The 113,607-nt window shown below is 67.2% G+C and carries 107 protein-coding genes, 2 tRNA genes, 3 pseudogenes and 1 riboswitch (2 of these 113 only partly in view); of the genes and pseudogenes, 71 read left to right on the top strand and 41 right to left on the bottom strand.

All coding sequences use genetic code 11. The features are described 5' to 3' along the window. Positions 1-616, top strand: the 3' end of a protein-coding gene (gene gatA, locus D5S18_RS16590) for an Asp-tRNA(Asn)/Glu-tRNA(Gln) amidotransferase subunit GatA (protein ID WP_120041885.1). The gene continues 902 nt to the left of window position 1, outside the view; only the last 616 of its 1,518 coding nucleotides appear in the window; its start codon lies beyond the left edge, outside the window; it ends in the stop codon at positions 614-616. Between the two features lie 43 nt (positions 617-659). On the opposite strand, the gene D5S18_RS16585 is transcribed toward gatA, so the two are convergent. Genes D5S18_RS16585 through D5S18_RS16575 form a run of 3 tightly spaced genes read right to left on the bottom strand, consistent with a single transcriptional unit; the run spans position 660 to position 3,205 of the window. Next, positions 660-1,103 (bottom strand): SRPBCC domain-containing protein, encoded by a 444-nt coding sequence (locus D5S18_RS16585; protein ID WP_120041884.1) that lies wholly within the window; start codon positions 1,101-1,103, stop codon positions 660-662. Positions 1,104-1,124: 21 nt separating this feature from the next. Further along, positions 1,125-2,498 (bottom strand): alpha/beta-hydrolase family protein, encoded by a 1,374-nt coding sequence (locus tag D5S18_RS16580; RefSeq protein ID WP_120041883.1) that lies wholly within the window; start codon positions 2,496-2,498, stop codon positions 1,125-1,127. Continuing rightward, a complete protein-coding gene (locus tag D5S18_RS16575) occupies positions 2,495-3,205 on the bottom strand; it encodes a hypothetical protein (protein ID WP_439651132.1) in 711 nt (236 codons plus the stop codon). Before D5S18_RS16575 ends, D5S18_RS16580 begins: the two co-directional genes overlap by 4 nt. A 169-nt stretch (positions 3,206-3,374) precedes the next feature. On the opposite strand from D5S18_RS16575, the gene D5S18_RS16570 reads away from it, so the two are divergent. Then, positions 3,375-4,652 (top strand): sensor histidine kinase, encoded by a 1,278-nt coding sequence (locus D5S18_RS16570; protein WP_120041881.1) that lies wholly within the window; start codon positions 3,375-3,377, stop codon positions 4,650-4,652. 17 nt (positions 4,653-4,669) lie between these two features. After that, positions 4,670-5,335 carry a response regulator gene (locus D5S18_RS16565; RefSeq protein ID WP_120041880.1) on the top strand — a complete coding sequence of 222 codons (666 nt, stop codon included), beginning with the start codon at positions 4,670-4,672 and terminating at the stop codon, positions 5,333-5,335. 65 nt (positions 5,336-5,400) lie between these two features. On the opposite strand, the gene D5S18_RS16560 is transcribed toward D5S18_RS16565, so the two are convergent. After that, positions 5,401-6,282, bottom strand: a complete 882-nt coding sequence (locus tag D5S18_RS16560) for a serine hydrolase (protein WP_239003808.1) — start codon at positions 6,280-6,282, stop codon at positions 5,401-5,403. A 131-nt stretch (positions 6,283-6,413) separates the two neighbouring features. Between D5S18_RS16560 and D5S18_RS16555 the strand changes: the two genes are divergently transcribed. The 10 genes from D5S18_RS16555 to gatB all read left to right on the top strand — a co-directional run bounded on the left by D5S18_RS16555 (position 6,414) and on the right by gatB (position 18,814). Continuing rightward, complete coding sequence (locus D5S18_RS16555; RefSeq protein ID WP_120041879.1) at positions 6,414-8,102, top strand: serine/threonine-protein kinase; 1,689 nt, start codon at positions 6,414-6,416, stop codon at positions 8,100-8,102. 20 nt (positions 8,103-8,122) lie between these two features. Next, on the top strand, positions 8,123-9,337 hold the full coding sequence (locus tag D5S18_RS16550; RefSeq protein ID WP_120041878.1) for a sensor histidine kinase: 1,215 nt from the start codon (positions 8,123-8,125) through the stop codon (positions 9,335-9,337). After that, the gene (locus D5S18_RS16545) at positions 9,334-10,008 is read left to right on the top strand and encodes a response regulator (RefSeq protein ID WP_120041877.1); all 675 of its coding nucleotides are present in this window, start codon (positions 9,334-9,336) and stop codon (positions 10,006-10,008) included. The genes D5S18_RS16550 and D5S18_RS16545 overlap by 4 nt, the downstream gene beginning before the upstream one ends. Positions 10,009-10,033: 25 nt before the next feature. Then, on the top strand, positions 10,034-11,899 hold the full coding sequence (locus D5S18_RS16540; protein WP_120041876.1) for a serine/threonine-protein kinase: 1,866 nt from the start codon (positions 10,034-10,036) through the stop codon (positions 11,897-11,899). Continuing rightward, entirely contained in the window at positions 11,868-12,059 is a 192-nt protein-coding gene (locus D5S18_RS34450; RefSeq protein ID WP_147403972.1) for a hypothetical protein, read from the top strand. Before D5S18_RS16540 ends, D5S18_RS34450 begins: the two co-directional genes overlap by 32 nt. 178 nt (positions 12,060-12,237) lie before the next feature. Continuing rightward, positions 12,238-13,062, top strand: a complete 825-nt coding sequence (locus tag D5S18_RS16535; RefSeq protein ID WP_120042197.1) for a serine hydrolase — start codon at positions 12,238-12,240, stop codon at positions 13,060-13,062. A 10-nt stretch (positions 13,063-13,072) separates the two neighbouring features. Beyond that, the gene (locus tag D5S18_RS16530; protein ID WP_239003806.1) at positions 13,073-14,527 is read left to right on the top strand and encodes a serine/threonine-protein kinase; all 1,455 of its coding nucleotides are present in this window, start codon (positions 13,073-13,075) and stop codon (positions 14,525-14,527) included. Between the two features lie 215 nt (positions 14,528-14,742). Continuing rightward, positions 14,743-15,777, top strand: coding sequence for an ATP-dependent 6-phosphofructokinase (locus tag D5S18_RS16525; RefSeq protein WP_120041875.1), 1,035 nt, complete (start codon positions 14,743-14,745; stop codon positions 15,775-15,777). Positions 15,778-15,897: 120 nt separating this feature from the next. Next, the gene (locus D5S18_RS16520; RefSeq protein WP_120041874.1) at positions 15,898-17,274 is read left to right on the top strand and encodes an alpha/beta hydrolase family protein; all 1,377 of its coding nucleotides are present in this window, start codon (positions 15,898-15,900) and stop codon (positions 17,272-17,274) included. Between the two features lie 34 nt (positions 17,275-17,308). Continuing rightward, the gene (gatB, locus tag D5S18_RS16515; RefSeq protein WP_120041873.1) at positions 17,309-18,814 is read left to right on the top strand and encodes an Asp-tRNA(Asn)/Glu-tRNA(Gln) amidotransferase subunit GatB; all 1,506 of its coding nucleotides are present in this window, start codon (positions 17,309-17,311) and stop codon (positions 18,812-18,814) included. Between the two features lie 57 nt (positions 18,815-18,871). Here gatB and D5S18_RS16510 read toward each other — a convergent pair whose 3' ends face one another. Together D5S18_RS16510 and D5S18_RS16505 are read right to left on the bottom strand one after the other, a co-directional pair. Then, complete coding sequence (locus D5S18_RS16510) at positions 18,872-19,492, bottom strand: LppP/LprE family lipoprotein (protein ID WP_120041872.1); 621 nt, start codon at positions 19,490-19,492, stop codon at positions 18,872-18,874. Between the two features lie 97 nt (positions 19,493-19,589). Beyond that, positions 19,590-20,690 (bottom strand): PQQ-dependent sugar dehydrogenase, encoded by a 1,101-nt coding sequence (locus D5S18_RS16505; RefSeq protein ID WP_120041871.1) that lies wholly within the window; start codon positions 20,688-20,690, stop codon positions 19,590-19,592. A gap of 112 nt (positions 20,691-20,802) precedes the next feature. On the opposite strand from D5S18_RS16505, the gene D5S18_RS16500 reads away from it, so the two are divergent. After that, complete coding sequence (locus D5S18_RS16500) at positions 20,803-21,690, top strand: DoxX family protein (protein WP_120041870.1); 888 nt, start codon at positions 20,803-20,805, stop codon at positions 21,688-21,690. Positions 21,691-21,748: 58 nt separating this feature from the next. Here the strand turns inward: D5S18_RS16500 and ilvD are convergent, their stop codons facing one another. Together ilvD and D5S18_RS16490 are read right to left on the bottom strand one after the other, a co-directional pair. Then, positions 21,749-23,590, bottom strand: coding sequence for a dihydroxy-acid dehydratase (gene ilvD / locus D5S18_RS16495; protein WP_120041869.1), 1,842 nt, complete (start codon positions 23,588-23,590; stop codon positions 21,749-21,751). A gap of 228 nt (positions 23,591-23,818) precedes the next feature. After that, positions 23,819-24,337: a PH domain-containing protein gene (locus tag D5S18_RS16490; protein ID WP_203236765.1), complete on the bottom strand. Its 519-nt coding sequence runs from the start codon at positions 24,335-24,337 to the stop codon at positions 23,819-23,821. Between the two features lie 340 nt (positions 24,338-24,677). Between D5S18_RS16490 and D5S18_RS16485 the strand changes: the two genes are divergently transcribed. The 3 genes from D5S18_RS16485 to ilvC are packed head-to-tail and all read left to right on the top strand — an operon-like array spanning position 24,678 to position 28,171. After that, on the top strand, positions 24,678-26,609 hold the full coding sequence (locus D5S18_RS16485) for an acetolactate synthase large subunit (protein WP_120041868.1): 1,932 nt from the start codon (positions 24,678-24,680) through the stop codon (positions 26,607-26,609). Next, complete coding sequence (gene ilvN / locus D5S18_RS16480) at positions 26,609-27,112, top strand: acetolactate synthase small subunit (RefSeq protein WP_120041867.1); 504 nt, start codon at positions 26,609-26,611, stop codon at positions 27,110-27,112. The genes D5S18_RS16485 and ilvN overlap by 1 nt, the downstream gene beginning before the upstream one ends. Before the next feature lie 57 nt (positions 27,113-27,169). Further along, on the top strand, positions 27,170-28,171 hold the full coding sequence (gene ilvC / locus D5S18_RS16475) for a ketol-acid reductoisomerase (RefSeq protein WP_203236794.1): 1,002 nt from the start codon (positions 27,170-27,172) through the stop codon (positions 28,169-28,171). A 57-nt stretch (positions 28,172-28,228) separates the two neighbouring features. Here the strand turns inward: ilvC and D5S18_RS16470 are convergent, their stop codons facing one another. Continuing rightward, positions 28,229-29,671, bottom strand: coding sequence for an FAD-dependent monooxygenase (locus D5S18_RS16470; RefSeq protein ID WP_120041865.1), 1,443 nt, complete (start codon positions 29,669-29,671; stop codon positions 28,229-28,231). 79 nt (positions 29,672-29,750) lie between these two features. Here D5S18_RS16470 and D5S18_RS16465 point away from each other — a divergent pair, with 79 nt between their 5' ends. Next, positions 29,751-30,209, top strand: coding sequence for a MarR family winged helix-turn-helix transcriptional regulator (locus tag D5S18_RS16465; protein WP_120041864.1), 459 nt, complete (start codon positions 29,751-29,753; stop codon positions 30,207-30,209). A 46-nt stretch (positions 30,210-30,255) separates the two neighbouring features. Here D5S18_RS16465 and D5S18_RS16460 read toward each other — a convergent pair whose 3' ends face one another. The 4 genes from D5S18_RS16460 to D5S18_RS16445 all read right to left on the bottom strand — a co-directional run bounded on the left by D5S18_RS16460 (position 30,256) and on the right by D5S18_RS16445 (position 32,489). Beyond that, positions 30,256-30,576, bottom strand: coding sequence for a hypothetical protein (locus D5S18_RS16460; RefSeq protein WP_147403971.1), 321 nt, complete (start codon positions 30,574-30,576; stop codon positions 30,256-30,258). A 172-nt stretch (positions 30,577-30,748) separates the two neighbouring features. Continuing rightward, complete coding sequence (locus tag D5S18_RS36595) at positions 30,749-30,994, bottom strand: hypothetical protein (protein ID WP_439651147.1); 246 nt, start codon at positions 30,992-30,994, stop codon at positions 30,749-30,751. Between the two features lie 307 nt (positions 30,995-31,301). After that, positions 31,302-31,634 (bottom strand): hypothetical protein, encoded by a 333-nt coding sequence (locus tag D5S18_RS16450; RefSeq protein ID WP_120041861.1) that lies wholly within the window; start codon positions 31,632-31,634, stop codon positions 31,302-31,304. Positions 31,635-31,889: 255 nt separating this feature from the next. After that, positions 31,890-32,489, bottom strand: coding sequence for a TetR/AcrR family transcriptional regulator (locus D5S18_RS16445; protein WP_203236764.1), 600 nt, complete (start codon positions 32,487-32,489; stop codon positions 31,890-31,892). Between the two features lie 85 nt (positions 32,490-32,574). Between D5S18_RS16445 and D5S18_RS16440 the strand changes: the two genes are divergently transcribed. Then, entirely contained in the window at positions 32,575-33,033 is a 459-nt protein-coding gene (locus D5S18_RS16440) for a nitroreductase/quinone reductase family protein (protein ID WP_158607885.1), read from the top strand. Between the two features lie 26 nt (positions 33,034-33,059). After that, complete coding sequence (locus D5S18_RS16435; protein ID WP_120041858.1) at positions 33,060-34,148, top strand: DNA cytosine methyltransferase; 1,089 nt, start codon at positions 33,060-33,062, stop codon at positions 34,146-34,148. 112 nt (positions 34,149-34,260) lie between these two features. Here the strand turns inward: D5S18_RS16435 and D5S18_RS16430 are convergent, their stop codons facing one another. Both D5S18_RS16430 and D5S18_RS16425 read right to left on the bottom strand, forming a co-directional pair. Beyond that, a complete protein-coding gene (locus D5S18_RS16430; RefSeq protein ID WP_120041857.1) occupies positions 34,261-35,280 on the bottom strand; it encodes a Gfo/Idh/MocA family protein in 1,020 nt (339 codons plus the stop codon). A 7-nt stretch (positions 35,281-35,287) separates the two neighbouring features. Continuing rightward, positions 35,288-36,331, bottom strand: a complete 1,044-nt coding sequence (locus D5S18_RS16425) for a LacI family DNA-binding transcriptional regulator (protein ID WP_120041856.1) — start codon at positions 36,329-36,331, stop codon at positions 35,288-35,290. A gap of 248 nt (positions 36,332-36,579) precedes the next feature. On the opposite strand from D5S18_RS16425, the gene D5S18_RS16420 reads away from it, so the two are divergent. The 9 genes from D5S18_RS16420 to D5S18_RS16380 all read left to right on the top strand — a co-directional run bounded on the left by D5S18_RS16420 (position 36,580) and on the right by D5S18_RS16380 (position 45,305). Then, a complete protein-coding gene (locus D5S18_RS16420) occupies positions 36,580-37,461 on the top strand; it encodes a TIM barrel protein (protein ID WP_120041854.1) in 882 nt (293 codons plus the stop codon). Positions 37,462-37,477: 16 nt separating this feature from the next. Next, positions 37,478-38,473 carry a sugar ABC transporter substrate-binding protein gene (locus D5S18_RS16415; RefSeq protein ID WP_120041852.1) on the top strand — a complete coding sequence of 332 codons (996 nt, stop codon included), beginning with the start codon at positions 37,478-37,480 and terminating at the stop codon, positions 38,471-38,473. Beyond that, the gene (locus D5S18_RS16410) at positions 38,470-39,474 is read left to right on the top strand and encodes an ABC transporter permease (protein ID WP_120041850.1); all 1,005 of its coding nucleotides are present in this window, start codon (positions 38,470-38,472) and stop codon (positions 39,472-39,474) included. Before D5S18_RS16415 ends, D5S18_RS16410 begins: the two co-directional genes overlap by 4 nt. Continuing rightward, positions 39,471-40,253 carry an ATP-binding cassette domain-containing protein gene (locus tag D5S18_RS16405; protein ID WP_120041848.1) on the top strand — a complete coding sequence of 261 codons (783 nt, stop codon included), beginning with the start codon at positions 39,471-39,473 and terminating at the stop codon, positions 40,251-40,253. Before D5S18_RS16410 ends, D5S18_RS16405 begins: the two co-directional genes overlap by 4 nt. A gap of 41 nt (positions 40,254-40,294) precedes the next feature. Further along, a complete protein-coding gene (gene iolC, locus D5S18_RS16400; RefSeq protein ID WP_203236793.1) occupies positions 40,295-41,293 on the top strand; it encodes a 5-dehydro-2-deoxygluconokinase in 999 nt (332 codons plus the stop codon). Then, the gene (locus tag D5S18_RS16395; RefSeq protein WP_120042193.1) at positions 41,284-42,177 is read left to right on the top strand and encodes a Cgl0159 family (beta/alpha)8-fold protein; all 894 of its coding nucleotides are present in this window, start codon (positions 41,284-41,286) and stop codon (positions 42,175-42,177) included. Before iolC ends, D5S18_RS16395 begins: the two co-directional genes overlap by 10 nt. A 23-nt stretch (positions 42,178-42,200) precedes the next feature. Further along, positions 42,201-43,103: a 5-deoxy-glucuronate isomerase gene (iolB, locus tag D5S18_RS16390; protein ID WP_120042192.1), complete on the top strand. Its 903-nt coding sequence runs from the start codon at positions 42,201-42,203 to the stop codon at positions 43,101-43,103. After that, entirely contained in the window at positions 43,103-44,944 is a 1,842-nt protein-coding gene (iolD, locus tag D5S18_RS16385) for a 3D-(3,5/4)-trihydroxycyclohexane-1,2-dione acylhydrolase (decyclizing) (protein ID WP_120041846.1), read from the top strand. The genes iolB and iolD overlap by 1 nt, the downstream gene beginning before the upstream one ends. A gap of 154 nt (positions 44,945-45,098) precedes the next feature. Then, complete coding sequence (locus tag D5S18_RS16380) at positions 45,099-45,305, top strand: cold-shock protein (RefSeq protein WP_120042191.1); 207 nt, start codon at positions 45,099-45,101, stop codon at positions 45,303-45,305. A gap of 75 nt (positions 45,306-45,380) precedes the next feature. On the opposite strand, the gene D5S18_RS16375 is transcribed toward D5S18_RS16380, so the two are convergent. Continuing rightward, positions 45,381-46,577 carry an MFS transporter gene (locus tag D5S18_RS16375; protein ID WP_120041843.1) on the bottom strand — a complete coding sequence of 399 codons (1,197 nt, stop codon included), beginning with the start codon at positions 46,575-46,577 and terminating at the stop codon, positions 45,381-45,383. 103 nt (positions 46,578-46,680) lie between these two features. On the opposite strand from D5S18_RS16375, the gene D5S18_RS16370 reads away from it, so the two are divergent. The 3 genes from D5S18_RS16370 (at position 46,681) to D5S18_RS16360 (ending at position 50,890) form a co-directional block, all read left to right on the top strand. Next, positions 46,681-47,580 (top strand): LysR family transcriptional regulator, encoded by a 900-nt coding sequence (locus D5S18_RS16370; RefSeq protein ID WP_120041841.1) that lies wholly within the window; start codon positions 46,681-46,683, stop codon positions 47,578-47,580. A gap of 688 nt (positions 47,581-48,268) precedes the next feature. Beyond that, complete coding sequence (gene serA / locus D5S18_RS16365; protein WP_120042190.1) at positions 48,269-49,867, top strand: phosphoglycerate dehydrogenase; 1,599 nt, start codon at positions 48,269-48,271, stop codon at positions 49,865-49,867. Between the two features lie 15 nt (positions 49,868-49,882). Next, a complete protein-coding gene (locus tag D5S18_RS16360) occupies positions 49,883-50,890 on the top strand; it encodes a 3-isopropylmalate dehydrogenase (protein ID WP_120041839.1) in 1,008 nt (335 codons plus the stop codon). Between the two features lie 27 nt (positions 50,891-50,917). Here the strand turns inward: D5S18_RS16360 and D5S18_RS16355 are convergent, their stop codons facing one another. After that, positions 50,918-51,529 carry a TetR family transcriptional regulator gene (locus tag D5S18_RS16355; protein WP_158607884.1) on the bottom strand — a complete coding sequence of 204 codons (612 nt, stop codon included), beginning with the start codon at positions 51,527-51,529 and terminating at the stop codon, positions 50,918-50,920. A 341-nt stretch (positions 51,530-51,870) separates the two neighbouring features. Then, positions 51,871-53,013, bottom strand: a complete 1,143-nt coding sequence (locus tag D5S18_RS16350) for an MFS transporter (RefSeq protein ID WP_120041835.1) — start codon at positions 53,011-53,013, stop codon at positions 51,871-51,873. Positions 53,014-53,240: 227 nt separating this feature from the next. On the opposite strand from D5S18_RS16350, the gene D5S18_RS16345 reads away from it, so the two are divergent. The 4 genes from D5S18_RS16345 to D5S18_RS16330 all read left to right on the top strand — a co-directional run bounded on the left by D5S18_RS16345 (position 53,241) and on the right by D5S18_RS16330 (position 55,948). Continuing rightward, a complete protein-coding gene (locus D5S18_RS16345; protein ID WP_120041833.1) occupies positions 53,241-54,014 on the top strand; it encodes a fumarylacetoacetate hydrolase family protein in 774 nt (257 codons plus the stop codon). Positions 54,015-54,027: 13 nt separating this feature from the next. Then, entirely contained in the window at positions 54,028-55,503 is a 1,476-nt protein-coding gene (gene gltX / locus D5S18_RS16340) for a glutamate--tRNA ligase (RefSeq protein WP_120041831.1), read from the top strand. 119 nt (positions 55,504-55,622) lie between these two features. Further along, a tRNA-Gln gene (locus tag D5S18_RS16335) sits at positions 55,623-55,694 on the top strand. A gap of 181 nt (positions 55,695-55,875) precedes the next feature. After that, positions 55,876-55,948, top strand: a tRNA-Glu gene (locus D5S18_RS16330). Between the two features lie 468 nt (positions 55,949-56,416). Here the strand turns inward: D5S18_RS16330 and D5S18_RS16325 are convergent. The 3 genes from D5S18_RS16325 to D5S18_RS16315 all read right to left on the bottom strand — a co-directional run bounded on the left by D5S18_RS16325 (position 56,417) and on the right by D5S18_RS16315 (position 57,964). Next, positions 56,417-56,599 (bottom strand): DUF5302 domain-containing protein, encoded by a 183-nt coding sequence (locus tag D5S18_RS16325; RefSeq protein WP_120041829.1) that lies wholly within the window; start codon positions 56,597-56,599, stop codon positions 56,417-56,419. A 102-nt stretch (positions 56,600-56,701) separates the two neighbouring features. After that, a complete protein-coding gene (locus tag D5S18_RS16320; RefSeq protein WP_120041827.1) occupies positions 56,702-57,226 on the bottom strand; it encodes a pyridoxamine 5'-phosphate oxidase family protein in 525 nt (174 codons plus the stop codon). Between the two features lie 33 nt (positions 57,227-57,259). Further along, positions 57,260-57,964: an IclR family transcriptional regulator gene (locus tag D5S18_RS16315; protein WP_120041825.1), complete on the bottom strand. Its 705-nt coding sequence runs from the start codon at positions 57,962-57,964 to the stop codon at positions 57,260-57,262. Positions 57,965-58,144: 180 nt separating this feature from the next. Here D5S18_RS16315 and leuC point away from each other — a divergent pair, with 180 nt between their 5' ends. The 3 genes from leuC to D5S18_RS16300 all read left to right on the top strand — a co-directional run bounded on the left by leuC (position 58,145) and on the right by D5S18_RS16300 (position 60,994). Continuing rightward, on the top strand, positions 58,145-59,569 hold the full coding sequence (gene leuC, locus D5S18_RS16310) for a 3-isopropylmalate dehydratase large subunit (protein WP_120041823.1): 1,425 nt from the start codon (positions 58,145-58,147) through the stop codon (positions 59,567-59,569). 37 nt (positions 59,570-59,606) lie between these two features. Next, entirely contained in the window at positions 59,607-60,215 is a 609-nt protein-coding gene (leuD, locus tag D5S18_RS16305; protein WP_120041820.1) for a 3-isopropylmalate dehydratase small subunit, read from the top strand. A 155-nt stretch (positions 60,216-60,370) separates the two neighbouring features. Further along, on the top strand, positions 60,371-60,994 hold the full coding sequence (locus D5S18_RS16300; RefSeq protein ID WP_120041818.1) for an HU family DNA-binding protein: 624 nt from the start codon (positions 60,371-60,373) through the stop codon (positions 60,992-60,994). Positions 60,995-61,156: 162 nt separating this feature from the next. Here D5S18_RS16300 and D5S18_RS16295 read toward each other — a convergent pair whose 3' ends face one another. The 3 genes from D5S18_RS16295 to cofC form a co-directional block, all read right to left on the bottom strand. Further along, positions 61,157-62,098: an NUDIX hydrolase gene (locus D5S18_RS16295; RefSeq protein ID WP_120042189.1), complete on the bottom strand. Its 942-nt coding sequence runs from the start codon at positions 62,096-62,098 to the stop codon at positions 61,157-61,159. Positions 62,099-62,115: 17 nt separating this feature from the next. Beyond that, positions 62,116-64,275: an RNA degradosome polyphosphate kinase gene (locus D5S18_RS16290; RefSeq protein ID WP_120041815.1), complete on the bottom strand. Its 2,160-nt coding sequence runs from the start codon at positions 64,273-64,275 to the stop codon at positions 62,116-62,118. A 164-nt stretch (positions 64,276-64,439) separates the two neighbouring features. Then, positions 64,440-65,120 (bottom strand): 2-phospho-L-lactate guanylyltransferase, encoded by a 681-nt coding sequence (gene cofC / locus D5S18_RS16285; protein WP_120041813.1) that lies wholly within the window; start codon positions 65,118-65,120, stop codon positions 64,440-64,442. Positions 65,121-65,151: 31 nt separating this feature from the next. On the opposite strand from cofC, the gene D5S18_RS16280 reads away from it, so the two are divergent. Then, the gene (locus tag D5S18_RS16280; RefSeq protein WP_120041811.1) at positions 65,152-66,147 is read left to right on the top strand and encodes an NAD(P)H-dependent glycerol-3-phosphate dehydrogenase; all 996 of its coding nucleotides are present in this window, start codon (positions 65,152-65,154) and stop codon (positions 66,145-66,147) included. A gap of 50 nt (positions 66,148-66,197) precedes the next feature. Continuing rightward, positions 66,198-67,295 carry a D-alanine--D-alanine ligase family protein gene (locus D5S18_RS16275; RefSeq protein WP_120041809.1) on the top strand — a complete coding sequence of 366 codons (1,098 nt, stop codon included), beginning with the start codon at positions 66,198-66,200 and terminating at the stop codon, positions 67,293-67,295. A 7-nt stretch (positions 67,296-67,302) separates the two neighbouring features. Here D5S18_RS16275 and D5S18_RS16270 read toward each other — a convergent pair whose 3' ends face one another. Further along, positions 67,303-67,896: a DUF3515 domain-containing protein gene (locus tag D5S18_RS16270; protein WP_120041806.1), complete on the bottom strand. Its 594-nt coding sequence runs from the start codon at positions 67,894-67,896 to the stop codon at positions 67,303-67,305. Between D5S18_RS16270 and thiL the strand changes: the two genes are divergently transcribed. The 4 genes from thiL to D5S18_RS16250 all read left to right on the top strand — a co-directional run bounded on the left by thiL (position 67,895) and on the right by D5S18_RS16250 (position 71,243). Further along, positions 67,895-69,298, top strand: a complete 1,404-nt coding sequence (gene thiL / locus D5S18_RS16265; protein WP_120042188.1) for a thiamine-phosphate kinase — start codon at positions 67,895-67,897, stop codon at positions 69,296-69,298. The two genes, D5S18_RS16270 and thiL, sit on opposite strands and share 2 nt — an antisense overlap. Before the next feature lie 11 nt (positions 69,299-69,309). After that, positions 69,310-69,993, top strand: a complete 684-nt coding sequence (locus D5S18_RS16260; RefSeq protein ID WP_120041804.1) for a uracil-DNA glycosylase — start codon at positions 69,310-69,312, stop codon at positions 69,991-69,993. Between the two features lie 49 nt (positions 69,994-70,042). Beyond that, positions 70,043-70,321 carry a hypothetical protein gene (locus D5S18_RS34890; protein ID WP_120041802.1) on the top strand — a complete coding sequence of 93 codons (279 nt, stop codon included), beginning with the start codon at positions 70,043-70,045 and terminating at the stop codon, positions 70,319-70,321. Positions 70,322-70,382: 61 nt separating this feature from the next. Beyond that, a complete protein-coding gene (locus D5S18_RS16250; RefSeq protein ID WP_120041800.1) occupies positions 70,383-71,243 on the top strand; it encodes an alpha/beta fold hydrolase in 861 nt (286 codons plus the stop codon). Here the strand turns inward: D5S18_RS16250 and D5S18_RS16245 are convergent. The 3 genes from D5S18_RS16245 to rpmB all read right to left on the bottom strand — a co-directional run bounded on the left by D5S18_RS16245 (position 71,240) and on the right by rpmB (position 72,805). Further along, a complete protein-coding gene (locus tag D5S18_RS16245) occupies positions 71,240-72,013 on the bottom strand; it encodes an enoyl-CoA hydratase/isomerase family protein (RefSeq protein ID WP_120041798.1) in 774 nt (257 codons plus the stop codon). The genes D5S18_RS16250 and D5S18_RS16245 overlap by 4 nt on opposite strands. Then, on the bottom strand, positions 72,010-72,537 hold the full coding sequence (locus D5S18_RS16240; protein WP_120041796.1) for a GNAT family N-acetyltransferase: 528 nt from the start codon (positions 72,535-72,537) through the stop codon (positions 72,010-72,012). The genes D5S18_RS16245 and D5S18_RS16240 overlap by 4 nt, the downstream gene beginning before the upstream one ends. Positions 72,538-72,613: 76 nt before the next feature. After that, on the bottom strand, positions 72,614-72,805 hold the full coding sequence (rpmB, locus tag D5S18_RS16235; protein ID WP_011210730.1) for a 50S ribosomal protein L28: 192 nt from the start codon (positions 72,803-72,805) through the stop codon (positions 72,614-72,616). A gap of 291 nt (positions 72,806-73,096) precedes the next feature. Here rpmB and D5S18_RS16230 point away from each other — a divergent pair, with 291 nt between their 5' ends. Both D5S18_RS16230 and recG read left to right on the top strand, forming a co-directional pair. Beyond that, positions 73,097-74,779 carry a DAK2 domain-containing protein gene (locus D5S18_RS16230; RefSeq protein WP_239003805.1) on the top strand — a complete coding sequence of 561 codons (1,683 nt, stop codon included), beginning with the start codon at positions 73,097-73,099 and terminating at the stop codon, positions 74,777-74,779. A gap of 11 nt (positions 74,780-74,790) precedes the next feature. Next, positions 74,791-77,058 (top strand): ATP-dependent DNA helicase RecG, encoded by a 2,268-nt coding sequence (gene recG / locus D5S18_RS16225; protein WP_120041792.1) that lies wholly within the window; start codon positions 74,791-74,793, stop codon positions 77,056-77,058. A 2-nt stretch (positions 77,059-77,060) separates the two neighbouring features. Here the strand turns inward: recG and D5S18_RS16220 are convergent, their stop codons facing one another. The 3 genes from D5S18_RS16220 to metE form a co-directional block, all read right to left on the bottom strand. After that, positions 77,061-78,482 carry a short-chain fatty acyl-CoA regulator family protein gene (locus tag D5S18_RS16220; protein WP_203236762.1) on the bottom strand — a complete coding sequence of 474 codons (1,422 nt, stop codon included), beginning with the start codon at positions 78,480-78,482 and terminating at the stop codon, positions 77,061-77,063. Between the two features lie 129 nt (positions 78,483-78,611). Next, a complete protein-coding gene (locus D5S18_RS16215; RefSeq protein ID WP_120041791.1) occupies positions 78,612-78,788 on the bottom strand; it encodes a DUF1737 domain-containing protein in 177 nt (58 codons plus the stop codon). A gap of 61 nt (positions 78,789-78,849) precedes the next feature. Beyond that, complete coding sequence (gene metE, locus D5S18_RS16210; RefSeq protein ID WP_120041788.1) at positions 78,850-81,126, bottom strand: 5-methyltetrahydropteroyltriglutamate--homocysteine S-methyltransferase; 2,277 nt, start codon at positions 81,124-81,126, stop codon at positions 78,850-78,852. A gap of 149 nt (positions 81,127-81,275) precedes the next feature. After that, positions 81,276-81,491: riboswitch (cobalamin riboswitch) on the bottom strand. 315 nt (positions 81,492-81,806) lie between these two features. On the opposite strand from metE, the gene D5S18_RS16205 reads away from it, so the two are divergent. The 4 genes from D5S18_RS16205 to coaD all read left to right on the top strand — a co-directional run bounded on the left by D5S18_RS16205 (position 81,807) and on the right by coaD (position 87,280). Next, complete coding sequence (locus tag D5S18_RS16205) at positions 81,807-82,682, top strand: glycosyltransferase family 2 protein (RefSeq protein ID WP_345789768.1); 876 nt, start codon at positions 81,807-81,809, stop codon at positions 82,680-82,682. Between the two features lie 104 nt (positions 82,683-82,786). Continuing rightward, the gene (locus D5S18_RS16200) at positions 82,787-86,191 is read left to right on the top strand and encodes a pyruvate carboxylase (RefSeq protein WP_120041783.1); all 3,405 of its coding nucleotides are present in this window, start codon (positions 82,787-82,789) and stop codon (positions 86,189-86,191) included. Continuing rightward, positions 86,188-86,742 (top strand): 16S rRNA (guanine(966)-N(2))-methyltransferase RsmD, encoded by a 555-nt coding sequence (rsmD, locus tag D5S18_RS16195; RefSeq protein ID WP_120041781.1) that lies wholly within the window; start codon positions 86,188-86,190, stop codon positions 86,740-86,742. Before D5S18_RS16200 ends, rsmD begins: the two co-directional genes overlap by 4 nt. A gap of 52 nt (positions 86,743-86,794) precedes the next feature. After that, complete coding sequence (coaD, locus tag D5S18_RS16190) at positions 86,795-87,280, top strand: pantetheine-phosphate adenylyltransferase (protein WP_120041779.1); 486 nt, start codon at positions 86,795-86,797, stop codon at positions 87,278-87,280. Positions 87,281-87,294: 14 nt separating this feature from the next. Here the strand turns inward: coaD and D5S18_RS16185 are convergent, their stop codons facing one another. After that, positions 87,295-87,693 carry a GtrA family protein gene (locus tag D5S18_RS16185; RefSeq protein ID WP_439651146.1) on the bottom strand — a complete coding sequence of 133 codons (399 nt, stop codon included), beginning with the start codon at positions 87,691-87,693 and terminating at the stop codon, positions 87,295-87,297. A 321-nt stretch (positions 87,694-88,014) separates the two neighbouring features. Here D5S18_RS16185 and D5S18_RS16180 point away from each other — a divergent pair, with 321 nt between their 5' ends. From D5S18_RS16180 to D5S18_RS16155, 6 genes are all read left to right on the top strand, one after another. Continuing rightward, positions 88,015-88,761, top strand: coding sequence for a DivIVA domain-containing protein (locus D5S18_RS16180; protein ID WP_120041774.1), 747 nt, complete (start codon positions 88,015-88,017; stop codon positions 88,759-88,761). A gap of 78 nt (positions 88,762-88,839) precedes the next feature. Beyond that, positions 88,840-89,469, top strand: a complete 630-nt coding sequence (locus tag D5S18_RS16175) for a YceD family protein (protein ID WP_203236761.1) — start codon at positions 88,840-88,842, stop codon at positions 89,467-89,469. 50 nt (positions 89,470-89,519) lie between these two features. Beyond that, positions 89,520-89,702, top strand: coding sequence for a 50S ribosomal protein L32 (gene rpmF / locus D5S18_RS16170; RefSeq protein ID WP_120041772.1), 183 nt, complete (start codon positions 89,520-89,522; stop codon positions 89,700-89,702). 20 nt (positions 89,703-89,722) lie between these two features. Next, positions 89,723-90,442, top strand: a complete 720-nt coding sequence (gene rnc, locus D5S18_RS16165) for a ribonuclease III (protein WP_120041770.1) — start codon at positions 89,723-89,725, stop codon at positions 90,440-90,442. A gap of 13 nt (positions 90,443-90,455) precedes the next feature. Then, a complete protein-coding gene (mutM, locus tag D5S18_RS16160; protein WP_120041768.1) occupies positions 90,456-91,313 on the top strand; it encodes a bifunctional DNA-formamidopyrimidine glycosylase/DNA-(apurinic or apyrimidinic site) lyase in 858 nt (285 codons plus the stop codon). Positions 91,314-91,526: 213 nt separating this feature from the next. Next, on the top strand, positions 91,527-92,291 hold the full coding sequence (locus D5S18_RS16155) for a serine/threonine-protein kinase (protein WP_120041766.1): 765 nt from the start codon (positions 91,527-91,529) through the stop codon (positions 92,289-92,291). 191 nt (positions 92,292-92,482) lie between these two features. Here D5S18_RS16155 and D5S18_RS16150 read toward each other — a convergent pair whose 3' ends face one another. Together D5S18_RS16150 and D5S18_RS35740 are read right to left on the bottom strand one after the other, a co-directional pair. Continuing rightward, on the bottom strand, positions 92,483-93,496 hold the full coding sequence (locus tag D5S18_RS16150; protein WP_120041764.1) for a DDE-type integrase/transposase/recombinase: 1,014 nt from the start codon (positions 93,494-93,496) through the stop codon (positions 92,483-92,485). Continuing rightward, a complete protein-coding gene (locus tag D5S18_RS35740) occupies positions 93,493-93,930 on the bottom strand; it encodes a transposase (RefSeq protein WP_120041762.1) in 438 nt (145 codons plus the stop codon). The genes D5S18_RS16150 and D5S18_RS35740 overlap by 4 nt, the downstream gene beginning before the upstream one ends. 78 nt (positions 93,931-94,008) lie before the next feature. On the opposite strand from D5S18_RS35740, the gene D5S18_RS16140 reads away from it, so the two are divergent. From D5S18_RS16140 to D5S18_RS16105, 8 genes and pseudogenes are all read left to right on the top strand, one after another. After that, positions 94,009-94,296 carry a hypothetical protein gene (locus D5S18_RS16140; RefSeq protein ID WP_147403967.1) on the top strand — a complete coding sequence of 96 codons (288 nt, stop codon included), beginning with the start codon at positions 94,009-94,011 and terminating at the stop codon, positions 94,294-94,296. 142 nt (positions 94,297-94,438) lie between these two features. Then, positions 94,439-97,153 carry a DUF4357 domain-containing protein gene (locus D5S18_RS16135; protein ID WP_203236760.1) on the top strand — a complete coding sequence of 905 codons (2,715 nt, stop codon included), beginning with the start codon at positions 94,439-94,441 and terminating at the stop codon, positions 97,151-97,153. 224 nt (positions 97,154-97,377) lie between these two features. Then, positions 97,378-98,586 carry a hypothetical protein gene (locus D5S18_RS16130; RefSeq protein ID WP_120041756.1) on the top strand — a complete coding sequence of 403 codons (1,209 nt, stop codon included), beginning with the start codon at positions 97,378-97,380 and terminating at the stop codon, positions 98,584-98,586. Positions 98,587-98,738: 152 nt separating this feature from the next. Further along, a pseudogene (locus D5S18_RS35735) lies at positions 98,739-99,055 on the top strand (zinc finger domain-containing protein); the annotation flags it as partial. 347 nt (positions 99,056-99,402) lie between these two features. Then, positions 99,403-99,843: a type II toxin-antitoxin system VapC family toxin gene (locus tag D5S18_RS35730; RefSeq protein WP_239003804.1), complete on the top strand. Its 441-nt coding sequence runs from the start codon at positions 99,403-99,405 to the stop codon at positions 99,841-99,843. A 55-nt stretch (positions 99,844-99,898) separates the two neighbouring features. Then, positions 99,899-100,225, top strand: a pseudogene (locus tag D5S18_RS35725) (zinc finger domain-containing protein); the annotation flags it as partial. A 226-nt stretch (positions 100,226-100,451) separates the two neighbouring features. Beyond that, the gene (locus D5S18_RS16110; protein ID WP_120041752.1) at positions 100,452-100,766 is read left to right on the top strand and encodes an AbrB/MazE/SpoVT family DNA-binding domain-containing protein; all 315 of its coding nucleotides are present in this window, start codon (positions 100,452-100,454) and stop codon (positions 100,764-100,766) included. Continuing rightward, positions 100,763-101,062: a hypothetical protein gene (locus tag D5S18_RS16105; RefSeq protein ID WP_120041750.1), complete on the top strand. Its 300-nt coding sequence runs from the start codon at positions 100,763-100,765 to the stop codon at positions 101,060-101,062. Before D5S18_RS16110 ends, D5S18_RS16105 begins: the two co-directional genes overlap by 4 nt. A 316-nt stretch (positions 101,063-101,378) precedes the next feature. Here the strand turns inward: D5S18_RS16105 and D5S18_RS16100 are convergent, their stop codons facing one another. Then, positions 101,379-103,280, bottom strand: a complete 1,902-nt coding sequence (locus D5S18_RS16100; protein ID WP_120041748.1) for a hypothetical protein — start codon at positions 103,278-103,280, stop codon at positions 101,379-101,381. 77 nt (positions 103,281-103,357) lie between these two features. Here D5S18_RS16100 and D5S18_RS16095 point away from each other — a divergent pair, with 77 nt between their 5' ends. The 6 genes and pseudogenes from D5S18_RS16095 (at position 103,358) to D5S18_RS16070 (ending at position 108,458) form a co-directional block, all read left to right on the top strand. Next, positions 103,358-103,888, top strand: coding sequence for a 3'-5' exonuclease (locus tag D5S18_RS16095; RefSeq protein ID WP_120041746.1), 531 nt, complete (start codon positions 103,358-103,360; stop codon positions 103,886-103,888). Beyond that, the gene (locus D5S18_RS16090; protein WP_120041744.1) at positions 103,885-104,784 is read left to right on the top strand and encodes a serine/threonine-protein kinase; all 900 of its coding nucleotides are present in this window, start codon (positions 103,885-103,887) and stop codon (positions 104,782-104,784) included. The genes D5S18_RS16095 and D5S18_RS16090 overlap by 4 nt, the downstream gene beginning before the upstream one ends. A 3-nt stretch (positions 104,785-104,787) precedes the next feature. After that, a pseudogene (locus D5S18_RS16085) lies at positions 104,788-105,123 on the top strand (zinc finger domain-containing protein); the annotation flags it as partial. Between the two features lie 65 nt (positions 105,124-105,188). Then, positions 105,189-105,770 carry a dihydrofolate reductase family protein gene (locus tag D5S18_RS16080; RefSeq protein WP_120041742.1) on the top strand — a complete coding sequence of 194 codons (582 nt, stop codon included), beginning with the start codon at positions 105,189-105,191 and terminating at the stop codon, positions 105,768-105,770. 5 nt (positions 105,771-105,775) lie between these two features. Then, the gene (locus tag D5S18_RS16075) at positions 105,776-106,831 is read left to right on the top strand and encodes a PHP domain-containing protein (RefSeq protein ID WP_120041740.1); all 1,056 of its coding nucleotides are present in this window, start codon (positions 105,776-105,778) and stop codon (positions 106,829-106,831) included. A 94-nt stretch (positions 106,832-106,925) separates the two neighbouring features. After that, positions 106,926-108,458, top strand: coding sequence for a substrate-binding domain-containing protein (locus D5S18_RS16070; RefSeq protein ID WP_120041737.1), 1,533 nt, complete (start codon positions 106,926-106,928; stop codon positions 108,456-108,458). A gap of 71 nt (positions 108,459-108,529) precedes the next feature. Here D5S18_RS16070 and D5S18_RS16065 read toward each other — a convergent pair whose 3' ends face one another. From D5S18_RS16065 to kdpA, 6 genes are all read right to left on the bottom strand, one after another. Next, positions 108,530-108,850, bottom strand: coding sequence for a helix-turn-helix domain-containing protein (locus tag D5S18_RS16065; protein WP_120041735.1), 321 nt, complete (start codon positions 108,848-108,850; stop codon positions 108,530-108,532). After that, on the bottom strand, positions 108,847-109,224 hold the full coding sequence (locus D5S18_RS16060) for a type II toxin-antitoxin system RelE/ParE family toxin (protein ID WP_120041733.1): 378 nt from the start codon (positions 109,222-109,224) through the stop codon (positions 108,847-108,849). Before D5S18_RS16060 ends, D5S18_RS16065 begins: the two co-directional genes overlap by 4 nt. A gap of 125 nt (positions 109,225-109,349) precedes the next feature. Then, on the bottom strand, positions 109,350-109,532 hold the full coding sequence (locus D5S18_RS16055; protein WP_120041731.1) for a hypothetical protein: 183 nt from the start codon (positions 109,530-109,532) through the stop codon (positions 109,350-109,352). Positions 109,533-109,677: 145 nt separating this feature from the next. Next, positions 109,678-110,643, bottom strand: a complete 966-nt coding sequence (locus D5S18_RS16050; RefSeq protein ID WP_120041729.1) for a potassium-transporting ATPase subunit C — start codon at positions 110,641-110,643, stop codon at positions 109,678-109,680. Continuing rightward, entirely contained in the window at positions 110,643-112,802 is a 2,160-nt protein-coding gene (gene kdpB / locus D5S18_RS16045; protein ID WP_120041728.1) for a potassium-transporting ATPase subunit KdpB, read from the bottom strand. The genes D5S18_RS16050 and kdpB overlap by 1 nt, the downstream gene beginning before the upstream one ends. A gap of 1 nt (position 112,803) precedes the next feature. After that, on the bottom strand, positions 112,804-113,607 hold the final stretch of the coding sequence (gene kdpA / locus D5S18_RS16040; RefSeq protein ID WP_120041727.1) for a potassium-transporting ATPase subunit KdpA. The gene runs 876 nt beyond the window's last position; only the last 804 of its 1,680 coding nucleotides appear in the window; its start codon lies off the right edge, out of view — the gene reads right to left on this strand; its stop codon occupies positions 112,804-112,806.

Below are 113,607 nucleotides of genomic sequence, written 5' to 3'. Positions count from 1 at the left end.
CGACGAGGCGGTCGCGGTGCTCACCAAGTTGGGCGCGGAGGTGGTCGAGGTGTCGTGTCCGCACTTCGAGTACGCGTTGGCCGCCTACTACCTGATCATGCCCAGTGAGGTGTCCTCGAACCTGGCCCGGTTCGATGCGATGCGCTACGGCCTGCGGGTCGGTGACGACGGTCGCCACAGCGCCGAGCAGGTCATGGCGCAGACGCGCGAGGCCGGGTTCGGTCCGGAGGTCAAGCGCCGCATCATGCTCGGCACCTACGCCTTGTCGGCGGGCTACTACGACGAGTTCTACGGTCAGGCGCTGAAGGTGCGCACCCTGATCCAGCGCGATTACGACCGTGCCTACGAGCAGGTGGATGTGCTGGTCGCGCCGACCAGTCCGTTCACGGCGTGGAAGCTGGGCGAGAAGGTGGACGACCCGCTGGCCATGTACCTGTCGGATCTGTGCACGCTGCCGAGCAATCTGGCCGGTCATCCGGGTATCTCGGTGCCGTCGGGGCTCAGCAAGGACGACGGTATGCCGGTCGGGTTCCAGATCATGGCGCCCGCGCTGGCCGATGACCGGCTCTACCGGGTGGCGGCGGCCTACGAGGCGGCGCGGGGTCCGATCGCTTGATTTCGTCGGCCCCGCGTTGGGGGCGCGGGGCCGCGAAATCCGTTCAGGCGGTGTGGATTCGCTTGGCTTGCTCTTCGAGTCCCGTGGTCATGGCCGCGAATCCGGCGCGCAGCGCGCCGCCGAGCAGTCCGGTCACGATGGGTTGGAGCCAGCCTTTGATCTCGAAGTGTGATTCGTAGCGTGATCGGTTCGGGCCGAGTTCGGTGACGGTTTGTTGGCGCAGGCTGCGCAGCGCGCCGAGCGGGACCGGTTTCATCGAGTAGCTGAATTCCCGGTCGGGTGTGTGGGTGCGCATCCATTCGCGCTGTCTGCGGGCGCGCGGGCCGATTTGGGCGACCATATCGATGGGTGTGCCGGGCTCGAGCGTGGTGCGGCATTCGCGGCAGAAGGTGTTCCACTCGCCGTACCGGGGGAAATCGGTGAGTGCCCGCCAGAGCACGGTGGCGGGCACGTCGATGTCGAAGCTCGCGTCGATCACAAAGGCCATCTCAGCAAACTAGAACAAGTTTCACTGAGGGGCCAGTCGGCACGCGCCGAGCGCGGTGCCCTGATCGTCGCCGTAGCGGTGGCCATGTCCCGAGGGCGCGTCGAGTGCGCCGAGCAGATCGGCCGTGGTCTGCAGGAAGCCGACTATCGGCAGCCATCCCGGAATCGGAGCGTCGGCGCGGACACCGGTGAGATCCGGTGCGTGCCAAAGTAATCCGGGCGACCAGCGAACCACCGGGTCCGAGGCATTGGCCAGCACGGTGGCCCGCGGCCCCCGATGCGCGGCATTCGCGGGCGCACCCGCCCACAGCACCGCGCAGGTGCGGTTGGCCTGGTCCGCTTCGTCGGCGAAGATGGCGCTGCCGCCGAGCGCGCCCAAGCTCTGTCCGTAGACATAGAGTTCGGGTTTGTGCGCCATTGTGGCGATCTTGCGTTCCACCGCGGTGAACAGCGCCCGCGCCGAACGGATGGCGTCCTGGCGGCCGAACAGGAAGGTCACCCAACTGGGCGCGTAGGAGTACTGGAGACCGACCAGTGCCGCGTCATCGCCGAAGCGGCGCTGAAGTCCCTCCACGGCATTGGCATCGATCCAGCCCGAACCGGTCGGGACCACCACCACGAGGTGGGATCGGGTCAGGCCACCGGTCCGCTCCAATTCGCCGATGGCCAATTCGACTCGGGAATTCAGGTCACGGGCCGAGTCCAGTCCGACATAGACGCGGACCTGACCCGGATCACGGGGTGCGACAACGCGTTCGGTGGTGACGAATTTGCGTCCCTCCGCGCCCAGTGAGGGCCAGCTGACCATGGAGTCGGCGCTACCGGAACGATTCTCCGAAATCGGTTGGGTCACTGCGGGATCGATCTGGGCATTGGCGGCGGCGTAGGTCTCGCGCCGCCACTCGGCCACCGACGGGATACCGACGAGAGAGAGCATGGACCCCGCGACCACACTCACCGCCGTACCCCGCAACCACCCCAATCTCCGCAGCGCCCAACCGATGCCGCGGGCCAGTGCCAGGACCGCGACGATGATCAGCGCCGAACCCACTCCCCACCGCACCCAGTGCTCGGGGCCGATCCGAGCCACGCCCATGGCCGAGCGCAGTGTGTTCTGCCAGTGCTGGGCCAGGGCGATCGCGGCCAGGACAAGCGGCGCGGTCACCAGGAGGGCGGGTATCCGCCAGCGGTGCAAGCGGGTGTCGACATCGATATCCACCCGGCGCAACACGAATCGCACCAGCCCGGCGATCGCGAGGGCGATGATGGCCAACAGACCGGTGAGCACCGCTTGCGCGCCAGGGGTGCGGGGTAGGAGTCCGGGGGCGAGCGAGACCAGCGTGCCGATCCCGATCGCGACTGTGGTGCCGACGCGTGGAAGTGTGTTCTTCCTCATGCGACCGACTCGCGATACCGCCGCAGCGTCGTGATGATCAGGCGCAGCATCACGAGCAATCCCACGATTCCCCCGCCCACGATCGCGAACAGCGGCACCATGGTCGTGGGATCGGTGCCGGAGATCTCGGTGCCGAAGAACTTCTCGACCACCGGAACGCCGTAGTCCTGACGCGCCGAATTCAGGTCGACCGCGATATTGGCGACGGTCGCCATCGCCTCGCATCCCGCCCGGTCGGTGCGATCGGCGCGTCCCGAGCAGGAGTCGTGCATGCGTCGAGCCAGTGCGGCATCCACCGCCTGTCTGGCCCACGGGCCGAGCGGCTCACCGCGCGATCCGGCGTAGCGCAGCAGGTCGTAACCGAGATCGTGGGCTTTGCACGCGGTATCGAATTCGGCGGGCAGCGGGATCGGCGAGGAGCAGTCACCCTTGGGATTGACCAGCAGCCCGGCTTCGACGTCGGGCGTATAGCCGAAGTCGGCGGCGAAATCCGCGGGAATGGGGGCGGCGATGGCGGCGTCGTCGGCGGTGAGGGCGGCGATGGCCGCGCCCGCCCCGACGTTCTCCGGCGTACTCGTGGTGGCGGCCTGCGCCTGGGGGAGGAAGGTGAAGGTGGCCGCCATGGTGGTCAACATGGCCGCGGTGAGTGCGGCCGCCCGTCGCCGAGGGCGGCGCGGTGCCGCATGCCGTGCCGTCGATGTGCTCATGGGCCAAAACGTTAAGAATCGCGCACCCGATTCCACTTCCCGCTGCGGTGCGGTTTCGATGGCGTGCCGACGAGGGAGGGACCTACCCGATCCGATACCGCGGTACCGGTCGCGAATTCACCCGTGGGTATGAGGACTGGCCGACCGTCGGGTTTCTAATGTCATAACCATGACAAAGAGGCGTGCGCGGAAGAAGGCCGAACGGGAGGCGGCGCGGATCGCGAAGGAGACGGAGCGGCTGCGCGCCGAGGAGCGCCGAAAGGCCAGGCCCGGCCTGTTCCGGCGGTTGGGTACGCAGCGCAATTTCGATATCTTCACCGTCTTCGCCTCGACGGTGCTGTTCATCGTGGCCTGGGCCACCTTGCACGTCACCCACGATGTGCCCGCAGCGGTGCAGCCGTTCTTCGGTGCGCTGGCCGCGCTGCCGGTGCTGCTGGTGCGGGTCAACCCGGCGCTGGGCTGGGCGATCTCGGCGGGCGCCGCCCTGGTCATCAAGTTGGCCGTCCCGAATACACCGGGCAATGAGCTGCCCTTCCAGGTGGTGCACATCATCGCCCTGTTCGTGCTGCTGTTCGCGGTGGGTGTGCGCGCCGCGCCGCGCATCGTCGGTCTGATCTGGGTCGCCACCTCGCTGCTGATGGGTGCGGCCATGAGTGGCACCGCGGCCTGGACCTGGCCCATCGCGCTGGCGGCGGTCGTGCTGTTCGGCCTGATGATCCGCTGGCTGATCCATTCGCGCAGGCAGTTGCAGCGCCAGGAGGAGGAGAACGAGGTCGAGCGGGCGCGGCGCACCATCCTGGAGGAGAAGGCGCGTATCGCCCGCGACCTGCACGATGTGGTTGCCCACCACATGTCGCTGGTGGTGGTGCAGGCGCAGACCGCGCCGTACCGGGTCGAGGGGGTGACACCGGCCGCCCGCGCCGAATTCGAATCCATCGGCGCGACCGCGCGCGAGGCGCTCAACGAGATCCGCGGCATGCTCGGCGTGCTGCGCAGCGACGGGCAGATGCCCGAGCACACGCCGCAACCGAAGGCCACCGATGTCCTGGGACTGTTCGACGGGGCCAAGCGCGCGGGCGTCGAGATCACCTGGGCGGTGGACGGCCCACTCGACGCGGTCCCGGATACGGCGGGGCTGGCGGTGTACCGGATCGTGCAGGAATCGCTGTCCAACGCCTCGCGGCACGCACCGGGCGCGGCGGTTCATGTGCATATCGTCGTCGCCCCCGACCTGCTGCTGACCGTCATCAACGGCCCCGGCGCGACACCGGCCAAACTCATCGGCAATGGTGGGCACGGTTTGGCGGGTATGCGGGCGCGCGCGGTCGCGGTCGGCGGCGAGGTCACCGCGACCCCGCGCCCCGACGGCGGCTTCGAGGTGCGGGCTCGGCTGCCACTGCATTTGAGCGCGGAGGCGGTGCTCGCGGCCACAGCCGCGGGCGACTGATCAAATACACTCGGTGCGTGGCAATTACGGTGTTGATAGCCGATGACCAGGCGATGGTGCGCCAGGGCTTCGGCGCCCTGCTCGCCGCCCAGACCGATATCAGCGTGGTGGGCGACGCGCCGGACGGCAAGGTGGCGGTGGCGGAGGCCAAGCGGCTGCGCCCCGATGTGGTGCTGATGGATGTGCGCATGCCCGAGATGAACGGTCTCGACGCGGCGCGGGCCATCCTGTCGGCGGGATTCGATCCGCCGGTGCGGGTGCTCATGCTGACGACCTTCGATATCGACGACTACGTCTACGAGGCGTTGAGTCTGGGTGCGAGCGGGTTCCTGCTCAAGGACGCCCCGGCCGAGGAGTTGGTGCGCGCGGTGCGGGTGGTGGCCGATGGTCAGGCGCTGCTGGCCCCGACCGTCACCCGCAGGCTCATCGCCGATGTCACCCGCAGGCGGGCCGCCTCCCGCGCCAAACCCGCGCCCGCGCTCGGCGCGCTCACCCCGCGCGAACGCGAGGTGCTGGAATTGATCGCCAAGGGGATGTCCAATACCGAGATCGCGGCATCACTGTTCGTGGCCGAGCAGACCGTGAAAACCCATGTGTCCAAGGTGTTCTCGAAGCTGAACCTGCGTGATCGGGCCCAGGCGGTGGTGTTGGCCTACGAATCGGGATTGGTTACGCCGGGTTAGCGGTGACAGCCGCTCCGGCTCGATGGTCACGGCCGTTCCGGCTCAGTGGTAACGGCCGTTCCGCCTCAGTGGTCACAGCCGCCGCCTTGCAGTTCGGCGATATGTCTGCCGACCAGTTCGCCCAGTTTGCTCAGGATGTCCGCGGCATCGGTGAAATCGCCCGAATCCGCCTGTGCGGCAAGGGCGACCGCGATGCGCCCGGTGGGTGTCGGGACCAGGCCGAATTGGCGCACCGTGTAGATGCCGGTGTCGTCGTCGGGACCCCAGCCGCCTTTGAACTCGGTGCCGTCGATGACGCCGAGACCCCAACTCTGGTCCTGTGCGATATGCGCCATCAGATCGGTGACCTGATCCGACTGCGCCAGACAGGGCAGTCGGGAGGCGAAACGCACCTGGTTGGTCAGCGTCCACTCGGTCTGGCCGAAGGCGGTGTAGTCCAATCGGGTGCGCGGGCCTGCCACCGCCGCCATACCGTCGCCCGCCTCGTCGAGCACCTGCTGCACCGCGGCCCCGGCTTGCAGACCGTCGCCGAGGGATTCCCAGAGTGCCTGTGCCGCATCATTGTCCGAGACGGTGATGGCCGCCAGGGCCAGTTCGCGCACCCGCTCGCCGGAGTCGTGGCGCAGCGCGGCCATCGCCAGCGGCACCTTGATGGTGGACCAGGCGATCCCGGAACTCCAGTCGCCGAAGACCGTCACCCGGCCGCCGCCGACGGGCATGATGGCCAGTCCCACCTGTCCGGGCAGGGTCGGTTGCAACTGGATGAAGTCATTGGCCAGCGAATCGGGCAGTGACACCCCGACACCGGGCCGCCAGTGCGCGGCCGTGTCGACGGTGGGCGGACCCGCGGGCTGCGGTGCGCCGCGCAATGCGTCGCATGAGGTCAGGGTGAGCAGGGCCGCGGCGGCCGCCGCGAGCACGGCGGGAATTCTGTGAACTGCTCGCACCCCGCGTCCTCCCCGCAACACTCATCCTTGGCCCAACGGTCGATGACCGGTCGAGACGACATCATCGCAGACACCGGTCCGGGCCGACCCGGTAGGCTGCCAGAGTTGTAGGTCACCTGAAGGGGGACACGGTGCTCTCCATCGGAGATACGTTCGCGGGGTTCATGATCGAGCGCATGCTCGGTCAGGGCGGGATGGGTTCGGTCTATCTGGCCCGGCATCCGCGCCTACCCAGACAGACCGCCCTCAAACTGCTCAATCGGGAGTTGTTCGCCGACGCCGAGGTGCGCGCGCGTTTCGAGCGGGAGGCGGATCTGGTCGCCCAGCTCGACCATCCCAATATCGTCGCGGTGTACGACCGGGGTGCGCAGGACGAGCAGTTGTGGATCTCGATGCAGTACGTCGACGGGGTCGATGCCGCGTCGGTGCGTCCGCATGAGCTGCCGCCGGAGCGGGCCGTGCAGATCGTGGAAGGTGTTGCGGCGGCGTTGGATTACGCGCACGGGTTGGGTGTGCTGCACCGGGATGTGAAGCCCGCCAATATCATGTTGGCCCGCGCGGATTCGGGGCGGCGGGAGCGGGTTTTCCTGACCGACTTCGGGATCGCGCGGTTGCGGGAGGATTCCACGCATCTGACCCAGACCGGGATGTTCACCGCCACGCTCGCTTACGCTTCGCCGGAGCAGATGACGGGTGCCGCGCTGGGTGGGGCGTCGGACCAGTATTCGTTGGCTTGTTCGCTGTTCTGGTTGCTCACGGGGACCGCGCCTTTCGATGCGGCCAATCCCGCCGACATCATTCGGGGGCATCTGCAGGTGGCGCCGCCCGCGGTGTCGCCGCGTCGGGGTGGGGTTTCGCCCGCGTTGGATGCGGTGATCGCCAAGGCGATGGCGAAGCGGCCCGGTGATCGGTTCGGGTCGTGCGGAGAGTTCGCCGCTGCTGCGAAGCAGGCGTTGACTGTTGGATACAGCGCTGCTCCCACGATGACTGCCGGGATTCCGGCCCAGAGCGTTCCGCAGACCGGATATGCGATGCAGGGCAATGCGTTTCCCGTCACGACCGGTTATCCGCCTGCGATGCAGCCGTATTCGCCGTCGCAAGCGATTCCGGTGCGGGGATTTCCGCCGAGTCCTATCCCGCCCGCGTATCCGCCACAGAGTTATGCCAAACCGCCGAAGCGGTCGAAAACCGGTGTGATCGTGGCGATCTGTGCGGTAGTCGCGGTGTTGGGCGTAGCGGTCGTGGCCGGTGTGGTTGTCCTCTCTCGCAGCGACTCGCCCAAGGCAGGCAGCGAAACCGGTGGTCCGTCGGATGGGAAGTCGCTGGTCAGGGCATTCCCGCAGTTGTTGCCGCGCGACGTCGATACCGAGTCGGGCTTCGGCATAGGTGAGGGCTACCGGGAGAAGGAGTGCTTCCTGCACACCAACCTCGCCAAGGACTCCCGGCCGATCACCGACTCCAAGGTGCCCGACTTCTCCAACTGGGTGGCCGCCTGGGATTGTTTCGGGTCGCCGCTGACCGAACCGAATATGGCCGTCGTCGCCTTCAAGACCCCGGCGGCCGCCAAGGCCGCCTTGGCGTCGCTGCCCGCGAACATCACCGCGTCGGAGTCCAATGGCGGCAAGACGATGACCACGCACCGCTGGAAGGCGGACAAGAGCCTCCCGGAAGCCTATGTGGCGGTGGGCTTCGAATCCGATCCGTCCCGCGCGAACTGTCTCTTCCTGGCGCATGTCACCATCGACGACGGTCGCCGTCCCCTGAGCTTCACCAAAACCAGTGTCGCCTGGAAGGACTGGTTCGCGACTGTTCCGCTCTGATCTGCTACTAGCCTTTCCCTATGGACGTGACCCACGCCACGCCCCGCATCAGGGAACGCATCCGTGCCTTCGTGCGGCATCCGGTCGCGACTTTCTATGCGGCACTGGAGGAACTGCCCTATGACTATCCGCCCGCGTTGATCCTGCTCTCGGATGCGGCGGCCGGGGTGGTGGGGATCGTGGCCTCGGCGCAGCGGGCCGGGTATTGGCCGACCCCGCTGCCGGTGCTGGCGATGGTGTTGCTGTTCTTCTCGCTGCCACTGTTCTGTCTGTCCGGGCTGCTGCCGCATCCGATTTCGCTGGGGGCGGCCGGATTGGCGGCGGCGGCGGCATTCCTGTTGCAGCCGGTGCCCGCGGATTTCGCGCCGTTCGTGCTGGTGGTGGCGGTGGGGCAGGTGTCGGCCATTACGAGCAGGCGGGTGAGTATCGCCTTCGGGCTGGTGGCGGTCGCCGAGTTGATCGGTTTCGTGCTGGCGGGGCCGTACGAGGGGCTGCCGATGTATTGCGGGGGAGTGGTTTTGGGCTGGTTGGTGGGGGTCATGCTGCAGCATCAGCGGCGCTATCTGTATCAGGAGCGGGAGTATCAGGAGATTCGCGCGGTGCGGGCGGCGGATGCGGAGCGCGGGCGGATCGCGCGCGAGGTGCACGATGTCATCGCGCATTCGCTCAGTGTGACACTGCTGCACCTGACCGCGGCCCGGCACAGCTTGCAGACCGATCGCGACGTGGACGAGGCGGTGGCCGCGCTCACCGACGCCGAACGTCTGGGGCGTCAGGCCATGGCCGATATTCGTCGCACCATCGGCCTGCTCGACGCCCGCCCGGCCGGGTCCGCCCCCGAACCGGGTCTGGCAGATTTCACCGATCTGGTGGGCGATTTCGTGCGCGCGGGCCTGCGGGTGGATTACGCGGCCACCGGTGAGGTCGCGGTCGTCTCGCCCGCCGTGGGGCTCGCACTGTATCGGATCGGGCAGGAGTCGCTGGCCAATGTGGTCAAGCACGCACCCGATTCGACGGTGCGGGTGCGGTTGGGTGTGGATGCCGCGCTGGCCGAATTGACCGTCGACAACACCCTGCCTGCGAGACCGACCCGGACCGGGCGCGGAATGGGGTTGTCCGGGATGCGTCGGCGCGCGGAGCTGCTCGGCGGCCGGATCGTCGCGGGTCCGCGCGGCACCGGCTGGTCGGTGCGCGTGCGCTTTCCCTTGGTGCCTGCCCGTTTGGGTGTGCGATGACGCCCGAGGACATCGTCGCCGTCCTCGTCGTCGACGATCAGGAATTGGTGCGCGGCGGTCTGCGGCGCATCCTGCGCAGGCGCGACGGTTTCGTGGTCACCGAATGCGCCGATGGCGAGCAGGTGCCCGCGGCGGTGGCCGCGAGCGATCCGGATGTGGTGCTGATGGATCTGCGCATGAAACGTGTCGGCGGCATCGACGCCACCCGCAGGCTGCGCGAACATGCCGATGCGCCACCGGTCCTGGTGCTCACCACCTTCGACGACGATCACCTGCTCTCGGGTGCGCTGCGCGCGGGCGCGGCGGGTTTCCTGCTGAAGGACTCCCCGGCCGAGGATCTGATTCGCGCGGTGCGCACGGTCGCCGCGGGCGGTGCGTGGCTCGATCCGGCGGTGACCGGTCGGGTCCTGTCGACCTATCGCAGCGCGCCCGCCGTCGCCCGCACCGACGCGCGCCTGGCCGAATTGACCGCCCGCGAATACGAGGTGCTCGAATTGATCGGGCGCGGCCGGGTCAATGCCGAGATCGCCCGCGCGCTCGGCATCTCGGAGGTGACGGTGAAAAGTCATGTCGGGCATATCTTCGGTAAGTTGGAGCTCCGGGATAGGGCCGCTGCCATAATCTTCGCGTTCGACCATGCGGTGGTGGCACCCGGAGCATCCGGTTTTTGACGGAAACGTCCCTGGATATGGAGGAATGACGCCGGTGGCACCTGGTCCGAGGTCCGGAACCCGCTTCGGGCCGTACGAATTGCGGTCCCTGCTGGGCAAGGGCGGAATGGGCGAGGTCTACGAGGCCTACGACACCGTGAAGGACCGCGTCGTCGCGGTCAAACTCCTCTCCGAGGAGTTGGCCAAGGACCCGGTGTATCAGGTGCGGTTCCGCCGCGAATCGCAGGCGGCGGCCCGATTGGCCGAACCGCATGTCATCCCGATCCACGACTGGGGCGTGATCGACGGGGTGCTGTTCATCGATATGCGGTTGGTGCCCGGTGTGGATCTGCGCGCGCTGCTGCGCGCGGGCGGCCCGCTGAGTCCGGCCCGCGCGGTGCACGTCGTCGAGCAGATCGCGGCGGCCCTGGATGCCGCGCACGGCGGCGGTCTGGTGCACCGCGACGTCAAACCCGCCAATATCCTGGTGTCGGACAAGGACTTCGCCTACCTGGCCGATTTCGGTATCGCGCACACCGAGGGCGACGCTGCGGTGACGCTGGTCGGTGTGGCCGTCGGGTCCTACATCTACATGGCGCCGGAGCGTTTCGACGCGGGCCAGGTGACCGGCCGCGCCGATATCTACTCGCTGGCCTGTGTGCTGCACGAATGCCTCACGGGGGCATCGCCGTTCCCGGCGGCCAGTATGAATGTGCTGATCCGGTCGCATCTTTCCGATCCGCCGCCGCCCGCGAGCAGGCAGCGGGCCGGGGTGCCCGCCGCGCTGGACGAGGTGATCGCGCGCGGGATGGCCAAGGATCCGGCGGACCGGTATGCCACCGCGGGCGCGTTGGCGGCGGCCGCGCGGGCCGCGCTCACCGCGGCCCCGCCGCCGCGCAGCGGGCCGACGCTGGTGGTGCGCCCGCCGGAGCGGCAGGCCGCCGATCCGACGGCGGTGCATCTGGGGCTGGTGCCGCCGGAGAGCACCGGTGAGCTGTCGTTGCCCTCCATCATCACCCCGGCCGCGCCGACGGTGGTGCGGCCCACCGAAACCCAGTTCACGCCGCTCGCGCCGTTCGGTCCGCCGACGCAGCACCTGTCGGGTGCGGTGCCCGCGCCCGCGCAGCCCACCACGCAGTTGCCGCCGGTGCGGCCGTTCCCGGACGCGCATCTGTATCCGGAGCATCAGCAGTACGGTGTGGCGCAGCCGCATTCGGAGCAGTACGCCGACGCGCGTCGGTCCGAGCCGACGCGGCGCTATCCGGAGCAGCCGGATCGGCAGGCTCCCGAATATCCGCCGCGGCGTGCGCCGTTCCCGCCGCCGCCCGGCCCCGCGCACGGCGCACCGGCCTCGCGCGCGTATTCGGAGCAGAACTACGAGTACGCCGAGGACTACTACGAGGACGATCCGGTCGAGGAGGGTTCGGGTCGCCGCCGCTCCATCGTCGCGCCGTTCCTGATCGCGGTGGCGGCGATTGTCGTGATCGCCGTGGGTGTCGCGGTGGGCTGGCAGGCGTTGAGCCATCGCAAGGCGTCCCCTGCCGCCGAAGGGCCTGCTGCCTCCGCGCCCGCCACGCCGGGTCGTCCCGCTCCGACGCCGGGGCGTTCCGCGCCGCCCACCACCAAGCCCAGCTCGGTCACCCTGCCTTCGAGTGCGACGCCGTGCGGCGCCGGATCGGGTGGTGCGGCACTGTCGCATGCTGCGGTCGGCAACGGCGTGACGAGCTGTCCGTTCGCCGAGGAGGTGCGCCGCGCGTACGCCGAATCCGCCTCGGGCGTCATCGGTTCGGGTCCGCGTTCGGTGGTCGCCACCAGTCCGGTCACCGGGCGCAGCTACACCATGACCTGCGCGTCCGACGGCGGACTGATCACCTGCACCGGTGGCGAGAACGCCCTCGTCTACGTGTACTGAGCTCAGCCGCGCTCGGTGGCCGCGCGCCGCACCGGAACTCGGCCCCGACAAGGCCGCGGACCTGTGGCGACGACTGCGGGAGCTCGTGGACGTGCGCGATGATGCCGCATGCGCGGCGGTGCTGTCCACCCTCGCGGCGCATTTCGGCCGCCGCGCCTGAAACGCCCGGATATCGGGTCGGGGCCGCGCGCTCGGCACTGTGCAGACCCCCGGAGCGCCAAGTACGGTGTCAGAACGCCGTATCGATTCCAGGAGCCGGGGAGTACGCGAGGAGTATGCGCCAGAGATACCCGAGACAGCGACGCGTCCGGAACCTGCTGTGCGGTGCGGGATTGGCCGTGCTACTGGCCCTTACGGGCTGTACCCAGCGCGCCCACGACCGAAACCAGGAGACCATCACCGAGGCGGCGGCCCGCACCGAGCAGGCGGGCTTGGCGATGACCGTGCCGGGCACACTGGCCGCCGGTTTCGCCGACCTCCAATCAACGGTGAAGGGCCGCATCGGCATGGCCATCATGCCCGTGGGCGGCGACCGCGCGGTCAGTTTCGGAGCGTGGACCTCGGGACCGGCCTGGTCCACCATGAAGGTCCCGCTCACCATCGCCGCGCTGCGTCGCAATCCGGCCCTGTCCACCTATGCCGCCGCCAATGCGATCACCCAGTCCGACAATGCCGCCGCCGATGTGCTGTGGCAGTCGCTGGGCACCTCGCAGGAGGCGGCCCAGGCGGTGGAGGCGGTGCTGCGCGAGGGCGGCGACGCCAAGACCGCCGTGCCCGCCGCGCGCGCCCGCGCCGATGCCTCCGCCTTCGGTCAGGCCGACTGGGCACTGACCGATCAGGTCGAATTCGCTTCGCGGCTGCCGTGTTTGGCGCAATCTGGCACGGTGGTGAATTTGATGCAGCAGATCACGCCGCAGCAGCGATGGGGGCTCGGCGCATTCAATAATGCCCAGTACAAGGGCGGATGGGGTCCCGATCCGCAGGGCGCGTACCTGGTCCGCCAGTTCGGGCTGGTGCCCGCGGCGGGGGGACAGTTCGCGGTGGCCTTTGCCGCCCAACCGGATTCGGGCGTCTTCAATGACGGGATGACGCTGCTCGATCGAATGACCACGCTCATCACCCAGCATCTCGGCGAACTATCCGGCGGCAAATGCCAGGGTTGAGGGTGTCCGGGTGCAATCGCGGAGCGGGACCCGATTCGGTCCCTACGAACTGCGCGCGCTGCTGGGTCGGGGCGGTATGGGGGAGGTCTACGAGGCGCACGACACCGCCAAGGATCGGATTGTCGCGCTCAAACTGCTGACACCGGAGTTGGCGGCCGATCCCGTATTCCAGGAACGCTTTCGGCGGGAATCGCAGGCGGCCGCTCGACTGGCCGAACCGCATGTCATTCCCATTCACGACTGGGGGAGCATCGATGGCACCCTCTATATCGACATGCGGTTGGTGCGCGGCGCGGATCTGAAATCGGTGCTGCGCGAACAGGCCCCGCTCGGGCTGGAACGCGCGGTGCGGATTCTCGATCAGATTGCCTCCGCATTGGATGCCGCGCATGCGGACAGGTTGGTGCACCGCGATGTGAAGCCCGCCAATATTCTGGTCACCCCAACGGATTTCGCGTATCTCGTCGATTTCGGTATCGCCCGTTCGACCGGTGATCCGAGTGTCACCGCCACCGGTGCGGCGATCGGTTCCTACAGCTATATCGCGCCGGAGCGCTTCGAGGGCGGGCCGGTCGGCGGTGCCACCGATATCTACTCGCTGGCTTGCGTTCTGTATGAATGTCTCACCGGGGCACAGGCTTTCCGGGCCGGCAGTATGAGTGCGCTGATCCATGCGCATCTCAGTCAGGCGCCGCCGCGGCCGAGTCTTGTTCGGCCGGATATTCCGGCGGCCATGGATGCGGTCATTGCCAGGGGGCTCGCGAAATCGCCCGGCGATCGGTATGCGAGCGCCTGTCAGCTCACCGCGGCGGCCGCCGATGCCCTTGTCGGTCGGAGTTCCGCGCCGCCGACCAACCGCATGCCGATTGTGGCTCCGGCGCCGCCTACTGTCCGCTTTCCGGAGGGCGGCACCGAGCGTGTGCCGAAGGTTGTTGGGCCACAGCCCGATCCCCGTAGTTGGCCCGCGGTGCGAATCGAGCCGGTGCGGGCGGATCGGCCCGAGGCGGTTCCGCATGGCGACGGTGGCATGCTTTCTCGTTCGGATAATGCCGCGCCGCAGCCTGATTCACGACGCGGCCGCATTTGGAAGGTGCTGCTCGGCGTATTCCTCGTCTCGGCCGTCGTAGTCGGTGCGGCTGCGGGCGTTTGGTTCCTGCGCCCGCCACCTGCGCCCGCTCCGCCGCCGGTTACCTCTGCCCCTCCGCTGCCCACCGATGCTCAGCCATGCACCCAGGTCTACCCGGCGACCGGTCGTTTCACGGCCTCCGCCATCGGCACCCCGGTCACCTCCTGTCGATTCGCCGAGGAGGTCCGCAAGGCGTACGCCGCTGCCGCATCCGGTCCGGGCCAGGTGACGGTGGTGGCGCACAGTCCGGTGCGCGATCAGGACTACGAGATGACCTGCCAGGGTGATCGCGTCGTCGTCTGTCGCGGCGGCGAGAACGCGGTGGTCTATCTCTACTGACGCCAAGCCGTTGTGGCGCTGGGGAATTGAGCGAACCGCCACGGTGGGGACGCGCATCGGGTGCGTTCGCCCGCCCCGCCGGGGAGGATGGACCGGACCAGATGCGCCCGCCAGGAAGGTCCGATATGTCGAGCCAGCCGAACTACGGTTCCCGTTACCCCCGGTACACGGGGGCGCGGCTGCCTGCCGACGCGGTGGGAGGCAAGATAGCGGCCATGCGCATCGGAGTCTTGACCGGAGGCGGCGACTGTCCTGGCCTGAACGCGGTGATCCGCGCCGTCGTTCGGACCGCGAACGGACGATACGGCGATGCCGTGATCGGCTTCCAGGACGGTTGGCGCGGGCTGCTCGAGGACAGAAAGATCAATATCCTCAATGACGACCGCACCGATCGGCTGCTCAACAAGGGCGGCACCATGCTCGGCACCGCGCGGACCAATCCGGATATGCTGCGCGCGGGTCTCGGCAAGATCAAGCAGACCCTGGACGACAACGGTATCGAGGCGCTGATCCCGATCGGCGGCGAAGGCACGCTGACCGCCGCCAGTTGGCTCTCCGATGAGGGCGTCCCCGTGGTGGGCGTCCCGAAAACCATCGACAACGATATCGATTGCACCGATGTCACCTTCGGGCACGACACCGCGCTCACCATCGCCACCGAGGCCATCGACCGGCTGCACACCACCGCCGAATCCCATCAGCGAGTCATGCTGGTGGAGGTGATGGGTCGGCACGCGGGCTGGATCGCGATCCACTCCGGTATCGCGGCGGGGGCGCATCTCACGCTGGTGCCCGAGGTCCCGTTCGATGTGGACGAGGTGTGCCAGATGATCAAGCGCCGCTTCCAGCGCGGCGACAAGCATTTCATCTGCGTGGTGGCCGAGGGGTCCCATCCCGCGCCGGATTCCGGATTCGCGCTGCGCGAGGGCGGAATCGACGAGTTCGGGCATGAGCGCTTCACCGGTGTCGCGCAGCAGTTGGGCGCGGAGATCGAGCGGCGCATCGGCAAAGAGGTGCGCACCACCGTCCTGGGGCATGTGCAGCGCGGCGGTAGTCCAACACCTTACGACCGGGTGCTGGCCACCCGCTTCGGACTGCATGCGGCCGAGGCGGTGCACGCCGGGCGCTTCGGGCAGATGGTGGCCCTGCACGGCACCGAGATCGATCTGGTTCCGCTGTCGGAGGCGACCAAGCAGCTCAAGCGCGTTCCGGAGGAGAGCTATCGCGAGGCGGAGGCGTTCTTCGGCTAGGGGTCGGGTCCGCCGCGGTATCGACGACCCCTCATCCCTGAGACGGAATTCGGTCGACTGTCGGGATGATTCGCCCTGTCGAGCCCGTAGTCGTCGGACTATGGGCCGTACGTTGAAGGTATGCGCTCCGGTCGATTTCTCGCGCTGACGCTTCTCGTCGTCGGCACTCTGTTCGCGGCCTCCTGTTCGAAATCCGAGCCGAGCAAGCCTTCGGTGCAGGGCGAGTGGCACGGATCCATCGAGGTGCCGGGGAACCCGCTGCCCGTGGGGATCACCTTCACCGCCGAAGACAAGGCGACGATCGACATCCCCGCGCAGGGCATGCAGGGTGTGGCGTTGAAAGATGTTCGGACCGAGCCGGATCGGGTGGAGTTCGCGATCGCGAATGTGCCGGGCGATCCGGTCTTCCACGGCAAGCTCGACGCGCAGCGGATCACCGGCAAATTCACCCAGGCCGGTGTGGACTTCACGCTGAACATGGAGCGCGGCGCACTCGCACGGCAGACTCGGCCGCAGGATCCCAAACCGCCGTACCCGTACAAATCGACCGATGTGACCTACCGCAACGGCGAGTTGACCATCGCGGGCACGCTCACCGAACCGCAAGGGGCGGGACCGTTCCCGGCCGTGCTGCTGCTCGTCGGCAGCGGTGCGAACAATCGCGATGAGGAGATCGCAGGCCATCGGCCGCTGCTGGTGCTCGCCGATGCGCTGACCAGGTCGGGTTACGCGGTGCTGCGGACCGATCAGCGCGGTGTCGGCGGCACCGGTAGCAAACTGGCGGACGCCACCTATAGGGACCTCGCCGATGATGCGGTCGCGGGCTTGCGCTTCCTACGGTCCCGCTCCGAGATCGATCCGGCGCGTGTGGGGTTGATGGGGCACAGCCAGGGCGGATATATCGGTCCGCTGGTCGCTTCGCGTCCGGATGCCAACGTCGCCTTCGTCATCTCCATGGCGGGTCCCGCCGTGCTCGGCGCGGAGGTCGTCGCCGAGCAGGCCAGGCTCATCGGCGCCGCCGAAGGTATGCCCGCCGAGCAAATCGACGAGCAGGTCCGCGCCAATGCGGAGCTGGCCAAGCTGCTGCTCGCCGGTGACCTCGAAGGTGCGCGAGCCTTGGTGAAACAGCAGAACGCCGAGCTCCCGCCGGACAAGCGACAGCCCGACGACAAGATCGCCGCGGCGATCAGTATCAACGATATGGCGCTGTACTCCTACGATCCGGCCCCCGCGCTGAAGGCGCTGCGCATCCCGGTCCTGGCCTTCTTCGGCGGCAAGGACCTCCAGGTCCCGCCCGCTCAGAACGAAAAGCCCATGCGCGAGAACCTCGCCGCCGACCCGGACGCCACCGTCCACGTCTTCCCGAATCTCAATCACCTCATGCAGCCCGCCGACAAGGGCGCGCCGAGCGAGTACAAGAAGATCGACGTGACCATCGACCCGGAGGTTCTCACCTTCGTGACCGGGTGGCTCCAGCAGCGCTTCCCGACCAAGTAACAGGGCCGGAACCGGCTTACTTAAACTGATGCCTATGAGCGCACCCACGGTCGAGTTGATGGATTATGCCGACGTCATGGCTAGGTTCGAGCCGGTGCTCGGCATGGAGGTCCACGTCGAGCTGTCCACCGCGACCAAGATGTTCTGCGGTTGCCCGACCGAATTCGGCGCGCAGCCCAATACCCAGGTGTGCCCGGTCTGCCTCGGCCTGCCCGGTTCGCTGCCGGTGGTGAACGAGCAGGCGGTGGCCTCGGCCATCCGGATCGGGTTGGCGCTCAACTGTTCCATCACCCCGTGGGGTCGCTTCGCGCGCAAGAACTACTTCTACCCGGATCAGCCGAAGAACTACCAGATCAGCCAGTACGACGAGCCGATCGCCACCAACGGTCACCTCGAGGTCGTCCTCGATGACGGCAGCACCTTCCGGGTGGAGATCGAGCGCGCCCACATGGAGGAGGACACCGGCAAATCGGTGCACGTCGGCGGTGCGACGGGTCGGATCCACGGCGCGAGCCATTCGCTGCTGGACTACAACCGCGCCGGGGTGCCGCTCATCGAGATCGTCACCAAGCCGATCACCGGCGCGGGGGAGCGCGCCCCCGAGGTGGCCCGCGCCTATGTCACCGCCCTGCGCGATCTGCTCAAATCGCTCGAGGTGTCCGATGTCAGGATGGAGCAGGGCTCGCTGCGCTGCGATGCGAATGTGTCGCTGATGCCCAAGGGCGCGACGGAATTCGGCACCCGCACCGAGACCAAGAATGTGAACTCGCTCAAGAGCGTCGAGGTCGCGGTGCGCTACGAGATGCGCCGCCAGGGCGCGCTGCTGGCCGACGGCGGCACGGTCATCCAGGAGACCAGGCATTTCCACGAGGCCGACGGCTCCACCTCGCCCGGTCGCCGCAAGGAGACGGCGGAGGATTACCGCTACTTCCCGGAGCCGGATCTGGAGCCGGTCGCGCCTGCGGCGGAGTGGGTGGAGCAACTGCGCGGCACCATTCCCGAGTACCCGTGGCTGCGGCGCGCGCGGCTGCAGGCCGACTGGGGCTGGGCCGATGAGGTCATGCGCGATGTGGTGAATGCCGGTGCGCTGGAACTGATCATCGCCACCGCCGAGGCGGGCGCGCCCGCGGATGACGCGCGCTCCTGGTGGGTCGCCTACCTGACGGAGAAGGCCAAGGAGCGCGAGGTGGCCCTGGAGGAGTTGCCCATCGCTGCGGCACAGGTGGCCGAGGTGATCGGGTTGGTCGAGGCCAAGACCATCAATAGCAAGGTGGCCAAGCAGGTCGTCGATTTCGTCTTGGCGGGCGAGGGCGCGCCCGCCGAGATCGTCGCGGCCAGGGGACTCGGCATGGTCTCCGATGACGGTGCGCTCATAGCCGAGGTCGAGAAGGCGTTGGCCGCCAATCCGGATATCGCGGAGAAGATCCGCTCCGGCAAGGTGCAGGCCGCGGGCAAAATCGTCGGCGATGTCATGAAGGCGACCAGGGGCCAGGCCGACGCGGCGCGGGTGCGCGAATTGGTCCTCGCCGCCTGTAGCTGAGCGAATACCCGCGAGTCCGGATCATCGCGGATGATCCGGACGGCTCGGCTCGACTGCCTAGTAGGTGACGACTTCCTTGGGGATTTCGGGACTGTGGGTGATGGTTCTACCATCGGCGCCGAGGGTGAATGTGATGGTGGCGGAACCGATGTCGCAGCAGCCGCTTGGCCAGTGGTATTCGACATCGACGGTGCGGTCTGCGGAGCTGGGCACCCTGGTGTAGCCGGTCGCCTTGGCGGTCGCGGTGCCGATGTACCCGTCGTGGTTGAAGAACAGCACATGCGCGGGCGAACTCGCGACGCTGTTCGGAGGCTTGACGACCACCCACAGCAGTTGCGGGCAGGAACCGATATGCGCGTCGCTGGCCCAGAGGTAGTCGTAGGGATCGCCAAAGACGGTGGAACCGAGCGATTGGATGGCGCGGTGGACCACTTCGTTATTCGCGTCGACGCAAAAACCATGGCCCGCGGTGGCCGGGGCGTCGGCGGAGGGGGCCTGGCTGGCGATGGGTCTGTCGAGGGAGTCGGACGCGGGCGCCTGAGCGATGCCGGGCGCGGGCGTGATGTGTGCACTGGAGACCGGCGCGCTGCGGGGTATCGCAGGTTCGGAGTTTTGACATCCGGTCGTCGCCAAGGCGAGTCCGATGGCTGTCACCGTCGCGCCGATGATCTTGTTCATTCGAGCCTTCCTGTGTCGCACCAATTCTGACAAGCGTTTGAATTATGCGATGTCTTTCACAGTGGGAAGGATCGGGCAGCGGCGGCCGCTGGGTGGTTTAGTCCGGTCCGCCGCCACCTGGTTGCGGCGGTGGGATTCGCACCACGCGATCGTCGGTCGGGCCGCCGGGACCGGAGGATTTGTTGGCGGTGGTGACCCACGCGTTGCCATCCGGTCCGGCGGTCGCGCCGTAGAGCGCGCCGTACTTGTCCTGCACGGCCAGGCTGGGCGCGGTGGTCACGGCATGGGTGTTCGGATCGGCCACCACGACCGCCACCGCCTTGGCATTGCTCAATGCGACCATGACGCCGTCCGGTCCGGCCGCGCAACCGCCGACGCCGGGCCGGTCCGGCCAGGTCCACGCGGTGCTGACAGTGCCGTCGGAATCCATGTGCTGCAACCGATCCGCCGCCGGGGTGCGGTCGGTGATCCAGATGCCATTCTTGGGGTCGCGGCAGATATCGCCCGCGATACCGATGCCGGAGAGCGCGACCTCGGGTGCGGCCGCACCGGGGGCGGGGGAGTTGACCCGCAGGAGTTTGCCTGCCAGCGAGCCCGCGGACGCCGCGCCGCCGGGATTGCCCGCGTCACCGGTGAGCACCAGCAGTCGATTGGGATCGGCCCATTCGATCGCGCCGTGATTTCCGGTGGGACCCTTGGGGATTCCGGTGAGAATATCCTTGGGCGGGCCGTTCTCGGCCAACCGGACCACCCGATTGTCCGAGGCGGTGGTGATGTAGGCGTAGAGCAGCCCATCCTCGCGGTAGGTGGGGGAGAGCGCCAGATCGCTCAGGCCGCCGTCGCCGGAACCGTCCACATCCAGCCGCGCCACCTCCACGGGCGGCGCCTTCGGATCGGTGACCTTCAGGATGCGGCCGGTGCGGCGCTCGGCCACCAGCACCCCGTCCGGCACGCCGACCAAACCGCTCAGTGTGTCCAGGCAGGTGGCCACCACATTCTGGTCCGGATCCTCGCAGGGACCCAGTTGCCGGGAGGCGCTCGGCGGTGGCGTCTTGGTCGGATCGAGATCGGCGGCGTGCATGGTCGGCTCCGGGGTGAACGGCCCCGACGCCGAATCGTCGAACCGGGCGCAGCCCGCCAGTGCGGCGGCGGCCAGCGTCAAGCTCGCCGCGACGCGGCCCGCGACAACCAAACTCATGGGTCAGACGTTACGGAAATACCCTCGCGCGCGCAGACTCCGGGGTCGGGTGGTGGACACGCCGTCGCGCGTGTCGCCCCGCCGTCGCACCCACCGGCATAGGGTTGGGTCCGTGACCGAGAAGACAAATGACACATCAAGAGCCGAGGCGCACGGGGCGTTCGCCGAGCAAGCGGCGGTGTCGAGCACCGGTCGCGCGGTGAGCAGCCCGTTCGACAATCCCACCCAGCAACTGCCCGCCGTCGAACTCGGCAAGGAGCTGCCCCGCACCGACGAGGAGTTGGGACTCGACCCGCAGGTGCCCAGCGTCGTCTCGCAGCCGGAACCGACGCAGCCGCGCACCGTCGAGTCGCCCGCGGTCCCCGCGGCCGATACCGAGCCGAGCTACCCGTACGCGAGCATTCCGCCCGCGCCGACCACCCCCGATTCGAAGCGGTTGCGCCGTCGCAATGGCGACAATCGCCGGGGCACCCTCGATTTCGGGTTGTTCGTGCTGCGGCTGGTGGTCGGCGGCACCTTCGTCTACCACGGTTTGCAGAAACTGACGGGTTGGTTCCACGGTCCCGGCCTGGACGGTGTGCGTCAGATGATGGAGTCGGGCGGCTGGAGTCAGCCCACCTTGGCCACCGTCATGGTGATCGTCGGCGAGATCGGTGGCGGTGTGCTGCTCGCGCTCGGCCTGGCCTCCCCGTTGGCCGCGGGCGCGGTGCTCGCGGTGATTCTGGACGCCTGGGCCTGGAAGCAGGGGATGGAGCCGGGTTTCCAGTACAACTCGGGCACACCGACCGGGGTGGAGTTGGAGTCGATTCTCGCGGGCGCGGCCGCCGCGCTCATCCTCACCGGTCCCGGCCGCTGGTCGCTGGACCGCAATCGCGGCTGGGCCTCCCGCCCCTCGTGGGGTTCGTTCGTCGTGCTGCTGCTCGCCATCGCCGCGGCGGTGGCCACCTGGTATTTCCTGCACGGCGGGAATCCGCTGCACGGCATCGGGCCGTTTCACTGAGGTTGGCGCACAACGAAATCCGGCGCCACCCGAATTCGGGTAGCGCCGGAGGCAGGGTCTATGGCACCTTGCGGACCGCGCCGCGATCGGCTGAGGTGGCCAGTGCGGCGTAGGCGCGCAGCGCCGTGGTGACGGGGCGGTCCCGATGCGCGGGCTGCCAGGGGCGCTCGGACGCCTCCATCTTCGCGCGGCGCTCGGCCAGCACCGCATCGGAGACCAGCAGTTCCAGTGCGCGGGTGTGCACATCGATGCGGATCTGGTCGCCGTTCTCGATCAGACCGATCGTGCCGCCGCTGGCCGCCTCGGGCGAGATATGCCCGATGGACAGTCCGGAGGTGCCGCCGGAGAAGCGGCCGTCGGTGATGAGCGCGCACACCTTGCCCAGGCCCGCGCCCTTCAGGAATGCGGTGGGGTGCAGCATCTCCTGCATGCCCGGACCGCCCGCCGGACCCTCGTAGCGGATGACGATCACATCGCCCGGCTTGATCTCCTTGTTGAGGATGGCCGAGACCGCGGCCTCCTGCGATTCGACCACCACGGCCGGACCCTGAAAGCTGAACAGGGACTCGTCGATACCCGCGGTCTTGAGGATGGCCCCGTCGAGGGCGATATTGCCGCGCAGCACACACAGTCCGCCCTCGACGGTGTAGGCGTGCGCGATATCGCGGATGCAGCCCTTCTCGGCGTCGGTGTCCAGGGACGACCAGCGGTTCTCGGTGGAGAACGGTTCGGTGGTGCGCACCCCGCCCGGCGCGGCGTGGAACAGTTCCAGCGCCGCATCGGAGGTCTTGCCCGAGCGGATATCCCAGGTGTCGAGCCATTCGTCGAAGCTCGCCGAATGGACGGTGCGCACCTCGGGATCGAGCAGTCCGCCGCGACGCAGCTCGCCGAGGATGGCCGGGATGCCGCCCGCCCGGTGCACATCCTCCATGTGGTAGTCGGAGTTGGGGGCGACCTTGGACAGGCACGGCACCCGGCGCGAGATCTCGTCGATGGTGGTGAGATCGAAGTCGATCTCACCCTCCTGGGCGGCGGCCAGTGTGTGCAGCACCGTATTGGTGGATCCGCCCATGGCGACGTCGAGGGTCATCGCATTGCGGAATGCCTTGGCATCGGCCACATTCCGGGGCAGCACCGACGCGTCGTCCTCGCGGTACCAGCGATTGGCGATATCGACGACGATCGAACCCGCCCGCTCGAACAGCGCGCGCCGCGCGGCGTGGGTGGCCAGCACCGAACCATTGCCGGGCAGGGCCAGACCCAGCGCCTCGGTGAGGCAGTTCATGGAATTGGCGGTGAACATGCCCGAGCAGGAGCCGCAGGTGGGACACGCACTGCGCTCGACCTCGCTCAGGCCCTCCTCGGACACCGAGTCGTTGGCGCTGGCGGCGATGGCGGTGATCAGATCGGTGGGGGCCTGCGCCACACCGCCGACGACCACGGCCTTGCCCGCCTCCATCGGCCCGCCGGAGACGAACACCGTCGGGATGTTGACGCGCATGGCCGCGTTGAGCATGCCCGGTGTGATCTTGTCGCAGTTGGAGATGCAGACCAGCGCGTCGGCGGTGTGCGCGTTGACCATGTACTCCACCGAGTCGGCGATGATCTCGCGCGAGGGCAGCGAATAGAGCATGCCGCCGTGACCCATGGCGATACCGTCGTCCACCGCGATGGTGTGGAATTCGCGCGGCACCCCGCCCGCCGCGCGCACCGCGGCGGCGACGATCTCGCCGACATCCTTGAGGTGCACGTGGCCGGGCACGAACTGGGTGTAGGAATTCGCGATGGCGACAATCGGCTTGCCGAAATCGGAGTCGGTCAGACCGGTGGCGCGCCAGAGCGAGCGCGCGCCCGCGGCATTGCGGCCGATGGTGGTGGTTCGGGAACGGAGCGGTGGCATGGTGTCCTCGGAGGTCGCGGGGGCTGATGTGCGACTGCGCCGACTCGCTCGCGGGAGCGGAGTTCGGCGAATCCTCAACGTTACTCTCGGCGGAATCGGTGCGATTCGCTGGTGGCGGCGCTGTTGTCGCGCCGAAGCCTTGGTCGCCGCGAGGGTGTCGTCGGCGCGGGCGGTGTCATCGGTTGTGTCGTATCCGGCACCGTCGCGTATCAGCCTACCGGTAGGCGCTCACTTGTCGTCGGCCGCCGCGTCCTTGTCGTCCTCGGCCGCCGCGTTCGCGGCGGCGTCGCGTGCCGCCTCCTCGGCCGCGAACAGGTCCGGAATCCGTCCGTGCGAGGCCGCGATCAGATCGCGCAGTCGGTCGTAGGTCACCGCGGGCAGTTTGACCGTCGACCCGTCGGTCAGGTGCGCTCGGACGAAGCCGCGCTTGGGAATGCTGACGCCCTTCAACTGCGCCCATCCCACATGTCGGGAGCCGAAGACGCGGCGCAGCTCGAGTCCGGATTCGGAGAGCACCGTGCGGGTGCGCGCCACCCAGACCACGCCCGCGACCGGAATCAGCAGCAGCCACCACAGCCCGAGCGGCCAGCCCGCGAAGAAAAAGAAGACGCTGAAGAACAGAACCAGCAGCCCCAGGTAGGCGAGCGGCGGGACGCGGATGGTCCGCACCTGCTGACCCGTTTGTTCCCCAGCCTCGGCGGTATGGGACGATTCCAGCGGTGGCACGGACTGATGCGGTGATGACACACCACCATCTTCGCATCCTGGTGAACGCACACATTCAACCACTGCTGTCTCACATAATGAGACGTCACGGGTCAGCCGTTTGACTCCGAGGTTTGCGCGCGCATAACGTCGTCGACGTGAATCGAATCGAGCTTCTCGTAATTAGCCGGCGCGTCCAGCGTTGAGCCAGACTTTCTAGTCGATTACGTCAGCTCGCGTTGCGACGCGCCACCCTCGAACAGCATCCGCTGGTCGGGGGCTTTTTTATGTTCGGAGTACGCTTCGGCTGGGCGCGGCGCAAGACACCGCATGTCACGCAACGATCCGGGGTCGGACCGACAAGCAGTTAGGAAACGAGACGGTGAGCGCACCAACCGCCCGGCCAGGGCCCTCGGCCCGCAGGCCGGCGCCCACGGCCACTCAGCAGGCCGCACAACCCGCCGCGACGACCGCCAACCGCCGCCAGCTCCCGCCCGAGCGGGTCACCGGCGCGCAATCGGTGATCCGTTCGCTCGAGGAACTCGGCGTCGATACGGTGTTCGGCATTCCCGGCGGCGCGATCCTTCCGGTCTACGATCCGCTCTTCGATTCGGTCAAGGTGCGCCACGTACTGGTCCGGCACGAACAGGGCGCGGGTCACGCGGCCACCGGTTACGCCCAGGCCACCGGCAAGGTCGGCGTGTGCATGGCCACCTCCGGTCCCGGCGCGACCAACCTGGTCACCCCGATCGCGGACGCGCAGATGGATTCGGTGCCGATCGTCGCCATCACCGGCCAGGTCGGGCGCGGCCTCATCGGCACCGACGCCTTCCAGGAGGCCGATATCTCCGGCATCACCATGCCGGTCACCAAGCACAACTTCCTCATCACCGAGCCCGTCGATATCCCGCGCATCCTGGCCGAGGCGTTCTATCTGGCCGCCTCCGGTCGTCCCGGCGCGGTCCTGGTCGACATCCCGAAGGATGTGCTCCAGGCGCAGACCACCTTCACCTGGCCGCCGGAAATGCGCCTGCCCGGCTACCGGCCGGTCACCAAACCGCACGGCAAGCAGGTGCGCGAGGCCGCCAGGATGATCCTGGAGGCCAAGGCCCCGGTGCTGTACGTCGGCGGCGGCGTGATCAAGGCCGACGCCGCCCCGGAGCTGCTGGAACTGGCCGAACTCACCGGCATCCCGGTGGTCACCACGCTGATGGCGCGCGGCGCGTTCCCGGACAGCCACCACCTGAACATGGGTATGCCCGGTATGCACGGCACCGTGGGAGCCGTCGCCGCCCTGCAGAAGTCCGATCTGCTCATCACGCTGGGTGCGCGCTTCGATGACCGGGTCACCGGCCAGCTCGATTCGTTCGCACCTGCGGCCAGGGTGATCCACGCCGATATCGATCCGGCCGAGATCGGCAAGAACCGTCACGCGGATGTCCCGATCGTGGGCGACTGCCGCGAGGTCATCGCCGAACTGATCGAGACGCTGAAGGCCGACCCGTCCGCGAAGCAGCGTCCGCTGTTGGAGCTCGCCGAGTGGTGGGAGTACCTCGACGGCGTGCGCTCCCAGTACCCCTTGGGCTGGACTCAGCCGAAGGATGGGTCGCTGTCCCCGGAGTTCGTCATCGAGGCGCTGGGCCGCCTGGCCGGACCCGACGCCATCTACTGCGCGGGTGTCGGCCAGCACCAGATGTGGGCCGCGCAGTTCATCAAGTACGAGAAGCCGCGCACCTGGCTGAACTCCGGTGGCCTCGGCACCATGGGCTACTCGGTCCCGGCCGCCATGGGCGCGAAGATGGGCTGCCCCGACAAAGAGGTGTGGGCGGTCGACGGCGACGGCTGCTTCCAGATGACCAATCAGGAATTGGCCACCTGCGCCGTCGAGGGCGTCCCGATCAAGGTCGCCCTGATCAACAACGGCAATCTCGGCATGGTGCGCCAGTGGCAGACCCTGTTCTACGAGCAGCGCTACTCCAACACCGATCTGGGCACCCACACCCTGCGCATCCCGGATTTCGTGAAACTCGCCGAGGCGCTCGGCTGCCACGGCATCCGGGTCGAACGCGAGCAGGACGTGGAGGCCGCCATCCGCGAGGCCCAGTCCATCAACGACCGCCCCGTGGTGATCGATTTCATCGTCGGCAAGGACGCCCAGGTGTGGCCGATGGTCGCCTCGGGCACCAGCAATGACGAGATCATGGCCGCGCGCGGCATTCGCCCGCTGTTCGACGAGGACGAGTCGGCGGCCGAGCCCGCGGTCATCCATGAGGCCCTCTCGCACGACCACAAGAACAAGGGGACCGAGGACTGATGTCGAGCACCCATACCCTGAGCGTGCTGGTCGAGGACAAGCCCGGCGTCCTCGCGCGGGTGGCGAGCCTGTTCTCCCGGCGCGGCTTCAATATCGAATCCCTGGCGGTCGGCGGCACCGAGGTGCCGGAGATCTCCCGGATGACCATCGTGGTCACCGTCGAGGATCTGCCGCTGGAACAGGTCACCAAGCAGCTCAACAAGCTGGTCAATGTGATCAAGATCGTCGAGCAGGACGCCGACGCGTCGGTGGCCCGCGAATTGATCCTGGTGAAGGTGCGCGCCGACGCGGGCGTGCGGACCCAGGTGATCGAGGCGGTTACGCTCTTCCGGGCGAAGGTGATCGACGTCTCACCGGACGCGCTCACCGTGGAGGCGACCGGAACCCGGTCCAAACTCGACGCATTGCTGCGCATGCTCGAACCGTTTGGCATTCGCGAAATCGTGCAGTCCGGTGTCGTCGCGGTCGGTCGCGGACCCAAGTCCATCACCGCCACGCGCTGAACCGCACCCGACCCAAGTAAGAAGAATCAGAAGGGATCCCACCAAGTGGCAGTCGAGATGTTCTACGACGACGACGCCGACCTGTCGATCATCCAGGGCCGCAAGGTCGCGGTGATCGGCTACGGCAGCCAGGGCCACGCGCATTCGCTGAGCCTGCGCGACTCCGGTGTCGAGGTCCGAGTCGGCCTCGCGGAGGGTTCGAAGTCGCGTCCCAAGGCCGAGGAGGCCGGACTCACCGTCGGCACCCCCGCCGAGGTGTCGGCCTGGGCCGAGGTGATCATGGTGCTCGCGCCCGATACCGCGCAGGCCGCGATCTTCACCAACGACATCGAGCCGAACCTGAACGACGGCGACGCGCTGTTCTTCGGCCACGGCCTCAATATCCACTTCGGCCTGATCAAGGCCCCCGCCAACATCACCGTCGGCATGGTCGCGCCGAAGGGGCCGGGTCACCTGGTGCGCCGCCAGTTCGTCGACGGCAAGGGCGTGCCCTCGCTGATCGCGATCGATCAGGACCCGAAGGGCGAGGGTCAGGCGCTGGCGCTGTCCTACGCCAAGGGCATCGGCGGCACCCGCGCGGGCGTCATCAAGACCACCTTCAAGGAAGAGACCGAGACGGACCTGTTCGGTGAGCAGGCCGTGCTCTGCGGCGGCGCCGAGGAACTGATCAAGACCGGTTTCGACGTCATGGTCGAGGCGGGCTACGCCCCGGAGATGGCCTACTTCGAGGTGCTGCACGAGCTCAAGCTGATCGTGGACCTCATGTACGAGGGCGGTATCGCCCGGATGAACTACTCGGTGTCCGACACCGCCGAGTTCGGCGGTTACCTGTCGGGTCCGCGCGTCATCGACGCCGACACCAAGCAGCGCATGCGCGACATCCTCACCGACATCCAGGACGGTACTTTCGTCAAGCGCCTGGTGGCCAATGTCGAGGGCGGCAACAAGGAGCTCGAGGCGCTGCGCAAGCAGAATGCCGAGCACCCGATCGAGGTCACCGGCGCGAAGCTGCGCGGCCTGATGAGCTGGGTGGATCGCCCGATCACCGAAACCGCCTGATACGCGGCTGATTGCGCGACGACCCGTCGGGAGCTTCTCCCGGCGGGTCGTCGCTTTTCAGTGCCAGTACGGGCGGTAGTGCTCCAGGTCCGCAGGTTCGGTGGTGCGGGTCGCGAGGTGGCCGTCGGGGCGGATGAGGATCAGCTCGTCGGGTGTCGGGTGGTAGGCGCCGCGAAGGAAGTCGGCGTTCGGGGGGATCCGGTGCACCTGGACGGCCGATGCGGCTCGGAATGGGGTGTGCCCGAAATCGAGGATCGTCCAGTGGGTTCCGCGTTGGAGATCGAAGAGTGTTGTGTCGAGGATCGGTGCGTCCGGGGCTCGGTCGCCGGGGCGTGGACCCGGTGCCTGGTCGGTCTTCGCGGTGAGCGGGCTGTCCGGGTAGGCGATGGTGAGGCCGGTGGTGAAGTCGTCGGTCAATCCGCGCTGGGCGGTCGAGCCGTCGGCGGCGGACATGATGTGGCGCAGCTTGGCGGTGGAGTCGTCGAGCACCGCTCGGGCAACTGGAATGCGTTCTGTCCCATAGGTTTCCAGGAGGTCGTCCGGAGCTCCCGCGAGGACGGCGGCGAGTTTCCAACCGAGGTTGTAGGCATCCTGGATGCCGGTATTCATACCTTGGCCGCCGCCGGGGGAGTGGACGTGCGCGGCATCGCCCGCCAAGAGGACTCGGCGGTCGCGGTACCGGTCCACCATGGCGACATTGATTCGGTAGAGCGACAGCCAGGTCGGGTCGGTGAGGGTGACACCGTCGAGTCCTGTTCGCTCGGTGAAGATTCGGCGGTACAGCTCGAGCGACGGTGTGCGCTCCGGTTCGTCGGCCGCGATGGCGGCCTGGAACTGCCAGACTCCCAAGTGCGGCAGGGGAAATAGCGACAGGATGCCGTCGTTCATCCAGAGATGCTGTCTACCGGGTTCGAGGCCGTCGATGCGGAGATCGCCGAGATACCAGCGGTTTTGCGGATACGCGGCGCCCGTCATGGTGAATCCGGCGAGTCGGCGAATCGCGCTGCGTCCGCCGTCGCAACCGACGACGTAGCGGGCGGTGATCGCGGTCCCACCCGCGAGTGTCACTGTGACATTTTCTGGCTTCTGGTGCAGTGCAACGACTTCGGAGTCGAATTGGATTTCGCCGCCCCACTCTCGGAGTCTGTCGCGCAGTGCCGACTCGACATGTGGTTGAGCGACCCAGACGGGAGCTGGATGGGGCGTGGTGGGTGATGGGGGCACTCCGATGGCCGCTTCCAGGGCCTCGGAGATCACGCGGTCCTTGTCGTAATGCCTTGTGGGAACGTGGATCGTGCCGTGCTCGCGGATGTTCGCGGCTATGCCCAGGTCGTCGGAGATCTCGAGTGAGCGGGGTTGGATGAGTTTGGCGCGGGAGGTCGAATTGTGGTGGGGGAGTTGGTCTATCACGCGGTGGTCGATGCCGCGCCGGGCGAGTTCGCAGGCCAGGGTGAGTCCGGTGGGGCCTGCTCCGACTATGAGGACATCGGTGCGGTTCATTCAATTACCTAACTTAGGTATGCTTTCGGTGACCGCAGAGACTGTATACCTAACTTAGGTATCTAAACAAGGAGGGTCGATGACCGAACCCGATGACATCGACACCGGCCTGTTCCCAAGACTCTTCCAACTGGCCAACGTCTTCAACCGAGGTCGGCTCTACGACACCATCATGGGAACCACCGGGCTGACCATGGAGCGTCCCGCCATGACCATCCTGATCATTCTCGATGGGGCCGACGGTGCGCTGCGGGTCGGGGAGATCGCCACGCAGATGCAGGTCGAGGGGCCGCACGCGACCCGTCACCTCAACGCGCTCGAGGGACGCGGGTTGGTGCGGCGAGTGGTGGACGACGGCGATCGCCGAGCCAGGCGGGTCGCGCTGACCCCGGCGGGCCAGGAACTGGTCGACCGCTACACCGCCGCCGTCCGGGTGTGGTTCGAGGGGGCGCTGGCAGGCTGGACGACTGCGGAACGGCAGCAGTTGACGAGTCTGCTCGGTCGAATGGTGAACGATATCAACGGATATCGCGGCTGACCGGTGCGCGCCGACCGGCCGATGCGGGTCGGCGCACGCGCGGACCCTAGTGGTTGTGGTAGTTCGGGACGAGCGAATTCGGCCCGATTACCGGGTTGCCGCCACCGGTCGGCGGGTTGATCACGCTACCGGGGTTCGACGGGCTCTGGTCGAAATGGGTGGCCGCGCACCACTCCTGGAAGTCCCTGTCGCCCTGGCGCTCCGGCTTGTCGCAGTTGGCGTAGTCGGAGTAGTCGTACATGCGCAGGTCGGTCTGCGCGACCCGCACGGACGGCGCGGCCGAGGCGGGGACGGCCATCGCGGCCAGTGGGGCCGCGACGATCGCGCCCGCGATCGCGAATCTGGTCAACATCGATGTCGGGAACACGTCGATCCTTTCGAATTCCGCGCGGGCGTCGTGCCCGCACGTCGTACTCGGTTGTCCCACCGGCCGAATGACGGTGTGACAGAGTCGATTATCGATCGGAGTCCGCATCGACCCGCCGCGAGGTGTCGTATTGGGCACTCGGGCGTGTCGGAGGCGGCGACATGGGTCCGCGTCAGTGCGGGTGCATCGGATTGTTGGGATTCATCGGGCTGTTCGGATTGGCCGGGTTGTTCGGGCTGTTCGGGTTCGCCGGATTGTTGGGGTTGAGGGGGCTGGCCGGGTTGTTCGGGTTGTTGAGGTTGTTCGGATTATTCGGATTCAGTGGGCTGTTCGGGTTATTGGGGTTGGACGGGTCGTTCCAGGAGTCCTTCGGGTGTGTCGGGCTGAGCGGGTTGGCCGGGTTGTTGGCCCAGCGGATGGCCGCGCACCAATTCTGGAAGTCCGTGTCGTCCCTGCGTTCCGGCTTCGCGCAGTCGGCGAAGTTGTAGTCCCGTGGGTCGGTGACGCTCACCCGCGCGGGGGGCGTCGCGAAGGCCGGGACGGCCAGCGCGGTCAGCGGGGCGGCAACGATCGCGCCCGCGATGGCGATTCTGGTCAGCGCGGCCGCCGGTCTATTCGTGGAGAACACTTCGATCCTTCCGTATTTCACGTGGTATTCGGTTGTCTCGCCCCTCGGACGCCACAGGCCCGGCGCGCCGAGCGACACCGGGCCTGCCTGCGTATCGCTAGCTGCTGCCGAAGGATCCGCGCGGCATGAAGCCGCCGTGGAAGAAGCCCCAGAACGGGTCGTTGCGGTGGCGCCAGTTGTAGTCGTTGTCGCGCCAGTCGTCCTGCCAACCGCGCCAGTCGCGGTCGTTGTCATTGCAGTTCCAATTGGGGAACGGACCGAAATCGTCGCAGTCGCGCCAGTGGTGCCTGATCTCGGTGGCGGTGGGCGCGGCCGCCTCGGCGGAGGCCGGAATGGCCAGGGCGCCGAGCGGAATGGCGACCAGTGCGCCCGCGACGGCGACGCGGGCCAGTGTCCGGCGCAGACCGCCGGACCGGGTGATGGAGAACAACGTGAATCCTTTCCTCGATGGTGGGCCTGCGCCCACCAACCCGCGGTGCTGTACTTGTCCTGGCGTTGAGCCGGACATGTCGTCGTCTTCCAGGCCCCGACCCGATTCTCCGACGAAGCACCGACGACACGCTTACACTCTTGCCCAACCCGACCGCTCCCGTCCATGGCTGTGAGCCCGTCAGTGGGAACTTCACTCCGGCGCACTAGGGGATATCCCTGAGTCGGTGGGAAATGCGAGTCTGCCGCGAAACCCCTATCGCTTTGGGAAAACTGGAATCAGGGCGTCGACGAGGGCATCGGCCGATGGCAGCGTCGCGAGCGCGGCGGGCGGGCTCAGATGCCGCTGCAATGCCCGCTGATGCGCGGCCCCCACCAGCAGCAATGCCAACGCCCGCAGGTCGATCCGGTCCGCTCCGGGCACCGCCCCGAGGCGCGCCACGACCACGTCGAGGGCGCGATGCGGTCCGAGATCCGAATCACGTCCGCGCTCCAAGAATTTCGCGCGCAGTCCGCTATCGGATTGAATCGCGGCGATCACCGGGATCGCGCTGTGGAAGAACTGCTCGAGCGTCATGACCACTTCGACCAGGTCCGCGCGCAACTCACCGTGTCCCGGCGAATCGAGCAGCGCCTCCTTGAGCGGTCGCACGTGCTGGGCGATCACCGCCTGCAACAGTCCGACCCGGTCCCCGAAGTGATAGAAGATGCTGGATTCGGCGACGCCCGCACCGGCGGCGACCTCCTTGGTGGACAGTCGGGCCACCCCGGATTCCACCAGAATCCGCTGCGCCGCCGCGATCACTGCCTCCCGCACACCTGTGGCAGGCCTACCGCGCGCCCGTTTCTCGGCCATCGCACCTCCTCCTCTTGCAGTATGCCCGACGGAGCCGTATTTTCTGAGTAATAACTCAGTAATTTTGGTCCGCGAAGGAGTCGCCATGACCGCCACCGTTCGACCTCCCCAGTCCCCCATACAGCGCGCGGGGGATCGATTCGTTCGCGCGGTCCTGCGGTCGCCCGTGCATCGGATACTCAGCGGGAAATTGCTGATCATCACGGTGGTCGGTCGAAAGACCGGCCGTGAATACAGCTATCCCGTCGGGTACGCCGAACACGACGGCCACCTGCTCATCGGCACCGCCGCTCGCTGGCGGCGCAATGTGCGTCCGCCCGCGCCGGTGCGAATCCTGCTGTGCGGCACCGAGATCGAGGCCGATGCGGAGATCGTCTCGGAGGCGGCGGGGCTGCGCGAGCTGTATCCGGTGATCCTGCGGCGCAATCCGATCCACGGCCGTTTCGCGGGTATCGGCCTCGAATCGGATGGGCGCGTCAATGAGGACGATCTGCGGCGCGCCATGGCGGGCGGGGTCGCGGTGGTGCGCCTGCGTCCGCGCTGAACGGTCGGCTGCCTACGATGGCTGCCATGGCAACGATGATCGATCTCTTCGCCGGTTGTGGCGGCATGACCAGCGGATTCGTCGCCGAGGGGTTCCGGCCCGAACTGGCGGTGGAGTTCGATCTCGCCGCGGCGGCCACCTACGCCGCGAATTTCGGCGCGCACCACATGCTCTGGCGCGATATCGCGGCGGTGTCCGAACGCGAGGTGCCGCCAGTGGATGTGGTGATCGGCGGTCCCCCGTGCCAGGGGTTCTCCAACCTGGGCTCGAAGAATATCGGCGATCCGCGCAACCGGCTCTGGCGCGAATACGTGCGGATCGTCCAGCGGGCGAAGCCGGCGGTCTTCGTCATCGAGAATGTGGACCGCTTCCTGCGCGCGGGCGAGTTCGCGCTGCTGCTCGAGGAGGCGAACAGCGGTGCGCTGCGCGAGTACGAACTGACCTACGCCGTGCTCAACGCGGCGGATTACGGTGTCGCCCAACGCCGTAGACGCACGATCGTGCTCGGTTCGCGCGTGGGCCGCATCGAGATGCCACCCGCGACGCATTCGCGCGACGGCGCGCGAGCGGGCACCCGACCGTGGGTCGGCACCGAGGCGAGGATCGGCACGCTGCCCGAACGGCCGGTGTCGACGGTGTTGCCCGACGCCACGGTCGAATTCTTCGACCGGACGCTTCCCGGCATCTTCAAGGGCCTGGAAATCCATTTGGGCCGAACACCGACCGCGCTGTCCCTGGAACGCTACGACCACATCCCGCCCGGCGGCGGCCGATTCGACCTCCCGAATCATCTGCTGCCGCGCTGCTGGCGCGAGAAGTCCACCGGCACCACCGATGTCATGGGCCGGATGCGGTGGACCATGCCCTCCCACACGATTCGGACCGAATTCTTCAAACCGGAGAAGGGCGCGTATCTGCATCCGCAGTGGGATGCCGAGGGGCGGCATCGGGTCAACCGGCCCATCACACATCTGGAAGCGTCGCGCCTACAGGACTTTCCGGAGGACTACCTCTGGTGCGGCACGAAGGTGCAGATCGCCAAGCAGATCGGCAATGCGGTGCCGGTGGGTCTGGCGCGGGCCATCGCCGCGCACCTCGCGCCGTACCTGCGCTGAGATATCGGCCTCGGGACGAATTCTGCGTCGAGCGCAGCGATGCGGAGCGGGCCGGGAGCTGAAAGCCGCTGTCGCCGGCGGGTATTGGGTAGTCCACCGGCGACCTATCGGATCAGCGCACGACTTCGGCCACCGCGACGGGGCGGTGCGCGGCGCGGGAGCGCTCGCACGCCTCCGCGATATAGAAGGCTGCCAGTGCGTCGGCCGGGGTGCACGGGTTGTCGATCTCGCCGCGCAGGACCGCGAGGAAGGTGGCGAGCTCCTCGGTGTAGGCGGCGCGGAAACGCTCCATGAAACCCGGATAGGCGGGTGCGGCCGCGGCCGGATATCCGGGTTCGACCGAACGCAGCGGCGCGCGCTCATCAAGTCCGACAATGGCGTTGGCGCGCGAACCCAGCGCCTCGAGGCGCACGTCGTAGCCCGCGCCGTTGTAGCGGGTGAGCGAGACCGTGGCCAGGGTGCCGTCGTCGAGGGTGAGTACGGCGGCGGCGGTGTCGACATCGCCCGCCGCGGCGAATATCTCCGCGCCGCGATTGGCTCCGGTCGCGTAGACCCGCACCACCTCGCGCCCGGTGACCCAGCGGATGATGTCGAAATCGTGGACGCCGCAATCGCGGAAGATGCCGCCGGAGCGCGGAATGTATTCGGCGGGCGGCGGGGCGGGATCGAGGGTGGTGGCGCGCACCGTGTGCAACCAACCCAGTTCGCCCGCGGCGACGGCGGCGCGGGCGGCGCGATAGCCCGCGTCGAAGCGGCGCTGGAATCCGATCTGCACCGGCACCCGCGATGCGCCGATATGGTCGAGCACCGCCAGCGTCCCCGCGATATCGGCGGCGACCGGCTTCTCGCAGAACACCGGAATGCCGAGATCGACGGCCCTGGTGATGAGTTCGGGATGGGAGTCGGTCGCGGTGGTGATGACCAACCCGTCGAGGTCGGCCGCGAAGAGGGCGTCGACATCGGGCACGAACTCGACCCCGAGTTTGGCGGCGGCGGCCCTGGCGCGCTCCGGATCGGCGTCGGCGACGAGCACCGAACCGACTCCTGGCAGTGTGCGCAGGGTTTCGGCGTGTGCGGTCCCGATCCGGCCGGTGCCTGCCAGTCCGATGGTGCGGGCGGGTTCGGAGGTCATCGGCTCCCTACCTTTCTTCGTGGGTTGCCTGGAATGGGTGCGGCGGCGTGGTGCGCGGCGGCGCGGTGGTCGAGCGCACGACGAGAGATGGCCGCAGCCGGTGGCGCACCGCCGCGGTGCGGCCCTCCCGCATGCGCTCGGTGAGCGCCTCGACCGCCAAGCGCCCCATTTGGTTTCGGGGCTGGTCGATAGTGGTCAGGGCGATATGGCGCAGCGCGGCCAGCGAGGTGTTGTCGTAGCCGACGACCGAGACGTCCTCGGGGACGCGGAGTCCGGCCTCCTGCAGGCCGGACATCGCGCCGACGGCGTTGAAGTCGTTGCCGCAGACCAGGGCGGTGGGGAAATCGCCGTGGGAGAACAGGTTCAGCAGGCGGCGCACCGCGGACATGCCCGCGGCGTCGGTGTGTTCGCTGCCGAGGACCATCGGTTCGAGGCCGTGGCGCGCCATGGCGGCGCGGTAGCCCTTGCGTCGCGCGGCGGAGGTGAACGCGCCGCCGCCGTCCAAATGCACGATGCGCCGATGACCCAGTGCGACAAGGTGATCCACGGCCAGCGCGGCGCCGGTCTCGCCGTCGTCGTTGACCGTGTCCACCTCGGGGGCGGTGGACACGCGCGAGACCAGCACCGTCGGACACTGCTCGGCCGCCTCGCGGATGCGTCCCTGCGGCAGCACCGGCGAGAGCAGGATGATGCCGCCGGGGCGGAAGGAGAGCAGCCGGTCCAGGGCCGCGATCTCCCTGGCGCCCTTGCGGCGTCCGGTATTGAGGATGAGTTCGAGGCCCGCCTTCTGCGCGGCCGAATCCATGCCCTCGACCAGATCGGCGAAGTAGGTATTCCGTAGATCCGACACCAGCACCCCGACCAACGGGGAGGTGCGGCTGGCCAGTGAGCGGGCCAGGAAATCCGGCTGGTAGCCGAGCGCTGCCGCGGCGGCGAGCACCGCTTGGCGGCGATGCTCGCTCACCTTGGGCGAATCCCGCATGACCAGGGACACCAGCGCGCGCGACACCCCTGCTCTGGCGGCGACATCATCCATGGTGGGTCGCGCCATGTCGCCTCCGTTCCGCCGCATCGCCGCTGTCCGTGACGGAGGTTACAAGATTCCCGGCCGTCGATCAATAGAGCGCTCTAATCCGACATTCGCCATCGTCCGCAGACCGGCCCTGTGCCGTGAAAGGTGAGATAACCCGAGGTAGAGCCGCATTCGGTGATCGAATGTCGACCCTTGACACGGTGTGGTCTGCGTTACATAGTTGGAGCGCTCCAAACGAGTGCTCATTCTGAAGGCCGGAGAATCCGATGACCGAACCTCCCACCGCGCCGCGCCTGGCGGCCGCGCCGATCTCCTGGGGTGTCTGCGAGGTCCCCGGCTGGGGTCGCGTCCTCGACGCGCGCACCGTCCTGTCGGCCATGTCCACCCTCGGCCTCACCGCCACCGAACTCGGCCCGCCCGGCTACCTCCCGGCCGATCCGCACGAATTGCGCACGCTCCTCAAGGAATTCGGCCTCGACCTGGTCGGCGGCTTCCTCGCCCTCGCCCTGCACCGCGACCCGGATGCGGCGCGCGCCGAGGCCGAGCGCGCGGCCGCGCTGCTGGCCGCCTCGGGCGCGGAGGTCCTGGTGCTGGCCGCCGCCACCGGGCTCGAAGGCTATGACGCACGCGAGGATCTCACGGCGGCGCAATGGCGCACCCTGGTCGAAACCGCCTCGGCCATCCGCGAACTCGCCGCGGACCACGGCCTGCGCACCGTTGTGCATCCACACGTGGGCACCCAGATCGAATCCGAGGCGCAGGTCGAGCGCTTCCTCGCCGATTCCGATCTCGACCTGTGCCTGGACACCGGCCACCTGCTCATCGGCGGCGTCGACCCGGTGGCCCTCGCGCGCAGCTATGCCGCACGGATCGGCCACGTCCACCTCAAGGACGTCCGCGCCGAACTCGCCGCCCTCGTCCGTGCCGGCGAGGTGGGGTACAGCCGGGCCGTGCGGGACGGTCTCTACGTGCCGCTCGGCGCGGGCGATGTCGATATCGCCGCCATCGTGCGCGACTTGCGGGCCGCCGGATATCGCGGCTGGTACGTCATCGAACAGGATGCCGCGCTGTCCGCCGAGGATTCCGCCGAGCGCCCTACCCTCGATGCCGAGCGCAGCCTGCGCCACCTCGCCTCGATCCGAATCTAGTTGGGAAGTGATGACAATGAGGTCGATCCGATCGTGCGCCGGATGGTGGCGGGCACTGCTGCCCGCCGTCGCGGCCGCCGCCGTGCTCACCGCGTGCAGCGGCCCGAGCGCGGAGAATCCGGCCGCGCCGGGTCCGGCGCCCGCCGCCGCGGGCGCCCTGGGTTCGGTCGCGGTGGTGACGCACGGCAGCGCGGGCGACGCGTTCTGGAATGTCGTCAAGAACGGTGCCCAACAGGCCGGTAAGGATTTGGGTGTCCGGGTGGACTACCAGTCCACCGGCGATCCGGGCCAGCAGGCCAAACTCATCGACAACGCGGTGGCGCAGAAGGTCGACGGCCTGGTGGTCTCGATGGCCAATCCGGAGGCGCTGCGCCCCTCGATCGAGAAGGCCGTCGCCGCGGGGATTCCCGTGGTGACCATCAACTCGGGTGAGGAGCAGAGCGCCAAATTCGGCGCGATCGGTCATATCGGCCAGAGCGAGGTCCTCGCGGGCAGGCTCGCGGGCAAGCGCCTGGCCGAGGCCAGGAAGTCCAAGATGCTGTGCGTCATCCACGAGGCGGGCAATATCGGCGCGAACCAGCGGTGTGAGGGCGCGACACAGGGTTTCGGGTCGGCCACCACCCTGCAGGTCGATATCAACAACCCCACCGACGCACAGTCCAGGATCAAGGGCGCGCTCGAGGCCGACCGCAGCATCGACGCGGTCCTGACCCTCAACTCCCAGGTCGCCGCGCGCGCGGTCGATGCGGCCAAGGAGTCCGCCTCCGCCGCCACGGTGGCCACCTTCGACCTGAATTCCGATGTGGTCGAGGCGATTCGGACGGGCAAACTGCTCTTCGCCATCGACCAGCAGCAGTACGAGCAGGGCTACCTGCCGATCACCCTGCTGAAGTTGTACCGGGCCAATGCCAATACCGTCGGCGGCGGCGCGCCCGTGCAGACCGGCCCGGCCTTCGTGGACAAGACGAATGTGGATGCCGTCGCCGCGCTGGTGGCCAAGGGCACCCGGTGAGTCCGACGCTGTGGCAGCGGCTGTCGGTGCGGCCGGAGATCGGCGCGGCCCTGGGCGCGCTGCTGGTCTTCGCCTTCTTCTCCCTCGGCACCGATCGCTTCCTGAGCTCGCTCGGCATCGCGACCTGGCTCGATGACGCCTCCACCCTCGGCATCATGGCGGTGGCCGTGGCGCTGCTCATGATCGGCGGCGAATTCGATCTGTCGGCGGGGGTCATGACGGCCTCCACCGCGCTGGTGACGGCGCTGCTGTCGGTGCACGCGGGCTGGAATGTCTGGGCGGCGCTGCTGGTTTCGCTGGTGCTCGCCTTGGCGGTCGGCGCGTTCAACGGCTGGGTGGTGATGCGCACCGGACTGCCCAGTTTCATCGTCACCCTCGGCACCTTCCTCGCCCTGCAGGGTCTGAATCTCGGCGTGACGCGTCTGGTGACCAACACCGTCCAGGTGTCGGGTGTGCGCGGCGCGCCGGGATACGCCTCGGCGGGTGCGGTATTCGCCTCCACCATCGATCTGGGTGCCGTCCGGTTCCAAGCCTCGGTGCTGTGGTGGCTGCTGCTGACCGCCGTCGCCGCGATCGTGTTGACGCGCACCACATTCGGCAACTGGATCTTCGCGGTGGGTGGGGCGCTGGCCAGCGCCCGCGCCGTCGGGGTGCCCGCAGTGCGCACCAAGATCGTGCTGTTCATGGGCACGGCGTTCGCGGGCTGGGTGGTCGGCTCCTGCAATATCCTGCGCTTCTCCAGCGTGCAGGCCAATCAGGGCGTCGGACTCGAACTGCATTTCATCATCGCGGCCGTGGTCGGCGGCTGCCTGCTGACGGGCGGATTCGGTTCGGCCATCGGCGCGGCGATCGGCGCGCTCATCTTCGGTATGGCGCGGCAGGGCATTGTCTTCGCCCGCTGGGACAGCGACTGGTTCATGCTGTTCCTCGGCGTGCTGCTGCTGGCCGCGGTGCTGGTGAACAACAGATTCCAGAAGCGAGCCGAAAGGGTGCGCCGATGACGCCGCTGATGCAGGCCGAGGGTATCGGCAAGAGCTACGGCGGTGTCGTCGCGCTGAGCGAGGTGTCGACGGTGGTCAACGCGGGTGAGGTCACCTGCGTGCTCGGCGACAACGGCGCGGGCAAGTCCACACTGATCAAGATCCTCTCCGGTGTGCACCGGCACGATCGGGGCGTGTTGCGCGTCGGCGGCGCGGAGGTCGAATTCGCCTCGCCGCGCGCGGCGCTGGACCGGGGCATCGCCACGGTCTACCAGGATCTGGCGGTGGTGCCGCTGATGAGCGTGTGGCGCAATTTCGTCCTCGGCTCCGAACCCACGATCGGCTACGGCCCCTTTCGGCTGCTCGATCGGCGCGGCGCCCGCGAGATCGCTCGAAAAGGGTTGCTGGATATGGGGATCGAGATCCGCGATCTGGAACAACCGGTCGGCACCCTGTCGGGTGGGCAGCGGCAGTGCGTGGCCATCGCGCGCGCGGTGCACTACGGCGCGAAGGTGCTGATCCTGGACGAGCCCACCGCGGCCCTGGGGGTGAAGCAGGCGGGTGTGGTGCTGCGCTACGTGGTCCAGGCCAGGGATCGGGGCCTCGGGGTCGTGCTCATCACGCACAACCCGCACCACGCCTACCCGGTCGGCGACAGATTCCTGTTGCTCAAGCGCGGAACGGTGCTCGGCGCGTACGAGAAGTCGGAGATCGATGTCGCCGAACTCACCAAGCAGATGGCGGGCGGCGCCGAATTGGACGCGCTCCAGCACGAATTGGCGCGGGTGATCGAGTCGTGAAAAGCACGGGGAAGGTAACCACCGGCCTGGACGCAGCAACCATTGGCCCGGAGGCGGTAACCATCGGCCTGGAGGCGTTGACCATCGGCCGCGTCGGGGTCGACCTGTATCCCGAGCAGTCCGGGGTGCCCTTGGCGCGGGTGCGGACCTTCGCCAAATCGCTGGGCGGCACCGCCACGAATGTGGCGGTGGCCGCCGCGCGCCTCGGCCGCCGCAGCGCGGTGCTCACCAAGGTCGGCCCCGACGGTTTCGGCGAGTACGTGCGCGCGGCGCTGGCCGAGTTCGGTGTCTCGCCCGAATTCGTCGGCACCGCACCGGATTTGCAGACGCCGGTGGTGTTCTGCGCATTGCATCCGCCCGCCGACCCGCCGCTGCTGTTCTACCGTGCCCCACTGGCACCGGACCTGGCCCTCACGCCCGCGGATGTGCCGTGGGAGGTGGTGGATACCGTGCCGCTGCTGTGGGTCACCGGCACCGGGATGAGCGCCGAACCCAGCCGAAGCACCCAGCGCGCGGTGCTCACCCGCCGCGCCCGCCGCGGCCACACCGTGCTCGACCTGGACTACCGCCCGATGTTCTGGCCCGATGCCGCGACCGCCCGCACCGAGATCTCCTGGATGCTCGACCATGTCACCGCCGTCGTCGGCAATCGCGCCGAGATGCGGGTGGCCCTGGGTGTCGAGGATCCGGAGGCCGCCGCCGACAGGCTGCTCGCGCGCGGGGTGCGGCTGGCCGTGATCAAACGCGGCGCCGAGGGGGTGCTCATCGCCACCGAGGACGGCCGGTGGTCGGTGCCGCCGTGTCCGGTCGAAGTGGTCTGCGGACTCGGCGCGGGCGACGGATTCGGCGGGGCCATGATCCACGGCCTGCTCGCAGGCTGGGATCCGCCGCGCCTGGCCGCCTACGCCAATGCCGCGGGCGCGTTGGTCGCCGCGCGGTTGGCCTGCGCCGATGCCATGCCGACCCATGACGAGATCGAGGAATTGCGGTGCGGTCCCCTCGGATCCGCCGCGACCAGGAGGACCAGCCCGTGTACCTGACCGACGAGCGTTGGCGCGAACTGCTGCGCACCCGCGCGACCGACCCGGCCGCCGTCGAACGCGCCTACGCCGCGCGGGTGCGGCGCAGCCATCTCCTCTCGCATCGGGACACCCTGTTCCTGATCGCCGCCGACCATCCGGCCCGCGGCGCCCTGGGTGTCGGCGCGGACCGCACCGCCATGGCCGACCGGCGCAATCTGCTCGAACGCCTGCTGATCGCGCTGGCCCATCCCGAGGTCGACGGTGTGCTCGGCTCGCCCGATGTGGTGGAGGAGCTACTGCTGCTCGGCGCGCTCGAGGACAAGGTGGTCATCGGCTCGATGAATCGCGGCGGTCTGGCGGGCGCGGAGTGGGAGATCGATGACCGCTTCACCGGCTACGACGCCGACGCCCTGGCCCGCTTCCGGCTCGACGGCGGCAAAATGCTGCTGCGCCTCGATGATTCGGACGCGGGCACCATTCCCACCCTGCACGCCTGCGCCCGAGCCGTCGCGGATCTGGCGTCCAGGGAACTGATGGCGATGGTGGAGCCGCTGCCCTACCAGCGCGACCCGTCCGGCCGCCTGGTGATGAGTCGCGATGCCGCCGCGCTCTCGCGCGCCATCACCGTCGCCTCCGGTCTCGGGGTCACCTCGGCCTACACCTGGTTGAAAATCCCGGCCCCGCAGGATATCTCGGTCCTGGACGCCACGACGCTGCCGGTCGTGGTGCTCGGTGGCGCGCCCTCGGGCGACCCATCGGCGGATTTGGCGTCCTGGGGTGGGGCACTGCGCCACGATGTCGTGCGCGGCCTCGTGGTCGGCCGCACCCTGCTCTACCCGCCCGACGGCGATGTCGCGGCCGCGGTCGACGCCGCGGCCCGGTTGCTGCGCGAGGCCCGATGATCCGGCTCGAGGAGGGGGAATCGATGGCGCTGCACCGGCCTGCGGGCACGCTTGCCGAAGGAGACGATCCGATCCTGCTCACGCCCGAAGGGGCGGGCTGGAATTTCGCGGGTCTGCGCGTCCTGCGGTTGGCCGCAGGGGAATCCCGCACGATCCGGACCGGTGATTTCGAGGCGTTCGTCCTGCCGCTGTCGGGTGGTTGCACCGTCGAGGTCGACGGCGAGACCTTCGAATTGGCAGGTCGGGATTCGGTTTTCGCCAGGGTCACCGATTTCGCCTACGTGCCGCGCGATGCGCAGGTCCGGCTCACCAGCACGGCGGGCCTGGAGGCGGCGCTGCCGATGGCGCGGTGCACCCGCAGGCTGACACCGAAATACGGTCCGGCCGAGCAGGTTCCGGTGCAGGTGCGCGGCGCCGGTCCCGCGACCCGGCAGGTCACCAATTTCGGGGTCCCCGGTGTGTGGGAGCACGCCGACAAGCTCAATGCCTGCGAGTTGATCACCCCCGACGGCAACTGGTCGTCATATCCGCCGCACAAGCACGATGAGGCAGGCCCGTGCGAGGTGATCAACGAGGAGATCTACTACTTCCGCATCGCGGGCCGCGACGGGGTGACACCCGCGCCGCAGGGTTTCGGCCTGCACCGGACCTATACCGCCGACGGCGCGCTCGAAGCGGATGTCGCGGTGCGCGACGGCGATGTCTTCCTGATTCCGCGCGGCTATCACGGCCCGTGCGTGGCCGCGCCGGGCTATCCCATGTACTACCTGAATGTGCTGGCGGGTCCGGCGGTCGAGCGGTCCATGGCGTTCTGCGACGATCCGGCGCACGGCTGGGTGCGCGACAGTTGGGTGGGTCAGCCGGTCGACCCCCGCTGTCCGGTCACCGATCACCGGGGGCGCGTCGATTCGAAAGAAGGGCTCTGATGAGGCTCACCACCGCGCAGGCGCTGGTCGCCTGGCTGATCGCGCAGCGCTCGCGGACCGTCGACGATCGCGAGGCGCCGCTGTTCCCCGCAGTGTTCGCGATCTTCGGGCACGGCAATGTACTCGGTCTCGGCACCGCACTGCACGAGCGTCGCGCCGAGATCCCGGTCTGGCGCGGCCACACCGAACAGGGGATGGCCCTGGCGGCGGTCGGTCTGGCGAAGGCCGCGCAGCGTCGCCAAGTCGGCGTCGCGACGTCATCCATCGGTCCCGGCGCACTGAACATGGTGACGGCGGCAGGTGTCGCGCACGCGAATCGTCTTCCGCTGCTGCTGCTTCCGGGTGACACCTTCACCGGTCGCGCCCCCGACCCGGTGCTGCAACAGGTCGAACATTTCGGCGATGCCACGGTGACGGTCAATGACGCCTTCCGCGCCGTGAGCCGCTATTTCGACCGCATCACCAAGCCCGAGCAGTTGCTCGCGACACTGCCGCAGGTGGCGCGGGTACTGACCGATCCGGCGGACTGCGGTCCGGTCACCCTGGCGCTACCACAGGATGTCCAGGCCGAGACCTACGAGTTCCCCGAGGAATTCTTCGCGCCACACGTGCATCACATTCCCCGGCCACGTCCGGACCTGCGGGCACTGCACGCCGCCGCCGCGGCGCTGCGCGGGTCGCATCGTCCGCTGCTGGTGCTGGGCGGCGGGGTGCGCTATTCGGGCGCGGGGGAGCAGGCCGTCGATTTCGCCGAGCGCCACGGCATTCCCATCGCCGAGACCACGGCGGGCCGCACCCTGGTCCGCCACGATCATCGGCTGCACGTCGGACCGCTCGGCATCACCGGTTCCGAATCGGCGAATCTCCTTGCCGCCGAGGCGGATCTGGTGCTCGCCGTCGGAACCCGGCTCCAGGACTTCACCACCGCGTCCTGGACGGTCTTCGCCCCCGACGTCGGCATGGTCACCGTGAACACCGCCCGCTTCGACGCGGTCAAGCACGGCGCGCTCCCGCTGGTCGGCGACGCGGCCGCGACCCTGGCGGAATTGGCCGCGCCCCTGGCGAATTGGCGGGTGGACGCGGCCTGGTCCGCCAAGGCGGCCGCACTGCGCGGCGCCTGGGACGCCCACATCGATACCCTGCGCGCCCCCGGCGCCGGCCTGCCGAGCTATGCCCAAATCGTCGGCGCGGTCAACGATCTCAGCGGTCCGGGCGACTACGTGATGACCGCCTCAGGTGGCCTGCCCGGTGAGCTGATCGGCGGATGGCGCGCCTCGGGCGGCGCGCCCACCATGGATGTGGAGTACGGATTCTCCTGTATGGGGTATGAGCTCGCGGGCGCGTGGGGCGCGGCGATGGCCCACACCGGCGGCCTGGTCACCACCCTGCTCGGTGACGGCTCCTACTTGATGCTCAACTCCGAACTCTTCTCCGCGGCCTTCGCGGGCCACCCGCTGGTGGCCGTGGTCTGCGACAACGACGGCTACGCGGTCATCGCGCGGCTCCAGCAGGGGCAGGGCGGCGCGCCGTTCAACAACTTCTACGCCGATTGCCGCACTACCCTATCCGATCCGCCGCGGGTGGATTTCGCCGCGCACGCCCGCGCCCTCGGCTGCGCCGTATTCACCGCCGGGGCGGCGGCGGAATTCCGTACCGCCTATGCCGAGGCGCGGGCCGTCGCGATATCGGAATCCCGCCCTGTGGTCGTTGTCGTGCGCACGCAGCCCTCGGCGTGGACGGAGGCGGGCGCGTGGTGGGAAGTGGGGGTACCCATACATATGTCTGGACGTGACCAATATGTGGCCGCGAAGCCGGGGCAGCTGCGCTACCTGCGGAAATGACGATCGAGGCGGCCGCCACAACTGGGTCCCGAGGTCAGATCGCTCACATTCATAGGGGGTGCTTGTGGCCGAATTCGCCGGACCATGGCACAGTTGATCTACGAGACCAGGAGATGTTGAAGTGAAAACCTGGCTCGTCTACAGAAAGTTTGAAATGGCTCAGGGTATTGTCAAGTGGTTCAACAGCGAGAAGGGCTTCGGCTTCATCGCCCAGGACGGCGGGGGTCCCGACGTCTTCGTGCACTACTCCGCTGTGAGCGGCAACGGCTTCCGCTCCCTCGATGAGGGTCAGCGCGTGGAGTTCGAGATCGGCCAAGGACAGAAGGGCCCGCAGGCCCAGGACGTCCGCGTGGTGAACTAACTCCCACAGACGTTCGAACGGCCCCCGCACCTGGATGGCGCGGGGGCCGTTCGCGTTGTGGCCGGTGCGACACCACTATTCGGATTGTCGCCCGGAAACTGCCGGGGCACTGCCGAATACCGTGATCACGAGCGCTGCGGCGGCGAGCGCCGCGCCGAAATACAGTGCGGCGCTTGCACCGAACCGATTGGCGGCTACTGCGCCGAGGAGCGAGCCGACGGCGATGGCGAAATTGAACACCCCGACGAGCAGTGCGCCCGCACCTTCGGCGGCCTGCGGTGCGGACAGCAATGCCCAGGTCTGGGTGCTGACCGAGACCCCGCCGTAGGCCAGACCCCAGATCAGCACGAGCGCCCCGGCCGACACCACGCCGGTGCCGAGCAGCGGGAGCAGCAGCACCCCGACGGTCAGCACCCCGCAGATGAGCGCCGCCGTCGCACGCGGCCTGCGCCTCGATCGGGACCCGGCCACGAATGTGCCTGCCACCCCGGCTATTCCGTAGATCAGCAGCAGCGTCGAGATGGTTTGCGCACCGGCGCCCGCCGTCTGTTCCAGCACCGGCCGCACGAAGGTGAAGGCGGCGAAGTGTCCGGCCACCAGGAAGGCCACAATGAGCAACCCGGTGCGCAGCGGGGGTAGCCGCAGCAGACCGAACACCCCGCTCAGCGGCACCGGTCGCGCGGGCAATGCGGGCAGCGCCGCTACCATCGCCACCACCAGTGCGACCGCTACGGCCGCAGCGGTGGCGAAGCTCACCCGCCACCCGGCCACCGCGCCGAGGTAGGCCCCGGCGGGAATGCCGAGCACCGAGGCCACCGCGATCCCGCTGAACACCACCGAAACCGCGGTGCCCGCGCGTTGTTCGGGTACCAGCCGGGCGGCCAGCCCCGCCGCCATCGACCACACCCCGCCCATGCCGAGCCCGACCAGCACCCGGCCCACCGACAGCACGCCGAAATTCGGTGCGAGCGCCGCGATCAGGTTGCCCAGCGCCAGCACTCCCATCAGACCCGACATGACCACGCGCCGGTCGCGCGTGCCGAACAGTGCGGTGAGCAGCGGTGCGGATACCGCGGCGACCAGTCCGGTCTCGGTCATGGCCAGTCCGGCCGTGCCCGCGCTGACGTTCAGGTCCGCGCTCATCGGGGTGAGCAGTCCTACCGGCAGCATCTCCGAGGTCACCACGGTGAAGGTGCCGAGGGCCAGCGTGGCGACGGCCCACCAGCCGCGCCGGGACGAGGTCGGCGCGAGTCGCTCGCGTATCTCAGTCATACGTCCAGCCAACGGATTTCCGCAGGTGGAAACAATGGCGAACCGCGCATCGTTCCATTAGCCGGGCTCATGGAGCCGAGGTATTCGATCGGAGAGGGCGCGGATGGGATTGGAAGTGCGTGAGCTGGAGGCATTTCTGGTGCTCGCCGAGGAACTGCACTTCGGCCGGACCGGGGAACGGTTGTATGTCTCACAGGGGCGAATCAGTCAGTTGCTGCGTTCGCTGGAGCGCCGCATCGGCGGGCGACTGGTGGATCGGACCAGTCGTCGGGTCGTGCTGACGCCATTGGGGGCGGAATTCGTCGCCGCGTTGCGCCCGGCCTACCGGGCATTGAGCGACACCATGGACAAGACGTGCAATGCGGCGCGCGGTGTGCACGGCGTGCTGCGCGTAGGGTTCCAGGGCAGCACCGATGAGCACTTGATGCGCGCGATCGAACTGTTTCAGACCCGGCACGCGGACTGCTCGATCGAACTGCGCGAGATCCCGCTCGCCGACCCGTTCGGCACCCTGTATCGCAATGAGGTCGATCTCGCGCTGGTGCTCACCCCGGTGCGGGAACCGGATCTGCGGCTCGGTCTGGTCTGTGCGAAACGTCCGCAGCGGCTCGCGGTTTCGAGTAGGCACCCGTTCGCGGCTCGGGAGCGAGTCGCCGCGGCCGAGTTGACCGAGGTGCGGCTGGTCGGTGTGCGGGGTCCCGCGCCGCAGTATTGGCGCGATGCCCAGGCCCCGCCGTCCACCCCGGACGGGCGGCCGATTCCGGTGGGACCCGCGGTGAGCACGTTGGAGGAGGGGTTGGCCCAGGTGGCCACCGGGCGCGGCGCGCTGCTGCTGTGTGAGCCGACGACCGCGCACCGCGCTCGGCCGGGAGTGAGTTTCGTCCCGGTCGACGGATTGGCGGATTCGACGCTCGGTCTGATCTGGCATCGCAATCGGGAGACCGAACGGGTGCGTGCCTTCGCCGCCGCGGCCGCGGCGACCGCCGAAGATATCGGATCGTGATCGGGGCGCCTGCCGTTTCCGTGATAGGGGATTTTCGGCCGAAAACCGCTGGAAGACCGGATGGCATTGGGCATTTTCGATCTTTTGGAAAGTTCCGACCGGATGTTCCGCAAGTGGACGCGCGGGTGTCTCAGGGGATTCTCACAATTTGTGTTTCGCTCATCGAATTGCCCTGGTAGCTGTATGAAATGTGCAGGTAGACAGCGATGTTGACGCTATGGATGCGAGGTTGGTCAGTTGACCAGATCACAGTCGATCCGGCGCTGTAGTCTGCGTCACACAACCTCGAAAACCTGTAACCACATTCGATGCGCCGCCGATGTTCACCATGTCAGCCAGTTGAACTGGATTCGTTTTCAACGAAGAGGAAAACAATGATCCCCGTTATCATCGACACCGGTAGCGCCGCCCTGAACGGTCTGTGGAGCACATTCGGTGCCGCCCTGCACGGGATTGTGAGCACCCTGTGGACCGGTTCCTTCGGCCGCTGACTCCGAACGCGACCCTCGGCTGAGGCCGACCCCCGGAGTTCGAAAAGAGCCGGTCCCCGTGCTGCGCGGCACGGGGACCGGCTTTTCGCATGTCTGGGGAAAACCTTGTGACAAGGGCAGGCAAGCGACGCGGATCGGCGGGGAACTAAGCTGGGCCGCGGTAAATGCCGGCCCCCTTTCCCCAGGAGTACCCCACAGTGAGCCAAGCAGGCCGTCCAGTTGTTCTGATCGCCGACAAGCTCGCCCAGTCGACCGTCGACGCGCTCGGTGACGGTGTCGAGGTGCGCTGGGTCGACGGCCCCGACCGCCCGGCGCTGCTCGCCGCGGTTCCCGAGGCCGACGCGCTGCTGGTGCGCTCGGCCACCACCGTGGACGCCGAGGTGCTCGAGGCGGGCAAGAACCTGAAGATCGTCGCCCGCGCGGGCGTCGGCCTCGACAATGTCGATGTTCCGGCGGCCACCGAGCGCGGCGTCATGGTCGTCAACGCGCCCACCTCGAACATTCACACCGCCGCCGAGCACGCGGTCACCCTGCTGCTCGCCGCGGCCCGCCAGATCCCGGCCGCCGACGCCACCCTGCGCGAGCACACCTGGAAGCGCGGCAAATTCAACGGTGTCGAGATCTTCGGCAAGACTGTCGGCGTGATCGGCCTCGGCCGCATCGGCCAGCTCTTCGCCGCCCGCCTGGCCGCCTTCGAGACCAAGATCGTGGCCTACGACCCCTACGTCTCCCCCGCGAAGGCCGCGCAGCTCGGCATCGAACTGCTGGAACTCGACGAGGTGCTGCGCCGCGCCGACTTCCTCTCGGTGCACCTGCCCAAGACCCCCGAGACCAAGGGCCTGCTCTCGCAGGAGAAGCTGGCGCTCACCAAGCCGGGCGTCATCATCGTCAACGCCGCGCGCGGCGGTCTGGTCGACGAGGCCGCGCTGGCCGAGGCCATCACCTCGGGCCATGTGCGCGCGGCGGGTATCGACGTCTTCGACACCGAGCCGTGCACCGACAGCCCGCTGTTCGAGCTGCCGCAGGTCGTGGTCACCCCGCACCTGGGCGCGTCCACCTCCGAGGCGCAGGACCGGGCGGGCACCGATGTCGCCAAGTCCGTATTGCTGGCCCTGGCCGGTGAATTCGTGCCCGGCGCGGTGAACGTCACCGGCGGCGCCGTCAACGAAGAGGTCGCCCCCTGGCTCGATATCGTGCGCAAGCAGGGTGCGCTGCTGGGCGCGCTGTCCAATGAGCTGCCGGTCAGCGTCGAGGTGCAGGTGCGCGGCGAGTTGGCGGCCCAGGATGTGGCCGTGCTGGAGCTCTCGGCGCTGCGCGGAGTGTTCTCGGCGCTGGTCGAGGATCAGGTCACCTTCGTCAACGCGCCCGCGCTGGCTCGCGACCGGGGCATCACCGCGCAGGTGAGCACCGCCACCGAGAGCCCGAGCCACCGCAGCGTGGTGGATCTGCGCGCCGTCTTCGGCGACGGTCGCACCCTGAATGTGGCGGGCACGCTCACCGAGCCCGCGCAGGTGCAGAAGATCGTGAATATCAATGGCCGCAACTACGATATGCGCGCCGAGGGCCTGAATCTGGCGGTGCTCAACTACGAGGACCGGCCGGGTGCGCTGGGGCGGATCGCCACCCAGCTCGGCACGGCCGAGATCGATATCCTGGCCGCGCAGCTCAGCCAGGATGTGGACAAGCAGGGCGCCACGGTGATCCTGCGGGTCAATCGCGAGGTGCCCGCCGAGGTGCAGTCCGCCATCGCCGCAGCGGTCGGCGCGGCCAAGATCGCCCTCGTCGAACTTTCCTGAACGGAGCACGCTGTCATGAAGCTTGCTGTCATCCCCGGTGACGGAATCGGACCCGAGGTCATCGCCGAGGCGCTGAAGGTGCTCGACGCGGTCATGCCCGGCGTCGAGAAGACCGAATACGACCTGGGTGCCCGCCGCTACCACGCGACCGGCGAGGTGCTGCCGGATTCGGTGCTGCCCGAACTCAAACAGCACGACGCCATCCTGCTCGGCGCGATCGGCGATCCGTCGGTGCCCAGCGGCATTCTCGAGCGCGGGCTGCTGCTGCGCACCCGCTTCGCCCTGGATCACCATGTGAATCTGCGCCCGTCCAAACTGTTCACGGGCGTGCGCAGCCCGCTGTCGGGCGAGCCGGAGATCGATTTCGTGGTGGTGCGCGAGGGCACCGAAGGTCCCTACACCGGCACCGGCGGCGCGATCCGGGTCGACACCCCGCACGAGGTGGCCACCGAGGTCAGCACCAATACCCGTTTCGGTATCGAGCGCGTCGTGCGCTACGCCTTCGCCAAGGCGCAGGCCCGGCGCAAGCACCTCACCCTGGTGCACAAGACCAATGTGCTCACCTTCGCGGGCTCGCTGTGGCAGCGCACCGTCGATGCCGTCGCCGCCGAATTCCCGGAGGTGACAACGGCTTACCAGCACATCGATGCCGCCACCATCCATATGGTCAACGATCCGGGCCGGTTCGATGTCATCGTCACTGACAATTTGTTCGGCGACATCATCACCGACCTCGCCGCCGCGGTGAGCGGTGGTATCGGCCTGGCCGCCAGTGGCAATATCGATGCCTCCGGGGTCAATCCGAGCATGTTCGAACCGGTGCACGGCAGCGCCCCCGATATCGCGGGGCAGTCCAAGGCCGACCCCACCGCCGCCATTCTCTCGGTCGCGTTGCTGCTCAACCACCTCGGCGATGCCGAGGCCGCAGCCCGCGTCGAGGGTGCGGTCGCCAAGGATCTCGCCGCGCACGGGGGCGCGGCTTCGACCGTGGAGATCGGCGATCGGATCGCCGCTGCGCTCTGATTCTCCGCCCCGCCCGCCCTGCTCCGCTCAGTGCGTGCGGGGCGGCCTGGCGCGTTGACGGTGCTGGGTGAGGCCGAGGGCGCGTTGAATAAAGGCGACGGCCTTGGGGATGACCTCGGCGGGGGAGTGGCCCCCGTCGAGTAGATCGATCGCGCGGCCGAGCGCGCCGTCGATGAGGGCGGCGGTGAGATCGGCATCGGAGATGCCGTAGTCGATGAGCGCGGCCCGCAGCGGGGCGGCCATATCGTGCTGGGCGTGCGCGTTTGTGGCGCAGCCGTTCTCGTCGCGGGAGATACCGCCGCGCACGGCGATGCGGTGGGTGCCGGAGGCGGCCAGCGTCAGGGTGGTGCGGACGTAGGCCTCGATACGGCCCGCGGGGGTCTCCGCACATTCGACGGTATCGCGTACCAGCGCGCCCCATTCGGCGAAGGAGTCGGTGACGATCCTGGTCAGGAGCTCCTCACCGGAGCGGAAGTACTTGTAGACGCTGCTACGGGCGAGTCCGGCGGCCGCGCCGACGGCGGCCGGGGTCACGGCCTGCGGACCGTCGGCCAAGAGGATCGCGCGCGCCGCGGCCAATAGGGCGCGTTCCTGATTGGCGCGGTGCTCGGCAATGGTCGGCGCGTCGATCTTCGGCATTGACCTCCGTCCTTGGCAACGGTCCGTCGCCATCCTAGCGCATTGGCGACATCGCGTTGCCAAGATTCGGCGCGAACGGCGAATCGGCGTCCGTGGTCGGAAATGGTTGGGGACGACGGCTTTCGGACAGCAACGCCGCTGTCATCCGACTATTGTGCCTCGACGCGGCGGCGGAAGTCGTTGGTACGGAGACGTTTCAGAAGTGTCGATACTTCGGATCGGTGAAACATCCCATCATCCGCACCATTCGCCCGGATATCGCGCCACGAAATCCCCTGAAGGACATCCATATTCGATAGGCGATCCGAATGACGCGCGCTCAATGTTCGTGATGTGCGCGATTATTCGGACTTCCTATCGGTCGGCACCAGCGGCACCGCGGCGACCGCGAGGAGCGCGGCGGCCAGATAGGCCGCCGGGAACCCGCTCGCGGTGATGAGCGCGCCGAACACCGGCGGCACCGCGGCCACCGCCAGGTTCTGTCCGGTGTTCTGAATGCCCAAACCCCGTCCGCTCCAATAGGGTCCGGCTATCTCGGCGACGGCGGTGAAGGCCAGACCATTGTCCGAGACGGTGATGACCGAGGCCGCGACCAGCAGCGGGACCGCCAACCACCACCAGTGCGCCCACGCCGCGAAACCCAGTGCGGCCATAGCGATCACGGCCGCCACCGCGACGGTGCGCAGCGGTCCCAGGCGGCTGCCGACCCGATCCGACCAGGCGCCCGCGCCGATGCGCCCCAGCGCGCCGAGCACCTGCGTTCCCGTGACCAGCAGCCCGGCCGTGGCCAATGACCAGTCCAGATCGCGGTGCAGCCACAGCAGGGCGAAGGTCCACACGGTGCCCTGCGGCACCACCAGCAGCACCGAGACCGCGTGGATGCGCCACAGCGTGTTGTCGCCGCGATAGGGATTGGCCTGCAAGCCATTATCGGCCGCCCCTTCGGGTCGAGGCGGATCGACGATGCCGATCAGGCAACCGATCGCGGCCACCGCCGCCATCATCGCGGGCACCAGAATGGCCGCGGGCACACCGTGATTGGCGGCCACGTACGGGATGGTGAGTGCGGCGATGCCGACTCCGGCGGGCTGCGCCGCCTGTCGTATGCCCAGGGCCAGCCCGCGCTGCCGGGGCGGGAACCAGCCGACGATCACCCGCCCGCCTGCCCCATTCGTGCTGGCAGCGCCGACGCCCGCCACGAACAGCGCTGCGCCGAGGGCGATATCGGTGTGCATGGCCGCCGCGACCGAACCCGCCGCGCACATCAGCAGCGGGCCGCCGATCAGCACGCGCCGCTCGCCGATCCGATCGACCAGGTAGCCCCAGGCGATGAGGGTGCAGACCAGCCCGACCGTCGGCATGGCGACCAGCAGACCCGCCGTGGCCAGTGGCATGCCGCGACCGGTCAGCGCGGGCAGCAGGAATGGGGTGCCGTGCACGAAGATCGCGCTGGTCGCCTGGGCGAAGACGCCGAGGCCCAGCATCGACCATCGTCGGACTTGATTCGGCCGCTGTGTCGCTATTGCCACTGTTCCCGCCTAGCGTCTCAAAATATGGGAATCCAATCTCATGGATTGGAAAACGTCGTTCACGCTACACGCTGCGCGATGATCGCCGGGCGGATGCTCGAATCCGTCCCACGACACGGGACGCGCGGTACTCCCGTACCGCGTGGTCGGATGCGTTCGAGCAGGTCGATAGACTGCGAGCCATGCGTCTAGGTCGAGTTGCCAGTCCCGATGGGGTCGCCTTCGTCAGCATCGAGGGCGACGGAGGCGACAGCATCGCCAAGGAGATCGCGGAGCACCCGTTCGGTGCTCCGACATTCACGGGGCGGAGCTGGCCGCTGGCCGATATCCGCCTGCTCGCGCCCATTCTGGCCAGCAAGGTGGTCTGCGTCGGCAAGAACTACGCCGCGCACGCCGCCGAGATGGGCGGTCCGGCGCCGGAGGATCCGGTGATCTTCCTCAAACCCAGCACCTCCATCATCGGCCCCAATGCCCCGATCATCCTGCCGCCCAGTTCATCCCGAGTCGATCACGAGGGCGAACTGGCGGTCGTGATCGGCCGCCCCTGCAAGGATGTGTCCGCCGCCCGCGCCATGGACGTGGTGCTGGGATACACCGCCGCCAACGATGTCACCGCCCGCGACCAGCAGCGTCACGACGGCCAGTGGACCAGGGGCAAGGGTTACGACACCTTCTGCCCGCTCGGCCCGTGGATCGAAACCGCCTTGGATCCTTCGGATCTCGAGATTGTCACCGAAGTCGACGGCGAGGTCCGCCAGCGCAGCCGCACATCGCTTCTGCTGCACGATATTCCGACGCTGATCGAATGGGTGAGCACCGTGATGACGTTGCTGCCCGGCGATGTGATCCTCACCGGAACCCCCGAGGGTGTCGGCCCGATCACCGAGGGCCAACAGGTCTCGGTGACAGTCCAGGGCATCGGCACCCTCACCAATCCCGTTGCCGCCAAACGCTGATCGAAAGAGAGCCATGACAGAAGTACGGGTCCGATTCTGCCCGTCGCCGACCGGAACCCCGCACGTCGGCATGATCCGGACGGCGCTGTTCAACTGGGCGCACGCGCGCCACACCGGCGGCACCTTCGTCTTCCGCATCGAAGACACCGACGCCGCACGCGATTCCGAGGAGTCCTACCGGGCCATCCTGGACTCGCTGCGCTGGCTGGGCCTGACCTGGGACGAGGGGCCCGAGGTCGGCGGACCCTACGGTCCATACCGGCAGTCCGAGCGGCGTGAGATTCATCGCGATGTGGTCCGGCGACTGCTGGAGGCGGGCGAGGCGTACGAATCCTTCTCCACCCCAGCCGAAGTCGAGCAACGCCACCGCGAAGCCGGTCGGGATCCGAAACTCGGCTACGACAACTATGACCGCGATCTCACCCAGGAACAGATCCAGGCGTACCGAGATGCCGGTCGCCCCGCGGTGATTCGGCTGCGGATGCCCGACGAAGACCTGTCCTGGCACGACTTGGTGCGCGGCGAAACAACTTTCAAAGCGGGCAGCGTGCCCGACTTCGCACTCACCCGAGGAACGGGCGACCCGCTGTACACGCTGGTCAACCCGGTCGACGACGCGATGATGAAGATCACCCACGTATTGCGCGGGGAAGATCTACTTTCGTCGACTCCACGCCAATTGGCGCTCTATGCCGCGCTGCGACGCATCGGTGTCGCCGAGTTCACCCCCGAGTTCGGTCATCTGTCGTTCGTGATGGGCCAGGGCAACAAGAAGCTGTCCAAACGCGATCCGGAGTCGAATCTGTTCGCACATCGCGATCGTGGATTCATTCCCGAAGGTTTGCTGAATTACCTCGCACTGCTCGGATGGGGCCTGTCCGACGATCACGATGTGTTCTCCATGGCGGAGATGGTGGCAGCCTTCGATATTTCCAAGGTGAATGCGAACCCGGCCCGATTCGACCAGAAGAAGGCCGACGCTCTCAACGCCGAGCACATCCGGTTGCTGGAGTCCGGAGATTTCACCCACCGGTTGCGCGAGTACCTCACCGAACACGGCCACATCGGGGCCGAAATCGATGACGCGAAGTTCGCCGCCGCCGCGGAACTGGTGCAGACCAGGATCGTGGTGCTCGGTGATGCATGGGATCTATTGCGATTCCTGTTCGCGCCCGCCGACGAGTTCGAGATTGATCACGCGGCGGGCACAAAGAATCTCGGGTCCGATGCCGAATCCGTATTGCAGGCCGCCATTGTCGCCCTGGAGCCGCTGACGCAGTGGTCGGCGACCACGATCGAGGAGGCGCTCAAAACGGCGCTCATCGACGAAATGGGGCTCAAACCGCGCAAGGCGTTCGCACCCGTGCGCGTCGCGATCACCGGCTCGCACATCAGCCCTCCCCTCTACGAGTCGATCGAGTTGCTCGGCCGCGACCTCACCCTGACGCGCCTGCGCGCCGCACAGGGGTGGACGCCGTCGCGAAACTGAGCCCAAACCGGGCGATGACCAGGCGATTTGTAGTTCACCGGTAGCCGTAGGGTAATCTTCTCCTCGGCCCGGAACACGGTCTCGAGTCAGCCAGACACGAGGTCGGAATCCCTGGTCATTGGGGTATGGTGTAATTGGCAACACAGCTGATTCTGGTTCAGCCATTCTAGGTTCGAGTCCTGGTACCCCAGCGGAGTTCGTTGATCTGGTTTCGGTTCGCGGCCGAAAATAGCTCAGCAACTGGCGATTTGGTCGCCGAGCTTCGGCCGGTTAAGCTAGCCGAGCTTCCACTGATCAGCACGGAACGGGATCCGGATCCCGAACCCGAAGATCACACAGAGCGGTCACTCGCGAAAGCGGGAGATCAGTCCTGGCCCCGTCGTCTAGCGGCCTAGGACGCCGCCCTCTCAAGGCGGTAGCGCGGGTTCGAATCCCGTCGGGGCTACATTCGATGGAAGGCCCATGCTCATGGAGAGCATGGGCCTTTTCTCATTCCGCGTGTTTTTCTGGGGGCGGAGCCCCCAGGCCCCACCCGGCTGGGCGGTGCCCCCCGGACCCCCTTAGCCGGGGCTGCGCCCCTGGACCCCCGCGGTTCGTTCGTGGGGCTTTTGTGTGCGGGGGTGGCGGTTCGTTTGTGAGGGTTGTGAGCGAGGGGCGTGGTGGTGGCGGTTCGTTTGTGGGGGTTTGTGTGCGGGGGGGGGGGGGGGGGGGTGTTCGGTGTTGGGCGGTTCGGTGTGGGGGTGGTGGATCGTTTGAGTTCGAGGCTTTGTGGGAGTGCGGGCGTTCGAGCTTTGGGGTTTGGAGAAGAGCTGGGGTTGGGCTTGGGGGTGCCGTAGGTGGGGCTGGGGGGCTTGGGGTGGGGGTGGGGAGATGGGGAGACCCTCCGGCCTTGGCGGGAGGGTCTCCGTTGGGTTTAGCCGCTTTTGCGGCGGAATTCGCGTTTGTGGCTGGCGTTGGTGTGGGCGCCTGCGGCTTTTGAGCGGCCGTTGAGGTGGTCGGCGGCCTTGGTGTGGTTTTGGTTCTTGCGGTCGAGGGCTTCGCGGAATTTGCGTTTGACCTCGTCGGTGTTGGGGGTGGTGCCTTCCGGGGTGGTCATCGCTTGCTCCTCGTGGTCGGGGGGTGCGTCTTGGCCTTGTTGAACCTGATGACGCTATCCCGGTGTGGGTTGTGGTGTCAGGTGGATTTGTTGGCGGGGTGGTTACTGCTGGGGGAGGTGGGGGGCGGTGGTGCCGCCTAGGGGGGGGGGGGGGAGGGCTAGTTTGCGGTGGTCCCAGCTGCGGATGCGGTCGGGGATGACGCGGATGGCTACGCGTTTGTTGAGCATGGCTTCGACCATGGGGCGGGCTTCTTCGGTGTAAGGGGCGGTGTAGCGCTCCCAGATGCTCACGCCGACGGCGAAGAGGCGATTCGGGTCGTCGATGATCTCGGCGGTGCCTTCGATGGACAGGCCGCGTAGCTGGTCGTAGGTGTCGCCCGCCTCGATCATGCAGGTGATGCGGGGGTCGCGGCGGAGGTTGACCGCCTTCTGGGATTTGGTCTTGGTTTCGAACCAGAGTTCGGGGATGGTGCCGGCTGGGGTTTCGAGCAGGGCGTACCACATGGCGATGAGGTGGGGTCTGCCGTTCGGGCCGAGGGTGGCCATCGTCGCGATGCGGCTTCGGGTCAGGAATTCGGTGATCTCGGTGTCGGACATCACGATCTGTGCCCGTTGGTTGACTCCCATGGGGCAACTGTAGAGAGCGGGGAGTGAAACGCGTTACAGGAGGCGTTTGTGCAGGGCGTCGGCGGCGGCCACCAGGTCGGCGGCCCAGCGTGCGCCCGGCCTACGGCCGATGCGGTCGATGGGGCCGGAGACGGAGACGGCGGCGACCACGGCGCCCGCGGTGTCGCGGACCGGTGCCGAGATGCTGGCGACGCCGGTGGCGCGCTCGGCGGCGCTCTGTGCCCAGCCGCGCCTGCGCACCTCGGCGAGCTGGCGTTCGCCGAAGACGGCCTCGGCCAGGATGGTGCGCTGCAGTTCCGGATCGGCCCAGGCGAGCAGGACTTTGGCCGCCGAACCGGCCGTGAGCGGCAGTCGCGCGCCGACGGGGACGGTGTCGCGCAGGCCGACGGGGGGTTCCATGGCGGCGACGCAGACCCTGGCGTTGCCGTCGCGGACGTAGAGCTGGACGCTCTCGCCGGTGATCTCGCGCAACCTCGGCAGGATCAGGCCCGCCGCTTCGAGCAGGGGATCGGCCGCGCCCGCGGCCAATTCGGCCAGGGCGGGGCCGGGCCGCCAGGAACCGGAGTTGTCGCGGGCCAGCAGGCGGTGCACCTCCAGGCCGACGGCCAGCCGGTGCGCGGTGGCGCGGGGTAGGCCGGTGCGGGCGCAGAGCTCGTTGAGACCGCAGGGGGACTCGGCGACCGCGTGCAGGACGGCCACTGCTTTGTCGAGGACACCTATGCCGCTATGCTGTCTCATAGAACGATACTAGCGTCTCGCATACTGAGATATCGACATGCTGGATACGGTATGGATCACAGTCCCGTGATGAAACCGATTCGGTGCCGATCTCACCCGAAATTCCAGAAAATCCGATGCCACCCCGCCGCGTCACAGCCCACGACCGGCGGCGGTCGCAGCCTCGAAAGGTGATCGAGAATGGCCGAACGCCCGCGTACCTTGGCCGAGAAGGTCTGGGAGCAGCATGTGGTGGCCCGCGGTGCGGGCGAGGGGGCCGCGCGCGAGCCCGATCTGATCTATATCGACCTGCACCTCGTGCACGAGGTCACCAGCCCCCAGGCCTTCGACGGGCTGCGGGCGGCGGGTCGCGCGGTGCGGCGCCCGGATCTCACCATCGCCACCGAGGACCACAATGTCCCGACCGTCGATATCGATCGGCCGATCGCGGATCCGATCTCGCGCACCCAGGTGGAGACGCTGCGGCGCAACTGCGCGGAATTCGGCGTGCGGCTGCACCCGATGGGCGATATCGATCAGGGCATCGTGCACGTGGTCGGCCCGCAGCTCGGACTGACCCAGCCGGGTATGACGGTGGTCTGCGGCGACAGCCACACCTCCACCCACGGCGCGTTCGGCGCGCTGGCCATGGGTATCGGGACCAGCGAGGTCGAACATGTCCTGGCGACCCAGACACTGTCGTTGCGGCCGTTCAAGACCATGGCGATCACCGTCGACGGCGCGCTGGGCGACGGTGTCACGAGCAAGGACCTGATTCTCGCGGTGATCGCCCAAATCGGCACCGGCGGCGGTCAGGGCTATGTGCTGGAGTATCGCGGCGAGGCCATTCGCGCCATGTCCATGGAGGCGCGAATGACCATCTGCAACATGTCGATCGAGGCCGGTGCGCGCGCGGGCATGATCGCCCCCGACGAAACCACCTACGAATTCCTGAAAGGCCGCCCACACGCGCCGCAGGGCGCGGATTGGGCGGCCGCCGTCGCGGCCTGGGAGGCACTGAGGACCGACCGGGACGCGGTTTTCGACCGTGAGGTGCACATCGACGCGAGCGCGCTGACCCCGTTCGTCACCTGGGGCACCAATCCGGGACAGGGTGCGCCGCTTGGCGAATCGGTGCCCGATCCGGCCGGTATCGCCGACGAGGTGGCCCGTGAGGCGGCCGAGAAGGCGTTGCGATACATGGATTTGGAGCCGGGTACTCCGCTTCGGCAGGTGTCGGTCGACGCCGTATTCGTCGGATCGTGCACCAACGGACGTATCGAGGATTTGCGCGCCGTCGCCGGGATTTTGAAGGGACGCAAGGTCGCTGATGGTGTGCGAATGCTGGTTGTACCGGGTTCGATGCGGGTGCGCGCCCAGGCGGAAAAAGAAGGACTCGGCGAGATTTTCACCGCGGCGGGCGCGGAATGGCGCCAGGCGGGCTGCTCTATGTGTCTGGGAATGAATCCCGATCAGCTCGCGCCCGGTCAGCGCTGTGCTTCCACCTCCAACCGCAACTTCGAGGGCAGGCAGGGCAAGGGCGCCCGCACCCACCTGGTGTCGCCGCTGGTCGCCGCCGCCACGGCGGTGCGCGGAACCCTGTCCGCACCGGCCGATCTCGACTAGCGCCGCTCCGCCGCCCACCGACTCAGGAGAATCGAAAATGGAAGCCTTCATCGTGCACAAGGGGATCGGCGTACCGCTGCGTCGTTCCAATGTCGACACCGACCAGATCATCCCGGCGGTGTATCTGAAGCGGGTGACCCGCACCGGATTCGACGACGGGTTGTTCGCGGCCTGGCGCACGGATCCCGACTTCATTCTGAACACCGAGCCCTACAACCGGGGTAGTGTGCTGGTCGCAGGTCCGGATTTCGGGACCGGATCCTCACGCGAGCATGCCGTATGGGCGCTGTCCGACTACGGCTTTCGGGTCGTGATCTCCTCGCGCTTCGGCGACATCTTCCGGGGCAATGCGGGCAAGGGCGGGCTGGTGGCCGCCCAGATGTCACAGAACGATGTCGAAATGCTGTGGAAGTTGATCGAGGAACAGCCCGGTCTGGAATTGGTTGTGGACCTGCAGAGTCGGACGGTGACGGCCGCAACCGTCGTGTTGCCGTTCGATATTGACGACTACACCAGGTGGCGTCTGCTCGAGGGTTTGGACGACATCGGGCTCACCTTGCGGCGCGAGGACGTCATCGGGGAGTTCGAAAAGGTAAGGCCGAGTTGGAAACCCACCACGGCTTCGGAGCCTATTTCACCGGCGTAATCACCGGTTTCGTTAGCTGTGCCCCGCCCCGATGGGTAGCTGGACGTGTGCTAAACCACATGAATTTTGGCGTGGCACATAGACTCTTGCCCAAACTGGGTTTACCGTGGTACCTAGTCGGTCCGACGACGGGCCATTAGTCTGCGGAGGATTCAATGAACAAGGCGGAACTGATCGACGTTCTGACCGAAAAGTTGGGTACAGACAGGCGCACTGCTACTGCGGCAGTCGAGCATGTTGTCGACACCATCGTGCGTGCGGTGCATAAAGGCCAGAGCGTCACGATCACCGGATTCGGTGTGTTCGAACAGCGCAAGCGCGCGGCGCGCGTGGCTCGCAACCCGCGCACCGGTGAAACTGTCAAGGTGAAGCCCACTTCGGTCCCCGCGTTTCGTCCGGGCGCGCAATTCAAGGCGGTGATCGCGGGCAAGCAGAAGCTCACCGCGTCCGGCCCTGCGGTCAAGCGCGGCGCGAACGCACCGGTGGCGGCCAAGAAGGCCGCCGCGAAGAAGACGGCGGCCAAGAAGGCCGCCGCCAAGAAGGCCACCGCCACCAAGGCGCCCGCCAAGACCACGGCGAAGAAGGCGGCCAAGAAGGCACCGGCAAAGGTGGCTGCTCGCAAGACAACTGCCGCCAAGAAGGCGCCGGCCAAGAAGACGGCCACCAAGGTCGTAGCGAAGAAGACGGCGGCCAAGAAGACGGCCACCAAGGCCGTCGCCAAGAAGACCGCCGCCAAGAAGGCTCCGGCCCGCAAGGCCGCCGCCAAGCGGACGCGGTAGTCCGGCGGCGCGCAGGCGCCCGGTGGTCGGCGAGGGAGTCGAATCACCAAGACGTGCCGTACGAGACGGCCCCCTGGAACGTCCAGGGGGCCGTTATCGTTGTGCGCGGCGGGGTTTCGGTTCGGCGGCCGCGAATTCGTCGCGGCGGCAAGGATTGTCGGGTCAGGGCTTCACGACGCCCACCGACAGCGAGCGATCGAGGTGGTCGGCGGCCACCATGCGTCCCTTGACGAAGGACAGCACCCACGCGCTGCCCTTGCGGTTGCGCGCGGACGGCAGTGTGACACCGTCCTTTTCGGCCCACCAGTCGAGCAGATCGGGAATCACCTTGCCCTGACTGCACACAACGCGCACCGCGGCGCCGGAAGCCAGTGCGACGAAGCGGTCGCGCGCGGCGTCTCGCGCTGCGGCATAACCGGATTCGGAGAACAACGGCTCGGTGATGACGTTGGTGTCGAGCGCCTCGGCCAGCGGCGTCACCGTCTGCACGCAGCGCAGCGGATCGGCGGAGTAGATCTCGGATGCGCCGAACGCCAACAGGTTCGGCGTCAGCGCGGCCGACTGGGCACGGCCCGAGGCATCCAGTGGACGCTCGAAATCCGTGCCCGCGAAGCGATCTCGGCGTCCGGCCTTGGCGTGTCTGACCAGCAGCAGGGTGCCGGTCTGTGCGGGCAGCCTGGTGAAGGTGCGCAGCACCTGTCGATCCATCGGATAGGACAACTGATCCATCACCCGATCCAGCGGGATCCATCTCAGCACGTCCACCTCGGAATTGGCGGTGAACGCCCCGCCGGCCACCTCGGCCGCCCAGTAGTCCACCCGCTTCAATTTCCGGTGGCCCGGAATGGGGTAGGTGACATGGCCGAGGTACCGGCGCAGCCTGCATTCCAGGCCGGTCTCCTCCTCGGTCTCGCGCACCGCCGCCAGCACCGGGGTCTCACCGGGATCGAGCTTGCCCTTGGGCAGCGACCAGTCCTCATATTTCGGCCGGTGCACCACGGCGATCTCGACCCCGAAACCCTTTGGGGCCGTGCGCCACAGGACGGTGCCCGCGGCGTGGATATTGGCGGTGACCCTGGGGTCCCAGAGGGACCCGCCGTCCATCTCGTATGCCGGCGCGCTCACTGCTGATCAGGTCTCCGCAATCGCATGAGGAATTGTTGGTGGTCGCGGACCTGCTCGCCGTGCAGTTCGCCGGGTTCGGGCCGGGCGCGCCAATTGCCGTCCGGGCCGAGAACCCAGCAGCGGGTGGCCGGATAGAGCGCCGAATCCAGGATCGAGCCCAACTGCTCGCTCAGGCGCGGATCCTTCACCTGCGCCAGGACCTCGACGCGGCGGTCCAGATTGCGGTGCATCATGTCCGCGCTGCCGATCCAGTATTCGTCCTGCGCCTGGAAATGCATGATGCGCGAATGCTCGAGGAAGCGGCCGAGGATCGATCGCACCTCGATATTCTCACTCATTCCCGGCACGCCGGGGCGCAGTCCGCAGATGCCGCGCACCACGATCTGCACCGGAACCCCGGCCTGCGAGGCGCGGTAGAGCGCGTCGATGACCTGCTCGTCGACGATCGCGTTGGCCTTCAAGCGAATTCGCGCCTGCTTGCCCTGTCCGGCCAATTCGATCTCGCGCCGGATGCGCTCGATGATCCCGGCCCGCACACCCTGCGGCGCGACCAGCAGATTGCGGTAGTTGGCCTTTCGCGAGTAACCGGTCAGCGAATTGAACAGGTCGGTCAGGTCGGCGCCGATTTCCGGTGCCGCCGTGAGTAATCCGACATCCTCGTAGAGGCGGGCCGTCTTGGGGTTGTAGTTGCCGGTGCCGATATGGCAGTAGCGGCGAATGGTCGCGCCCTCGCGGCGCACCACCAGGCAGGTCTTGCAGTGGGTTTTCAGCCCGATGAGCCCGTAGACCACGTGCACACCCGCCTGCTCCAGCGCCCTGGCCCACTTGATATTGGCCTGCTCGTCGAAGCGGGCCTTGATCTCGACCAGCGCCACCACCTGCTTACCGGCCTCGGCGGCGTCGATGAGCGCGTTGACGATCGGGGAGTCGCCGGAGGTGCGGTAGAGGGTCTGCTTGATGGCCAGCACCTGCGGATCGGCGGCGGCCTGCTCGATGAAGCGCTGCACGCTGGTGGAGAACGAGTCGTACGGGTGGTGCACCAGCACATCGCCCTCGCGCAGCGCGGCGAACACATTGCGCGGGGTCTCGCGCTCGCCGAAGGCGGGCGGGGTGGCCGGAACATACGGCGCGTCTTTGAGATTGGGGCGATCGACCCCGTACACCTGCCACAGGCACGACAGGTCGAGCAGACCGGGCACCTGGATGACATCGCCGGGATCGACATCGAGTTCGCGCAGCAGCAGATCGAGCATGTGCTCGGTCATATCGTCGGAGACCTCTAGTCGCACCGGCGATCCGAAGCGGCGGCGCGCCAGTTCGCGTTCGAGGGCCTGCAGTAGATCCTCGTCGCGATCCTCGTCGACCTCGAAGTCGGCGTTTCGGGTGATCCGGAACGAATGCTGTTCCACCACACCCATTCCGGGGAACAGTAGATCCAGGTGGGCAGCGATCAGCGCCTCCATCGGCAGGAAGGCCGCGATGGTCGATGTGGAGTCGGTGCGGCGCACCCGGACGAACCGGTCCACATTGTCGGGCACCTTGACCCTGGCGAAATGCTCGCCGCCGGTGGCCGAATCCTTCACCGTCACCGCGAGATTGAGACTCAGGCCGCTGATGTAGGGGAACGGGTGGGCCGGATCCACCGCCAGCGGGGTGAGCACCGGGAACACCTGGTCCTGGAAGTATCCCGAAAGTCGTTGACGCTCATCGCCGTCCAGATCGGACCAGTCGATGATGGCGATACCCTCCGCGGTGAGCGCGGGCAGCACCGAATCGAGGAATACCCGCGCGTGCCGGTCGGCGATCTCCTGGGCGCGCGCGGTGATGAGCGCCAACTGCTCGCTGGGGGAGCGGCCGTCGGCGGAGCGGACCATCAGCCCCGTCTCGGCCCTGCGCTTGAGACCCGCGACGCGCACCATATAGAACTCGTCGAGGTTCGAGGCGAAGATCGCGAGGAATTTGGCGCGCTCCAACAGCGGCAGCGACTCGTCCTCGGCGAGGGCGAGCACCCTGGTGTTGAAGTCGAGCCAACTGAGCTCCCGATTGAGGTAGCGATCTGCCGGCAACCTCGCGCTCTCGGTCTCGACGGCGGGTGCGGCAGCAGCGGGCGGCGGATTGGGCAGCACCGGTTGCTTGACGGTATTCGTCTCGGTCATGGCCGTGCCTCGCTGGGGCTCGGCGCCGCCGAGCGAGGGGGAGCCCAGGGCCTCTGATTCACTCGATGACGCTCGTTCACGTCAACGATCATCCCCTACCAACCGGTAGTAGTGCAGGCCGACACCGGCGATTGCCGCGCGGATCACCTCCGGCCGGCGACTCTCTAGCACACGCGGCGTTCCGGCTCGGGCACCCGCACCGGCCAGCCGATATCGCGCAGCACCGCGCCCGTGGCCGCGCCCGCGCCGAGTTCGACCGCCAGATCCAGATCCTCGGCGGTGTCCACGTCCAGGCGCAGACCGGGCCAGTCGCCACCGAGGTCCACCGCGCCCGCCGCTAGATGCCTGCGCGCCGAATCCGGGCCGAAGCGCGGATCCAGGGCCGCCGCCGGATCCCGGACCAGCAGCGCGGCGGTGCCGGTGCCCGCGTGATCCACCGTGAGCGCGCGGCGCGCGGCAGGCGCGGCGGCCAGCATGTCGGCCAACTCCGCCGGACGCAGCGCGGGCAAATCCGCCTGCAGCGCCAATAGTTCGGACGGGCCGTGCCGGTGGCGCACCGCGACGGCCCCGGCGCGCAGCGCGGCATTGAGACTGTCCTGCGAGCGCGGCGGTTCCGGATGGGGCACCGCGCCCAACTCGCGCGCCAGCGCGGCGACCTGCGCGTCGGGGGTGACCACGGTGACCGAGACCAGTTGCGGCACGGCCACCGCCGCGGTCACCGTATCGGCCAGCATGGCCAGCACCAGCCGCGCCCGATCCGGTGGGCGCAGCCGGTCGGCCAGTCGAGTCTTGGCCCGATCGAGGCTCTTGACCGCGATCACGGCGTGCACGGCGTGCGGGCGCATGCGTCCAATCCTTCCATGGCATATTGGGCGGATGACGAGGGCGGCAGTACTGGGCGCGGGATCGTGGGGCACGGCGTTCGCGAAGGTGTTGGCGGACGCGGGAACCGAGGTCACGATCTGGGCGCGCAGGCCGGAAGTCGCCACCGCCCTGTCGTCTGAACACCGCAATCACTTCTACCTCCCGGATATTCCGCTGCCGCCCCTCGCGGCCACCCACGACCCGGCCGAGGCCCTGGCGGGCGCGGATCTGGTGGTGCTCGCGGTGCCGTCGCAGTCGCTGCGCGCCAACCTCGCCGACTGGCGGGGATTCATCGAACCCGACGCCACGCTGCTGAGCCTGGCCAAGGGCATCGAGACCGGGACGCTGCTGCGGATGAGCGAGGTCATCGCCGAGGTCACCGGGGCGGGCGCGGATCGTGTCGCGGTGCTGTCCGGACCCAATCTGGCCAGGGAGATCGCCCTGTGCCAGCCCGCGGCCACCGTGGTCGCCTGCACCGACACCGCGCGCTCGGTCGCTGTCCAGCACGCCTGCGCCACCGGATATTTCCGGCCGTACACCAATACCGATGTCATCGGTTGCGAGATCGGCGGCGCGTGCAAGAACGTCATCGCGCTGGCCTGCGGCATCGCCTCCGGAATGGGCCTGGGGGACAACACATTGGCCAGCATCATCACCAGGGGACTGGCCGAGATCATCCGACTCGGGGTGGCCCTGGGCGCGGAGCCCGCGACCCTGGCCGGGCTGGCGGGCGTCGGCGACCTGGTGGCCACCTGTGCCTCGCCGCTGTCGCGCAACCGCACCTTCGGGCGGGTATTGGGCGAGGGCGGATCCATGGCGGCGGCGCAGGCGGCCACGCACGGTCAGGTGGCCGAGGGCGTCAAGTCGTGCAGTTCGATTCGCGCGCTCGCCGCGAAGTACGCGGTGGAGATGCCGCTCACCGACGCGGTGCACCGGATATGTCACGAGGGCCTACCGGTTCCCGAGGCCGTGGGCAATCTGCTCGGTCGCCGGATGAAGCCCGAATAACGGCTCGCCCGCGTCGGGCGGAACCCGGCGCGGCAGGTACGGTTCGGAACATGACGAATCGGATCCGGGTGGCCCTGGTGTTCGGCGGGCGCAGCACCGAGCACGCCGTGTCGTGTGTTTCGGCGGGCAGCGTGCTGCGCCACCTCGATCCGCAGCGCTACGAGGTGGTGCCGATCGGTATCACCACCGAGGGCGGCTGGGTGCTCGCCGCCGAGGACGTGCGCGAATTGGCGTTCGGCCGGGGCGAACTGCCCGCTGTCGACGCGTCGGGCACCGCGCTGACCCTGGCCACCGGGCGCGGCGGTGCGCTGGTGCCGCTCGACGATCCGGCCGCCGCGCTCGGCGCGGTGGATGTGGTCTTCCCGATCCTGCACGGTCCGTTCGGGGAGGACGGCACCCTGCAGGGCATGCTCGAACTGGCGGGCATTCCGTATGTCGGTCCCGGTGTGCTGGCCAGTGCGGCCGGGATGGACAAGGAGTTCACCAAGAAGCTGCTCGCCGCCGAGGGGCTGCCCGTCGGCTCCCAGGTGGTGCTGCGCCGCGACCAGAGCACGCTGAGCGAGGCCGATCGGGCGCGGCTCGGGCTGCCGGTCTTCGTCAAACCCGCGCGCGGGGGCTCCTCGATCGGTATCACCAAGGTGGTCTCGTGGGATCGGCTCGACGCCGCCATCGCCGCGGCCCGCGTGCACGATCCGAAGGTGCTCGTGGAGGCCGCGATCATCGGACGCGAGGTCGAATGCGGTGTCCTGGAGTTCCCGGACGGTCGCGTCGAGGCCAGCGTGGTGGCCGAGATCCGCATGCCGGAGCCGGATCTGAGCGCGGATGGTCCGGAGTTCTACGACTTCGAGACCAAATACCTCGATGACGTCTGCGAATTCGATATCCCCGCCAAACTCGACGACGAGACCTCCGACCGGGTCCGGGAATTGGCGGTTCAGGCGTTCCGGGCGTTGGACTGCCAGGGGCTCGCGCGCGTCGACTTCTTCGTCACCGACGAAGGTCCGGTGATCAACGAGATCAACACCATGCCGGGCTTCACTTCGATCTCGATGTATCCGCGCATGTGGGAGGCCGCCGGGATCGACTACCGCACACTGATTTCCACGCTGCTGGAGACGGCCATCGCGCGCGGCACCGGGCTGCGATAGCGCGCCCTCAGTTGGGAAGCGGGCCGGGGTCGAGCGGGCGCGCCTGGAGGTTCGCCGCGATGGTGTCCGAAACCTCTTGCAGCGGTGTGGGACCCGAGCCGTCCGGCACGGTGAACGCGATATAGGTGGCGCGGTCGACGGCGAACCAGGTGCTCGCCTTGGCGGCCGGATCGCGCGCCTCGAACCACTGCACGCCGTCCACGAGTTGTAGCGCGGAGGCGCGATTGAACTCCAAGGGACGTTCCAGACCGCAGCGCAGCACGATGGCGTCGCCGCCCGAGGCGCGCTGCCAGGCCCGCGTGGCGGGCGGGGAAGGCTCTACCAGAGTGGATTTGGTGAATTCGCCGATCTCGGCGGGCAGTGCGGGCAGCAGCGCCGCGCATTCGGGTCCCTCGGCCGCGGGCGCCGGAACCGGGCCGAGCACAAGGGGTTCGCGCTCGGCCGAGGTATGGCGGGCCATCACGGCGGCCACCAGGACGCCGACGACGAGGACGACCGGAAGCGCCACGGCCGTCGCGATTAGAGCCGGGGAGTAGACGCGGGCGGGCGGTGGGGTGCTGTCCCCCGATTCGGTGCTCGAATCGCGGTCCGACTCCGCCATGGTTACCGACTCCTTCCCGAACGAGCTGAGCGGCGGTCGCGGCGCGGGGTGGCGGCCGGACCGGCCCGGTGGTGCTGATCTGCCCCGGCAAGGGTACCGTCGGGTCGTTTCTTGCCTGCGGCGCGGTGCGCGCGAGGGGTCCATCCGCGACCGTCGAGCACACCGGCGTCGCCGGTTCGCCCAGTCCGCGAAGGGGTCGGTCATCAGTAGCGAAATCGGGGCGGTCACGGTGGGCGGGCTCGGGGAGTTCGCGTTGATCCGGCGCATCAACAGCAATCGGGTCCAGTCGCCTGCCGTGCGGTTGGGGCCGGGGGATGACGCGGCCGTCGTCGCCGCGCCGGACGGGCGTTTCGCGGTCACCACCGACATGCTCGTGCAGGAGCGGCACTTCCGGCTGGATTGGTCGAGCCCGTACCAGATCGGGCGTAAGGCCATCGCACAGAACGCGGCCGATGTGGTGGCCATGGGCGCGGTGCCGACCGCCTTCGTCGTCGCGCTCGGGCTGCCCGCCGAGATGCCGGTGTCCTTCGTGGACGGGCTCGCCGACGGCATGTGGGACGAGGCGGAGTCGGTCGGCGCCTCGATCGCGGGCGGCGACCTGGTGCGCAGTCCGTTGGTGGTGGTCTCGGTGACGGCGTTCGGGGATCTGCGTGGGCGTCCCGCATTGACCAGATCCGGTGCGCGCGCGGGGGACACGGTGGCGGTGGCCGGACGTCTGGGCTGGTCGGCGGCGGGTTACGCGGTGCTCTCGCGCGGGTTGGTCGAACGCGACGTGTTTACAGATGTGCTTGCATTTCATCGTGCGCCGCGTCCGCCGTACTCCGCGGTGCTCGATCTTTTGTCCGGTGGCGCTGGGGAATCGGGCGGGGGGCGATCCGAATCATCCCGTGCGGGAGCCGAATCGGTGGATCGCGGCATCGAATCATCCGTGGCCGGAGTCGAATTGGCCTTCGCCGGAATGGAATCGGCTGGCGCGGTAACGGAATCGAGTAGTCTTGGGATCGAATCCGTCACGCCCACGGCACAATTCGGCCACGGATCGGCACCGGTTCCGCATACGCTCACCGATATCTCCGACGGGCTGATCGCCGATCTGGGGCATATCGCCGAATCCTCCGGTGTCGCCATCGATTTGGATCTTGCCGCCCTGGCCGACCCGGCACTGGAGCGCATCGCCCGCGAACTGAATGCGGATGCGGCGCAATGGATCTTGACGGGCGGAGAGGATCACGCGTTCGCAGGCGCCTTCTCGCCGGAGTCCGCGCTGCCCGAGGGCTGGCGCGCGATCGGACGCGTTGTGGCAGGTCGGGGCGTCACGGTGGACGGCGCACCCATATCCGGTGCGGGCGGTTGGGAATCGTTCCGCGGGGCAGCCGCCGATGATGTCGCACCACCCCGCTAAGTTGTGCGGTCATGGGTGTGAAACCACTGTCGGAAATTATTGATCCTGGCTGGGCGGAGGCGCTGGCCCCGGTGGAAGACCGGATCACCGCCATGGGCGAATTCCTGCGCACGGAGAACACCGAGGGCCGCGGCTACCTACCGGCGGGCGAGAATGTGCTGCGTGCGTTCCAGCGTCCTTTCGCGGCGGTGCGCGTGCTGATCGTCGGCCAGGACCCGTATCCGACGCCGGGCCACGCCATGGGGCTGAGTTTCTCTGTCGCGCCTGATGTTTCGCCCGTGCCGCGCAGCCTGGCCAATATCTTCTCCGAATACACCAAGGATCTCGGCCACCCCACTCCCAGCAGTGGCGATCTGAGCCCCTGGTCGGACCAGGGCGTGCTCATGCTCAACAGGGTGCTCACCGTGCAGCCGGGGCAGCCCGCCTCGCACCGGGGCAAGGGCTGGGAGGCGGTGACGGAGCAGGCGATTCGCGCACTGGTGGCCCGCGACGAACCGCTGGTCGCGGTGCTCTGGGGCCGCGACGCCGCCTCGCTCAAGCCGACCCTGACACAGGGCGATGTGCCCTACATCGAATCCGCCCATCCCTCGCCGCTGTCCGCCTCGCGCGGCTTCTTCGGCTCGCGTCCGTTCTCCAGGGTGAACGAGCTGCTTGACGAATTGGGTGCCGAACCGGTGGACTGGCGGCTGCCCTGATCCGCTGCGGGCATTTCGACCAGTAGAAATCGAGTTAGGAGCACATCCCATGCACGACAAGTCCGTTCGCGGCACGCTGCGCGGTGCGACCGCCACGTTCGCTTTCGCCGCCGCGATCACCAGCGGCGCGGCTGCGGCCAGCGCCGCCCCGCTCCCCTTGGAGCCTGCCACGGACAGCGCGACCACCCTGGTGGAGAACCCCTCCGCCGCCCCGGTCGGCGATCTGCTGACCACCTCGGGTTCCTCGAGCATCTCCTCCAATGTGAATTCGAAGGTCACCTGCTTCATGCAGCGCACGCTGAGCGCTGCGGGGAAGTGGGACTGCTAGTCGTCCTTCGCGCGGGGGTTGGTGCGCACCGCGCCACCCCCGCTGTGCGATCCTCGGGATCGTGAGTAATGCGAACAATCCCCTCGAACCGCGCCCGCTGCGGCTGCGCGGTTCGGGCGGGCTCGAACTGGTCGCGGATCGGTTCGGACCGGAGGACGGTCCCTTGGTCGTCTTCCTGCACGGCGGCGGACAGAATCGCCACTCCTGGAAGCGGACCGGCGCGAAGCTGGCCGCCTCCGGTATGCGGGTGGTCGCGCTGGACGCCAGGGGCCACGGCGAGAGCCAGTGGTCGCCCGAGGGCGACTATCGGCGCGAAACCATGGTCGCGGACCTGCTGATGGTGCTGGACCAGATCGGCGCGCCTGCCGCGCTGGTCGGGGCGAGTATGGGTGGGATCACCGGGCTGCTGGCCACCGCCGCGCCCGGCGGCGCGAGCATCGAATCGCTGGTCCTGGTCGATATCGTCACCCGCCCCGAACCCGAAGGTGTCGCGCGGGTCGTCGATTTCCTCGGCAGACACCGCGACGGGTTCGACACCATGGATCAGGTGGTCGACGCGGTCGCCGAATATCTGCCGCATCGCGCCCGCCCGACGAATACCGATGGGCTGCTGCGGAATCTGCGTCAGCGCGACGGTCGCTGGTACTGGCATTGGGATCCGGCCATACTCGACGATCGGATCGAGGATCCGGCCCGGTGGGCCGACGAGTTGGAGGCGGCGGCGCGCGCCCTGACCATCCCGGTGCTGCTGGTGCGCGGTATGCGCTCGGATGTGGTCAGCGCCGAGGGCGCGGCGGAATTCCTGGAGTTGGTCCCGCACGCGCAACTGGTGGAGATCGGCGGCGCGGCGCATACCGCCGCGGGCGACGACAACGATTCCTTCACCGACGCCGTCGCGAAATTCGTGCTGCGCGAGCGCTAGTAGCTGGGCTTGCGCTTGGCGAGGAAGGCGTCCACACCCTCGCGTCCGGTCGGTGAATTCGCGGCCGTGGCGATGGCGTCCCGCTCGCGATCCAGCTGGGCGTCCAGGCTGGAGGAAAGTGACTGGGACAGTAGCGATTTGATGCTCGAGTAGGTGGAACGTGGGCCGGCGCACAGCGTCGCGGCCACGGCCATGGCCTCGGCGCGCACCTGCTCGTCGGCGACGAGTCGGCTGAGGATGCCGAGTCGCACCGCCTCCTGCGCATCGATGATCGCGTCGGTGAGCAGGATCTCGCGGGCCGCGCCCGCGCCGACGACGCGCGGCAGCGTCCAGCTCATACCGCCGTCGGGGCTCAGGCCGATACCGGGATACGCGGGGCGGAATTTCGTGCTCGGGCCGCCGAGGGCGATATCGGCCATCAGGACGATGCTCATCCCCGCGCCCGCGGCCCACCCCTGTACGCCGGCCACCACCGGGACCGGGGTGGCGTCGATGGCGCGAATGAAATCGTGCAGGTCGGTGGCCAGGGCGTGGATATGCGCGCCGCGATCGGCCGCGGCGGCGAAACCACGCACATTGCCGCCCGCGCAGAAGTTCGCGCCCGTGCCGGTGAGGACCACAGCGCCCACCTCCGGGCCGAGTTCACGCAGCGCGGCGGTGCCCGCCACGATGCCATCGGGATCCATGGCCGTGCCCTCGGCGGCCGTCGCCACGACGATCCGCAGCACGCCGTCGACGATCTCGACATATTCGGTCCCCGTGGCCGTCATGTCCGGCTCCTCTCGCCAAAACGGTTGCCGCCCAGTGTGCCACGCACCATGCGTATCTCTATGACCGGGCTGAAAGGCTCCGGCCGACTCGCCCCGTCCGGCACGAATCCGTATTTGCCGTAAAAGGCGCGCGCCCTGGAATTGTCCGCGAAGACCCACAGCGAACAGGGGATATCCGGTGGGACCGCCGCCGCGAGCAGTTCGTGGGCCAGCCCGGTGCCGTACCAGGCGGACCGGACGTAGAGGGCATAGAGCTCGAAGGGGGTGACCGCGCCTGCACCGGTGGCGGGTCCGGCGGCGATGAAGCCGACGACCTCGTCGCCGTGCATCGCCACGTGGATGTTCTCCGGATACTGGGCGCGAATTCGCTCCCAGCGGCGCGCCCCGCGCTCGATATCCATGGCGTCGAGAACATGATCGGGCACCAGACCTCGATACGCCTCGCGCCAGCAGGCGATATGGCAGGCGGAGAGGCCGAGGACCCGCTCCGGGGTGAGCGACTCGATCCGCCACTGTGTGGTCATGGATATATGGTGGCCCGCCGACGACAATGCCCCGGCACCGTGAGGCGCCGGGGCATTGTCAACTATTTGCTCGGGGTCAGCCGCGGACGACCTTGCCCGCCTTCAGGCAGGAGGTGCACACATTCATCCGACGGGTGTTGCCCGGCGCGACCTGAGCGCGCACGGTCTGGATGTTCGGGTTCCAACGACGGTTGGTGCGCCGGTGGGAGTGCGAGACCGACTTACCGAAGCCGGGGCCCTTGGCGCAGACGTCGCAGACGGCAGCCATAGTCGCGAACTCCTTCATGTCATGGGGGACCGCCGCCTTCGCGGTGCGGCATGTCCGGGAACAATGTCTGATGTGCCCGAGCCGACCGGAAGGCCGACCCCGAATTCGACCGAGAGGTCGACTGACGGCAGCGAATCGCGAGGCGACCGCACGAGGCAACCCTGCAAGGTTAGCGGGAAGCCCCTCGATCCACCAAACCGGCCCCTGCGGACGGGCGCGGGATCGGTGCGGATTCTACTGTCGGTATCGGCCGCTAACCTGGCGGAGACGTCGAGCGAAGAGGGGTTATGGGTGCCCAACCAACGGGACGCTCCTGACGCTGCAGCGCTGGACGGTGCCGCGCTGCTGCGTTGGGCTCGGCTCTGTGCGGCGGATCTGGCCGAGCATCGTGCCGAGATCAACGCGCTCAATGTCTTCCCGGTCCCCGATGCCGACACCGGCACGAATCTGCTCGCCACCATGCGGGCGGCGGTGTACGAGGTTGATGAGGTTGTCGACACCCAGGACGTGGCCGCGGCGCTGGCGCGGGGCGCGGTGCGTGGGGCGCGCGGCAACTCCGGCCTGATTCTTTCGCAGGTCTTGCGCGGTTTGGCCGAGGCGGTGCGGGACGGTCCGCTGACGGGGCGGCGGTTGCGCGGCGGGTTGGCGCTGGCGGCGGTGCTGGTGCGGGCGGGGCTGAGCGCGCCCGTGGAGGGGACACTGCTGACGGTGCTCGACTGCGCGGCGGCGAGCGCGCTGGGCTGTGCCGACGATGGGCTCGGCGCGGTGGCGCAGGCGGCGGCCGACGGCGCGGCCAAGGCATTGGGCGAGACGCCGTCGCAACTGCGGCCGCTGCGCGAGGCGGGGGTGGTCGACGCCGGGGCGCGGGGGCTGGTGGTGCTGTTGGATGTGCTGGTCGCGGTCGCGCGCGGCGAAGTGCCCGAACGGCCGGTGTACACGGCGCGGGTCGTCGACGCGCCCGGCTCCGCCGTCCCGGTGCTTTCCGACGGTTCCGCCGTCCAGTTGTCTTCCGACGGTTCCGCCGACCAGTTGCCTCCCGACGGTTCCGCCGTCCAATCACCTTCGGAGGAACCGCATTTCGAGGTCATGTATCTGGTGCGCACCGAGTCGGCCGCCGCCCTGCGCGATCGGCTGAACGAGTTGGGTGATTCGGTGCTGGTGGTGTCGGCGGGTGCGGGGGAGTGGTCGGCGCACGTGCACTGCGCCGATGCGGGTGCGGCGCTGGAGGCGGGTCTGGTCGCGGGCGCGGTGCGCGAGATCCGGATCGAGAGTTTCGCCGTCACCTCGCCCCTCGACGCGCACGCGGACGTGCGGATCGGCGAGCGCGGGGTGCTGGCGGTGGCGGCGGGCACGGGCGCGGCGGCACTGTTCGAGGCCGCGGGGGCCGTGGTGGTGCGCGCGGACGAGCCGGTCGGCACCGCCGCGCTGCTCGAGGCGATTCGCGCGCTACCGCATCGGGAGGTGCTGGTATTGCCCAATGGCGCCCTGCCCGCGCACGAATTGGTCGCGGTGGGCGCGGCGGCTCGCGACGCGCACCGCGATGTGCTGTTGCTGCCGAGCGCGTCGATGGTGCAGGGGTTGGCGGCGGTGGCCGTGCACGATCGCGGGCGTATCGCGGTCGACGATGCCTTCGCCATGTCGGAGGCGGCGGCGGGCACCAGGTGGGGTTCGCTTCGGGTGGCGGCGGGTCCGGCGCTGACCATGGTCGGCCGGTGCGCGGCCGGTGACGGTCTCGGTTTGGTCGGCCACGATGTGGTGGTCATCGACAGCGATCCCGCCGCCGCGGGGAAGACGCTGCTGGACCGCATGCTCGGTCTCGGCGGCGAGTTGGTGACGTTTTTGTTGGGCGCGCCCGCGCCCGCCGGATTGGCCGCGGAGTTGGCCGCCCATGTCCGGCGCGGATTTCCGGGTGTCGAGGTGCTGGTGTACTCCGGTGGGCAGCGCGGGGATCTGATGCAGATCGGTGTGGAGTAGGACGGGGATATATGGCGACCTTGGCTGATCGGCTCGATCATCTGCTCGGCGTGAAGGCGGCCGAGCCGCTGGCCGATGCCTTCGATATGCATACCGTCGAGGATCTGCTGCGGCACTATCCGCTGCGCTATGCCACCAGGGGGCAACCGCTCACCGAGGAGTTGCCCGAGGAGGGCAAACATCTCACCGTGGTGGGTCGGGTGACGAAGACCGAACTGCGGCCGATGAAGAACCGCAAGGGCAAGATGCTCAAGATCGAATTCGACACCGGCGCCGCCAAGCCGATCGAGGCTACCTTCTTCAATGGCGACAAGGTGAGTTACCTTGTCCGCGAAGGGGTCAGGGCCATGTTGTCGGGCACCGTGCACTGGTGGCGGCCGGATCGCTGGAATCTGACCCATCCCGACTATCTGATCCTGCCCGACAAGGGCGATCCCACCGTGGAGAATCTGACCTCGGTGCGCGGCAGCGGTGCGCTGCGCGGGATGGCCCAAAGCGCGAAAGGCGCGCAGGGCGTGGATGTCTCGTTCTTCGAGCGGGAGTACATCCCGGTGTATCCGGCCACCGCCAAGGTTCAGAGCTGGACGCTGCTGGCGTGCGTGCGTCAGGTGCTCGATCAGCTCGATCCGATCGATGACCCGCTCTCCGAACAGATCCGGTCCGAGCGCGGGCTGCTCGCGGTCTCCGACGCGCTGCGCCTGATCCATCTGCCGGACCGCAAATCCGATATCGAACAGGCCAGGGAGCGACTGCGTTTCGACGAGGCGCTGGCGCTGCAACTGGTGCTGGCCGAGCGGCGACACGAATCCGAGGCCCGCGCGGCCAAGCCCTGCCCGCCCCGCCCCGACGGTATCGCGGCCGAATTCGACAAGCGACTGCCCTTCGAACTCACGGCGGGTCAGCGGCAGGTCATCGACGAGATCGCGGCGGACCTTTCGCGTACGCACCCGATGCATCGCCTGCTACAGGGCGAGGTCGGCTCGGGCAAAACGATCGTCGCACTGCACGCCATGCTCCAGGTGATCGACGGCGGACAGCAGTGCGCACTATTGGCGCCGACGGAAGTGCTTGCCGCCCAGCACTATCGATCGCTGCGCACCATGCTGGGCGACCTGGGCGCCGCCGGTGAGCTCGGCGCGGCCGACCAGGCCACCAAGGTGGTGCTGGTGACGGGATCGATGACCGCGGCGACGAAGAAGGCGGCGCTGCTGGACGCGGTGACGGGTACGGCGGGCCTGGTCATCGGGACGCACGCGCTCATCCAGGACGCGGTGGAATTCTTCGATCTGGGCATGGTCGTGGTCGACGAACAGCACCGCTTCGGCGTCGAACAGCGTGACGCGTTGCGCGCCAAGGCCAAAGCCGGCGCCGCCCCGCACCTGCTGGTGATGACGGCGACCCCGATTCCGCGCACCATCGCGATGACCACCCTGGGCGATCTGGAGACCTCGACACTCACCGAATTGCCGAGGGGCCGTTCGCCGATCACCTCGCGGGTGGTGCCGCGCACCCAATACCCGAAGTGGGTGGATCGCGCCTGGGAGCGCATCGTCGAAGAGGTCGAGGCGGGGCGGCAGGCCTATGTCGTGTGTTCGCGCATCGGCGAGGACGAAGAGAAGGGGCGGGGCGGGAAAGCCAAGACCAAATCCGATGCGGGCGAGCCGCCCAGCACGGCCGCCGTCGTGGATGTCTTCGAGGCGCTGCGCACCGGACCTTTGGCGAAGCTGCGGGTCGGTCTGCTGCACGGCCGCCTGCCCGCCGACGAAAAAGACCGGGTGATGCGGGATTTCAATGACGGGTCGATCGATGTGCTGGTGTGCACCACCGTCGTCGAGGTGGGCGTGGACGTGCCCAATGCCACCGTCATGGTGATCGTGGACGCCGACCGATTCGGTGTCAGCCAGTTGCATCAGTTGCGCGGTCGCATCGGCCGGGGCAAGCACGCGGGCCTGTGCCTGCTGGTCACCGATGCCAAGCCCGGCGGGTCGGCCATGACGCGGCTCGAGGCGGTGGCCGCCACCACCGATGGTTTCGAATTGGCCGTGCTGGATCTGCGGCAGCGGCGCGAGGGCGATGTGCTCGGCGCGGCCCAGTCCGGCACCGCGCGTTCGCTGCGGCTGCTGTCGCTGCTCGACGATCTCGAGGTCATCACCGCCGCACAGGAATTGGCGCGCGAGGTGGTGGCGGAGGATCCGGGTCTGCTGCGCCATCCCGGCCTGGCGGGCATGATGCACGCGGCCGTGGACGCCGAACGACTGGAGTACCTGGCCAAGTCCTAGATTCAGCGGCCGATACCGGGATAGGGCAAATCGGTGCTGGTGTTCTCGGCGACCGCGAGCGGCGCGCCGATCTGCGGGAAGGCGCGCTGCGGGCAGGAGGGACGCTCGCACACCTTGCAACCGGCCCCGATCGGAACGCTCGCGGCCGGATTGTCCAGTTGCATCCCGGTGGAATACACCAGGCGCTCGGCGTATTCGATATCGCAGCCGAGGCCGATGGCGAAATTCTTGGTGGCCGTGCCGAATCCGCTCGGCGCGGTGAGCGCGGTGCGGGCGATCCACAGGTAGCGGCGGCCGTCGGGCATCTCGGCGAGCTGGGTGAGGATGCGGCCGGGACGGGCGAACGCCTCGTGCACCACCCACAGCGGACAGCTACCGCCGACTCTGGAGAAGTGGAACGCGGTGGCGGACTGGCGTTTCGAGATATTGCCAGCGCGGTCGGTGCGCACGAAGAAGAACGGCACCCCGCGCTGACCCTGCCGCTGCAAGGTGCTCAACCGGTGGCAGATGGTCTCGAATCCGACCTCGAAGCGCAGGCCGAGCAGATCGATGTCGTAGCGGAGTTCCTCGGCCGAACGCAGGAAGCGACCGTAGGGCAGCACCAGCGCGCCCGCGAAGTAGTTGGCCAGGCCGATGCGCGCCAGGGTCCTGGATTCGCCGGTGAGCGACGGAGTCTCATTCAGGACGGCGTCGATCTCCTTGCTGTACAGCAGTTGTCCGAGCGTGGTGGCGATCTGGAAGGCGCGCTGACCGGGCCGCAGCCGGCGGGCCAGGGTCAGGGTGCGGGTATCGGGATCGTAGTGCCGCTTGGGAATCGAGGGATCCGCGCCGTCGCCGCGCACCAGCACCGTCACCCCTGCCCGCTCCTCGGCGACCCTGGCCAACTGGCGATCCAGTGAGCCGATGGTCAGGCCGGACTCCTCGAACAACTGCTCGGCGGCCAGATCGAGGGTCGGAATGTGATTGTGGTGGTCGTAGAAGAAGTCGCGCACATCCTCGTACGGCATGGGTACGCCGGGTGGGCCGCTCGGCGCGGAGACCCTGGCGGAGAGCAGATCCAACTGGTCGGTGGCCGCGCGCAGCCTGCGATGCATGGCGACCACCATCTTGGCCACCTCGGGCAGCCGGGTGGCCAATTCCTCGACCTCGGTCATCGGCGCCGCGTCGCCGCCCGCCGCGTCCACCAGCACCTCGTGCAGATCCGAGACCAGGCGGGCGTTGGCGTCGGCGGCGAAGAACTGGACATCGAGGTCGAAGGTGGAATTGAGTTTGAGCAGCACCGGTATGGTCAGCGGCCGCTGATCGCGCTCGAGCTGATTGAGGTAGCTGGGCGAGAGATCCAGGGATTTGGCCAGCGCCGCCTGGGTCATCCGGCGTTCCTCGCGCAACCGTCGAAGACGGGCGCCCGCGTACATCTTGCGCACGCCAAGATGGTAGTCCCCATTCTTCGCAAACCTTGCACAACCCCCGGTTCTCGCCGGCCAAAACTGCTGTCGCAAGCGGTTTCGCGGCAAATCTACCGATGCGTAGCGTGCGAAGTGGGCGGTTGGTCGCTACGGTGCGTCGAGAATGACCGCTTGCGCGGCAATCACATTCGCACCGTCGAAGGTCACGGCGGGGGAGCCGTAGAGGCGATAGCCCTGTTCGAGCAGGCTGCTGATCCTGGAGCAGAATTCGGCGTCGTCCACACCGGTGATGAGTCGGTAGCGCAAGGGTTCTTCGGCGGTCATGCCGCCACCCTACGGGGGCGGACCCCGGACGCGATCGGTCCGGGGTCCGCGCCGCCACGGTTCAGCGCACCGCCTTGACGGCCGCGACCATATTGCGCAGCGAGGCCGTCACCTCCGCCGTGCCCCTGGTCTTCAGGCCGCAGTCCGGGTTCACCCAAAGACGCTCGGCCGGAACGGCTTTCAGCGCCGCCCGGAGCGAAGCGGTGATCTCCTCGACACTGGGCACCCGCGGGGAGTGGATATCGTAGACACCCGGCCCCACACCCAGATCGAAGCCCGCCGCGTTCAGGTCGTCGAGCACCTCCATATGCGAGCGGGCCGCCTTGATCGAGGTCACATCCGCGTCCAGACCCGCGATGGCGTCGATGACCTCACCGAACTCCGAATAGCAGAGATGGGTGTGGATCTGGGTGGTGTCCGCGACGCCGGAGGTGGCCAGCCGGAAGGCATTGACCGACCACTCCAGATAGGCGGGCTGATCGGCGGCGCGCAGCGGCAGCAGCTCGCGCAGTGCGGGCTCGTCCACCTGCACGATGCCGATACCCGCCGCCTGCAGGTCCACCGTCTCGTCGCGGATGGCCAGCGCCACCTGCCGCGCCGAATCCCCCAGCGGCTGATCGTCGCGCACGAACGACCAGGCCAGAATGGTGACCGGACCGGTGAGCATGCCCTTGACCGGCTTCTTCGTCAGCGACTGAGCGTAGGTGATCCAGTCGACGGTCATCGCGGCCGGGCGGGCCACATCGCCGAACAGGATCGGCGGGCGCACGCAGCGGGTGCCGTAGGACTGCACCCAGCCGTGCTCGGTGGCGGCGAAACCGTCGAGCTGCTCGGCGAAGTACTGCACCATGTCATTGCGCTCGGGTTCGCCGTGCACCAGCACGTCCAGACCCAGATCCTCCTGCAGCGCGACCACATCGGCGATCTCGGCACGCATCCGCTCGCGGTATTCGGCCTGGTCGATCTCGCCTTTGCCCAGCGCGGCCCTGGCCAGTCGGATCGCCGCGGTCTGCGGGTAGGAGCCGATGGTGGTGGTGGGCAGCGTTGGCAGGTGCAGCCGCTCGGCCTGCAGTTCGCGTCGGTGCGCGGCCGAGGCCCGCCGGATCGACTCCGGACCCAGCGCGTCGAGCCTGGCGCGCACCTTCGGATCATGCAGTCGGGGATCCTGCGCTCGCACGGCCAGCGCGTTGCGTGCGGCCGTCAACCGGTACTCGATCGAATCTGCGCCCTTGCCGATTCCGGCGGCCAGCACCTGGACCTCGACGATCTTCTCCGCGCCGAAGGACAGCCAGGACCGCAGGTGCTCGTCGAGCGCGGTCTCGGCCGCGAGGCCGTAGGGCACGTGCAGCAGCGAGCAGGAACTCGACACCGCCAGCGATCCGGCCGCGCCCCGCAGTTCGCCGAGCGTGGCCAGCGCCCGATCCAGATCGGTGCGCCACACATTGCGTCCGTCGACCACGCCCGCGACCAGCAGTTTGCTCGCCAGCGCGGGCACCGCCGCCACTTCGGAAACCGTGCTGCCCGAGACGAAGTCGAGCGCTATGCCCTCGACCGGGGTGTCCGCCAGTGCGGCAAGAGCCGGGCCGGTGCTGCCGAAGTAGGTGGCCACCAGGATGGCCGGCCGGTCGGCGGCGGCGGCCAGTTCGATGTAGGTCCGCCGCACCAGCGCGATCTCTTGCTCGCTGAGATCAGTGACGAGCACCGGCTCATCGATCTGTACCCACTGCGCGCCTGCGGCGGCCAGCCGACCGAGCAGATCGACATAGAGCGGAATCAGCTCGGCCACCCGGTCGAGCACCTCGCCGCCGGATTGGTCGGCGGCGGCCTTGGCCAGCTTCAGGAAGGTGATCGGCCCGATCACCACCGGCCGGGCCGGGACGCCGAGTTCGCGCGCCTCGTCCAGTTCGGCGAGCAACTTCTGCGGATGCAGCGCGAAGACGGTGTCCGCATCGATTTCGGGCACCAGGTAGTGGTAGTTGGTGTCGAACCACTTGGTCATCTCCAAGGGTTCGACCGAATCGGTGCCGCGCGCGGCGGCGAAGTACCGGTCCAGATCGTCGGCGATACCCGCGACCCTGGGCGGCAGCGCGCCGAGCAGTACGGCGGTGTCGAGCATTTGATCGTAGTAGGAGAACGTCCCGACCGGGACCGAATCCATTCCGGCGGAATGCAATTCGGTCAACTGTGCGCGGCGCAGATCGCGCGCGACGACGTGCAGATCGTCGGCGGCGATGCGTCCGGCCCAGTAGGACTCGGTGGCGCGCTTGAGTTCTCGTCGCGGCCCCACCCGCGGGAGTCCGAGAACCGTCGCGGTGAACGGTGTGTGCGAAACAGTCACGTTGTGTGCTCCATGTGCGTAGGAGGTTCAACCAACGCCGCAGGCCGCGGAGGACAGAAGATGCCGAAACAGAGCCCAGAAACCGGGGACGATCCGGCGAAATCCCGTGTCCGCGCGCCCAATCCACGAGGCGGTGGCCGCCGGATACGGCGTATCCGGCACAGCGGGCAGGTCTTCGGACTCGCGGGCCGCGGCCGATCTCGGCCGCCCGGCTTGGGCCGGTGGTCCTACTGGCCGTCGCTTCCCGGGGATGAGCCCAGTGCTTGATGACGGCGGTCGTTCCCGCTCACCGCTGCGGGACAGTCCCGGATTCTCACCGGGTTCCCTCTCTCCGTCTTCCGGCGGACCGGAGGGCGGATTCGACACCGGGGCGCGACGTAGGGGCTCCATCTCGTGGCGCGCCGGTGAACCAGCTGCGTTGTCCAGGGTAGCCGGTGCGCCGCGCGGCGTCCGCACTCGGGCCGAATCGACGGTGCGCGCGAAGGAGCCTCGCGCGGCGAGCGTTGCGTTTCGAGTGCTGTAGCCGAATCGTCGCTGGATTGATAGGCATTGCACCGTAATCGGTGCTTCATGTGACCAGCGTCACTCGTTCCCGGTAAACCTGCTCGGCAATTTATGGGTTAGATTTCCTTTCATCTCGGGCAGAGTTAGTCCCCGACTTGGTGTGAAATGGTGGGATAGTGGTGGTTCCGCGATCGATCTCGATCGTCATTCCGGTGCTTATTTCTTCGGTCGACGGCCGGGATTTGCTGGATGTTCAACTGGAGGCCTTGGCGGCGCAGGATCATATCGGCCCGATCGAGGTGATTATTGCCGACAATGGGAGCCCCGAATTCCTGCGGCAATATATCAATGGGCATCGGCTGCGCGACCGTCTGAAGCTGAAATGGGTATATGCCGCACAGCATCCCGGCGCGGCCCATGCCCGCAACGTCGGCGCGGCGGCGGCTACGGGGGAGATCCTGCTGTTCTGCGACCACGACGACCGGGCGTATCCGTCCTGGGTCCGGCGGTTGGTCGAATTCCTGGACGAGGGCTACGACCTGGTCTGCTCCGCCGTGGAGGGGCGCACCCTCAATGTCGACAACCCACGTGCCGTCGCCGAGGTGCCGCCGCCGGAACGATTCCAGCCCGAGGGCGTCTTCGCGCCTGTGCTCGTCACCACGAGCCTTGCCGTCCGCGCCGATATCTATCGCAAGCTCGATGGGATGGATATCACCTACGCGGCGAACGAGGATGTGGAATTCGGCTGGCGCGCGCACGTCGCGGGATATCGCACCGGATTCCTGCCCGAAGCGCTGATGGCCTACCGCTATCGCCCCGGATTCGCGCCCGGATTCCGACAGGGCCGCAGCCGGGGTATCGGATTGGCCCGACTCAACGCGAACTTTCCCGACAATGGGCTGCCCGAGATCCGCTTGCGCGAACTACTGGTCCGGATGGGCAGTATCGCGACGGCGCGCGGACTGGTCGACGAGGAGCGCGGTTTGCTGCTCGGTCTCGCGGTGGGGCAACTGCGCGGCGGGTTTCGGCACCGGACGCTGCGGTTCAACTAGCCGAGATTAGCCATCTTCGCAAGGGGGCCAAGTCTTCTTGTGAAGATGTCTGCGAAGGCCCCTTCCGCGATTGTGCTCGTCGCCGGTCCGGGTACCTTAGGCGAATGTTCTCCAAAGTCTTGGTTGCCAACCGCGGCGAAATAGCCATCCGCGCCTTCCGCGCCGCCTACGAGCTGGGCATCGGGACCGTGGCCGTCTTCCCCTACGAGGACCGCAACTCGGTCCACCGGATGAAGGCGGCCGAGTCCTACCAGATCGGCGAGAAGGGGCATCCGGTCCGGGCCTACCTCTCGATCGAGGCGATCATCGAGGCGGCCAAGACGGCGGGCGCCGACGCCATCTATCCGGGATACGGCTTCCTGTCGGAGAATCCGGATCTGGCGGCGGCCTGCGCCCGCGAGGGCATCACCTTCATCGGCCCCACGGCCGAGGTCCTGGAGTTGGCGGGCAACAAGGCACGCGCCATCGACGCGGCACGCGCGGCGGGTCTTCCGGTGCTGCGCTCCAGCGCCCCATCCGCCGACCCGGACGAATTGCTCGCCGCCGCAGCGGATCTGACGTTTCCGATCTTCGTCAAGGCCGTCGCGGGCGGCGGCGGGCGCGGTATGCGCCGGGTCGCCGAACCGCAGCAGTTGCGCGAAGCCATCGAGGCGGCCTCGCGCGAAGCCGAATCCGCCTTCGGCGACCCCACCGTCTTCCTGGAACAGGCCGTGGTCAACCCGCGCCACATCGAGGTGCAGATCCTGGCCGACCAGCACGGCAATGTCATGCACCTGTTCGAGCGCGACTGCTCGGTGCAGCGTCGCCACCAGAAGGTGCTCGAGCTGGCTCCCGCGCCCAATCTGAATCCCGCCCTGCGCGCACGGATCTGCGCCGACGCCGTGGCCTTCGCCAGACAGATCGGTTACAGCTGCGCGGGCACCGTGGAATTCCTGCTCGACGAGCGCGGCAACCACGTCTTCATCGAGATGAATCCGCGCATCCAGGTCGAGCACACGGTCACCGAGGAGATCACCGATGTGGACCTGGTCCAGGCGCAGTTGCGCATCGCGGCGGGCGAAACCCTGGAAGACCTCGGCCTGAGCCAGGATTCGATCGTCATCCGGGGCGCGGCCCTGCAGTGCCGGATCACCACCGAGGATCCGGCCAACGGCTTCCGCCCCGACACCGGCCGCATCACCGCCTACCGCACCCCCGGCGGCGCGGGCATCCGACTCGACGGCGGAGCCAACCTGGGCGCCGAGATCGGTGCCCACTTCGACTCGATGCTGGTCAAACTCACCTGCCGCGGCCGCGATTTCGACGCGGCGGTGGCCAGGGCGCGGCGCGCGCTGGCGGAGTTCCGCATTCGCGGCGTCACCACCAACATCCCGTTCCTGCTCGCCGTGCTCGACGATCCGGATTTCGGCGCGGGCCGGGTCACCACCTCGTTCATCGAGGAGCGCCCCCAGTTGCTCACGCAGCGCGGTTCGGCCGACCGCGGCACCAAGATCCTGACCTACCTGGCCGATGTCACCGTCAACAAACCGCACGGTGAGCGCCCCACCAAGGTCTACCCGCACGACAAGCTGCCCGCGATCGACCTGAGCGTCCCCCCGCCGGACGGCTCGCGGCAGCGGCTGCTGCGCCTCGGCCCGGAGGGTTTCGCGCGTGATCTGCGTGCCCAACGCGCGCTCGGTGTCACCGACACCACCTTCCGTGACGCGCACCAGTCCCTGCTGGCAACCCGCGTGCGCACCAACGGCCTGCTCGATGTCGCAGGCCACGTCGCGCGGCTGACTCCGGAGCTGCTGTCCATCGAGGCATGGGGCGGGGCCACCTACGATGTGGCGCTGCGCTTCCTCTACGAGGACCCGTGGGAGCGGTTGGCCGCGCTGCGCGAGGCCATTCCGAATATCTGCCTGCAGATGCTGCTGCGCGGCCGCAACACCGTCGGCTACACGCCCTACCCGGAGCAGGTCACTCGCGCCTTCGTCGCCGAGGCCACCGCCACCGGCATCGATATCTTCCGCATCTTCGACGCGCTCAACAATGTGGACCAGATGCGCCCCGCCATCGACGCGGTGCGCGAAACCGGCACGGCCATAGCCGAAGTCGCCATGAGCTACACCGGCGACCTGACCAACCCGAACGAGACCCTCTACACCCTGGACTACTACCTGAAGCTCGCCGAGCAAATGGTGGACGCGGGCGCGCACGTGCTCGCGGTCAAGGATATGGCCGGGTTGTTGCGGGCTCCCGCCGCCGCGAAACTCGTCACCGCCCTGCGCGCCAATTTCGATCTGCCGGTCCATGTGCACACCCACGACACTCCGGGCGGTCAGTTGGCCACCTACCTCGCCGCCTGGCAGGCGGGCGCGGACGCCGTCGACGGCGCGAGCTCGCCCATGGCGGGCACCACCAGCCAGCCCGCGCTCTCGGCCATCGTCGCCGCCGCGGCCAACAGCGAATACGACACCGGCCTTGATCTGGGCAGTGTGTGCGATCTCGAGCCCTACTGGGAGTCGCTGCGAAAGGTGTACGCGCCCTTCGAATCCGGGCTGCCCGCGCCCACCGGTCGGGTCTACACTCACGAGATTCCCGGCGGTCAGCTCTCGAACCTGCGTCAACAGGCCATCGCGCTGGGCCTCGGCGATCGCTTCGAGGAGGTCGAGGCCAAATACGCCGCCGCGGACAGGCTGCTCGGTCGCCTCATCAAGGTGACGCCCTCATCCAAGGTGGTCGGTGATCTGGCGCTCGCGCTGGTCGGCACCGGGGTGGATATCGAGGATTTCGCCGCCGACCCGGCCCGCTACGACATCCCGGATTCGGTGATCGGATTCCTGCGCGGCGAGTTGGGCACCCCGGCGGGTGGTTGGCCCGAACCGTTCCGCAGCCGCGCGCTCGACGGTCGCGGCCCCGCCAAACCGGAGACAGCGCTCACCCCGGCCGACGAGGCCGGCCTCGCGGGCGACTCCGAGCAGCGGCGCGCCACCCTCAACCGTCTGCTGTTCCCCGGTCCCACAGCCGAATTCGAGGCGCATCGGGAGAAGTACGGCAACACCACCGGACTGTCGGCCAACCAGTTCTTCTACGGTCTGCGCCACGGCGAGGAGCACCGGGTCCAGTTGGAGAAGGGTGTCACCCTGCTCATCGGGTTGGAGGCCATCTCGGAGCCGGATGAGCGCGGCATGCGCACGGTCATGTGCATCCTGAACGGTCAGTTGCGCCCGGTGGCGGTGCGCGACCGGTCCATCGCGAGCGAGATCCCGGCCGCAGAGAAGGCGGATCGCACCAATCCGGGCCATATCGCCGCACCGTTCGCCGGTGTGGTCACCCTGTCGGTGGCCGAGGGCGAGACCATCGCGGCGGGCGATGTCATCGCCACCATCGAGGCCATGAAAATGGAGGCCGCCATCACCGCGCCGCGCGCGGGCGTGATCGGGCGGTTGGCCATCGGGCCGGTGCAGCAGGTGGAGGGCGGCGACCTGCTCATCGAGGTCGCGGTGCGCGAGACCGCCGCCGAATGACCCGCATCGTTGCGGGCGCCGCGGGCGGGCGACGGTTGCGCGTCCCGCCCGCGGGCACCCGCCCCACCTCGGATCGGGTGCGCGAGGCGCTGTTCAGTGCCATCGACGCGCGCCTGGATCTGACCGATATCCGGGTGCTGGATCTGTACGCCGGATCCGGCGCGCTGGGTTTGGAGGCACTCTCGCGCGGGGCGCGCGGCGCCCTGCTGGTGGAGTCGGATCGCCGTGCCGCCGCCGTCGTGCGCGGCAATATCGCCGAACTCGGCCTGCCCGGTGCGGAACTGCGGGTCGGCGCGGTGACGAGCGTCCTCGAATCCGGTTCGGTCGCAGGCGGATTCGACCTGGTGTTCAGCGATCCGCCATACGAGCTGGATACGGCCGAGGTCGAGGGCGATCTGCGGCTGCTGCGCGGGCGCGGCTGGTTGGCTCCCGGCGCGCTCGTGGTGGTCGAGCGGTCCATTCGCTCACCCGAAATCGTCTGGCCCGAGGGATATTCCGCCCTGAAGGCGCGCAAATACGGCGAGACCAGGATCGAACTGGCCGAGTGCTGAAACGTCGCGACCGGTCCCGACCGTCCGGTCGCGGCGGTGCTAGCGTCGTGCCATGGCAGGAGCGCTGTGCCCCGGATCCTTCGACCCGGTGACCAACGGACATATCGACGTCTTCACCAGGGTCGCCGCCCAGTTCGACGAGGTCGTGGTGACCGTCATGATCAATAAGAACAAGCAGGGCATGTTCACCGTCGACGAGCGGATGGAGATGCTGCGCGAGGCCACGGCCCACCTGCCCAATGTGCGGGTCGAGTCGTGGTACGGCCTGCTCGTCGACTTCGCCAAGGCGCAGGGCGTCACCGCTATCGTCAAGGGTCTGCGCGACGCCATCGACTTCGGTTACGAATTGCAGATGGCGCAGATGAACAAGAAGCTCTCCGGCGTCGACACCTTCTTCATCGCCACCAATCCCGCCTTCAGCATGCTGTCCAGCTCGCTGGTGAAGGAGGTCGCGTCCTTCGGCGGCGATGTCACCGATATGCTCCCGCCCTCCGTGCACAAACGCCTGCTGGCCCGTCTGGCCGAACGCAAGGCGTAGTTGGAGACCCGGCCCTAGAAGACCCAGCCGCGCAAGGCCACGAAGCGCAGCCCGCCGACCGCGGCGGTGATGGCGAGAATGGCGGCGGCCTGCATGGTCCCGCCGATGCCGGGAGCCCACAGATCCAGGGCGGCCAAGCCCGCGGTGGTGATGCCGAGGCCGACGAGCGCCAGCCCGCCGCCCTCGATCTGGGCGGTGAACCAGCCGACCCGATCGCTGGCGTGGAACGTGAGTTGGCGGTGCAGTTCGTTGGCGATGATGGTGCTCACGATCGAGCCCGCCACATTGGCCCACAGCGAGCCGATGCCGTGCATGGCGAAGAACAGCAGCACATAGGCCACATTGCTGGACCCGCCGACCAGCGCGAAGCGGATCAACTGCGGGAAGGCGTGATCGCCGCGCAGGTAGGTCATGGCGCGCGCGCCGATTTGGCGTGATCGCGGTCCGGGGATCGGGTAGTACGGGACGCCCCATGGCACGAACACGCTGACGGCCGCCAGTGCCGTCGGGCGGGGTGCTTGCAGGACTGCCATGGCTCTTCCGATACGTCGTCGATTCGAATTTCGCTCTTGTCGATCAAATTTAACACCAAACGGAGGGATAGCCTCCACTTGATTGCTGTGGTGTGCGAGACACTGGCGCGACACACCGGAGCGTGATTCGGCGCGCGCGGTGATCGGAGGCACACTGGGCGACAAGGCGATATTTGCCGGGAACGAGAGCGGGGTAAGACCATGTATCGCGTATTCGAAGCACTCGACGAACTGGTGGCCATCGTCGAGGAGGCGCGCGGCATCCCGCCGACGCGCAGCTGCATCGTTCCGCGCGGCGAGGTCCTCGAACTGCTCGACGATGTCCGCGACGCCCTCCCCGGCGAACTCGACGACGCCCAGGACGTCCTCGACCATCGCGACAAAATCGTCACCGACGCCCGCAACGGTGCCGAGGCCACCGTCACCGGCGCGAACAAGCAGGCCCACGAAACCGTGACCGGCGCGAGGGAAGAGGCCGATCGCATCCTCGCCGACGCCAAGGCGCACGCGGACCGGATGGTGGCCGAGGCCAGTGCGCACGCCGACCACCTGGTCGACTCCGCGCAGACCGAGGCCGACCGGATCGTCGCCGACGGCAAGGCCGAACATGCCGAGGTCACCGGCCGGGCCAGGACCGAATCCGAGCGCATGATCGAGGCGGGCAAGGCGTCTTATGAGCGTTCGGTCGCCGACGGCAAGGCCGAACAGGCCCGCCTCGTCGCCCAGACCGAGGTGGTGCGGGCCGCGCACGCCGAATCCGCCCGCCTCGTCGACGGCGCGCAGGCCGAGGCCGACCGGCTGCGGACCGAATGCGATGACTACGTCGATACCAAGCTCGCCGACTTCGAGGAGATCCTCAACGCGACCATGCGCACCGTGGGCCGCGGACGTCACCAGTTGCGTACCGGTGGCGGCGTCCCGGACTATGCGGGCGAATACCGTCGCTAACCCGGTTTGGGTCGGGACCGCGCACTTCGGTATTGTTGAGTGGTTGCCCATTCCCCCCGAAATGTAAGTGAGTTCGCGATGTCCGCCGGATCCGGTTCCGCCTCGCGTCCCCGTACGGTATCGCGCCGCCGGTCGGACGGTGGTTTTGTGCTGGACGTGCGCAGTCTCGGCCGCGCACCGGGCAGTATGCGCCCGCTGAGCCGCACCATCGCCGCCGAGCGCCGCATCGGCCTCGACCTGATCGCCATCCCCGAGGGCGCTCCCGTCGAACTCGATCTCACCTTGCAGTCGGTCTCCGAGGGCGTGCTGGTCACCGGCACCCTTTCCGCGCCGACCGCGGGGGAGTGCTCGCGCTGCCTGGAGCCGTTCACCGATTCGGTCGAATTGCGGCTCACGGAGCTGTTCGCCTATCCGGACAGCGCCACCGAGCAGACGACCGAAGCCGACGAGATCTACCGCCTGGTCGATGACACCATCGACCTGGAGCCGGTGCTCGTCGACGCGATCGGACTCGAACTTCCGCTGCAACCGCTGTGCGAACCCGACTGTGCCGGACTGTGCCCCGAATGCGGCGTGCGCATGGCGATTGCGGGTTCGGACCACGGGCATGCGATACTTGACCCCCGCTGGGCCGGGTTGGCGAAGCTCGCCACCGGATCGCCCGGCGTCGATCATTCCGACGCCGCCGAGCCCGACACCGACCAGTAAGCAGACCGTTCCGCCGAATTGGCAAGCAATAGGACAGAGGAGAAGTAGTCGTGGCCGTTCCCAAGCGCCGGATGTCCCGTTCCAACACCAGGTCGCGGCGCAGCCAGTGGAAGGCCGTCGCGCCTACCCTGATCACCTGCCCGAACCGCGCCTGCGGTCAGCAGACGCTGCCGCACATCGCCTGCCCGTCCTGCGGTACCTACAAGGGCCGCCAGATCACCGCAGCGGTCTAACGCTCACCCTCGGCGACGACGTGACAGCCGCGAAAACATCCGATCCCGATGACGACCATGCGGAGCTACTATCCGCACTCGGCGTGGACTTGCGTCCGGACCTGCTTAGGCTCGCGCTGACCCACCGCTCGTATGCGTATGAGAACGGTGGTCTGCCCACCAATGAGCGGCTGGAATTCCTCGGTGATTCCGTCCTCGGTCTGAGCATCACCGAGCGCCTGTACACCGAGCACGAGGAAAAGTCCGAGGGCGAGTTGGCCAAACTGCGGGCCAGCGTGGTGAATATGCACGCGCTCGCGGAGGTCGCGCGCAAGCTCGGCAAGGGCGGCCTCGGTGTGCATCTGCTGCTCGGCAAGGGCGAGGAACTGACCGGCGGTCGCGACAAGCCGAGCATCCTCGCCGACGGCATGGAGTCGCTGCTCGGCGCGGTGCATCTCGAGCACGGGATCGATGTGGCCCGCGAGGTGGTGCTGCGCCTATTCGCCGACCTGCTCGAGCGCGGTCCGCGCATGGGTGCGGGCCTGGACTGGAAGACCAGCCTCCAGGAGCTCACCGCCGAGCGCGGTATCGGCGTGCCCAGCTACGAGATCACCTCGACCGGCCCGGATCACGACAAGGAGTTCACCGCGACGACGGTGATCGCCGGTCGGTCCTACGGTCAGGGCGTCGGCCGCTCCAAGAAGGAGGCCGAGCAGAAGGCGGCGGGGGCCGCCTACCAGGTCCTGACAACGGAGAGCTGAGCGAAGTCGCGCCGTGCCGGAACTTCCCGAGGTCGAAGTGGTGCGTCGCGGCCTGGTCGGCCATGTGGTCGGCCGGGCTATCGAATCGGTGCGCATCACCCATCCGAGGTCGGTGCGCAGGCATCTCGAGGGCGCGGCCGATCTGTCCGCCCGATTGACGGGTCTGCGAGTCGAGGCTGCCGAGCGTCGGGGCAAATATCTGTGGCTCACCTTCGATGAACCCGATCTCGCGCTGGTCGTGCACCTGGGTATGAGCGGGCAGATGCTCGTCCAGCCCGCCGACGCGCCCGTGGAGAAGCACGCCCACATCAGAGCCCGCTTGAGCGATGGTTCCGAGTTGCGTTTCGTCGATCAGCGCACCTTCGGCGGGTGGGCGTTGGCCCCGTTGGTAGAGATAGACGGCACCGCGGTGCCGGAGCCGGTCGCCCATATCGCGCGCGATCCCCTCGACCCACATTTCGATCCCGAAGCCGCCGTACGCGCCGTGCGCGCCAGACGCACCGAGGTCAAGCGGGTGCTGCTCGATCAATCCGTCATCTCCGGCCTGGGAAATATATACGTGGACGAAGCGCTGTGGCGTGCGAAGATTCACGGCGCCAGGGCAGCCGCCGCCTTGAGCCGGTCAGTGGTGCGTACGCTGCTGACCGAGGCGACTGCGGTCATGAGTGACGCCCTGGCTGCGGGCGGCACCTCGTTTGACACGTTGTATGTCAACGTCAACGGGCAGTCCGGCTATTTCGAGCGTTCGCTCAACGCCTATGGTCGTGAGGACGAGCCCTGCCGCCGCTGTGGCGCCCCGCTGGTGCGGGAGAAGTTCATGAACCGTTCCTCCTTCTCCTGTCCACGTTGTCAGCCGCGGCCCCGGCGCTGAACGGTTGGATCTGCCACGTGGGCGCTAAATCTGAACTACGTCGACGGGGCCAGTAGGTCAGCGATCGGGTCCAGCGAGCCCTGTGCGCAGGGCGCCACAGATGGCTGGACTGAGAAACAACGCAAGTGTCTTCACGGCCGGTTGGAATGGTGTCGCGGGTGGTCAGCGGTGCGTCTTGCGGAATGCCGTCGAGCTGCCGGTGACCATGAGTTCATGCGGATTTCGATCGAGGAGATCAGCTCGGGCGGAATGGGCTCGGTGTGGCGGGGCTACGACACCGTGCTCGATCGGGAGATCGCGGTCAAAAAGATTCGCCTCGACCAGGTCCAGACACGCGAGCAGGCCACGGAATTTGCTCAGGGGTTCAGTCAGGAAGCCCGGGTGACCGCCCGTATCCGTCATCACGGGGTGCCGCAGGTCTTCGACGCGGTGCTGGCCGGCTCTTTCGAAGCGGTGTACCTGGTAATGGAGCTCATCGATGGAGTTCCACTCCGTGATTACATCCAGCCGGGCAACCCGCTCCCGTTGAGCTGGGTGGCGGCGGTGGCGGCTCAGATCGCCACCGTCCTGTCCCACGCCCACGCGATCCCGGTGGTGCATCGTGATCTCAAACCCGACAACGCGCTGATCACTCGGGACGGCGCGGTCACGGTGATTGATTTCGGTATCGCCGCGATCCTCGACGGTGGACCGAGGCTCACCAAAACCAGCGAGGTGATCGGCACCTACCGCTACATGGCGCCGGAACGGGTATTGGGCAACCGGATCCAGAATCCGAGTAGCGACCTGTACTCACTGGGCTGCATGATCCACGAAATGGCCAGCGGCACACCTCCATTCGACAGTATGTTCGGGTACGAGCTGCAACGCCAGCACGTCGAATCCGATCCGCAGCCACTGGGCTTCACCAGGCCGCTTCGACCAAGCAGCGGATGCCCTTTACTCGGTACTAGCCAGCGCGGCAGAGGTCCACGGTAAGGACAACTCCGACGTGCTACGACTGCGTAGCCTGGTTGCCGCCGCTTGGACGCTCAGCGGTGAACATCGCAGAGCCAAAAGTGAATTCGACGAGCTCGCGCAGGCTTACCGTCGGATCGAAGGCCGTTTTAGCGAATCCGCGTGGGACAGGCGTGTGCGAGTGCGGAATCTGTCAAACCTGATGAGACCGGTCATGCGACGAATTCTGTGTTGATGTTCTCCTTCGTTGGTTCGTTGATCCAGGCCGCGCTGGGCAGCCGTGGTGGGGTGGGAGGCCGCCGGAACCGGCCCGGGTTGGCCGCGTAAGCCGCGGACAGTATCGTGGCGCGTTCGGCGCGGATCCGGTGGGCGGTGCCGTCGTGAACCGTTGCGGGAGTGTGTAATCCGATGCCCGAGTGCCGGTGGTTGTCGTTGTAGTAGGTGAAGAATGCCCGACAGAACCGCTGGGCCTCACCGATGGAGGCGAACCGGTCCGGAAAGGCCGGACAGTACTTGAGGGTCTTGAAATTTGCCTCCGAGTACGGGTTGTCGTTGCTGACGTGCGGACGCGAGTGCGAGCGGGTGATCTGCAGATCGATCAGCAGCTCGGCCACCGGCTTGCTGATCATCGGGCCGCCGTTGTCGGCGTGGATGTAACCGGGGAGCACGCCGTTGTTCGCCGCGATCGAGTCGAGCTGGAATTGCTTTGCCCGCCACTGAGATTCCTGTGGGATCACCGTCCAATGGATCACCTTGCGGGAGAAGATGTCCAGCATCACCAGCAGCGTGTAGTAGACACCTTTGACCGGTCCCGCCAATTTCGTTGCGTCCCAACTCCATACCTGGTTCGGGCCGGTCGCCACCAGCTCGGGCTTGGTCCGGGCCGGATGGGTGGCCCGGCGGCGGCGTTCACGGACTTCGCCGTGGCCGCGCAGCAGCCGATACATCGTCGAGATCGAACACAGGTAGGTGCCTTCGTCGAGCAGGATCGCCCAGACCTGCGCCGGGGACTTGTCCACGAACCGATCCGAGCGCAATTCGTCCAGCACCGCCGCCCGCTCGACCGGCGACAACGCGACCGGATGCACCGCTGACCGCCGCGGACCCCGAACCGGCGGTTTCGGGTTGCGGTGTCGATGCAGTGTGGCCCGCGACTCGCCCGTCAACCGGCATGCCGCCCGAGTGCCGATCAGCGCCTCGAGCTCGGTCGTCGCGGCATCGATCACTTCGAGGGCTCGATATCGGAATCCGCGCTGCCGGAGAGCATCTCCAGCAGCTCGACAGCTTTTCCCAGGACAGCCATCGCTTTATCCTTGCGCTCGAGCTCCGCGCGCAAGCGCGCGTTCTCCGCTTCCAGCTTCTCGGCCCGCCGCGCCGCGTCGGACTTGGCCGGCTTCGGGCCAGTTGTCTTGGCGGCCAGCGCATCCAACGCGCCCGCGTCGCGGGCGCGACGCCACTCGATCACGTGCGAGTGATACAGGCCCTCCCGCCGCAGCAACGCTCCGCGCGCGCCCGGCTCGGTGAGCAGGTCGTACTCGGCCACGATCGCCGGCTTGTACTCCGGCGTGAACGACCGCCGCTTCGGCCGCGCCGAACCCATCCCCTTCTTCGTCGACCCCTTCGCCACGCCATCGTCGGCGGGCAGATCAGCCGCACCCATCGTCACCTTGCTCGATATCCCTGAACTCGCCCTACATCACCTACAGAGAAGATACAGACCATATGGTCTCAATAGAGTTTGGCAGGTAGGGGTGCGGCCCGCTGCCGCATCGCGCTGGGCGACATCGAAGACGGTATTTCGGCACTACAATCGGTGCGCGACGAGGTTGCCGCCGCCAACGGCGACGGTTGCGAGACCGCCCTGTACTTGCGGTACGACCTCGCCGAGATACTCGCAAGTACCGGACTGATCGGCGAGGCGCAGTCGGCTCCAACTACCTTGTATGAGGATCTGTGCCTGATCTACGGGCCGATCGACGAATTCGCGATCCGAGTGGCCGAATTCCTTCGAGAACTGACGGATTGAACGCTACAAGCCGCTCGATGCAAGTCATCATATTGCCCAGTTATGCAGCGTAATTCGCGCCAGCCCCTGCTACAGTCAGGCATCCGGACGCGCGACCGGGGGTTGCGCGGCAAACGAGCGCAGGGGAGGACCGTCGTTGAGCGTGGATGCCTTCGAGATCAAGAAGCCGTTCCTGCGGAACCTGCTCGAGCAGGCCAGGGAGGGACAAATTCAGCTGCCCGAGTTCCAGCGCGGTTGGGTGTGGCCGGAGTCCAACATTCGAAGCCTGTTGAGCTCGGTGTCTCAGGGCTTCCCGGTCGGGACGCTGATGATGTTGCAGGCAGGCGGCTCAACGCGATTCAAGCAACGCCCAATCGAAGGAGTCGAGCTGTCGGGTAGGGTCCCCGCTGCCCAATTGCTGTTGGACGGGCAACAACGGATCACCTCGTTGTACCATGCCTTGATGCTTGACCGGCCGGTGGTGACCGTCGATGACCGGCGTCGAAGCATCGAAGGCCGATTCTATATTGATATGGCGGCCGCGCTTGATGACGAAGTCGATCGGGATGAGGCTTTCCGATTCGTTCCGGCCGACGGCAAGGTGCGCGGCAGCTTCGGCCGTGTCGAGCTCGACCTGTCGACCATGGACGAAGAATGCCGGGCGGGCCTCTTCCCCATGACCCAGGTGTTCGACGCCGACGACTGGGGGCACAGCTTCATGAAGCTGAACGGTTATGCCCCCACTGCGATCGAGTCATGGCAATCGTTCAACAAGAGGTTCATCAAACGGTTCGAACAGTACTTGGTTCCGGTGATCGAACTGTCTGCAGGGACTCCCCGAGAGGCCGTCTGCCAGGTATTCGAGAAGGTTAATACTGGGGGCGTCACACTCACAGTATTCGAGCTGCTCACTGCGACCTATGCGGCAGAGGAATTCAACCTTCGTGAGCATTGGGGCCAGTGCCGAATGCAATGGAGCGACGGCAAGTTTCGTGTTCTGTCGGAGGTGTCCGAAACCGACTTCCTGCAGGCGATAACGCTACTGGCGACATATCGGCGGCGTGAGGCCGCCGATCCCGCCGACCCCAAAGGCGGCCCGCGAATCGGTTGCCGACGCGTCGAGATGCTCCGGCTGCCACTCGACGACTTCAAGAAATGTAGTGAAGAGATCGTCAATGGTCTTCTCGCAGCGGCGAAGTTCCTGCATCGTCGAAGTATCTTCGATGTCAAGTTCGTCCCCTATGGCGCCCAACTGATTCCGCTCGCCGCTATCTGCGCCGCACTCGGTCAGGCCTGGAACACCTACGAAGTGCAGCAGAAGGTCACCCGCTGGTATTGGTGTGGTGTCTTCGGCGAACTGTACAGCGGCACAACAGAAACCCGCTTTGCGAGGGATCTGCCAGAGGTTGTGGACTGGGCACTGGGACGGACGTCGATCGAGCCCCGTACGGTGGCCGAAGCTCAGTTCGCCGCAGGGCGGCTGCGCACCCTCCGAACCCGGAACAGCGCCGCATACAAAGGTGTGTATGCCCTGCTGATATCGGACGGCGCCCGAGACTGGTGCAGTGGTAACCAGATCAACGCCGCAACTTATTTCGACGACGCGATCGATATACATCACATCTTCCCGCAGGCTTGGTGCGCCAAGCAGGGGCTCGATCGTGCGCTCTACGACTCGATCGTCAACAAGACTCCGTTGTCCGCGTATACGAACCGCCACGTCCTCGGCGGCTCGTCGCCTTCCGCTTACCTAGCCAAATTGACCAAGATCGGTGCCATCGACGAGCCGACGCTGCGGTCGTTGGTCGCTACGCATCTGGTCAATCCGGATTCACTACTGCACGACGACTTCGAAGGCTTCGTCGTGCAGCGCGAACGGGTTCTGCTGGAACTGATCGCGACAGCGATCGAGCACGGAATCGCGCCGGTCGAAGCGCCGGCATCGATGTCACCCGCCGAGTTGATTTCCGGTGGCGAGTCGCAGACAGTTGAGTTCAAGGCATCCGCGTTCCTGGACTTGAAAACAATGCAGGCGGAACCCGAGCGCAAGCACATCATCGTCAAGACCGTGTGCGCATTGCTGAACGGCGACGGCGGTTCGCTATTCATCGGTGTCGAAGACAGCGGCAAGCCGGTGGGACTAGACAACGATATGACGGCGATCGATGTCGCCGATCTCGACAGGTATGAGTTGCGCTTGCAGGAGTTGCTCAGGAACCATCTCTCGGTCACCACGGCGGCGAACGTTCGGGTGGATTTTCCTGTGGTCGACGGCAAACAGGTGTGTCAGGTCATCGTTGCGCCTGCAATGCGGCCGATTTTTGTGAGACGAACCAAGGCAGTAGGAGGCCAGGGCGAAGTCGAATTCTGGGTACGCCGGGGGAACGCCACCACGCTGCTGCGCGGTGACGACATGGAGCGCTACAAAGAAGAGCACTGGGGCAAGCACGGTCTGCCGCTTGCGGTTTCCGGACGACCGCAGATCGAGGACGAAGAGTCGGACTTCGAACAGCCGCCGGACTCACCAGAGTTCGTGATGGAGCTGCTCGATCTCATCGCTGCTGCGCAGGTGGTCGATGGCCAGTTCACTGTCCGCGCAGGTTCTCAAGCCCGGTCGACATGGGTAGGTGGAAACCATAGTTACCGTCCATTGCGAAAGAAGCTGGAGGAGGCCGGCTTTCTCGAGCCCAGCAGTGACGGACAGCATGCCGTTTTTACACTTGACGTCCAGTTCCGATCGCCGTCAGCTGCGGCTGCAATCGTGGCGGGAAGGGCGACCAATGGCCGGATCGATTGGAAGGTTCGCGGCAGCGAGGTGACCTTCGACGACTGGCAGAAGGGCAGGAGCAATTCTCAGGGTTCGGATAACCGGCAATGACTTTGGTAGAGAAGCAATTGTTACCCTGGTCGATGTTTCACACGGACCCGTTCTCGTTACACCTTGCCATGCAGTACCCGTGTGCAGAATGCTCATCCCATACCGTGCGCGTTCCCTAACTCCAGGAGATCGCCGACTGGGCGGACGGCGCAATCAACCGCGACCCGGACTTGTGGGCTAAGGGACGGCATATCACCCTCATCGCAACCGCAGACGGATCGGGAGTGTATTGGCTGACCCGCCTCGGCTTTACACAGCGCGAGCGGGAGAGAACAGATACGCAGCGAAAGTTCCGAGCCCGGCACATCGCCAAACTGGACGAGCCCGTCGTGCTCGATGATCTCGTCCAGAAGCTCGGAGACAGGCTTCAACACAGGGTCAAATCGGAAGGGCAGCAGACCGAAGCGGCCGGCAAGGCCCTGCTCGACGCTCTGATGCGTGTGCGGCCTCAGGCACGGTCAATCGTCAGGTACATAAGCGCGGCCGCAACCGGCTTCGACATCCGGCCGGAATCCAAGGCCGAGCAGTCACTAGCAGTGCAACGGGATGGGACCCTGGCGATTGCGCGTATGGCCGGTATGTCCATTCCCGAACTCGCGAGGTGGGACCCACCTGCTGAGCAGCTGTCCGACGACACGCCTCCGCCCGCATACCTCAAACTGCTTCATCAGCCGTCCGGGCGGGCACCCGTTGGCCTGGTCGACCACGCAGAGACAACCACCATCGAGGATCTCCTGATCACTCGAGATACTGAGAATCTCGCGGGCTGGCAAGGAGCCCCGACCGGAGATGTCGCCTGGCGGCAGTTCCAGCAGAATGGCCAGCGGCTGTATATTGGCTATGCGAATCGCACCACAGCGGAACAGATCTCCGGCGCCGATATCATTTACTACAACGAAACGCGAAAGTCTCTTGTTCTTGTGCAGTACAAGAAGCTCGATTCCCGGCAGACCGGCTACTACTACCCGGACAGCGACTCAAACCTGGAGAAGGAACTCAGCCGACTCCGCGCCATCGATCGATATGCATCCTACTTCCGCAGGCCAGGTGATGATCATCGGCTCTGTGCTGATCCAAGCTGGATCAAGCTCTGCCCACCGGAGTCCGTAATTCCCCAGGCGGACGTGATGGTCCCTGGAATGTACTTCTCCAGGCAGCATTTCGAGACACTGCTCGCGGACAAGAGGATCGCGGATGGGCGTGGAGGCACCCGGCGATTCGGGTACAAGAACGTGCCGAGCTATCTGGACAACACGATGTTCACCCGGCTGGTGGAAACTGCGATGATTGGGACAGCCGGCGTGAGCACGGACCTTGTGCGCTGGCAGATTACCCGCAGCTTGAAAGCAGGCCGAGCCGCCATAATCGGATTTCTTACCGGAGAAGAGGCGCCACAGTCCGTACGTAATACCCGCCGTCGGCAGCAGCGCTGACGACCCACACTGCAGACTGCCGAAATCTATGGCCAGCACCGATAGAACTCGGCTTTTGCATCGTACCCCGCCAGGAATATGGGAACCGGAAATCGGCGGATCTGGTAGCGCTATTACCCCAGGTCAGCTACCATGCATTGATTCGATGCCGATCGGTGTTGGGAAAGATGTATGCCGACGAAGCGTTGTGGCGGGCAAAGATTCACCGGAACCGGATTGCCTCAGCCTTGACCAAGACCGCCATCCGGAACCTGCTGGCCGAAGCGACCGCGGTGCGTTGACTGTGGGCGGTACGTCCTTCGACGCGCTGTATGTCAACGTCAACGGTGAGTCCGGTTACTTCGAGCGCGCGCTGAATGTCTATGGGCATGCGGACGAGCTGTGTCGGCGGTGTGGTGCGTCGGTTCAGCGGTTGGGGTTCATGAATCGTTCGTCCTTCTTCTGTGGCAAGTGCCAACCGAAGCCGCGTGGAGTGTTGGAGCGCGGAGTTCTCGCTTCTTCGGGCTGGTGCGCCGGTCCCTGGCCGAAGTATTACTTCAAGTACTACAATTACGCCATGGCTATGCCTTTGCCGAGCGACGACTACACCGACAAGAAGTCCGTAACACTGCGGCGGAGCCTCATTTCGGAGGTCGAAGATCTCGCAGGCCGGCGCGGATTCTCGGCCGCGACGGACGAGGCCCTCGCGCAGTGGGTCGCTCGCACTCGGCTGCGCCGGGCAATCGAAGAATATGAGCGGACCGCCGGGGTGATCACGCCGGACGAGATGGAGGCGATCGTGCGCCGAGTAGGCGGGTTGTGAGCCGCAGAAGTGCCGTGACCTCCTTCTCCGGGCCGGCGGTCGTCCTCGACGCGCAAGCTATGTCGCTGCTCGGCGAGCCAGATCATCACCCGGACAAAAGACAACTTGTCGGCCTGCTCAAGGCATACGAACAAGCGGGTTTCATGGTCGGCCTGAGCGTGGTGACGCTAGCCGAACAACGCCGAGCCGGCCAAGCAGGTCAACGCTTGCTGTGGTGGAGCTCGAGGTTGATCAGAGTCCCGGTGTCGGAGGAGATCGCCGAGCATGCGCGGGATCTGCTTGATGCCGCAGGGCTGGACGGACATCGCTCGGTCGTGGACGCCCTCGTCGTCGCGACAGCGGCCACCTCCCCGGATCAAGCCCGCGTGGTGTCCAGTGACGCTTCGCACATCCCCAAGCTGTGCGCCGCCGCATCCGAAGGGCGTCCCCTCGCAGTTGAGTTCAGACACGTGTGAGCTCCGGACTCGAGTTATTAGCCCAGGTCAGCCACGGTGCACTAATTCGATGCCGACCGGTATCGGCAACATCTATGCCGACGAGGCACTGTGGCGCGCGCGGAACCACGGTGAGCGCATTGCCGCCAAGCTCACCCGCCCGGCCCTGCGGGTACTGCTGAGCGAGGTGCAGACGGTGATGTCGGAGGCGCTGCGCGCGGGCGGGACTTCCTTCGACGCGCTGTACGTCAACGGCCAATCGGGATATTTCGAGCGTTCGCTGGACGCCTACGGCCGCGAGGACGAATCGTGCCGCCGCTGCGGTGCGCCGATCCGGCGGGAGAAGTTCATGAACCGCTTGTCGTATTCGTGCCTGCGCTGCCAGCCAAGACCCAGGCGGTAGCCAAACGGATCGATCCGGTTGCGGCACTGCGGGTATAGACGGCGATGAGGTGTTCGCGGGTGCAGGAGCCGACCACCTGGGGCAGCGAAAGAAAGCATCCGGGTCGACAGCCTTCTTCACCTCGGCGTAAAACCGCTCGGTGTCCAGGTCGAGGTGAGTGGCAACAGCAGTCGATGCTACGCTGATGGATAGTTGGAAAGTTGGAATATCCGCTAGGCGGTAGCTGATGACGATAGAAGTGACGACTCCGCTTCGCTCCAAGAGCCAGAGCACAGTTCCAGAGGCCGTACGTCGAGCACTGCATGTCGAGGAGGGTGATCAGCTGCGATGGGTGGTCGAAGACGATGGCAGCGTGACAGTCGTCGGGCAGCGGCTGATCGATACGTCGCAGGCGTGGTTCTGGACCGACGAGTGGCAGGCCAAGGAACGAGAGGCCGATGAGGCGATCGCCTCAGGTCGAGTCATACGATACGAGCTCGGTTCTGCCGCTGATGTCGAGGCGATGTTCCGTGATCTCGGCCTGGAGGCCGACGACGAATGAAGGTCGTCATCTCGTTCACGGAACCAGCTCAGCGCGACATGAAAAAGCTGACCGGACAACAGCAACGCCAGTTCACGGCGGCGATGCGGTCCAAGCTGATTCCGGCATGGGAAAACGGCATATTCCCACGAGGTCTGGGCTTCAAGAAGATGCAGGGGGTTCCCGGCGATATCTGGGAGGCCCGCTGGGCGCCTGACGGCCGGATAACATGGCAGTACACAGACTCCGGCGCAATAGAAATCCGGGCGGTACTCATCCGCCGAGTGGGGACACACGATATCTATCGACAACCCTGAGGCGGGCGTGCCAATACTCGTCCCCAATAGCTTGCGCGGTCCGACTGAGCAACCCGCCAACTCGGCCGTGAACTTCGGCCGAAGCGGAGCAGAGCCGAGCACTGACGGTGGCGCGACTTGGCCCCACGACCCGGCAACCACCACCGGCCCACGCACATCCTTCGCACTCGCCATTCGACCATTCCTGACTCGATCGGAGCCTGGCCCAGTAGTCCGTCCCCGTCGTGTGCAGCTGGCCGCGCCCCCGATCGGCGTCGGCCCAGACAGCGAGCGCTCGACTCTGCTCCGGTAGCCGGTTCCGATACCGTACGAACGATCACCCAGCGCTGGCGATGACTACAAGTTCCTCACACACGCCGTTGATCGCATCCCGGCGCGCGTGGTGCAGGAGGCGTTCCAGCAGGCGAAGCCGGAAGGTGTCGTCGGCGGCGCTGGCATCGCACGGCAACCCCACATGGGCGTCGTACCGTGCCCGGCTAAGGTGCGGCTGGACGATGACGATCTCGAAACCATCTGTCGGGCGGCGGCTGTCGAGCATGTCCAGCAACTCCGACCGGTCGTCGGCACGCACACCGTTATTCCACGTCGCTGGGCGCTCGACGCCGGGATGTTCGAGGTGTCGGCGCAGCCGTTCGACGTCGGTATAGATCAGGTTCTTGAGGGCCTGGCTGACCACAACTTCGTATGGGGTAACCGCGATGCCCCGGCGCGGACTCGCATTCTCGGCGCCCTTGATGTGTATCAGTCGAAGCCTGCCGTTGTTATCGATATGGATGAAGTCGGCGGCCTCTCGCGATCCATCGTCGCAGGTCAGCCACCCATCAGCGAAATTCCGGGAAACCCAGGTAAACAGCGACCTGTCCCCCTGTCCGATTCTGTCGTGTATTTCCTGACGCTTCCGGGTGTCGGGTTTCTCACGATCAATCAGATAGCCGTCGAAGTCACCCCACTCCCATTTCGGGAAGTGCACGTCCGGAATCTCGTGCTTGTAGAAGTTGCCGTCGAAGAACATGTGTCCCGACCGGTAGTACACGCGCACGAGCCCGCTGTTGTGGAGCGCATTCTTCACCGGGATGACGAGATCCTCCCTGATCGGCTGCACTCCGGGCACGTACCCGACCGCCAGCGTGTACCTGTCTCCTTCCTGCCGCGGGGACACCGTCAACGAGCCACCGATCGTCCCATCGACACCCGTCTCGACAATGAAATCGACTGTATCCGGGCGCCCGATGACCACGAAGGCCGCATACTCGAGCGCTGCGGCGGCAGCAGCGTTTCCGCGGTCCGGTTCTGCGGCGTCGGGGGGCTCGTCGAGGGCTGGAACCATCTCGAAGGCGCCGTAGATTCCTGTGGTGTCCGCAACCGGCTGGGCCAGCCGCGACAGCACCGAGGAACCGGTCGAACCATTCGCCATCTGCTTCTCGATCATCCGTACCAGCTCGCCGACCGCCTGCACGAAGTCGGCGAATTCCAATCGGCGAGACGACCAGACTCGCGAGTTCCGCGGCGTCGTTCCGATCTTGCCTTTCAAGGCGATCCGGTCCGGGTCGTCTGCCAGCGCCGCCCGCCCGGACCCGAGCGCGTACGTGGCATCGGCCACCGGATCGAGAGCTTCGCCCAGGCTTATTCCGCTGATGATCTTCGAGTCCGCTTTATTTCTGCGTGGCCGATCTACGCCATACAGCCACAGGCCCTTGATTTCACCCTGAAGCAGCGCGTTTTCCAGCACGTTTGCCGGAATTCGCCGCCATCGACACAGCGGCTGTCGCAACCAGCTCTTCAGCCGTTCCATATCGGACCGGCACGCGTGCAGCACCGCGAATCTGCCCACTCGCAGGAGAACGGCTAGCGGAAATTCCGCGCCCACACAGTCCGACAGCAGGACGGAGTCGCTGCACAACCATCCGGCCGCGCGGTTCTCCTCGACCGCGAACCCCGCCATCCGGTCGACCCCGGCTGCCGTTAACGCCTCGGCCAGCTCCGGCGAAATCTCCTCACCCGGCACCCAGGCGCTGCGGGCGATCAACCGGCTGTCGACGCCCCTGCGATGCATCCCGGGTAGCAGGAACTGCTCGAGCGCGGTGAATCCGGCATCGACGTCGTCTCCCGCCGCCTGCAACACCAGCAGTGACATGAACGGCCGTAGATCCTCCCACGGGAGACGGCCGGGCAGATCGGGACCATTTCCGCCGTCGTTCGGCGTGCTCGTGACTGTCATTTCTCCTCGGCATCAACATCCGCGGTCGATCGGCGAAACTGACCCTGAGCTACCGGACCACCCACGAAATCCTCAGTGTGGCAGCGGGTCTGCTCGGTGAGGAAGAATGGGACGACCTCGACGAGGGAAGCGACGACCTGACCGGCTATCGCTCCGTACTGCGCGGCAACCCCCCTCGGTCGCGGCCATACCCCACGTGGGAGACCGAACTCGACGGTATCACCGACCAGATCAGCGAGTGGCACGGCGGATCCATCGCGGTTGCGGTGCCGGAGCGGTGGATGATCGACGCCGTCGAGCAACACCTGGCCCAGACCGGGATGAGGGTTACGGTAATCGGCGCGGACGGCCCCCGCGACGCCGAGGCGCCGGTGCATATCGGCACGATGCACAGATTCAAGGGCCTGGAGTACCAGCGGATGATCCTCGCCGGCGTCGCCGAAGGTCTGCTACCCAGCACTCATGTGCTCGCGCTGAAGAACACCGATCCGGCACGGTACCGCTTGGAAATGAAGCAGGCCCGCTCGCTGCTGTTCGTCGCCGCGACCAGGACCCGCGACAACCTCGTCATCAGCTGGCACGGGCGCAAGAGCAGATTCCTGTCATGAGGACCCTGGCCAGCCGCTACCGCATCACCTTCCCGATCGGCCACGGTGGCATGGGAGAAGTGTGGCGCGGCACCGACACTCGTCTCAACCGAGAGGTGGCGATCAAGCTGGTGACGCCGGAATTCACGACGGATTCCGACGCTCGCCGCCGTTTCCGCCGGGAGGCCCGGATCACCGCCCGGCTGCACCATCCCGGCGTACCGGCGGTCTTCGACTACGGCGAAGACGACTCGGGCGAGCTGTTCCTGATCATGGAGTTGGCACAGGGGCACACCGTCGGCGCCCTCCTGGGCGAATGCCGCGGACTTCCGGTGGGCTGGGCGGCATCCATCGCCGCGCAGGTCTGCGCGGTCCTCACAGCCGCTCACTCGGTGGATCTGATCCATCGCGACATCAAACCGGAGAACCTCGTCCTGGCCCCGAACGGGACAGTCAAACTCATCGACTTCGGCGCGGCGACATCGTTGACCGTCGGTGAGTACTCCACGATCATCCAGCACGGCGACCCTCCGCTCTCGCTGAACTACATGGCGCCCGAGCTGTGGGAGGCCGCACCCGCGAGCCCGGCCAGCGATGTCTTCGCGATCGGCGTGCTGCTGTACGAACTGCTCACCGGATCCACACCGTTCGCCTACGGCCCCGGCGAGGCCGGATACGGCAACTCCGCGGCACCCGAATCCATGCCTGGCGTACCGGCGGAGCTGGAGATACTTATCCAACGGCTGCTATCCAACGACCCGGCGCAACGGCCCTCCGCTCCAGCTACTCATCGTGCGCTGGTTCCCTGGATCCGTGAACTTTCCGATCTTCCCAGCTGGATCGACCGTGATCTGTCCGCAGACCCCGTCCACCTGTATGTCAGCGCATTGTCGTCAACTGCCGGCGGGAATGCCTGATCAACTGGCGTCGGCAATATCTATGCCGACGAATCGCTGTGGGGCGCCCGGATTCACGGGAATCGGCAGGCATCAGCGCTGACCAAGCCGGCAGTGCGGGAACTACTCGACCAGGTCGGCTCGGTCATGGGTTCGGCCCTGGCGGCGGGCGGAACATCCTTCGATTCGCTGTATGTGAATGTGAACGGCGAATCCGGTTACTTCGAACGCTCCCTCGCCGTGTACGGCCGCGAAGACGAGCCGTGTCGCCGCTGCGGCGCGCCGATCCGCCGCGAAAAGTTCATGAACCGCTCCTCATACTCCTGCCCCAAGTGCCAACCGCCTCCTACCCATAGTTGAGTAGCGCGGCTACCGTTTTCCTCAGGCGGTCCGGAATGTCACACCCGGCCGTGGAGGAAGGACACATGCGCAAGCTCACGTACTACGTCGCATCCACGATCGACGGTTTCATCGCCACCGAGCAGGGATCGGTCGATTTCTTCCCGGTCGGTGGCGATCACGGACCGGCGATCACCGCGCAGTACCCGGAGACCCTGCCGACGAAGGTGCGCGAGGCACTCGGTATCGACAAGACCAATGCCACCTTCGACACGGTGCTGATGGGCCGCAAAACCCACGACTTCGGGGTGCGGACCGGAACCTCGAGCCCGTACGCGCATCTGCGACAGTTCGTGGTGTCCACCACCCTGCCCGAGAGTCCGGATCCGGCCGTCGAGCTGATCGCGTCCGACCCGCTGCAGCGGGTGCGGGAACTCAAGCGCGACAAAGGGTTGGGGATCTGGCTGTGCGGCGGCGGCGAACTCGCGCAGGTGCTGCTGCCCGAGATCGATCAGATCTATCTGAAGCTGTATCCGATCGTGCTCGGTCGCGGTCGGCCGCTGTTCGGGGCCGGCCCGCGGCTACCCGAAGCCGCCTGCTTCCGGGTGCTCACCAGTCGGGTCTTCGAGGACGGTGTCGCGTTCGTGAAATACAGCCGGATTCGATAACCACTGTGGCGCAACAGGACTCGACCGCATCGGAACCGGCCGCGCCGGGTCCGGTCGAGGCGTTGCGCGAGATCGGGTTCTGGCTCGAACGCGGCCGGGCACAGACCCACCGGGTGCGTGCCTACCGCAGGGCCGCCGAGATCGTCGCCGAGCTGTCGCCGGAAGACCTTGCCGCGCACCGGGAATCGGGCAACTGGCAGGAGTTGCCCGGTATCGGGCCGAAGACGGCGGCCGTCATCGCGCAGGCCGGCTCCGGGGTGATCCCGGACTATCTGCGCGAGTTGCGCCTCGAAGCGCGACCGATCGGCCCGGAGGGGAAACCGTTGCGCGCCTTGCTGCGCGGCGATCTGCACACCCATTCCGACTGGTCCGACGGCGGCAGTCCGATCGCGGAGATGATGGGCGTGGCCGCCGCGCTCGGACACGAATACTGCGCGCTCACCGACCATTCCCCGAGGCTCAAAGTGGCGAACGGGCTTTCGGCCGATCGCCTGCGTCGCCAACTCGACGTGGTGGCCGAACTCAACGAGCGGCTCGCCCCGTTTCGGGTGCTGACGGGGATCGAGGTCGACATCCTCGATGACGGTGCGCTCGATCAGCGGGCCGACCTGCTCGCCGAACTCGATATCGTCGTCGCCAGCGTCCATTCGCACCTGCGCGCCGACAGCGCGACCATGACCCGGCGCATGGTCGACGCCGTCGCGGACCCGAATGTCGATGTGCTCGGCCACTGCACCGGCCGACTGGTGGAGGGGGAGCGGGGCACTCGGCCGCCATCGCAATTCGACGCCGAAGTGGTCTTCGAGGCGTGCCGCCGCTACGGCACCGCCGTCGAGATCAACAGCAGGCCCGAACGCCGCGACCCGCCTTCGCGGCTGCTGAGACTGGCCGTCGAGATGGGCTGCGAATTCGCCATCGACACCGACGCGCACGCACCAGGGCAGCTCGATTTCCTCGGCTACGGTTGTGCGCGGGCCGTCGCGAACGGTGTCCCGCCGGTCCGGATCATCAACACCAAACCGCTGGACGAACTGCTGACCTGGACCCGCGACCCGACCTGATCTGGCGTCGCCGTCGCGCGCACGCTACCTTGTTGCCCGAACAGGCGAACGCGAATGCGGTTGCCGCGGCACAACGTTGGGGAGCAGACAACCGGTGGGCGGATCTCCGATCGAAATTCTGTTGGCGCTCATCGGTATCGCGGTGCCGATCATCGCCTTCACCTGGGAATTCGTCCTGGTCGGGCGGCGTCGACTCGGATACCGGGTGCAGATGGACACACCGGTCACCGGTGAGATCGAGTCGGTGTTCCCCGGCGTGCTGCCGCAGTTGCGCCCGTCCGATGACGGGAGAAGTCCGGAGCTGAAAGACCTTTCGGTCGTGTTGGTCCGGATAGAGAACAGCGGTGTCACCACCATCGATCCCGGCGACTATGCGGTGCCGGAGAATTCGCGCGTCGGCCTGCACCTGCAATTCCCGCAGCGCAAGGTCATCGGTATGGCGGTGACCGAGCTCAGCGATTCGGGACTCGGCGAATTCCTCGATCTCGGTTCGGGTATCGCGGTGCGCGAGGAGGCCGGGCATACCGGTGTCATCGATCTGCCCAGGGTGCAGCTCAATCGCGGTGACCACTACAAGATTCTGGCTATCCTGCAGCGTTCCGTCGGTGTCGGCGAATATCCGGCCCCGCAAATCCGAGGCCGGATCCGGGGCGGTCGGCTCAGCGAGACCGCGAGTCGCACCGGCGTTTCCCGATTCACCGTGGGGCTCATCGCATTTCTCGCCGTGGTGATCGCGGTGCAGTACGCGGTCGGGCGATTCGACACCGCGCCGTCGCGCGAACCGCTCGACTGCGCGGCGGGCAAACTCACCGTGGTCGGTTCCACCGCGTTCGAGCCTGTTGTCCGGCAGGCTGCCGACTCCTACCGGAAGCTTTGCAGCGGTAGCGAATTCGCCTTCGCCATGGAGGGCAGCGATCCCGGACTCGGCAGGCTCGACGAGGAGGGGAAGAACAATCCCGGACTCGTCGCCGTTACCGATGGCGCGAAGGGTGTCGGCTATCCGTCGCTGCGGGCCAGGCCGTTGGCCACCTCGCTGTTCACCATGATCGCGCACAAGGATGTGGGTGTGCACGACCTGACCCTGGCCCAAATCCGCGATCTGTACGCGGGCCGTATCGCCAACTGGAATCAGGTCGGCGGCGCGGATCTGCCGGTGCGCCTGGTGAATCGCACCCACGGGTCCGGCACCCGCGACACCTTCGAGCACCGTCTGCTCACCGAACCCCAACCCGTCTACCCCGCCGCCACCTGCCGCGAGGTCCGCTACACCGCCCCGCCGAGCCCGACCCACTGCGACACCGCCCTCACCAAGGACATGCTCAAAGCCGTCGCCGAGACCCCCGGCGCCATCGGCTACGCCGAATCCGCCGATGCCGCGAAAACTTCCGGCATCGTCCCCCTCACCATCGAAGGCCACACCGCAACCCGCGAATCCGTTCTCGACAAGACCTACCCCTTCTGGGGCGTCGAATACGCCTACACCAACGGTGATCTCCCCGCCGAGACCCTCGCCACCGCCTTCCTCCGCTACCTCACCGACCAGGCAGGCAAGGACGTGATCCGCAGCGCCACCGCCCTCCCCTGCGCCGACCTCCCCAACCCAGCCCTCTGCCAACCGTATTCATAGGCCCACCCCTGACCTACGGCCGCCCGATTCCAGATATCGGGCGGCCGTGCCAACACAAGGATCTGTCGGGTTCAGCCGACGCGTAGCTGTTCGTCGCCGAAATCGGCGATGAGTTTGAGTTCGCCGCCCAGCGCGGCGACATAGCGGCTCAGCACCTCTCGCGTCGAGACTTCGCCCTGCTCGATCTGCGAGACCCGCGCGACAGAGATGCCCATCAGGTCGGCGATCTGCTTCTGGCTGAGGCCGCGATGTTTCCGCAGTTCTCCAAGCCGCCAGCCGCGTGCCCAATCCTGGAGCTGCTCGACTTCGGCGCCGAACTGTGCCGCCCCGCCTGCAGTTTCGACGGCGCGTTCGAGCTGCCCGGTATCGCGCCACCGGCGATGAGTACTCATATTTCCAGCTCCATTCGTCGCTCGCTCGAATAGTCCTGATACAGGCGCTCGGCCCGTGGTACCGCTGTGCGATACCACTGTTGCCATTTCCCGGATTTGTCGCCGGCGACCAGCAGGATCGCCGACCGCCACGGATCGAACACGAACAGAATGCGAATCTCGGTTCTTCCCGTGGATCCCGGTCGAAGCTCCTTCATATTGGCTAGACAGGACCCGGAGATCGTGTCGACCAAGGGCCGCCCCTGACGGGGGCCATTCTTTTCGAGAACCAGGATGGCCTGGTTCACCAGTTTGTGCGTTTCCCGGTCGGTCTCATACAGCGTGTCGAGAAACTGCTCGACCTCGTCGGTAAGCAAGATCTCCCACTCATGCATCGACGCTACCTCCCCCAACTCGTAGATTCAAGGATTTTGTTAAATCTCGATCTATCGAACCGGGGAAGTGTAGAGGAAGGGGCGGAGGGTGCTGTGAAAGGAGTTGCGAGGGTGTGGATTCAGAGTCAGGTGGAGCGGAGGGTGTTGGTGGTGGGGTTGTGGCGGACGTAGGAGTTGTAGTAGCCGAGGGCAACGGCGCCGAAGTAGGCGATGAGGAGGTTGGCTATGCCGGGGTGGGTGGTGGCGACGGCGAGCCAGACGACGGCCGACAGTGCCCAGAGCGCGATATCGAGGATTTTGCCGTTCATGGACGGATCCTTAGCTGGAGTTTACCTTCTCGGATGCTTCATCCTATGAGTGAATCCGTTGCGGCAGAGGGGATTTCGGGGCGTGCGGGGTGTAAAGAAACGAGGGCCGCCCCCCGGCGGGGAGGCGGCCCTCGAAGCAGCTGGGTCAGCCGTGGAAGGGGTGGCGGGTGTCCAGGTCGAGGTTGAGTTCGAGGACGTTGACGCGGGGTTCGCCGAAGAACCCGAGTTCGCGGTTGGTGGTGTGGGCGGCGACCAGGTCGTTGACCTGGGTGGCGGTGATGCCGCGGGCCTTGGCTACGCGGGCGACCTGGATGGCGGCGTAGGCGGGGGAGATGTGCGGGTCGAGGCCGCTGCCGCTGGCGGTGACAGCATCGGCGGGGACGGGGGTCTGCACCGGAGCGTCACCGCGGATCGGCACTATCAGTCCGGTCGAGTAGTCCTCCGCACCATTGGCGTCGACTTTCGCGCATTCCACGCGCACACCGAGGTAGGTGTCCAGGAATGGTTTCGGCGCGACCTGGCAGGCCTCGTTGACGCTGACCACCCTGGTGGGGGCGAGCACCTTGCCGTGTGAGTCGCGCGGACCCATGACGGAGAGCACCGCGCCGACACCGGTGTCCTTGGTGCAGAACGGTCGCGCGCCGTCGACGCCCTCCAACTGCCCGACCGCCTGGCTGCGCTGGCAGACCGTGGTCAGCAGGCTCGCGGATTTGGCGGTCACCTTCTTCGGATCCTTGGGATCCAGGGCCAGTGCGTCGACAATGCTTTCCGGACCCAGATTGCCGAAGTTGGAACCCGAGGAGTCGTAGCCGTCGGGCATGGCGCTCACACCGGTGGCCTCGTCGGCTGCGGGGACGGCATTAGACGGGCGGGTCTGGAAATACTGGCGCAGCGGTGTGCCTTTGCCGTCGGTGAATGCCTGACCGATCAGGCTGGAGCCGACGAGTTTCCCGTCCCGCGTGATCAGCGAGCCTTCCGCTCGATCCTTGAGCCCTGGCAGTTGCGCGACCGCGAAAACCGCGAGGGGGTAGATGATTCCGGTGATCGCAGTCAGAACCAGTAGCGCGCGCAGCGCGGCGAGGTGTTGCCGGATCCAGGTTGACATTCGCATTAGGACATCCCTGGGAGGAATTGGATAACGAGGTCGATGATTTTGATGCCGATGAACGGCGCGATGATCCCGCCGAGGCCGTAGATGTAGAGGTTGCGGCTCAACAGCTTCGACGCGCTGGAGGGTGTGTAGTTCACTCCGCGCAGCGCCAGCGGGATCAGCACCACGATGATGATCGCGTTGAAGATGACCGCCGACAGGATCGCCGACTGCGGACTGTGCAGTCGCATGATGTTCAGAACGTCGAGGCCGGGGAAGAGGGCCACGAACATCGCCGGGATGATCGCGAAGTATTTGGCGATGTCATTGGCGATGGAGAAGGTCGTGAGCGCGCCTCGGGTGATGAGCAACTGTTTGCCGATCTCCACGATCTCGATCAGTTTGGTCGGATCCGAATCCAGATCGACCATATTGCCCGCTTCTTTGGCGGCCGAGGTGCCGGTGTTCATGGCCACGCCCACGTCGGCTTGGGCCAGTGCGGGGGCGTCGTTGGTGCCGTCGCCGGTCATGGCGACGAGCCTGCCGCCTTCCTGTTCCTTCTTGATCAGCGCCAGTTTGTCCTCGGGGGTGGCTTCTGCGAGAAAGTCGTCGACGCCCGCTTCCTCGGCGATCGCCTTGGCGGTCAACGGATTGTCGCCGGTGATCATGACGGTGCGGATGCCCATGCGGCGCATTTCGTCGAAGCGTTCCCGCATGCCCTGTTTGACGACGTCTTTGAGGTGGATGACGCCGAGCAGCGTCGCTTTCCCCCCGACGATCTCGCCGACGACCAGCGGGGTGCCGCCGGAGGCGGAGATCCCGTCGACGATGATGCCGACCTCGTCGGGCACCTGTCCGCTATTGGCCCGGACCCATTCGGTGACGGCGCTGGCCGCGCCTTTGCGCAGTTGATGGCCGTCGGCCAGGTCGACACCCGACATCCGGGTTTGGGCGGTGAATTCCACCCAGGTCGCGCCGGTGAGTTCGCCGGGTGTGCGTTCGCGCTTGTTGAACGCCTGTTTGGCGTACACCACGATGGAGCGGCCCTCGGGGGTTTCGTCGGCGAGGCTGGAAAGCTGTGCCGCGTCGGCCAATTGGTCGGCGGTGATGCCGGGCATGGGCACGAAGTCGGAGGCTTGCCGGTTGCCGAGGGTGATGGTGCCGGTCTTGTCGAGCAGCAGGGTGTTCACATCGCCCGCGGCCTCGACCGCGCGGCCGGACATGGCCAGCACGTTGCGCTGCACCAGCCGGTCCATACCCGCGATGCCGATGGCCGAGAGCAGCGCGCCGATGGTGGTCGGGATGAGGCAGACCAGCAGCGAGACCATGACGATTCCGGTGACACCGTTGACGTCGAGCGCCGAAGTGTCGGGGACGCCGGGATTATTGGATTTGGCGAAGATGGCCATCGGCTGCAATGTCATCACCGCGAAGACGAAGATGATGGTCAGCGCGGCGAGCAGGATGTTCAGCGCGATCTCGTTGGGTGTTTTCTGCCTGCTCGCGCCCTCGACGAGCGCGATCATCTTGTCGATGAAGCTGCCGCCGGGTTCCTGGGTGATCTGCACGACGATCCGGTCCGAGAGCACCGTGGTGCCGCCGGTGACGGCGGAGCGGTCGCCGCCGGATTCCCGGATGACCGGGGCGGATTCGCCGGTGATGGCCGATTCGTCCACGGAGGCGATGCCTTCCACGACGTCGCCGTCGCCCGGAATGACCTGGCCCGCCTCCACCACGACGTGATCGCCGCGCCGCAGTTCCGGTGCGGCCACCCGCTCCTCGGTGGTGTCGGCCTGACCGGGACGCCAGTCGACCAGTCGGCGGGCGACGGTGTCGGTTTTGGCTTTGCGCAGGGTGTCGGCCTGCGCCTTGCCTCGTCCCTCGGCGACGGCTTCGGCCAGATTCGCGAAAAGGACGGTCAGCCAGAGCCATACGACGATGGCCCAGGCGAAGAAGGTGGGGTGGACGATCGCGAGCACGGTGGACCAGACGGCCCCGATCTCCACGATCAGCATGACCGGGTTGCGCCACAGGGTGCGCGGGTCGAGTTTCTTGATGGCGTCCGGCAGGGACCGGTACAGCAGTTGCGGATCGAACATCCCGCCGGCTACCCGGCCGCCCTTGTGCTTGTCCGGAGCCTGCTCCGGTTTCGACGTCGTGTCGAGGGTTGGGGTGGTCATATCAGTGGATTCCTTCGGCGAGCGGCCCGAGCGCGAGCGCGGGCAGGAAGGTCAGGGCGACCAGGATCAGCGTCACTCCGGCGACCATGCCGACGAACTGCGGTCGGTGCGTGGGAAGCGTGCCGATCGATTCGGGGGTGCGACCCTGTTGCGCGAGCGATCCGGCGAGGGCGAGCGCGAAGATGATCGGCAGGAACCGACCGAACACCATCGCCAGGCCGAGCGCGGTATTCCACCAGACGGTGTTGGCGGACAGGCCCGCGAAGGCCGAACCGTTGTTGTTGGCGGCGGAGGTGAAGGCGTAGAGCACTTCGGACAGTCCGTGCGGGCCGGAGTTGGCCATTCCCGCGCGTTCGCCGGGCAGCGCCATGGCGACGGCGGTGCCGGTGAGCACGATCAGCGGGGTGGTCAGGAAGTAGGCCGCGGCGAATTTGATCTCGCGCGGGGTGATCTTCTTGCCAAGGTATTCCGGGGTGCGTCCAACCATGAGGCCCGCCACGAACACCGTGATCACGGCCAAGATGAGCATGCCGTACAGACCGGAGCCGGTGCCGCCGGGTGCGACCTCGCCCAACTGCATGTTGAACATGGCCATCATGCCGCCGAGGCTGGTGTAGGAGTCGTGCGCCGAGTCGACCGCGCCGGTGGAGGTGAGTGTGGTCGCGGTGGCGAAGGTCGACGAATTCGATACGCCGAAGCGGGTTTCCACACCTTCGAGCGCGGCGCCGACCGCCGTGGGCACGGTGCCGTGGTGGCGCAGCTGGAAGAAGTTGTTCAGGGTCAAGCTGATGGTGGCCAGGATGGC

The sequence above is a fragment of the Nocardia panacis genome, from assembly GCF_003598715.1.
GTDB classification, from domain to species: domain Bacteria; phylum Actinomycetota; class Actinomycetes; order Mycobacteriales; family Mycobacteriaceae; genus Nocardia; species Nocardia panacis.
The sequence above is the reverse complement of the archived record's forward strand: the minus strand, read 5'-3'. Positions and strand labels throughout refer to the sequence as shown.

What these genes read in the sequence shown, in the direction of transcription:
- ilvD (WP_120041869.1), bottom strand. Translation starts at nt 23,590, where the DNA reads ATGCCACCGCTCCGTTCCCGAACCACCACCATCGGCCGCAATGCCGCG.
- D5S18_RS16575 (WP_439651132.1), bottom strand. Translation starts at nt 3,205, where the DNA reads ATGAGCACATCGACGGCACGGCATGCGGCACCGCGCCGCCCTCGGCGA.
- D5S18_RS16545 (WP_120041877.1), top strand. Translation starts at nt 9,334, where the DNA reads ATGACGCCCGAGGACATCGTCGCCGTCCTCGTCGTCGACGATCAGGAA.
- D5S18_RS16465 (WP_120041864.1), top strand. Translation starts at nt 29,751, where the DNA reads ATGACCGAACCCGATGACATCGACACCGGCCTGTTCCCAAGACTCTTC.
- thiL (WP_120042188.1), top strand. Translation starts at nt 67,895, where the DNA reads ATGGTTACCGACTCCTTCCCGAACGAGCTGAGCGGCGGTCGCGGCGCG.
- D5S18_RS16260 (WP_120041804.1), top strand. Translation starts at nt 69,310, where the DNA reads ATGGGTGTGAAACCACTGTCGGAAATTATTGATCCTGGCTGGGCGGAG.
- D5S18_RS16345 (WP_120041833.1), top strand. Translation starts at nt 53,241, where the DNA reads ATGCGTCTAGGTCGAGTTGCCAGTCCCGATGGGGTCGCCTTCGTCAGC.
- leuD (WP_120041820.1), top strand. Translation starts at nt 59,607, where the DNA reads ATGGAAGCCTTCATCGTGCACAAGGGGATCGGCGTACCGCTGCGTCGT.
- D5S18_RS16445 (WP_203236764.1), bottom strand. Translation starts at nt 32,489, where the DNA reads ATGGCCGAGAAACGGGCGCGCGGTAGGCCTGCCACAGGTGTGCGGGAG.
- rsmD (WP_120041781.1), top strand. Translation starts at nt 86,188, where the DNA reads ATGACCCGCATCGTTGCGGGCGCCGCGGGCGGGCGACGGTTGCGCGTC.
- D5S18_RS16275 (WP_120041809.1), top strand. Translation starts at nt 66,198, where the DNA reads ATGACGAATCGGATCCGGGTGGCCCTGGTGTTCGGCGGGCGCAGCACC.
- D5S18_RS16470 (WP_120041865.1), bottom strand. Translation starts at nt 29,671, where the DNA reads ATGAACCGCACCGATGTCCTCATAGTCGGAGCAGGCCCCACCGGACTC.
- D5S18_RS16520 (WP_120041874.1), top strand. Translation starts at nt 15,898, where the DNA reads ATGCGCTCCGGTCGATTTCTCGCGCTGACGCTTCTCGTCGTCGGCACT.
- coaD (WP_120041779.1), top strand. Translation starts at nt 86,795, where the DNA reads ATGGCAGGAGCGCTGTGCCCCGGATCCTTCGACCCGGTGACCAACGGA.
- rpmB (WP_011210730.1), bottom strand. Translation starts at nt 72,805, where the DNA reads ATGGCTGCCGTCTGCGACGTCTGCGCCAAGGGCCCCGGCTTCGGTAAG.
- D5S18_RS16080 (WP_120041742.1), top strand. Translation starts at nt 105,189, where the DNA reads ATGCGCAAGCTCACGTACTACGTCGCATCCACGATCGACGGTTTCATC.
- D5S18_RS16430 (WP_120041857.1), bottom strand. Translation starts at nt 35,280, where the DNA reads ATGACCTCCGAACCCGCCCGCACCATCGGACTGGCAGGCACCGGCCGG.
- D5S18_RS16060 (WP_120041733.1), bottom strand. Translation starts at nt 109,224, where the DNA reads ATGCATGAGTGGGAGATCTTGCTTACCGACGAGGTCGAGCAGTTTCTC.
- D5S18_RS16065 (WP_120041735.1), bottom strand. Translation starts at nt 108,850, where the DNA reads ATGAGTACTCATCGCCGGTGGCGCGATACCGGGCAGCTCGAACGCGCC.
- D5S18_RS16580 (WP_120041883.1), bottom strand. Translation starts at nt 2,498, where the DNA reads ATGAGGAAGAACACACTTCCACGCGTCGGCACCACAGTCGCGATCGGG.
- ilvC (WP_203236794.1), top strand. Translation starts at nt 27,170, where the DNA reads ATGTTCTACGACGACGACGCCGACCTGTCGATCATCCAGGGCCGCAAG.
- D5S18_RS16215 (WP_120041791.1), bottom strand. Translation starts at nt 78,788, where the DNA reads ATGACCGCCGAAGAACCCTTGCGCTACCGACTCATCACCGGTGTGGAC.
- D5S18_RS16525 (WP_120041875.1), top strand. Translation starts at nt 14,743, where the DNA reads ATGCGCATCGGAGTCTTGACCGGAGGCGGCGACTGTCCTGGCCTGAAC.
- D5S18_RS16360 (WP_120041839.1), top strand. Translation starts at nt 49,883, where the DNA reads ATGAAGCTTGCTGTCATCCCCGGTGACGGAATCGGACCCGAGGTCATC.
- D5S18_RS16050 (WP_120041729.1), bottom strand. Translation starts at nt 110,643, where the DNA reads ATGCGAATGTCAACCTGGATCCGGCAACACCTCGCCGCGCTGCGCGCG.
- D5S18_RS16350 (WP_120041835.1), bottom strand. Translation starts at nt 53,013, where the DNA reads ATGCTGGGCCTCGGCGTCTTCGCCCAGGCGACCAGCGCGATCTTCGTG.
- D5S18_RS16300 (WP_120041818.1), top strand. Translation starts at nt 60,371, where the DNA reads ATGAACAAGGCGGAACTGATCGACGTTCTGACCGAAAAGTTGGGTACA.
- D5S18_RS16570 (WP_120041881.1), top strand. Translation starts at nt 3,375, where the DNA reads ATGACAAAGAGGCGTGCGCGGAAGAAGGCCGAACGGGAGGCGGCGCGG.
- D5S18_RS16240 (WP_120041796.1), bottom strand. Translation starts at nt 72,537, where the DNA reads ATGACCACACAGTGGCGGATCGAGTCGCTCACCCCGGAGCGGGTCCTC.
- D5S18_RS16180 (WP_120041774.1), top strand. Translation starts at nt 88,015, where the DNA reads ATGTATCGCGTATTCGAAGCACTCGACGAACTGGTGGCCATCGTCGAG.
- D5S18_RS16505 (WP_120041871.1), bottom strand. Translation starts at nt 20,690, where the DNA reads ATGAGTTTGGTTGTCGCGGGCCGCGTCGCGGCGAGCTTGACGCTGGCC.
- D5S18_RS16435 (WP_120041858.1), top strand. Translation starts at nt 33,060, where the DNA reads ATGGCAACGATGATCGATCTCTTCGCCGGTTGTGGCGGCATGACCAGC.
- ilvN (WP_120041867.1), top strand. Translation starts at nt 26,609, where the DNA reads ATGTCGAGCACCCATACCCTGAGCGTGCTGGTCGAGGACAAGCCCGGC.
- D5S18_RS16200 (WP_120041783.1), top strand. Translation starts at nt 82,787, where the DNA reads ATGTTCTCCAAAGTCTTGGTTGCCAACCGCGGCGAAATAGCCATCCGC.
- D5S18_RS16155 (WP_120041766.1), top strand. Translation starts at nt 91,527, where the DNA reads ATGCGGATTTCGATCGAGGAGATCAGCTCGGGCGGAATGGGCTCGGTG.
- D5S18_RS16315 (WP_120041825.1), bottom strand. Translation starts at nt 57,964, where the DNA reads ATGAGACAGCATAGCGGCATAGGTGTCCTCGACAAAGCAGTGGCCGTC.
- D5S18_RS16175 (WP_203236761.1), top strand. Translation starts at nt 88,840, where the DNA reads ATGTCCGCCGGATCCGGTTCCGCCTCGCGTCCCCGTACGGTATCGCGC.
- recG (WP_120041792.1), top strand. Translation starts at nt 74,791, where the DNA reads ATGGCGACCTTGGCTGATCGGCTCGATCATCTGCTCGGCGTGAAGGCG.
- iolD (WP_120041846.1), top strand. Translation starts at nt 43,103, where the DNA reads ATGAGGCTCACCACCGCGCAGGCGCTGGTCGCCTGGCTGATCGCGCAG.
- D5S18_RS16290 (WP_120041815.1), bottom strand. Translation starts at nt 64,275, where the DNA reads ATGACCGAGACGAATACCGTCAAGCAACCGGTGCTGCCCAATCCGCCG.
- D5S18_RS16100 (WP_120041748.1), bottom strand. Translation starts at nt 103,280, where the DNA reads ATGACAGTCACGAGCACGCCGAACGACGGCGGAAATGGTCCCGATCTG.
- D5S18_RS16405 (WP_120041848.1), top strand. Translation starts at nt 39,471, where the DNA reads ATGACGCCGCTGATGCAGGCCGAGGGTATCGGCAAGAGCTACGGCGGT.
- D5S18_RS16245 (WP_120041798.1), bottom strand. Translation starts at nt 72,013, where the DNA reads ATGACGGCCACGGGGACCGAATATGTCGAGATCGTCGACGGCGTGCTG.
- D5S18_RS34890 (WP_120041802.1), top strand. Translation starts at nt 70,043, where the DNA reads ATGCACGACAAGTCCGTTCGCGGCACGCTGCGCGGTGCGACCGCCACG.
- kdpB (WP_120041728.1), bottom strand. Translation starts at nt 112,802, where the DNA reads ATGACCACCCCAACCCTCGACACGACGTCGAAACCGGAGCAGGCTCCG.
- D5S18_RS16270 (WP_120041806.1), bottom strand. Translation starts at nt 67,896, where the DNA reads ATGGCGGAGTCGGACCGCGATTCGAGCACCGAATCGGGGGACAGCACC.
- D5S18_RS16440 (WP_158607885.1), top strand. Translation starts at nt 32,575, where the DNA reads ATGACCGCCACCGTTCGACCTCCCCAGTCCCCCATACAGCGCGCGGGG.
- D5S18_RS16540 (WP_120041876.1), top strand. Translation starts at nt 10,034, where the DNA reads ATGACGCCGGTGGCACCTGGTCCGAGGTCCGGAACCCGCTTCGGGCCG.
- D5S18_RS16325 (WP_120041829.1), bottom strand. Translation starts at nt 56,599, where the DNA reads ATGACCACCCCGGAAGGCACCACCCCCAACACCGACGAGGTCAAACGC.
- D5S18_RS16380 (WP_120042191.1), top strand. Translation starts at nt 45,099, where the DNA reads ATGGCTCAGGGTATTGTCAAGTGGTTCAACAGCGAGAAGGGCTTCGGC.
- D5S18_RS16425 (WP_120041856.1), bottom strand. Translation starts at nt 36,331, where the DNA reads ATGGCGCGACCCACCATGGATGATGTCGCCGCCAGAGCAGGGGTGTCG.
- D5S18_RS16355 (WP_158607884.1), bottom strand. Translation starts at nt 51,529, where the DNA reads ATGCCGAAGATCGACGCGCCGACCATTGCCGAGCACCGCGCCAATCAG.
- D5S18_RS16375 (WP_120041843.1), bottom strand. Translation starts at nt 46,577, where the DNA reads ATGACTGAGATACGCGAGCGACTCGCGCCGACCTCGTCCCGGCGCGGC.
- D5S18_RS16295 (WP_120042189.1), bottom strand. Translation starts at nt 62,098, where the DNA reads ATGGACGGCGGGTCCCTCTGGGACCCCAGGGTCACCGCCAATATCCAC.
- D5S18_RS16105 (WP_120041750.1), top strand. Translation starts at nt 100,763, where the DNA reads ATGAAGGTCGTCATCTCGTTCACGGAACCAGCTCAGCGCGACATGAAA.
- D5S18_RS16550 (WP_120041878.1), top strand. Translation starts at nt 8,123, where the DNA reads ATGGACGTGACCCACGCCACGCCCCGCATCAGGGAACGCATCCGTGCC.
- D5S18_RS16320 (WP_120041827.1), bottom strand. Translation starts at nt 57,226, where the DNA reads ATGGGAGTCAACCAACGGGCACAGATCGTGATGTCCGACACCGAGATC.
- D5S18_RS16110 (WP_120041752.1), top strand. Translation starts at nt 100,452, where the DNA reads ATGACGATAGAAGTGACGACTCCGCTTCGCTCCAAGAGCCAGAGCACA.
- D5S18_RS16585 (WP_120041884.1), bottom strand. Translation starts at nt 1,103, where the DNA reads ATGGCCTTTGTGATCGACGCGAGCTTCGACATCGACGTGCCCGCCACC.
- gatB (WP_120041873.1), top strand. Translation starts at nt 17,309, where the DNA reads ATGAGCGCACCCACGGTCGAGTTGATGGATTATGCCGACGTCATGGCT.
- D5S18_RS16090 (WP_120041744.1), top strand. Translation starts at nt 103,885, where the DNA reads ATGAGGACCCTGGCCAGCCGCTACCGCATCACCTTCCCGATCGGCCAC.
- leuC (WP_120041823.1), top strand. Translation starts at nt 58,145, where the DNA reads ATGGCCGAACGCCCGCGTACCTTGGCCGAGAAGGTCTGGGAGCAGCAT.
- D5S18_RS16510 (WP_120041872.1), bottom strand. Translation starts at nt 19,492, where the DNA reads ATGAACAAGATCATCGGCGCGACGGTGACAGCCATCGGACTCGCCTTG.
- D5S18_RS35740 (WP_120041762.1), bottom strand. Translation starts at nt 93,930, where the DNA reads ATGGGTGCGGCTGATCTGCCCGCCGACGATGGCGTGGCGAAGGGGTCG.
- iolB (WP_120042192.1), top strand. Translation starts at nt 42,201, where the DNA reads ATGGCGCTGCACCGGCCTGCGGGCACGCTTGCCGAAGGAGACGATCCG.
- D5S18_RS16280 (WP_120041811.1), top strand. Translation starts at nt 65,152, where the DNA reads ATGACGAGGGCGGCAGTACTGGGCGCGGGATCGTGGGGCACGGCGTTC.
- gltX (WP_120041831.1), top strand. Translation starts at nt 54,028, where the DNA reads ATGACAGAAGTACGGGTCCGATTCTGCCCGTCGCCGACCGGAACCCCG.
- D5S18_RS16370 (WP_120041841.1), top strand. Translation starts at nt 46,681, where the DNA reads ATGGGATTGGAAGTGCGTGAGCTGGAGGCATTTCTGGTGCTCGCCGAG.
- D5S18_RS16420 (WP_120041854.1), top strand. Translation starts at nt 36,580, where the DNA reads ATGACCGAACCTCCCACCGCGCCGCGCCTGGCGGCCGCGCCGATCTCC.
- D5S18_RS16055 (WP_120041731.1), bottom strand. Translation starts at nt 109,532, where the DNA reads ATGAACGGCAAAATCCTCGATATCGCGCTCTGGGCACTGTCGGCCGTC.
- D5S18_RS16415 (WP_120041852.1), top strand. Translation starts at nt 37,478, where the DNA reads ATGAGGTCGATCCGATCGTGCGCCGGATGGTGGCGGGCACTGCTGCCC.
- D5S18_RS16185 (WP_439651146.1), bottom strand. Translation starts at nt 87,693, where the DNA reads ATGACCTACCTGCGCGGCGATCACGCCTTCCCGCAGTTGATCCGCTTC.
- cofC (WP_120041813.1), bottom strand. Translation starts at nt 65,120, where the DNA reads ATGCGCCCGCACGCCGTGCACGCCGTGATCGCGGTCAAGAGCCTCGAT.